This is a genomic window from Plantibacter sp. CFBP 8775 (genome assembly GCF_014839505.1).
Taxonomy (GTDB): Bacteria; Actinomycetota; Actinomycetes; order Actinomycetales; family Microbacteriaceae; genus Plantibacter; species Plantibacter auratus.
This window is the reverse complement of sequence record NZ_JACYNV010000001.1, coordinates 283,016-395,837: the sequence shown is the minus strand read 5'-3', so window position 1 is coordinate 395,837 and position 112,822 is coordinate 283,016. Positions and strand designations below refer to the sequence as shown.

111 protein-coding genes (2 of these 111 cut by a window edge) are annotated in these 112,822 nt (G+C 69.9%); 55 read left to right on the top strand and 56 right to left on the bottom strand.

The window, feature by feature from the left end; translation table 11 throughout:
- On the top strand, positions 1-543 hold the 3' portion of the coding sequence (locus IFR14_RS01870) for a response regulator (RefSeq protein ID WP_191940029.1). Its footprint begins 87 nt before the window's first position; the window shows 543 of its 630 coding nt (coding positions 88-630); its start codon lies off the left edge, out of view; it ends in the stop codon at positions 541-543.
- A 26-nt stretch (positions 544-569) separates the two neighbouring features.
- Here the strand turns inward: IFR14_RS01870 and IFR14_RS01865 are convergent, their stop codons facing one another.
- The 7 genes from IFR14_RS01865 to IFR14_RS01835 form a co-directional block, all read right to left on the bottom strand.
- Complete coding sequence (locus tag IFR14_RS01865) at positions 570-1,874, bottom strand: glycoside hydrolase family 125 protein (protein ID WP_124767950.1); 1,305 nt, start codon at positions 1,872-1,874, stop codon at positions 570-572.
- Positions 1,875-1,975: 101 nt separating this feature from the next.
- Complete coding sequence (locus IFR14_RS01860) at positions 1,976-2,377, bottom strand: YbjQ family protein (RefSeq protein WP_124767949.1); 402 nt, start codon at positions 2,375-2,377, stop codon at positions 1,976-1,978.
- Positions 2,374-3,660, bottom strand: coding sequence for an amidohydrolase (locus IFR14_RS01855; protein WP_079704463.1), 1,287 nt, complete (start codon positions 3,658-3,660; stop codon positions 2,374-2,376). The genes IFR14_RS01860 and IFR14_RS01855 overlap by 4 nt, the downstream gene beginning before the upstream one ends.
- Before the next feature lie 75 nt (positions 3,661-3,735).
- Complete coding sequence (locus IFR14_RS01850; RefSeq protein WP_124767948.1) at positions 3,736-4,065, bottom strand: hypothetical protein; 330 nt, start codon at positions 4,063-4,065, stop codon at positions 3,736-3,738.
- On the bottom strand, positions 4,062-4,601 hold the full coding sequence (locus tag IFR14_RS01845) for a hypothetical protein (protein ID WP_079704461.1): 540 nt from the start codon (positions 4,599-4,601) through the stop codon (positions 4,062-4,064). The genes IFR14_RS01850 and IFR14_RS01845 overlap by 4 nt, the downstream gene beginning before the upstream one ends.
- 197 nt (positions 4,602-4,798) lie before the next feature.
- The gene (locus tag IFR14_RS01840; RefSeq protein WP_191940028.1) at positions 4,799-7,333 is read right to left on the bottom strand and encodes a hypothetical protein; all 2,535 of its coding nucleotides are present in this window, start codon (positions 7,331-7,333) and stop codon (positions 4,799-4,801) included.
- Entirely contained in the window at positions 7,333-8,397 is a 1,065-nt protein-coding gene (locus IFR14_RS01835) for a LacI family DNA-binding transcriptional regulator (RefSeq protein ID WP_342365621.1), read from the bottom strand. The genes IFR14_RS01840 and IFR14_RS01835 overlap by 1 nt, the downstream gene beginning before the upstream one ends.
- Before the next feature lie 125 nt (positions 8,398-8,522).
- Between IFR14_RS01835 and IFR14_RS01830 the strand changes: the two genes are divergently transcribed.
- Together IFR14_RS01830 and nucS are read left to right on the top strand one after the other, a co-directional pair.
- Positions 8,523-9,767 (top strand): MFS transporter, encoded by a 1,245-nt coding sequence (locus tag IFR14_RS01830; protein WP_191940027.1) that lies wholly within the window; start codon positions 8,523-8,525, stop codon positions 9,765-9,767.
- A gap of 95 nt (positions 9,768-9,862) precedes the next feature.
- Positions 9,863-10,558, top strand: a complete 696-nt coding sequence (gene nucS, locus IFR14_RS01825; protein ID WP_064294112.1) for an endonuclease NucS — start codon at positions 9,863-9,865, stop codon at positions 10,556-10,558.
- 109 nt (positions 10,559-10,667) lie between these two features.
- Here the strand turns inward: nucS and IFR14_RS01820 are convergent, their stop codons facing one another.
- From IFR14_RS01820 to IFR14_RS01805, 4 genes are read right to left on the bottom strand one after another with little or no spacing between them, the layout of a single operon-like run.
- The gene (locus IFR14_RS01820; RefSeq protein WP_191940026.1) at positions 10,668-12,137 is read right to left on the bottom strand and encodes a GntP family permease; all 1,470 of its coding nucleotides are present in this window, start codon (positions 12,135-12,137) and stop codon (positions 10,668-10,670) included.
- A gap of 40 nt (positions 12,138-12,177) precedes the next feature.
- On the bottom strand, positions 12,178-13,818 hold the full coding sequence (locus IFR14_RS01815; RefSeq protein ID WP_191940025.1) for an amidohydrolase family protein: 1,641 nt from the start codon (positions 13,816-13,818) through the stop codon (positions 12,178-12,180).
- Positions 13,815-14,474 (bottom strand): bifunctional 4-hydroxy-2-oxoglutarate aldolase/2-dehydro-3-deoxy-phosphogluconate aldolase, encoded by a 660-nt coding sequence (locus IFR14_RS01810; RefSeq protein WP_085511359.1) that lies wholly within the window; start codon positions 14,472-14,474, stop codon positions 13,815-13,817. The genes IFR14_RS01815 and IFR14_RS01810 overlap by 4 nt, the downstream gene beginning before the upstream one ends.
- A 23-nt stretch (positions 14,475-14,497) precedes the next feature.
- Complete coding sequence (locus tag IFR14_RS01805; protein WP_191940024.1) at positions 14,498-15,802, bottom strand: amino acid deaminase; 1,305 nt, start codon at positions 15,800-15,802, stop codon at positions 14,498-14,500.
- A 152-nt stretch (positions 15,803-15,954) separates the two neighbouring features.
- On the opposite strand from IFR14_RS01805, the gene IFR14_RS01800 reads away from it, so the two are divergent.
- The 4 genes from IFR14_RS01800 to IFR14_RS01785 all read left to right on the top strand — a co-directional run bounded on the left by IFR14_RS01800 (position 15,955) and on the right by IFR14_RS01785 (position 19,454).
- Positions 15,955-17,004, top strand: a complete 1,050-nt coding sequence (locus IFR14_RS01800; RefSeq protein ID WP_191940023.1) for a sugar kinase — start codon at positions 15,955-15,957, stop codon at positions 17,002-17,004.
- The gene (locus IFR14_RS01795) at positions 17,001-17,774 is read left to right on the top strand and encodes an IclR family transcriptional regulator (protein ID WP_191940022.1); all 774 of its coding nucleotides are present in this window, start codon (positions 17,001-17,003) and stop codon (positions 17,772-17,774) included. The genes IFR14_RS01800 and IFR14_RS01795 overlap by 4 nt, the downstream gene beginning before the upstream one ends.
- Before the next feature lie 145 nt (positions 17,775-17,919).
- The gene (locus IFR14_RS01790) at positions 17,920-18,324 is read left to right on the top strand and encodes a RidA family protein (protein ID WP_064293914.1); all 405 of its coding nucleotides are present in this window, start codon (positions 17,920-17,922) and stop codon (positions 18,322-18,324) included.
- 239 nt (positions 18,325-18,563) lie between these two features.
- Entirely contained in the window at positions 18,564-19,454 is an 891-nt protein-coding gene (locus IFR14_RS01785) for an EamA family transporter (RefSeq protein WP_191940021.1), read from the top strand.
- Positions 19,455-19,570: 116 nt separating this feature from the next.
- On the opposite strand, the gene manD is transcribed toward IFR14_RS01785, so the two are convergent.
- The 3 genes from manD to uxaC form a co-directional block, all read right to left on the bottom strand.
- Positions 19,571-20,809 carry a D-mannonate dehydratase ManD gene (gene manD / locus IFR14_RS01780; RefSeq protein ID WP_191940020.1) on the bottom strand — a complete coding sequence of 413 codons (1,239 nt, stop codon included), beginning with the start codon at positions 20,807-20,809 and terminating at the stop codon, positions 19,571-19,573.
- A gap of 80 nt (positions 20,810-20,889) precedes the next feature.
- A complete protein-coding gene (locus IFR14_RS01775) occupies positions 20,890-22,350 on the bottom strand; it encodes a mannitol dehydrogenase family protein (protein ID WP_241160983.1) in 1,461 nt (486 codons plus the stop codon).
- Between the two features lie 5 nt (positions 22,351-22,355).
- Entirely contained in the window at positions 22,356-23,774 is a 1,419-nt protein-coding gene (gene uxaC, locus IFR14_RS01770; protein WP_124767936.1) for a glucuronate isomerase, read from the bottom strand.
- 184 nt (positions 23,775-23,958) lie between these two features.
- On the opposite strand from uxaC, the gene IFR14_RS21330 reads away from it, so the two are divergent.
- The 5 genes from IFR14_RS21330 (at position 23,959) to IFR14_RS01745 (ending at position 28,600) form a co-directional block, all read left to right on the top strand.
- Entirely contained in the window at positions 23,959-24,771 is an 813-nt protein-coding gene (locus IFR14_RS21330) for a sugar phosphate isomerase/epimerase family protein (protein WP_124767935.1), read from the top strand.
- A 52-nt stretch (positions 24,772-24,823) separates the two neighbouring features.
- Complete coding sequence (locus IFR14_RS01760; protein ID WP_191940019.1) at positions 24,824-25,921, top strand: Gfo/Idh/MocA family protein; 1,098 nt, start codon at positions 24,824-24,826, stop codon at positions 25,919-25,921.
- A complete protein-coding gene (locus tag IFR14_RS01755; protein WP_191940018.1) occupies positions 25,918-26,802 on the top strand; it encodes a sugar phosphate isomerase/epimerase family protein in 885 nt (294 codons plus the stop codon). The genes IFR14_RS01760 and IFR14_RS01755 overlap by 4 nt, the downstream gene beginning before the upstream one ends.
- Before the next feature lie 86 nt (positions 26,803-26,888).
- The gene (locus IFR14_RS01750; protein WP_249406883.1) at positions 26,889-27,959 is read left to right on the top strand and encodes a LacI family DNA-binding transcriptional regulator; all 1,071 of its coding nucleotides are present in this window, start codon (positions 26,889-26,891) and stop codon (positions 27,957-27,959) included.
- Positions 27,960-28,075: 116 nt separating this feature from the next.
- Positions 28,076-28,600, top strand: coding sequence for a GrpB family protein (locus tag IFR14_RS01745; protein WP_191940017.1), 525 nt, complete (start codon positions 28,076-28,078; stop codon positions 28,598-28,600).
- A 19-nt stretch (positions 28,601-28,619) separates the two neighbouring features.
- Here the strand turns inward: IFR14_RS01745 and IFR14_RS01740 are convergent, their stop codons facing one another.
- The 3 genes from IFR14_RS01740 to IFR14_RS01730 all read right to left on the bottom strand — a co-directional run bounded on the left by IFR14_RS01740 (position 28,620) and on the right by IFR14_RS01730 (position 31,583).
- Entirely contained in the window at positions 28,620-28,997 is a 378-nt protein-coding gene (locus tag IFR14_RS01740) for a RidA family protein (RefSeq protein ID WP_191940016.1), read from the bottom strand.
- 4 nt (positions 28,998-29,001) lie between these two features.
- Positions 29,002-29,982 (bottom strand): helix-turn-helix domain-containing protein, encoded by a 981-nt coding sequence (locus tag IFR14_RS21325; protein WP_191940015.1) that lies wholly within the window; start codon positions 29,980-29,982, stop codon positions 29,002-29,004.
- A gap of 101 nt (positions 29,983-30,083) precedes the next feature.
- The gene (locus IFR14_RS01730; protein WP_191940014.1) at positions 30,084-31,583 is read right to left on the bottom strand and encodes a glycoside hydrolase family 36 protein; all 1,500 of its coding nucleotides are present in this window, start codon (positions 31,581-31,583) and stop codon (positions 30,084-30,086) included.
- Between the two features lie 142 nt (positions 31,584-31,725).
- Between IFR14_RS01730 and IFR14_RS01725 the strand changes: the two genes are divergently transcribed.
- On the top strand, positions 31,726-32,940 hold the full coding sequence (locus IFR14_RS01725) for an ROK family transcriptional regulator (RefSeq protein ID WP_249406882.1): 1,215 nt from the start codon (positions 31,726-31,728) through the stop codon (positions 32,938-32,940).
- 28 nt (positions 32,941-32,968) lie between these two features.
- Here the strand turns inward: IFR14_RS01725 and IFR14_RS01720 are convergent, their stop codons facing one another.
- The gene (locus IFR14_RS01720) at positions 32,969-34,021 is read right to left on the bottom strand and encodes a Gfo/Idh/MocA family protein (RefSeq protein WP_191940013.1); all 1,053 of its coding nucleotides are present in this window, start codon (positions 34,019-34,021) and stop codon (positions 32,969-32,971) included.
- A complete protein-coding gene (locus IFR14_RS01715; RefSeq protein ID WP_191940012.1) occupies positions 34,018-34,899 on the bottom strand; it encodes a sugar phosphate isomerase/epimerase family protein in 882 nt (293 codons plus the stop codon). The genes IFR14_RS01720 and IFR14_RS01715 overlap by 4 nt, the downstream gene beginning before the upstream one ends.
- Positions 34,900-34,999: 100 nt before the next feature.
- Here IFR14_RS01715 and IFR14_RS01710 point away from each other — a divergent pair, with 100 nt between their 5' ends.
- The 9 genes from IFR14_RS01710 (at position 35,000) to IFR14_RS01670 (ending at position 40,165) form a co-directional block, all read left to right on the top strand.
- Complete coding sequence (locus IFR14_RS01710; RefSeq protein WP_194599907.1) at positions 35,000-35,695, top strand: HAD hydrolase-like protein; 696 nt, start codon at positions 35,000-35,002, stop codon at positions 35,693-35,695.
- Between the two features lie 89 nt (positions 35,696-35,784).
- Positions 35,785-36,378 (top strand): sulfite oxidase-like oxidoreductase, encoded by a 594-nt coding sequence (locus IFR14_RS01705; RefSeq protein WP_086472594.1) that lies wholly within the window; start codon positions 35,785-35,787, stop codon positions 36,376-36,378.
- A 38-nt stretch (positions 36,379-36,416) separates the two neighbouring features.
- The gene (locus IFR14_RS01700; protein ID WP_342365619.1) at positions 36,417-37,103 is read left to right on the top strand and encodes a ferredoxin reductase; all 687 of its coding nucleotides are present in this window, start codon (positions 36,417-36,419) and stop codon (positions 37,101-37,103) included.
- Positions 37,103-37,360, top strand: a complete 258-nt coding sequence (locus tag IFR14_RS01695; protein ID WP_191940011.1) for a DUF6510 family protein — start codon at positions 37,103-37,105, stop codon at positions 37,358-37,360. Before IFR14_RS01700 ends, IFR14_RS01695 begins: the two co-directional genes overlap by 1 nt.
- 40 nt (positions 37,361-37,400) lie before the next feature.
- Complete coding sequence (locus IFR14_RS01690) at positions 37,401-37,724, top strand: PadR family transcriptional regulator (protein WP_159876711.1); 324 nt, start codon at positions 37,401-37,403, stop codon at positions 37,722-37,724.
- A 1-nt stretch (position 37,725) separates the two neighbouring features.
- A complete protein-coding gene (locus IFR14_RS20595; protein WP_197977356.1) occupies positions 37,726-38,256 on the top strand; it encodes a PspC domain-containing protein in 531 nt (176 codons plus the stop codon).
- A 66-nt stretch (positions 38,257-38,322) separates the two neighbouring features.
- Entirely contained in the window at positions 38,323-39,159 is an 837-nt protein-coding gene (locus IFR14_RS01680) for an alpha/beta fold hydrolase (protein ID WP_191940010.1), read from the top strand.
- Between the two features lie 22 nt (positions 39,160-39,181).
- Positions 39,182-39,736, top strand: a complete 555-nt coding sequence (locus IFR14_RS21320; RefSeq protein WP_198425021.1) for a TetR/AcrR family transcriptional regulator — start codon at positions 39,182-39,184, stop codon at positions 39,734-39,736.
- A 51-nt stretch (positions 39,737-39,787) separates the two neighbouring features.
- Positions 39,788-40,165 (top strand): VOC family protein, encoded by a 378-nt coding sequence (locus IFR14_RS01670; RefSeq protein WP_071261898.1) that lies wholly within the window; start codon positions 39,788-39,790, stop codon positions 40,163-40,165.
- Between the two features lie 6 nt (positions 40,166-40,171).
- Here IFR14_RS01670 and IFR14_RS01665 read toward each other — a convergent pair whose 3' ends face one another.
- Entirely contained in the window at positions 40,172-40,585 is a 414-nt protein-coding gene (locus tag IFR14_RS01665; protein ID WP_191940008.1) for an ASCH domain-containing protein, read from the bottom strand.
- A 143-nt stretch (positions 40,586-40,728) separates the two neighbouring features.
- Between IFR14_RS01665 and IFR14_RS01660 the strand changes: the two genes are divergently transcribed.
- From IFR14_RS01660 to IFR14_RS01645, 4 genes are read left to right on the top strand one after another with little or no spacing between them, the layout of a single operon-like run.
- Positions 40,729-41,868, top strand: coding sequence for a ThiF family adenylyltransferase (locus IFR14_RS01660; protein WP_191940007.1), 1,140 nt, complete (start codon positions 40,729-40,731; stop codon positions 41,866-41,868).
- Positions 41,869-41,926: 58 nt separating this feature from the next.
- Entirely contained in the window at positions 41,927-43,162 is a 1,236-nt protein-coding gene (locus tag IFR14_RS01655; protein ID WP_191940006.1) for a molybdopterin molybdotransferase MoeA, read from the top strand.
- Positions 43,159-44,142 carry a bifunctional molybdenum cofactor biosynthesis protein MoaC/MoaB gene (moaCB, locus tag IFR14_RS01650; RefSeq protein ID WP_191940005.1) on the top strand — a complete coding sequence of 328 codons (984 nt, stop codon included), beginning with the start codon at positions 43,159-43,161 and terminating at the stop codon, positions 44,140-44,142. The genes IFR14_RS01655 and moaCB overlap by 4 nt, the downstream gene beginning before the upstream one ends.
- Complete coding sequence (locus IFR14_RS01645; RefSeq protein WP_191940004.1) at positions 44,135-44,563, top strand: molybdenum cofactor biosynthesis protein MoaE; 429 nt, start codon at positions 44,135-44,137, stop codon at positions 44,561-44,563. Before moaCB ends, IFR14_RS01645 begins: the two co-directional genes overlap by 8 nt.
- A gap of 73 nt (positions 44,564-44,636) precedes the next feature.
- On the opposite strand, the gene IFR14_RS01640 is transcribed toward IFR14_RS01645, so the two are convergent.
- Together IFR14_RS01640 and IFR14_RS01635 are read right to left on the bottom strand one after the other, a co-directional pair.
- On the bottom strand, positions 44,637-45,197 hold the full coding sequence (locus tag IFR14_RS01640; protein ID WP_191940003.1) for a dihydrofolate reductase family protein: 561 nt from the start codon (positions 45,195-45,197) through the stop codon (positions 44,637-44,639).
- A 59-nt stretch (positions 45,198-45,256) separates the two neighbouring features.
- Complete coding sequence (locus tag IFR14_RS01635; RefSeq protein ID WP_137242842.1) at positions 45,257-45,721, bottom strand: hypothetical protein; 465 nt, start codon at positions 45,719-45,721, stop codon at positions 45,257-45,259.
- 143 nt (positions 45,722-45,864) lie between these two features.
- Between IFR14_RS01635 and IFR14_RS01630 the strand changes: the two genes are divergently transcribed.
- The 3 genes from IFR14_RS01630 to IFR14_RS01620 are packed head-to-tail and all read left to right on the top strand — an operon-like array spanning position 45,865 to position 49,557.
- Positions 45,865-48,474 carry an excinuclease ABC subunit UvrA gene (locus IFR14_RS01630; RefSeq protein WP_191940002.1) on the top strand — a complete coding sequence of 870 codons (2,610 nt, stop codon included), beginning with the start codon at positions 45,865-45,867 and terminating at the stop codon, positions 48,472-48,474.
- Between the two features lie 35 nt (positions 48,475-48,509).
- Complete coding sequence (locus IFR14_RS01625) at positions 48,510-49,052, top strand: hypothetical protein (protein WP_191940001.1); 543 nt, start codon at positions 48,510-48,512, stop codon at positions 49,050-49,052.
- A gap of 37 nt (positions 49,053-49,089) precedes the next feature.
- The gene (locus tag IFR14_RS01620; protein ID WP_191940000.1) at positions 49,090-49,557 is read left to right on the top strand and encodes a BLUF domain-containing protein; all 468 of its coding nucleotides are present in this window, start codon (positions 49,090-49,092) and stop codon (positions 49,555-49,557) included.
- Here IFR14_RS01620 and IFR14_RS01615 read toward each other — a convergent pair.
- Both IFR14_RS01615 and moaA read right to left on the bottom strand, forming a co-directional pair.
- The gene (locus tag IFR14_RS01615; RefSeq protein ID WP_079704425.1) at positions 49,554-49,811 is read right to left on the bottom strand and encodes a MoaD/ThiS family protein; all 258 of its coding nucleotides are present in this window, start codon (positions 49,809-49,811) and stop codon (positions 49,554-49,556) included. The genes IFR14_RS01620 and IFR14_RS01615 overlap by 4 nt on opposite strands.
- Entirely contained in the window at positions 49,804-50,871 is a 1,068-nt protein-coding gene (gene moaA / locus IFR14_RS01610) for a GTP 3',8-cyclase MoaA (protein ID WP_191939999.1), read from the bottom strand. Before moaA ends, IFR14_RS01615 begins: the two co-directional genes overlap by 8 nt.
- Before the next feature lie 90 nt (positions 50,872-50,961).
- Between moaA and IFR14_RS01605 the strand changes: the two genes are divergently transcribed.
- From IFR14_RS01605 to IFR14_RS01595, 3 genes are all read left to right on the top strand, one after another.
- Entirely contained in the window at positions 50,962-52,527 is a 1,566-nt protein-coding gene (locus IFR14_RS01605) for a molybdopterin-dependent oxidoreductase (RefSeq protein ID WP_191939998.1), read from the top strand.
- 194 nt (positions 52,528-52,721) lie between these two features.
- Entirely contained in the window at positions 52,722-54,458 is a 1,737-nt protein-coding gene (locus IFR14_RS01600; protein ID WP_191939997.1) for an ABC transporter transmembrane domain-containing protein, read from the top strand.
- Positions 54,459-54,460: 2 nt separating this feature from the next.
- Complete coding sequence (locus IFR14_RS01595) at positions 54,461-56,545, top strand: ABC transporter ATP-binding protein (protein WP_435892127.1); 2,085 nt, start codon at positions 54,461-54,463, stop codon at positions 56,543-56,545.
- Positions 56,546-56,602: 57 nt separating this feature from the next.
- Here the strand turns inward: IFR14_RS01595 and IFR14_RS21315 are convergent, their stop codons facing one another.
- Entirely contained in the window at positions 56,603-58,366 is a 1,764-nt protein-coding gene (locus IFR14_RS21315; protein ID WP_191939996.1) for a right-handed parallel beta-helix repeat-containing protein, read from the bottom strand.
- A gap of 89 nt (positions 58,367-58,455) precedes the next feature.
- On the opposite strand from IFR14_RS21315, the gene IFR14_RS01585 reads away from it, so the two are divergent.
- A complete protein-coding gene (locus IFR14_RS01585) occupies positions 58,456-59,604 on the top strand; it encodes an acyltransferase family protein (protein ID WP_191939995.1) in 1,149 nt (382 codons plus the stop codon).
- Here the strand turns inward: IFR14_RS01585 and IFR14_RS01580 are convergent.
- Both IFR14_RS01580 and IFR14_RS01575 read right to left on the bottom strand, forming a co-directional pair.
- Positions 59,601-60,701: a hypothetical protein gene (locus IFR14_RS01580; RefSeq protein ID WP_191939994.1), complete on the bottom strand. Its 1,101-nt coding sequence runs from the start codon at positions 60,699-60,701 to the stop codon at positions 59,601-59,603. The two genes, IFR14_RS01585 and IFR14_RS01580, sit on opposite strands and share 4 nt — an antisense overlap.
- Before the next feature lie 10 nt (positions 60,702-60,711).
- Positions 60,712-61,179, bottom strand: a complete 468-nt coding sequence (locus IFR14_RS01575) for an NUDIX domain-containing protein (RefSeq protein ID WP_198425020.1) — start codon at positions 61,177-61,179, stop codon at positions 60,712-60,714.
- A gap of 97 nt (positions 61,180-61,276) precedes the next feature.
- On the opposite strand from IFR14_RS01575, the gene IFR14_RS01570 reads away from it, so the two are divergent.
- Positions 61,277-62,281, top strand: coding sequence for an aldo/keto reductase (locus IFR14_RS01570; RefSeq protein ID WP_191941199.1), 1,005 nt, complete (start codon positions 61,277-61,279; stop codon positions 62,279-62,281).
- A gap of 205 nt (positions 62,282-62,486) precedes the next feature.
- On the opposite strand, the gene IFR14_RS01565 is transcribed toward IFR14_RS01570, so the two are convergent.
- Positions 62,487-65,960 carry a bifunctional proline dehydrogenase/L-glutamate gamma-semialdehyde dehydrogenase gene (locus IFR14_RS01565; protein ID WP_191939993.1) on the bottom strand — a complete coding sequence of 1,158 codons (3,474 nt, stop codon included), beginning with the start codon at positions 65,958-65,960 and terminating at the stop codon, positions 62,487-62,489.
- 89 nt (positions 65,961-66,049) lie between these two features.
- Between IFR14_RS01565 and IFR14_RS01560 the strand changes: the two genes are divergently transcribed.
- Together IFR14_RS01560 and IFR14_RS01555 are read left to right on the top strand one after the other, a co-directional pair.
- Positions 66,050-66,940, top strand: a complete 891-nt coding sequence (locus tag IFR14_RS01560; RefSeq protein ID WP_079003772.1) for a LysR family transcriptional regulator — start codon at positions 66,050-66,052, stop codon at positions 66,938-66,940.
- Positions 66,941-67,114: 174 nt separating this feature from the next.
- Positions 67,115-67,984: an aldo/keto reductase gene (locus IFR14_RS01555; RefSeq protein ID WP_191939992.1), complete on the top strand. Its 870-nt coding sequence runs from the start codon at positions 67,115-67,117 to the stop codon at positions 67,982-67,984.
- A 167-nt stretch (positions 67,985-68,151) separates the two neighbouring features.
- On the opposite strand, the gene IFR14_RS01550 is transcribed toward IFR14_RS01555, so the two are convergent.
- The 3 genes from IFR14_RS01550 to IFR14_RS01540 form a co-directional block, all read right to left on the bottom strand.
- Positions 68,152-68,847 (bottom strand): ABC transporter ATP-binding protein, encoded by a 696-nt coding sequence (locus tag IFR14_RS01550; protein WP_137242852.1) that lies wholly within the window; start codon positions 68,845-68,847, stop codon positions 68,152-68,154.
- 27 nt (positions 68,848-68,874) lie between these two features.
- Complete coding sequence (locus IFR14_RS01545; RefSeq protein ID WP_137242853.1) at positions 68,875-71,064, bottom strand: hypothetical protein; 2,190 nt, start codon at positions 71,062-71,064, stop codon at positions 68,875-68,877.
- A gap of 845 nt (positions 71,065-71,909) precedes the next feature.
- The gene (locus tag IFR14_RS01540; RefSeq protein ID WP_086472571.1) at positions 71,910-72,659 is read right to left on the bottom strand and encodes an IclR family transcriptional regulator; all 750 of its coding nucleotides are present in this window, start codon (positions 72,657-72,659) and stop codon (positions 71,910-71,912) included.
- A gap of 196 nt (positions 72,660-72,855) precedes the next feature.
- Here IFR14_RS01540 and IFR14_RS01535 point away from each other — a divergent pair, with 196 nt between their 5' ends.
- From IFR14_RS01535 to IFR14_RS01525, 3 genes are read left to right on the top strand one after another with little or no spacing between them, the layout of a single operon-like run.
- The gene (locus IFR14_RS01535; RefSeq protein ID WP_137242855.1) at positions 72,856-73,581 is read left to right on the top strand and encodes a CoA transferase subunit A; all 726 of its coding nucleotides are present in this window, start codon (positions 72,856-72,858) and stop codon (positions 73,579-73,581) included.
- A 5-nt stretch (positions 73,582-73,586) separates the two neighbouring features.
- On the top strand, positions 73,587-74,279 hold the full coding sequence (locus IFR14_RS01530; protein ID WP_191939991.1) for a CoA transferase subunit B: 693 nt from the start codon (positions 73,587-73,589) through the stop codon (positions 74,277-74,279).
- Positions 74,276-75,448 carry an acetyl-CoA C-acyltransferase gene (locus tag IFR14_RS01525; RefSeq protein WP_191939990.1) on the top strand — a complete coding sequence of 391 codons (1,173 nt, stop codon included), beginning with the start codon at positions 74,276-74,278 and terminating at the stop codon, positions 75,446-75,448. Before IFR14_RS01530 ends, IFR14_RS01525 begins: the two co-directional genes overlap by 4 nt.
- A 197-nt stretch (positions 75,449-75,645) precedes the next feature.
- Here IFR14_RS01525 and IFR14_RS01520 read toward each other — a convergent pair whose 3' ends face one another.
- Positions 75,646-76,215, bottom strand: a complete 570-nt coding sequence (locus IFR14_RS01520) for a dihydrofolate reductase family protein (RefSeq protein WP_137242858.1) — start codon at positions 76,213-76,215, stop codon at positions 75,646-75,648.
- Between the two features lie 83 nt (positions 76,216-76,298).
- Positions 76,299-77,726 carry a glycoside hydrolase family 30 protein gene (locus tag IFR14_RS01515; RefSeq protein WP_137242859.1) on the bottom strand — a complete coding sequence of 476 codons (1,428 nt, stop codon included), beginning with the start codon at positions 77,724-77,726 and terminating at the stop codon, positions 76,299-76,301.
- A gap of 189 nt (positions 77,727-77,915) precedes the next feature.
- Between IFR14_RS01515 and IFR14_RS01510 the strand changes: the two genes are divergently transcribed.
- Entirely contained in the window at positions 77,916-78,632 is a 717-nt protein-coding gene (locus tag IFR14_RS01510) for an NUDIX domain-containing protein (protein WP_137242860.1), read from the top strand.
- A gap of 250 nt (positions 78,633-78,882) precedes the next feature.
- Here the strand turns inward: IFR14_RS01510 and IFR14_RS01505 are convergent, their stop codons facing one another.
- The 4 genes from IFR14_RS01505 to IFR14_RS01490 all read right to left on the bottom strand — a co-directional run bounded on the left by IFR14_RS01505 (position 78,883) and on the right by IFR14_RS01490 (position 82,631).
- Positions 78,883-80,211, bottom strand: coding sequence for a M20/M25/M40 family metallo-hydrolase (locus IFR14_RS01505; RefSeq protein WP_124767903.1), 1,329 nt, complete (start codon positions 80,209-80,211; stop codon positions 78,883-78,885).
- Positions 80,208-81,008, bottom strand: a complete 801-nt coding sequence (locus IFR14_RS01500) for a carbon-nitrogen hydrolase family protein (RefSeq protein WP_191939989.1) — start codon at positions 81,006-81,008, stop codon at positions 80,208-80,210. The genes IFR14_RS01505 and IFR14_RS01500 overlap by 4 nt, the downstream gene beginning before the upstream one ends.
- Before the next feature lie 58 nt (positions 81,009-81,066).
- Positions 81,067-82,032 carry a DMT family transporter gene (locus IFR14_RS01495; RefSeq protein WP_159876659.1) on the bottom strand — a complete coding sequence of 322 codons (966 nt, stop codon included), beginning with the start codon at positions 82,030-82,032 and terminating at the stop codon, positions 81,067-81,069.
- 140 nt (positions 82,033-82,172) lie between these two features.
- Complete coding sequence (locus tag IFR14_RS01490) at positions 82,173-82,631, bottom strand: MarR family winged helix-turn-helix transcriptional regulator (protein ID WP_137242863.1); 459 nt, start codon at positions 82,629-82,631, stop codon at positions 82,173-82,175.
- A 174-nt stretch (positions 82,632-82,805) separates the two neighbouring features.
- On the opposite strand from IFR14_RS01490, the gene IFR14_RS01485 reads away from it, so the two are divergent.
- The 6 genes from IFR14_RS01485 to IFR14_RS01460 all read left to right on the top strand — a co-directional run bounded on the left by IFR14_RS01485 (position 82,806) and on the right by IFR14_RS01460 (position 88,439).
- A complete protein-coding gene (locus IFR14_RS01485) occupies positions 82,806-84,023 on the top strand; it encodes an MFS transporter (protein ID WP_191939988.1) in 1,218 nt (405 codons plus the stop codon).
- Between the two features lie 226 nt (positions 84,024-84,249).
- Entirely contained in the window at positions 84,250-85,326 is a 1,077-nt protein-coding gene (locus tag IFR14_RS01480; RefSeq protein ID WP_137242865.1) for a phosphotransferase family protein, read from the top strand.
- 419 nt (positions 85,327-85,745) lie between these two features.
- A complete protein-coding gene (locus tag IFR14_RS01475; protein ID WP_137242866.1) occupies positions 85,746-87,434 on the top strand; it encodes an ABC-F family ATP-binding cassette domain-containing protein in 1,689 nt (562 codons plus the stop codon).
- A gap of 39 nt (positions 87,435-87,473) precedes the next feature.
- The gene (locus IFR14_RS01470) at positions 87,474-87,671 is read left to right on the top strand and encodes an antitoxin Phd (RefSeq protein ID WP_137242867.1); all 198 of its coding nucleotides are present in this window, start codon (positions 87,474-87,476) and stop codon (positions 87,669-87,671) included.
- On the top strand, positions 87,668-88,060 hold the full coding sequence (locus IFR14_RS01465; protein WP_137242868.1) for a type II toxin-antitoxin system death-on-curing family toxin: 393 nt from the start codon (positions 87,668-87,670) through the stop codon (positions 88,058-88,060). The genes IFR14_RS01470 and IFR14_RS01465 overlap by 4 nt, the downstream gene beginning before the upstream one ends.
- A gap of 103 nt (positions 88,061-88,163) precedes the next feature.
- On the top strand, positions 88,164-88,439 hold the full coding sequence (locus IFR14_RS01460) for a hypothetical protein (protein ID WP_137242869.1): 276 nt from the start codon (positions 88,164-88,166) through the stop codon (positions 88,437-88,439).
- A gap of 18 nt (positions 88,440-88,457) precedes the next feature.
- Here IFR14_RS01460 and IFR14_RS01455 read toward each other — a convergent pair whose 3' ends face one another.
- The 4 genes from IFR14_RS01455 to IFR14_RS01440 form a co-directional block, all read right to left on the bottom strand.
- Positions 88,458-89,411 carry a helix-turn-helix transcriptional regulator gene (locus tag IFR14_RS01455; protein ID WP_137242870.1) on the bottom strand — a complete coding sequence of 318 codons (954 nt, stop codon included), beginning with the start codon at positions 89,409-89,411 and terminating at the stop codon, positions 88,458-88,460.
- Between the two features lie 77 nt (positions 89,412-89,488).
- On the bottom strand, positions 89,489-89,860 hold the full coding sequence (locus IFR14_RS01450) for a hypothetical protein (protein ID WP_137242871.1): 372 nt from the start codon (positions 89,858-89,860) through the stop codon (positions 89,489-89,491).
- Positions 89,861-89,948: 88 nt separating this feature from the next.
- Positions 89,949-90,281, bottom strand: a complete 333-nt coding sequence (locus IFR14_RS01445; RefSeq protein ID WP_079706140.1) for a DUF7882 family protein — start codon at positions 90,279-90,281, stop codon at positions 89,949-89,951.
- Between the two features lie 142 nt (positions 90,282-90,423).
- Positions 90,424-91,980: a deoxyguanosinetriphosphate triphosphohydrolase family protein gene (locus IFR14_RS01440; RefSeq protein ID WP_137242872.1), complete on the bottom strand. Its 1,557-nt coding sequence runs from the start codon at positions 91,978-91,980 to the stop codon at positions 90,424-90,426.
- A gap of 39 nt (positions 91,981-92,019) precedes the next feature.
- Here IFR14_RS01440 and IFR14_RS01435 point away from each other — a divergent pair, with 39 nt between their 5' ends.
- Positions 92,020-92,601, top strand: coding sequence for a uracil-DNA glycosylase family protein (locus IFR14_RS01435; RefSeq protein ID WP_137242873.1), 582 nt, complete (start codon positions 92,020-92,022; stop codon positions 92,599-92,601).
- Between the two features lie 61 nt (positions 92,602-92,662).
- Positions 92,663-93,145, top strand: a complete 483-nt coding sequence (locus tag IFR14_RS01430; RefSeq protein ID WP_137242874.1) for a hypothetical protein — start codon at positions 92,663-92,665, stop codon at positions 93,143-93,145.
- A 57-nt stretch (positions 93,146-93,202) separates the two neighbouring features.
- Here IFR14_RS01430 and IFR14_RS01425 read toward each other — a convergent pair whose 3' ends face one another.
- Complete coding sequence (locus IFR14_RS01425; protein ID WP_137242875.1) at positions 93,203-93,562, bottom strand: VOC family protein; 360 nt, start codon at positions 93,560-93,562, stop codon at positions 93,203-93,205.
- Positions 93,563-93,706: 144 nt separating this feature from the next.
- Positions 93,707-94,147 (bottom strand): hypothetical protein, encoded by a 441-nt coding sequence (locus tag IFR14_RS01420; RefSeq protein ID WP_137242876.1) that lies wholly within the window; start codon positions 94,145-94,147, stop codon positions 93,707-93,709.
- 285 nt (positions 94,148-94,432) lie between these two features.
- Between IFR14_RS01420 and IFR14_RS01415 the strand changes: the two genes are divergently transcribed.
- On the top strand, positions 94,433-94,885 hold the full coding sequence (locus tag IFR14_RS01415) for an NUDIX hydrolase (protein ID WP_137242877.1): 453 nt from the start codon (positions 94,433-94,435) through the stop codon (positions 94,883-94,885).
- A 118-nt stretch (positions 94,886-95,003) separates the two neighbouring features.
- Positions 95,004-95,561 (top strand): putative immunity protein, encoded by a 558-nt coding sequence (locus IFR14_RS21310; RefSeq protein ID WP_342365618.1) that lies wholly within the window; start codon positions 95,004-95,006, stop codon positions 95,559-95,561.
- A gap of 288 nt (positions 95,562-95,849) precedes the next feature.
- Here the strand turns inward: IFR14_RS21310 and IFR14_RS01405 are convergent, their stop codons facing one another.
- Complete coding sequence (locus tag IFR14_RS01405) at positions 95,850-96,485, bottom strand: TetR/AcrR family transcriptional regulator (protein ID WP_198425019.1); 636 nt, start codon at positions 96,483-96,485, stop codon at positions 95,850-95,852.
- A 63-nt stretch (positions 96,486-96,548) separates the two neighbouring features.
- Between IFR14_RS01405 and IFR14_RS01400 the strand changes: the two genes are divergently transcribed.
- Positions 96,549-97,277: an NAD(P)H-binding protein gene (locus IFR14_RS01400; protein WP_191939986.1), complete on the top strand. Its 729-nt coding sequence runs from the start codon at positions 96,549-96,551 to the stop codon at positions 97,275-97,277.
- On the opposite strand, the gene IFR14_RS01395 is transcribed toward IFR14_RS01400, so the two are convergent.
- Entirely contained in the window at positions 97,265-98,254 is a 990-nt protein-coding gene (locus tag IFR14_RS01395; protein ID WP_124767888.1) for an aldo/keto reductase, read from the bottom strand. The two genes, IFR14_RS01400 and IFR14_RS01395, sit on opposite strands and share 13 nt — an antisense overlap.
- Positions 98,255-98,389: 135 nt before the next feature.
- Here IFR14_RS01395 and IFR14_RS01390 point away from each other — a divergent pair, with 135 nt between their 5' ends.
- On the top strand, positions 98,390-99,052 hold the full coding sequence (locus IFR14_RS01390) for a GNAT family N-acetyltransferase (RefSeq protein WP_079704387.1): 663 nt from the start codon (positions 98,390-98,392) through the stop codon (positions 99,050-99,052).
- 17 nt (positions 99,053-99,069) lie between these two features.
- Here IFR14_RS01390 and IFR14_RS01385 read toward each other — a convergent pair whose 3' ends face one another.
- From IFR14_RS01385 to IFR14_RS01375, 3 genes are all read right to left on the bottom strand, one after another.
- Positions 99,070-100,728: a sensor histidine kinase gene (locus IFR14_RS01385; protein WP_137242881.1), complete on the bottom strand. Its 1,659-nt coding sequence runs from the start codon at positions 100,726-100,728 to the stop codon at positions 99,070-99,072.
- A 178-nt stretch (positions 100,729-100,906) separates the two neighbouring features.
- A complete protein-coding gene (ctlX, locus tag IFR14_RS01380; protein ID WP_137242882.1) occupies positions 100,907-101,884 on the bottom strand; it encodes a citrulline utilization hydrolase CtlX in 978 nt (325 codons plus the stop codon).
- Between the two features lie 7 nt (positions 101,885-101,891).
- The gene (locus IFR14_RS01375; RefSeq protein ID WP_137242883.1) at positions 101,892-102,920 is read right to left on the bottom strand and encodes an ornithine cyclodeaminase; all 1,029 of its coding nucleotides are present in this window, start codon (positions 102,918-102,920) and stop codon (positions 101,892-101,894) included.
- 162 nt (positions 102,921-103,082) lie between these two features.
- On the opposite strand from IFR14_RS01375, the gene IFR14_RS01370 reads away from it, so the two are divergent.
- Positions 103,083-103,514 carry an Lrp/AsnC family transcriptional regulator gene (locus tag IFR14_RS01370; protein ID WP_064293981.1) on the top strand — a complete coding sequence of 144 codons (432 nt, stop codon included), beginning with the start codon at positions 103,083-103,085 and terminating at the stop codon, positions 103,512-103,514.
- A 206-nt stretch (positions 103,515-103,720) separates the two neighbouring features.
- Here the strand turns inward: IFR14_RS01370 and IFR14_RS01365 are convergent, their stop codons facing one another.
- The 3 genes from IFR14_RS01365 to IFR14_RS01355 form a co-directional block, all read right to left on the bottom strand.
- Positions 103,721-106,282 carry a polynucleotide kinase-phosphatase gene (locus tag IFR14_RS01365; protein WP_191939985.1) on the bottom strand — a complete coding sequence of 854 codons (2,562 nt, stop codon included), beginning with the start codon at positions 106,280-106,282 and terminating at the stop codon, positions 103,721-103,723.
- Positions 106,279-107,682 (bottom strand): 3' terminal RNA ribose 2'-O-methyltransferase Hen1, encoded by a 1,404-nt coding sequence (locus IFR14_RS01360; RefSeq protein ID WP_191939984.1) that lies wholly within the window; start codon positions 107,680-107,682, stop codon positions 106,279-106,281. The genes IFR14_RS01365 and IFR14_RS01360 overlap by 4 nt, the downstream gene beginning before the upstream one ends.
- A gap of 131 nt (positions 107,683-107,813) precedes the next feature.
- Positions 107,814-108,293, bottom strand: coding sequence for a hypothetical protein (locus IFR14_RS01355; protein ID WP_137242886.1), 480 nt, complete (start codon positions 108,291-108,293; stop codon positions 107,814-107,816).
- A gap of 77 nt (positions 108,294-108,370) precedes the next feature.
- Between IFR14_RS01355 and IFR14_RS01350 the strand changes: the two genes are divergently transcribed.
- Together IFR14_RS01350 and IFR14_RS01345 are read left to right on the top strand one after the other, a co-directional pair.
- A complete protein-coding gene (locus IFR14_RS01350; RefSeq protein WP_191939983.1) occupies positions 108,371-109,183 on the top strand; it encodes an endonuclease/exonuclease/phosphatase family protein in 813 nt (270 codons plus the stop codon).
- A 103-nt stretch (positions 109,184-109,286) separates the two neighbouring features.
- Positions 109,287-109,688, top strand: coding sequence for a RidA family protein (locus IFR14_RS01345; protein ID WP_137242888.1), 402 nt, complete (start codon positions 109,287-109,289; stop codon positions 109,686-109,688).
- Here the strand turns inward: IFR14_RS01345 and IFR14_RS01340 are convergent.
- The 5 genes from IFR14_RS01340 to IFR14_RS01320 form a co-directional block, all read right to left on the bottom strand.
- Positions 109,685-109,915 (bottom strand): hypothetical protein, encoded by a 231-nt coding sequence (locus tag IFR14_RS01340; protein WP_137242889.1) that lies wholly within the window; start codon positions 109,913-109,915, stop codon positions 109,685-109,687. The two genes, IFR14_RS01345 and IFR14_RS01340, sit on opposite strands and share 4 nt — an antisense overlap.
- A gap of 1 nt (position 109,916) precedes the next feature.
- On the bottom strand, positions 109,917-110,492 hold the full coding sequence (locus tag IFR14_RS01335) for a hypothetical protein (RefSeq protein ID WP_342365692.1): 576 nt from the start codon (positions 110,490-110,492) through the stop codon (positions 109,917-109,919).
- A 381-nt stretch (positions 110,493-110,873) separates the two neighbouring features.
- Positions 110,874-111,602, bottom strand: a complete 729-nt coding sequence (locus IFR14_RS01330; RefSeq protein WP_191939981.1) for a YoaK family protein — start codon at positions 111,600-111,602, stop codon at positions 110,874-110,876.
- A 78-nt stretch (positions 111,603-111,680) separates the two neighbouring features.
- A complete protein-coding gene (locus IFR14_RS01325) occupies positions 111,681-112,649 on the bottom strand; it encodes an alpha/beta fold hydrolase (RefSeq protein ID WP_191939980.1) in 969 nt (322 codons plus the stop codon).
- Between the two features lie 41 nt (positions 112,650-112,690).
- Positions 112,691-112,822, bottom strand: partial view of an IclR family transcriptional regulator domain-containing protein gene (locus tag IFR14_RS01320; protein WP_191939979.1) — the end only. The gene runs 651 nt beyond the window's last position; only the last 132 of its 783 coding nucleotides appear in the window; the start codon falls outside the window, past its right edge; the stop codon is at positions 112,691-112,693.

The window sequence follows — 112,822 nt, the reverse complement described above, 5'->3', positions numbered from 1 at the left end:
GAGGTCGTCGCCGAGGTGGCGGACGGCGCTGCGGCGGTCGCGGCTGCCGAGGAGTACCGGCCGGACCTCGTGCTCATGGACCTGCGCATGCCGGTCCTCGGCGGTGCGGAGGCGACAGCGCGCATCGTGCAGCGCGTGCCAGGCGTCCGGGTGCTCGTGCTGACGACCTACGAGACCGACGACGACATCCTCGGCGCGATCGAGGCCGGAGCCGGCGGCTACCTGTTGAAGGCGGCGCCCGAGCAGGAGATCCTGGCCGGCATCCGTTCAGTGGTCGCCGGTCAGACGGTGCTCGCGCCCACGATCGCGGCGACACTCGTGGGCCGCATGCAGGGCGGGACACCAACCCGCCCCCAGCTCAGCGCTCGCGAGCTCGAGGTCCTCGCGCTCGTCGCCGCCGGCAACAGCAACCGGGCGATCGCGGCGGCACTCTTCATCTCGGAGTCGACGGTGAAGACGCACCTGCTGCACGTCTTCGAGAAGCTCGAGGTGGCCGACCGGACCAGGGCCGTCACCCGTGCACAGGAGCTGCGGCTGCTCTGAGCCGGCGCACGAGGCTGCGGGTCCGTTCAGTCACCTCGGGGCACAGGACGCCGCACGTGCGTGCGCAGACCCACCACGTCGAGGACGAACTCGCAGAACATCGCGTTCGCCCAGGAGAACCAGCGGCGGGTGAAGGTGTCGGGGTCGTCCTTGTGGAACGACTCGTGCATGACCCCGGTGCCTGCGTCGGTCCGCAGCAGCGTGTCGAGCAGGCGGGCGCGATCCTGCTCGTCCTGCGAGGTGAGGCCCTCGATGGACAGGGCGATCGGCCAGATGTGGTCGTCGGGCGTGTGTGGGCTCCCGATCCCACGGGCGGCGGACCCGACGAAGTAGCTCGGGTCGTCCTCGCTGAGCAGGAACCGTCGGGTGGCGAGGTACCGGGCGTCGTCGGGCGCGCACCAGCCGAGGAACGGCAGCGAGAGCAGACTCGGCACGTTTGCGTCGTCGATCAGGAGCGCGTTGCCGAACCCGTCGACCTCGTAGGCGTAGACGTCGCCGCACTGATCGGTCGTCACGACACCGTGGGCGTCGATCGCGGTCTCGAGCTCGCGTCGGAGCGCACCGGCCTCCGCGGCGAGTGCCGCGTCGTCGAGCACATCGACAGCGATCGATTCGACCCCGGCGAGCGTCACCGCAGCGAAGAGGTTGCCCGGAACGTTGTAGCCGTACCGCCCTGCGTCGTCGCTCGGCCGGAACCCCGACCACGAGAGCCCGGTCCACGCCGTCTCCGGCCCGAGTCCGTCGCGGACGAGGGTGTCGGAGAGCGGGGCGTCGAACCGCTGGAACCGGTACGGTGAGCGCTCCTCGTGGTGCTGTTCGACCCGCCAGACCTCCATCGCCGCGACGACGGCGGAGCGGTACCGCGCATCCAGGTGGTCGCGGCGCCCCGTCGCCAGCCAGATGTCGTGTGCGAGCTGGAGCGGGTAGCAGAGCGAGTCGATCTCGTACTTGCGTTCCCACACCCAGGGCGACGCATCGGTGCGGTCGTCGCGGTGGCCGTGCCCGTTCGGCTCGGCGTTGAACGCGTTCGCGTAGGGGTCGAGTGCGATCGCATCCAGCTGCCGGCGGTTGACGGCGACGAGCAGCTCGGCCAGCTCGGGGTGGTCGGCTGCGAAGTGGAGATAGGGAGCGAGTTGGGCGCTCGAGTCGCGCAACCACATCGCGGGGATGTCGCCGGTGAGCATGAACACGGTGCCGTCCGGCATGGGCGTCATCGTGCTGTGCAGGGTGTCGGCGAAGCAGCGCTCGAACATCTCGGCCACCCGTTCGTCACTGCGCTCCCGCACAGCCGTGGTCACCTCGGTGATGAGTTCGTCGATCCAAGCGGTCATGGGTCTCCTCCGTCTGCGTCGGCGCGGTGATCGGGCGGGTCAGGTCGAGTCAGGTCAGCGCAGGTCGGAACGAGGGGCGTGCCCCTCGTTCCGCTCCACCGTCAGACGTCGCCGCGTGGTTTCGGGGCGTCCGGCTGCTTCGCCGCGTAGGCGGACTGGCCGGTCGCTCCAGGCTCGCCTGCGGGGATCGGGACGAGGTACGCCGCGGTGCCGTAGGCGGTCAGCTGCGTCCACGCACCGCCGATGTCGGTGGTCTCGAGACGCATCGCGAGGACCGCGTTCGCGCCGCGCTGTTCCGCGTCGGCCACCAGGCGTCGCATGACCTCCTGGCGGGACTCGAACAGCAGCTGGGTCATCCCCGGGACCTCGCCGCCGCCGAGCGCCGAGAAGCCGATCGACATCGAGGAGCCCCAGTCGCGAGCTCGCACGGTGAGCCCGACGACCTCGCCGAGGACGGCGTCGATGCGGTGTCCGGCGACGGTGTCCGTCGTCACGACGATCATGCGGTGGCCGCCGTTCCGGCCAGACGCGACAGTGCCGCGAGCGAGAGCGCTGCGATGCCGGTGTCGAGGGTGGGGTGGATGAGCGGAGCGAACTTCGAGGAGTGGTTGCCGGGAAGGTCTTGTTCCATGCGCCCCGAGGCGTAGGCCGCCGCGAAGGCCTGTGGGTCGGCACCCCCGAGGATCCAGTAGACGATGGGAGCGTCGGCGGCCGTCGCGAGCATGCCGACGTCCTCACTCCCCGTGACGAGACCGGGGTCGACGACGCGGTTGGCACCGAACGCGTCGGCGAACACCGCCGTCACCGCGCCGGTCGCCGCGGGATCGTTCACGAGCACCGGGAAGGCCTCGGTGTGTTCGATCACCGGTTCCCGCTCGGCGCCCGATGCTGCGGCCTCGGCCCGGATGATGCGCTCCATGGAGCCGACGACGCGGTCGCGCACGTGCGGTTCGTAGCTGCGGATGTTGACGCCGATCTGCGCGGTGTCGGGGATGATGTTGTTCTTGGTGCCGGCGTGCATCGTGCCGACGGTGAGCACCGCGGTGTCGGTTCCGGCGACCTCGCGGGACACGATGCTCTGGAGGCGGACGACCGCCGACGCCGCCATCACGATCGGGTCGATCGTCGACTGCGGGCGGGATCCGTGCCCGCCGCGGCCGTGGAAGGTGACGCGGTAGGCGTCGGTCGCGGCGAACGACGGACCGGCGTGCGTGCCGACGACACCGGCCGGCAGCGGACCGACGTGCTGGCCGAACACGATGTCGGGCTTCGGGACGCGTGCGTAGAGGTCGTCGTCGACCATCGCCTGCGCACCGCCGCCGGCCTCTTCAGCCGGCTGGAACAGGACGACGAGTGTCCCGGACCAGGTGTCGCGCCGTGCGGCGAGCAGTTCGGCGGCTCCCAGCAGACAGGTGACGTGGACGTCGTGGCCGCAGGCGTGCATGACCGGGACGTCGTTGCCCTCCGGATCGACCCCGCGCGCGACGCTCGCGTAGTCGAGGCCTGTCTCCTCCAGGACGGGCAGGCCGTCCATGTCGGCCCGCAGGAGGACCGTCGGTCCTTCGCCGTTCTCCAGGACACCGACGACACCGGTGCCGCCGATCCCCGTCGCGACCCCGTACCCGAGGCCGGTGATGCGATCCGCGACCAGGGCGGCCGTCCGGTGCTCCGCGAAGGAGAGCTCCGGATTGGCGTGCAGATCCTGGTACACCGGTGCGAGCGACACGGCGAGCGACGCCGCCTCCTGCTGGACGAGTGCTGCGGTGGCGATGGGCTGGTCGGTCATGGGTCTCCTTCGAGCGTCTCCTCCACCCTACGGGGCATGCCGTCCGTACCGTCGGCCGGGCGCCGGCTCGGGCGATCAGCCGCGATCGCCGGCGCGTCGCTTCCGGACACCGACGACCGCGAACACGACGGCGACGGCCAGCGCGATCGCGGCGACGCCGAACGGCCCGATCGTGCCGAGCAGCGCACCGAAACCGGCTCGCCGTCCGGTGCTCCGTCCGGCGACCTCGTCCCAGATCGGGGTGAAGCAGAGCACGGCGACGAGCACGCCGATCCCCGCACCGACGAACCACCCGAACGGTGAACTCCCCCACTCCTCGACGGACCATTGCGGTGGGGTCTCCGGTTCGCTCGGCTGAACCGGTTCCTGCTCCGGCTGCTGGCCAGGCTGCTGCCCGCCGCTCATCGCTTCCAGACCGTTCCGCCAGCGCCCATGTCGGAACCGCCGACGGAGACGCCGGTCACCTCGAGGCCATCGGTCGAGGACAGCGGCACACAGACCGTGATCGTCTCGCCGCCGACGAGGTCCTCCGCAGCCGTCGTCGGATCGTCCGGTGTCCCGGTGCACTCCGTGAGACCGATGAACGACGTCTCGAGGAAGCTCCCATCCGACAGCTCGGCGAAGACGTTGTTCCAGGGCAACGCGAGCACCTCGGCGGTGGCGTCCCCCTCGTACGCGAACTCGATGGAGGCGAAGTAGACGTCGTCGTCACCACCCATCTGCGCGGTCACCTCGGCGGGTGCCTTGTCGAGCGAGGCGACCGTGACGGCGAAGTCCTGATCGTCGTTCCCCGCGATCTTGGCGGGCAGGGTCACGGTGGCCGTCTCGCCGACCGAGACGGAACCGCTGGAGCAGCCGGCGAGGGCCGCGGCGAAGACGAGCGCAGCGCCTCCTCCGGCCAGGCGCGGGAGCCGGCTCATCGATCGTGTGCGGTGCGTCATGTGGTTCGTCCTTCTCGTGGCCCGGACCGAGCGACACGCGTCGCCCGGTCCGGTCGTCTGGGGGTGGCGGCATGCTCCACGGCGTGCCCGAACCGATGGTGCCGGAGCGCCGCGGCTCCGAGCCAGCCACCCGAACGAGCCCGAACGACTCGCGCGGGTCGACGAACGGAGGTCACGCACGCCTGGTGGCGGTGGAGTCAGGCCCGGGCGAGGTCCGCGCGCATCGTCTGGACGGCCGTGGCTCGCCAGTGGCCGACTGCGCTGAGGAGGTCGGCGGCGGCGGCGAACGCGGCGTCGGCCGCCGCTCGGTCGCCGCGGATCGCCGCCGCCCTCCCGATCGTCTCGAACGCCCTCGCCTGCTCGACCCGGTCACCGAGCAGTTCGGCGAGCTCAAGCGAGCCTCGCGCCCAGCGTTCGGCGGTCCCGGCGTCGTCGGCGTCGGCGGCGATCTCGCCGAGGGTGCTGCAGGCGTCGGAGCGGAGGAGTGGGTAGCCGACGCGCTCGGCCGAGGCCAGGGCGGTGTCCGCCAGACGCGCAGCCTCGACGAGGTCCCCGCGTCGACGGGCGACCTGGGCGAGCTGGATGGCGATCTCGGCGTCCTCGTCGAACGTCGTCGGACCGCCGCCGTCCGCCCCTGCCGCGAGCAGGGCCTCCTCCGCCTCGGCCACACGGTCGAGATCCAGCAGGATCATGGCGCGTTGGGTGAAGAGGTATCCGCGGTTGACGCCGGGACCGCCGCGCTCGAGTAGGGTCGCGCAGCGCCGGAGCGCCTCGTCGAACCGCCCCTGCGCCTGGAGCAGGAGCACACGGTTCGACTCGACGATCGTCCGATTGACGTCATCCCCGGCTCGAGCGCTCACCGCCTCGGCGAGATCGAACAACCGCTCCGACCGGCGATACCGGCTCGTGATGCGCGCCAGATTGCCGAGGTTGCCGAGCGCGCGCCCCCGCGTGATCGGATTGCCGGCTGCGGCCGCGATCCGAGCGGCGCGGAGATACGACTGCTCGGCCTCCGCCATCCGTCCCAGTTGGCGTTCCACATTGGCGATCACGTTCATCGTGCGACCCGGCTGCTCCTCGGTGAGGAGGCGGCTCGCCCGATGCAGGTGGTCGAGGGCGTCGTCGTACCGACCGAGCTTCTCGAAGGCGCGGGCGAGGAGCTCCGCGGTCGTGCCTCGTCGTTCCCGCGGCACGAACGGCGCGGCGAGTTGGAGGAGTTCGGCCGCATGGCTCCAATAGCCGGCATCACCCACCGGCTCCACCACGTGGAAGACGACCGCGGCGAGCGCGGCACCCGCCCGCTGGTCGACTGCGAGCGCTGCGGCGGCCACCAGCCCGTCGGCGAGCGACGCGTCGAAGCGGACGGAGCCGACCAACTCGCGGAACCGTTCCAACACCCGCTCGGCCAGCACCACGAGGACCGACGGGCGCTCCTGCTCGAGCGCGAGCCGGTGGGCCGCGGTGTGGACGAGCGGGTGCAGTTCGACGGTCCGCTCCGAGACGGTGGCCAGGTGCATGTCCGCCAGGCGACGGAGCAGGCGCACCGAGGTCGGCGCATCCGCACCGGCATCGTCCAGCAGTGTCCCGACGACGTCCAGCCGTACTGGGCCGCGGAGCAGGCCGAGTCGCCGGAACAGGGTCGCGGCGTCCGGTCCGATGGCGGCGACCGAGGGTTCCAGGAGCGGCACCGCGTGGTCGCGCCGCGGGCGGTCGCCGAAGCGCTCGGCCACATCGGCGAGCGACCAGTCCGGGTGGTCTTCGATGAAGCGCAGCACGAGGTCGAGGTCGAGGCGGATCCCGCTGATCGCCTTCGCGAGCCGGCGGACCGCCGCGTCGTCGGCAGAGGAGGACGTCGGACGCCGCGAGGCGGTCGCGGCCGAGAGCAGCCGGACCGTCTCCTCGGTCTCGAGCGGCAGGACGGTCCGACGGTCCACCGCGAGTCCCTCCGCGGCCGCCAGTGCCTCGAGGCCGTCGAGCCGGGCTCGCGAGGTCACGATCAGCTGGAGACCGCACCCGGCGGGACCCCGGGCGTGGTCGGCGATCAGGAGTGGAGCGAGTTGCGCTGCGGAGAACGCGTCCTCGAGCAGGACGACGATCCGGCGGTCGCGCGCCGCTGTTCGGAGCGTCTCGCGCAGCGCTGCGGCGTCGAGGCGACGATCGGACCGACCTCCGACGGCGCGCACCAGTTCGCGCAGGACCTCGTCCGCTTCCGCCGGACGCTGCCCGTCTTCGAATCCGTGCAACCGGACGAGGAGCACCACCGCACCGGGGGTACGGCGGCGTTCGACCTCGGCGAGCCGCCTCGCGACCTCGGCCTTGCCGACCCCGGGGAGCCCGGTGAGGACGACGACGGGTGCGGCAGCGGGCTCCACACCGGTGGACGTCGATCCCTCGGCTGCCGGCAGGACGGAGGCGGACACCGGGCCCCCGAGCGTCGCACCGTTCAGGCGCGCAGCAGTGGTGCGCCACTCGGCGGCCGCTGACGCTGAGGCTCCGAGGGCGAGGACGAGGTCGTGGATGAGCTCGGCGTCGACCCGATGCCGGTCGGTGCGGAAGCAGTCGTAGACCGTCACCTTGCCGGGGGCGTCGCGGGAACCTCGTCTGAGCCGGAGGGCACCGACCCGCCGGGCCAGCTCGGCGAACGACGGCGCACCGGCCGCCGCGCGCAACCCCGTGAGCGCCTCGGCCAGCTCCCCCAGGTCGGCGATGGACGAGAGGGTGGTCGGTCGCATCACCGGGCCCGGCGCGCCGGTGCCGTGGTCGCGCCAGGGTGGAACCGGACCGCGAACTGCTCGCACTCCGGATCGCGGCCGTCGAGCATGGCGACGATCGCCCGGCCGGCGGCCGACCCCTTCTCCCGGGAGGGCTGCCAGACCGTCGTGAGGTCGTAGTCGAGCCCTTCGACGCGGATGCCATCGAACCCGACGACGCTGAGCTCCGCGGGAACGGAGATGCCGAGCTCCTCGGCTGCGCGGATGACGCCGGCGGCCAGGAGGTCGCTCTGTGCGGCGATCGCCGTCGGGCGCTCACCCGCCGGAACGTCGAGGATGGCGTGTCCGGCGACCCGCCCCTCCTCGAGCGATGACCCCGTGGTGACGAACCCCTGCGCGTCGGGGAAGACGTCGCGGAGGCCCTGCAAGCGTTCGATCGCCGGGACCGTCGTGGCGGATCGCTCCCACTCGGGCGTGAGCGGGCCGCGGCGTTCGGTCGAGTCGAGGTTGAGGGTGACGACGGCGACCCGCTCGTGGCCGCGGTCGGCGAGGTGTCGCGCCTCCTCACGCACGCCACCGCGGTTGTCGACGGCGATGTCGGGGACGCCGAGGGCTGCGAGTCCTTCGATCGACACGATCGGCATCCCCCGTCGGCTGAGGATCGCGACCGAGCTGTCGAGGTTCGGGCTGCAGCCGATGAGGACGACGCCGTCCATCGGTGCGTTGCTCAACTGCAGCGTGCCCTCCTGCGCATCGTTCAGGAGCAGCAGTCCCGCGCCGACCGCGCCGAGTTCGTCGGCGAGTCCGTCGAGGGTCTGGACCATCACCGGGTCGCGGAAGGAGTGCCCTATGCGGCCGGCGACGACGGCTCCGACGATGCCACTGCGTCCCTGGCGGAGGGAGCGGGCCCGCGGGTCGGGGCCGGCGTAGTCGAGGTCGGCCGCAGCCTGCAGCACCCGCTGCTTGGTCGCTTCGGACACGGGTCCGGCGCCGCTGAACGCCAGCGAGGCGGTCGACGGCGACACACCCGCACGCTCGGCGACATCGGCGAGCGTCGGTCGCGAGGGGCGTGATTCCTGGTCCACGATCTGCTAGCTTAGTCGACGGAATCGAATCGATTCGATTTCCGCCAGATCCACCGAGACGCACGGGCCTCACCACCCCGCTCCACCGAGCGCCCAGGCGCACCAGCACCGATCCCGAGGACCCTGTGTCAGAGCCGACCAACCCGCAGACCGCACCCGTCGCACTACGCCCACGCCGCGAACTCCTCGCCTGGCGCAACGCGATCTTCGTGATCTTCGCCCTGAGCGGCCTCAGCATCGCGACGTGGGTGGCGCGCATCCCCGCCATCCGCGACAACCTCGAGCTGACCACCGGCGCCGTCGGGCTGCTCATCCTCGGCATGTCGATCGGATCGATCCTCGGCCTCGTCGCCTCCCAGCACCTCCTCGCGCGTCTCGGCCCGCGACACGGCATGCAGCTCACGCTCGGGCTCGTCGCGACCGGCTTGCTCCTCATCGGGGTCGGCGCGAGCCTCGTGCCACTCGAGGGCATCGTCCTCGTCGGGCTCATCATCTTCGGCTTCGGGAACGGCGCGCTCGACGTCATGATGAACGTCGAGGGCGCCGCGGCCGAGCAGGAGCTCGGCAAGACGGTGATGCCGCTGATGCACGCGTGCTTCAGCTTCGGCACGGTCGCCGGAGCAGGGCTCGGCGCACTCGCGTCCGCAGCCGGCCTCGAGGTCTTCTGGCACGCGCTCGTCATGGCGGTCGTCATCGCGATCGTCGCCGTCGTCGCCGTGCGCTTCGTCCCCGCCGAGCAGGTCGTCGCCGACGAACTCGACGACGCACCGAAGGCGCCGTGGCAGGACCGTCTCCGCGAGAGCCTCTCGGTCTGGGCGGACGGCCGCCTCATCCTCATCGGCGTCATCATGCTCGGCATGGCGTTCGCCGAGGGCAGCGCCAACGACTGGCTCGCACTCGCCGTGGTCGACGGCCATGAGCAGAGCAACACGACCGGCGCGCTCGTCTACGGCGTGTTCGTCACCGCGATGACCGTCGGTCGCATCGTCGGCGGGCCGCTCATCGACCGCTTCGGCCGGGTGCCGGTGCTGCAGGTGTCGGCCGCCGCGGCGATCGCCGGACTCGTCCTGTTCATCCTCACGCCGGTCACCGGCCTCATGGTCCTCGGAACCGTGCTGTGGGGACTCGGCGCCTCGCTCGGGTTCCCGGTGGGCATGTCCGCCGCGGCCGACGACTCCAAGCGCGCTGCGGCACGGGTGAGCGCCGTCGCGATGATCGGCTACTGCGCGTTCCTCGTCGGTCCGCCGCTCATCGGCATCCTCGGCGACGCCATCGGCCTGCTGAACGCCCTGTTCGTCGTGCTCGTACTCATCGTGTTCGCCGGCCTCGCGTCGCCGGCCGCCCGCGAGAGCAGCCGCCGCAAGCGCTGAGCCCTTTTCGTCCGCCCATGTTCGGGCGATTCACGGTTCCGTCGCCCGAACATGGGCGAATGGACGCGCTGCGGTGTCGCGGTAGGCTCGTCGTCGTGCGTTTGGTGATTGCGGAGTGCTCGGTCGACTATGCCGGACGGTTGTCGGCTCACTTGCCGCTCGCCAAGCGGCTGCTCATGGTGAAGAACGACGGCAGCCTGCTCGTCCACTCCGACGGCGGCTCCTACAAGCCGCTCAACTGGATGAGCCCGCCCTGCGTGCTCACGACGGTCGAGCCCGACGAGACGCAGGCCGCGGCCGGGATCACCGAGCTGTGGAAGGTCACGCACAAGAAGACCGGCGACGCCCTCATCGTGTCGATCCACGAGGTCCACCACGACAGCGCGCACGAACTCGGCGTCGACCCGGGCCTCCAGAAGGACGGCGTCGAGGCGCACCTGCAGAAGCTCCTCGCCGAGCAGATCGAACTCCTCGGCGACGGCTACCGACTCATCCGCCGCGAGTACATGACCGCGATCGGCCCGGTCGACATCCTCGCCACCGACGCGACCGGGGCGTCCGTCGCGGTCGAGCTGAAGCGCCGCGGCGACATCGACGGCGTCGAGCAGCTCACCCGCTACCTCGAACTCATGAACCGCGACCCGCTCCTCGCTCCCGTGCAGGGCGTGTTCGCCGCCCAGGAGATCAAGCCGCAGGCGCGCACCCTCGCCCAGGACCGCGGGATCCGCTGCGTCGTCCTCGACTACGACGCGATGCGCGGCCTTGACGACAGCGACTCCCGCCTCTTCTGACGTCGACCGAGTCCCTTTCTCAGGAGTCCTCCGGCGCGCCGACTTCACCAGGCACCGACACGCCCGGAAACTCCTGAGAAAGGCACTGGTCCGACGGTCATGACTCGGGCTAGACGAACAGCCAGATGAGGGCGACCATCCCGAAGCCGACGACCGAGAGGATCGTCTCGAGCACGGTCCAGGTCGCGAGCGTCTGCTTCACCGACATGTTGAAGTACTTCGCGATGATCCAGAACCCACCGTCGTTGACGTGCGAGAGCGTGATCGAACCCGCCGCGATCGCGATGCCGATGAGCGCCAGCTGCGGCTGCGAGTAGTCGCCCGCGAGCACGACCGGCTGCAGGATCCCGGCCGTGATGACGATGGCCGCTGTCGCCGAGCCCTGCGCGATGCGGAGGCCGGAGCTGATGAGGTACGCGGACACGATGATCGGCAGGCCGAGCGAACCGAGCACCTCGGCCAGTGCCGCGCCAACACCCGTCGCTGAGATGACCGCGCCGAAGAACGCACCCGCACCGACGACGAGCAGGATCATGCCGATCGGCCGGAGCGACTGACCGGAGAGCTCGCCCAGCTCGGCGAGCGTCATGCCGCGCCGCACCCCCAGCACGTAGTACGCGAGGCAGACGGCGATCGTGAGCGCGACCGCCGGGTTGCCGATGAGCGTCAGCGCTTCGAGGACCGGGCCGTTCGGCAGGGCGAGGGCCCCGAAGGTGGCGGCGAGGATGAGCAGGATCGGCGTGATGATGATGAGACCGACGCTCCAGAGCGAGACGTCCTTGCGCTCGGGGGCGTCGTCCTCGGGCTCCAGCACGTACTCCTCGGGAACCGAGACCATGACACGCTTCCCGATCCAGAGCGGCCAGGCGATGCCCGACGCGATGAAGGCGGGGATACCGCAGAGGAAGCCCATGAGGATGAGCCAGCCGAGCCCGACCTCGAACGTGCCGGCGAGCGCCGTCGGTCCCGGGTGCGGCGGCAGGAACGCGTGCGTCATCGAGAGGCCGGCGAGCATCGGGAGCGCGTAGAGCACGAGCGACTTCCCGCCGCGACGCGCGGTGATGTAGACGAGGGGTGCGAGGACGAAGATGCCGACGTCGAAGAACACGGGGATGCCGAAGATGAGACCGGTGAGCCCCATCGCGATCGGAGCGCCGCGCTCCCCGAAGCGACCGAGGAGCTTCCGGATGAGGACGTCGGCACCGCCGGAGCGCTCGAGGATCGCGCCGAGCACGGTGCCGAGACCGATGATGATCGTGATGTGCCCGAGGATGCCGCCGAAGCCGGTCTCGAGGAGGGACGCCCCCGGCTTGATCTGCTCGTCGTCGAAGGGGTCCGGCACGGCCACGCCGACGATCTGGTAGATGCTCGTCCCGGTCGCGAGCGCCAGACCGATGCCGACGATGAAGAGCGAGATGAACGGTTCGAGCTTCACCCGGATGATGAGGAACAGCAGCACCGCGATGGCGACCGCGCACAGGATGAGCAGGCCGGGGGTGGTCTGCTGCAGCCACCCGATGGGATCGCTCGGGGCTGGTGCGGCGGCGGCGACGCTGCGCGCGAGGGCGGTGATGGACATGGGAGGACCTTCTGTGTCGGCGGTGAGGAAGGGGAAGCGGTCAGGCCGGGCGGCGGCGGAGCGAACGACCGGGGACGGCGTCGGTGCGTCGACCGTCGGCGATGACGGCGGCACCGTTCACGAAGACCCACGGGATGCCCGCGGCCTGCTGCCGGGGCTCGGCGAAGGTCGCGCGGTCGGCGATGGTCGCGGGGTCGAAGAGGACGAGGTCGGCGACGGCTCCGACGCGGAGCACGCCGCGGTCGCTGAGTCCGAGTCGCGCGGCCGGTCGCGAGGTGAGGTGCGCGACGGCGTCTTCGAGCCCGAGCACCCCCTCTTCGCGAACGTAGTGGCCGAGGTAGCGCGGGAAGGTGCCCCAGGCGCGCGGGTGCGGCTTCGCGCCGATGAGGATCCCGTCGCTGCCGCCCGCGTGGGCCGGGTGCACCATCATCGTGCGCACGTTGGCCTCGTCGCCGACGTGCTGGAGGATGCCGGTCGCGAGCCGGTCGGCTTCGAGCAGCGCGAAGAACAGGGCCGTCGGGTCGCCCGACCACGCGTGTCCCGCATCCTCCGCGGCGATGTCGGCGACGGTCCGGCCGACGAACCCGGCGAGCTCGGGGTTCGCGACGCCGGAGATCTCGATCGTGGCCCAGTCGGTGACGACACCGTGACAGCCGTCCGTGCCGAGCACCTCGAGCTCGTATCGGATCCGCGCACGGACGTCGTCGTCGCCCAGACGCTCGATCGTCGCGTCCGGCCCGCCGACCGCCGCCCAGCTCGGCAGCAATGCCGACAGGGTCGTCGAACCGGGGAGGTAGGGATAGGTGTCGAGCGTGATGTCGACGCCGTCGGCGATGGCGGCGTCGATGAGCGCCACGAGTTCGGCGGCCCGGCCGGCGTTGACGCCGAAGTTCATCGTCGCGTGCGTGAGGTGCAGCGCGCACCCGGACCGGCGGCTGACGTCGATCATCTCCGCGTACGCCTCGAGTGCGCCCTTGCCGTACGAGCGCTGGTGGGGTGCGTAGAAGCCGCCGTACTCCGCGACGGTGCGGCACAGCGCGACGAGCTCCTCGGTGTCGGCGAACATGCCGGGCACGTAGGTGAGCCCGGAGGACATGCCGACGGCCCCCTCCCGCAGACCGGCCGCGACGAGCCCCTGCATGCGAGCGATCTCGTCAGCGGTCGCAGCCCGGTTCTCGGTGCCGACCACGAGCATCCGGACGGAGCCCTGCGGCACGAGGTAGGCGACGTTCAGCGCGGCCCCGCGGTCGACCCGGTCGAGGTACTCGCCGACGGTCCGCCACGAGAAGTCGACGTCGTCTGGTTGCCCGTTCCAGCCGGCGATCTGCTGCCGGACGATCGCCATGGTGCGGTCGTCCGTCGGGGCGTAGGAGAGCCCGTCCTGCCCGAGGACCTCCGTGGTGACGCCCTGCGAGACCTTGGCGAGGTGCTCGTGGTCGCGGAGGACGGCGAGGTCGGAGTGGGCGTGCATGTCGATGAAGCCGGGCGACGCGACGAACCCGTTGGCGTCGATGATCAGGGCGTCAGCGGGTGCGTCGGCCTCGGCGGACGCCCCGATCGCGATGATGCGGCCCCGGTCGATGAGCAGCGACCCGTGCACGCTCGGTCCGCCGGTGCCGTCGACGATGCGAGCGCCGCGGATGATCACCGCGCGCGCATCGTCCGTCGGTCGCGACGTCACGGCAGGAGGGCCGCCGTGGTGAAGGCGGTCGCGCGCTCGGTGACCCCGGCCCAGTCGGCGGCGGCGACGTCGGCCGCACCGACCACACTCGACCCTGCGGTGACGGCGGCTGCGCCGGCCTGGATGTACTCGCGGGCGTTGCCGGCGTGCAGTCCACCCGACGGCACGAGCCGGAGACCCGGGAACGGACCCTTGAGGTCCTTGAGGAAGCCGGACCCCATGGCGGCGGCCGGGAAGATCTTCACCGCGTGGGAACCGAGCGACGCCGCGCGCATGACCTCGCTCGGCGTCATCGCCCCGAGCAGGAACGGGATGCCGGCGGCGGTGGCGACCTCGGCGACCTCCTCGCTCAGACCGGGCGTGACCAGGAACTGCGCACCGCTGTCGACGGCGCGCTGCGCGGTGTCGCGGTCCACGACCGTCCCCGCGCCGATCACGGCCCCGTGGTCGCCGATCGCGTCGGCCGCGGCGCGGATGAGCGCTTCGACGCCCGGCGTGGTGAAGGTGAACTCCACACTGCGGATCCCGCCCGCGGCGAGCGCCCTGCAGAGTTCGACCGGGTCGGGGATGACGGGCACGCGGACGACGGCGATGGCGCGGTCGGCGTACAGGGCGTCGAGGGCGTGCGGCGTGGTGGGAGGGGTCTCGAGCGTCATGCGGGGCTCCTGTTCGGGTCGGCTCAGCCGAAGGTGGTGGTGACGGCGTCGACGGCGCTCGGTTCGGCGAGACGGACGTCGTCGATGACGACGAGGGCACGCCACTTGTCGAAGGTGGTGCACGGGTGGGAGAGGCCCAGGCGGATGACGTCGCCGACCTCGGCGTCGCTGCCGGGCGGCAGGGAGACGAAAGTGTGCTGGTCGTTCATGGCCGTGGTCGTCGCGCCCGGGAGCGGCTCGACGGTGGCGGAACCGGCGCGGCGGACGCCCTGCACCTCGGGGAGTCCCTCGTCGAACGGGAAGTCGCGCTTCCCGCCGTCGATGAGCGCGAGACCGGGCTCGGGGCGGGAGACGATCGTCGCCCAGCCGTGGATCGCGGAGCGGAAGTCGCCGGTGCCCTCGTGGCGGCCGAGCGGCGTGATCCCGCGGTAGAAGCCGTCGTCGTGGGTGACGTATGCGCCGGAGCGCAGCAGCACGTCGACGGCGCGTCCGTGAGCACCGTCGAGGTCGCGCAGTCCGGCGAGGACCTCGGCGACCACGTCGAAGTAGGCGCTGCCCCCGGCGGTCACGATGAGCGTCCGGACACGTTCGTCGTACCGGCCGCCTGCGAGGAGGGCGTCGTGGAGCGCGGCGAGCGACTCCAGGTAGTCGCGGACGATCTGCAGCGAGCCGTCATCGCCGTGGTGTGCGAGGGCCCCCTCGTAGCCGCTGACGCCGGCGAGCGCGAGCTCGGGAGAGGCGACGACGGCCTCGGCGATCTCGAGCGCGGTGGCGTGGTCCCGGGCTCCGGTGCGGCCGCCCGGCGCACCGAGTTCCACGAGCACGTGGAGGGGGCGACGGGGTGGCTGCTCGGCGAGCACGCGCGACATGATCTGCACGGCTCGGACGGAATCGGCCCACACGACGATCTCGGCGTCGCCGCTGTCGAGGGACCGCGCGACGGCGCGCAGGTGTTCGGGCTGCACGAGGGCGTTGGCGAGCATCACGCGGGGGATCGACCAGTCCAGCGCGATGGAGAGCTGCCACGGGGTCGCGACGGTGATGCCCCAGGCACCCGCGTCGAGCTGACGCTGCCACAGGGCCCGGTTCATCGTCGTCTTGCCGTGCGGCGCGAGGCCCACCCCTGCGCGGTCGCACCACTGCCGCATGGTCTCGACGTTGTCGGCGACCGCCGAGCGGTCGAGCGTGACGAGCGGCGTGGTGAAGTCGGCGAGCGCCGGTCGACCGGCGAGGAACGCGGCGGCGTCGGTTCCGACGGACGCCGGCGGGAAGCCCTTGAGGCTGCCGTCGAGCACGCCCAGCGCGCCGGCATCGAAGTCGTCCGTCATCGTCTCCTCGTTTCACGATCGAGCGCTGCCGACGTCGCGAGCGTCAAGCGTTGCGCATCTTGCAACCGACATTGCATCCGGCGCTACGTCTGTTCTAGCATTGCGTCCACAGGCCGTCAACCGGACCCGGCCGAGACGCGAGGGGAACCGTGATGACGACGTCACCGTCCACCGTGAGCACGATCGGCGAAGCGATGGTCGTCCTCCTGCCCGAGAACCAGCTCCCGGTCGCCGAGGCCCGCGAATACCGGACGGGCGTCGGCGGTGCCGAGTTCAACGTCGCCTCCAGCCTCGCGCGCATGGGCGTCCCCACCCACTGGATCTCGCGCCTCGGCGACGACGGGTTCGGCGACTACATCCTCGAGACGGCCCGGCACGACGGCGTCCTCACCGACGCCGTCGAACGCGACGACCACCGGCCCACCGGCCTCTACGTCAAGGAGACGGTCGTGAGCGCCGACGGCGACCGTCGGCCGCGGATGCACTACTACCGCAGCGAGTCCGCCGCGTCGCAGCTCGGCGCCGACACCCTGCGACACGAGGCGACCCGGGCGGCCATCACCGCCTCCGCCATCGTGCACACCTCCGGCATCACCCCGGCCCTCTCCGACTCGACCGCGCTGCTCGTGGGCGAGCTGGGCGGCGCACTGCCCCGAGACACCGTCCTGAGCGTCGACCTCAACTTCCGCCCGCGACTCTGGGAGCGTCGCTCGACCGCCCCGCTGCACCGTCTCCTCGACCAGGCGTCCGTCCTGTTCCTCGGCGTCGACGAAGCGGAGCTGTTCTTCGGCCACACGGACGCCGCCCGCCTCTTCGCCGAGCTGCCGACCCTGCAGCGCATCGTGCTCAAGGACGAGGAGAACGCAGCGACCACCCTCCACCGCGGCTCCGAGGCGGGCATCGAGGTGCGGTCGTTGTCGGTCGACGTCGTCGAGACCGTCGGCGCGGGCGACGCGTTCGCCGCCGGCTACCTCGCCGGGCTGGCCTCGGGTCGCTCCGACACCGCCTGCACGCGGCTCGGCCACGCGGTCGCGGCGTCGACGCTCATCTGCCACGGCGACCGCCCCGAGCTCGTGCCCGACGCGCAGGGTGTCAGGACCATCGTCGAGGCGACCGATGAGGAGTGGGCGTCGTGGCGCATCACCGCCGACCACCCGCTGCCATGGACGACGGTGGGCTCGAACGAGATGGTCGACGCATGAGCCAGTCCCTGTCCCGCGCCCTCGACCTCCTCCGCGAGATCGTCTCGGGCACCAACTCCCTCGACGCGCTCGCGGCGACGGCCGGCGTGCACAAGACCACGGTGCTGCGCCTGCTCAACACCCTCGAGGAGCACGGCTTCGTCACGCGCGACGCGTCGTTCCGGTACCACCTCGGGCGGGCGATGTTCGAGCTGACCCAGACCGCGCTCGACGAGCAGGACGTCCGCGGCGTCGCCGCGCCGCACATCCGGGCGCTCGGGGCGGCCACGGGCCAGACGGTGCACCTCGCCGCCTACGAGGGCGGCTCCGTCTTCTACATCGACAAGGTCGAGTCCCGTCAGCCCCTCCGCATGTACTCGCGTGTCGGCCTGCCCGCCTCCCTGTACGCGACCGGGGTCGCGAAGGTCCTCCTCGGTGGACTCGACGAGGCGGAGCGTCGACGCGTCGTCACGGGCATCGTGTTCGAGCGGTACACCGACAAGACCATCACCGACGCCGACGCCCTGCTCGCCGAGATCGAGCGTTCGACCGAACGCGGATGGGCCGAGGACCACGAGGAGCACGAGAGCTTCATGAACTGCGTGGCCGCGCCGGTCTTCGGGCCCGACGGCCGGGTCACCGCGGCGGTGTCGATCTCGGTCCCGACGATGGTCCTCCCACACAGCGGCGTCCGCGCACTCCTGCCGCAGCTCCTCGCCACCACGTCCGCGATCTCCACAGAACTCGGCTACGCACCGCCGGCGCCCACTGCGGCCCCCGCCACCGCCTGACCTCCCGCCCGTCCCGTCCCTGAGCCCCCACCAACCCCGGTCCCTGACCACCCATCCGGCCCCTGAGCCCCACCATCCGGTCCCTGAGCCCCACCATCCGGTCCCTGAGCTTGTCGAAGGGCCACCAACCGAAGGACACACCCCCATGACCGAACGCACCGCCATCTCCACCACCGACGCCCCGGCTCCGGCGCACACCTTCTCCCAGGGGGTCCGCAAGGGCAACTTCGTCCAGGTCTCCGGCCAGGGCCCCGTCGACCCCGCGACGAACGAGTACCTGTTCCCGGGCGACGTCGCCGCGCAGACCACCCGCACGCTGCAGAACGTCGAGGCGATCCTCGCGGCCGGCGGCGCGACCTTCGACGACGTCATGATGCTGCGCGTCTACCTCACCAAGCGCGAGGACTTCGCGATCATGAACGACGCCTACGGCGAATTCGTCGGCTCGCGTGTGAAGGGTGGCGTCCTGCCCTCGCGCACCACGGTCTTCACGGGCCTCCCGCGCGAGGAGATGCTCGTCGAGATCGACGCCATCGCGATCGTCGACTGACGCACGTCCATTCGCCCAAGTTCGGGCGACCGAGCGTTCGTTCGCCCAGAACTGGGCGAACGAACACGCCTCGCCGGAGGCTGGTAGCGTGGTGCGCGATAGCGCCTAGGGTTCCGGAGCGACAGCTCGACTGGTCCGAGCGGCGCCACGGTCGGCAGCCAGCCAACGACCGTCATCTGACAGGACAAAAGCCCGGAGGACCCTGATCGTCGCGTCCGCGAGGATCGGAAGGGTCTCACGTGTCTCTGCTCGCCGTCACCATCGTCCTCGCCGCCGCAGTCTGCCATGCGGCGTGGAACATCATCGCCCACGGCGTCAGCCGGATCGGCATGCCCTTCCTCTGGTGGGGCGCCGTGGCGAGCACCGTCCTGTGGGCGATCGTCGTCCCCTTCACCGGCGGTCTCGGTACGGACGACCTCGCCGGCTTCGCCATCGGCGTCGTCGTCTCCGCCGTGCTGCACTACGTCTACATGCTCGTGCTGCAACGCGGCTACGCCAGCGGACGCCTCTCCACCGTCTACGCCACGGCGCGCGGCACCGGCCCGACGATCAGCGTGATCATCGCGGTCCTCGTCCTCGGCGAGCGCCCGTCGCTGCTCGCGCTCCTCGGCGTCGCGGCGATCGTCGTCGGCGTCGTCGCGATCGGGTTCGTCGATCGCGGCAGCGACCCGTCACCGGTCGCCGTCGAGGTGCGTGCAACGCGACGACGCCTCGACCCTGCAGTCGCCTTCGGGCTCCTCACCGGGGTCGCGATCGCGGCCTACACGATCTGGGACGCGCACGCCGTCCGCACGTGGGGCGCCTCGCCCGTCGCGTACATGGTCGGCTGCACCGCGGTCGAGGTCGTCCTGTTCTCCGGATCGCTCGGGCGCCGGGCACGCGAACTGCCGGCGGTCCTGCGCGCCCACTGGCCGCGCATCCTCGCCTTCGGAGTGCTCTCGCCGATGTCGTACATCCTCGTGCTCGTCGCCATCACCATGGCGCCGGTCGCGCTCGTCGCACCGATGCGCGAGGTGAGCGTCATCCTCGTCAGCCTGTTCGGCGCACTCGTGCTCCGCGAGGGCCGACCCGTACGCCGGATCGCCGCGGCGACCGTCGTCGTGATCGGCGTCGCCCTCCTCGCGGGCTGACCCTGCTACGAGGCATTCGTGAGCGCGCCCCCTGTGACGTGAGCGCGGGCCTCCGGAGGGGCGCACTCACGCCACAGGGGCGCGGTCGGGTCAGCGCACCGCGCTGGCCGCAAGGATCACCAGTCGTGGACGGTGCCGTCGGCGAGACGGTTGTAGGGCAGGTAGGCGCGCTGGTACGGGTACATGCCCGCCTCGTCGACGTCCAAGTCGACACCGAGGCCGGGCGCATCCCCGGGGTGGAGCATGCCGTTCTCCCAGGTGTAGGACTGCTGGAACACCGCGTCGGTCTTGGCGCCGTGCTTCATGTACTCCTGGATGCCGAAGTTGTGGATCGACAAGCCGAGGTGCATCGCGGCGGCCATCCCCACCGGCGAGATGTCCGTCGGCCCGTGCATGCCCGACTTGATCTGATACTGCGAGGCGTAGTCGAGCACCTTCTTCAGATGCGTGATCCCGCCAGTGTGCGTGACCGCGCTGCGGACGTAGTCGATGAGCTGCTCGCGGATGATCTGCTGGTAGTCCCACACCGTGTTGAAGATCTCCCCGATCGCCAGCGGCGTCGTCGTGTGCTGCCGCACGAGACGCAACGCCTCCGGGTTCTCCGCCGGCGTGCAATCCTCCAACCAGAACAGGTCGTAGGGTTCGAGGCTCTTGCCGAGCTTCGCGGCCTGGATCGGCGTCATCCGGTGGTGCCCGTCGTGCAGCAACGGCAGTTCCGGCCCGAACTCGTTCCGCACCGCCTCGAACACCGTCGGCAGGTGACGCAGGTACGACCGGGTGTCCCAGTCCTCCTCGTTCGGCAGGCCACCGCGCTGCGCCGGCTCGTGGTCGTACCGGACACCGGTGTTGCCCTCGAACGTGGCGTTGGAGGCGATCCCGTAGATCGACTTCAGCCCCGGCACCGCCGTCTGGATCCGGATGGCCTTGTAGCCCTGCGCCTGGTGCTCGCGCACGCTGTCGAACAGCTCCTCGTTCGTCTTGCCCGACGCGTGCCCGTAGGCGAGCAGCCCCGTCCGGGACGCCCCGCCCAGCAGCTGGTACACCGGCATGCCCGCAGCCTTGCCCTTGATGTCCCACAGCGCCATGTCGACCGCCGCGATCGCCGCCATCGTCACCGGACCACGCCGCCAGTACGCCGAGCGGTAGAGGAACTGCCAGGTGTCCTCGATCCGCGACGCATCGCGCCCGAGCAGCAGCGGCACCACGTGCTCGGTCAGATACGCCACCACCGCGAGCTCGCGCCCGTTCAGCGTCGCGTCCCCGAGGCCGGTCAGGCCGTCGTCGGTCGTGAGCTTCAACGTCACGAAGTTCCGGTCGGGACTCGTGACGATGACCTCGGCCTTGTCGATGTTCATGGGTACTACTCCTTCGTGCATTGCGGCCGATGTGGCCGGGGTGGTTCCGACGGACTGCGGGTCGGCTGCAGCGGGGGGTGTCAGGGGTTCCGTGGGCGTCCGGTCAGCTCGTCGACCAGGTGCTCCAGCTCGGTGACGAGCGTGGAACCGTCATCCGGCTCCGAGTCGAGGAGGCGGGGATCGATCAGGCGTACGAGCGCCGCGGTCCGCTCCCGGCCGTGGAACCGGAGTGCCTCGGCGACCGCGGCACCGCTCGCATCGCCCGGGCGGTCGTCGCTCTGTACAGCCGCCACCCACGCGGCGATCACGCGCAGGGACCCGGTTCCCGGCCGACCGGCGGCGCGTTCCGCGAGGAGGGTCGACACGATCCGCACCCGCAGCTTGGTGACGCCCTCGAGGGCGATCTGCTGCAACCGATGCTCGATGCGCGCGTTGTCGAAGCGCTCCAGGAGTGCGGTGCGATACACCGTCAGCCCGAGGTCGTCCGGCAGGTGACGCTCCGTCTCGTCCCAGTACTCCTCGACCCAGGCCCGGCACTGCTCGTCACCGACCGCCTCGGCGACCGTCGCATGATCGCGCAGCGGGCCCGCATAGGCGAGGAGGCAGTGGGCGCCGTTCAGCAGCCGCAGTTTGCGTTGCTCGTAGGGCTCGAGGTCGTCGACGAACCGGGCACCCGCGGACTCCCACGCCGGCCGCCCGGCGGGGAAGTCGCCGCTCAGCACCCAGTCGGTGAAGGGCTCGGTGACGACGGGAGCGGCATCGGCGAATCCGGTGAGGGTCGCGGCCGCCGCTTCGTCGGCAGGCGTGGGACGCGGCGTGATGCGGTCGACCGAGGACGAGACGAACGAGACCTCGTCGGCGATCCACCGAGCGGTCTCCGGGCGGACCCGGTCGGCAAGGGCGAGCATCGCGCGACGGACGAGCGCACCGCCGTCGGCGATGTTGTCGCACGGCACGATCGCGATCGGACCGGCCCCGGCGCGACGACGGGCTTCGAGGCCGAGGAGCAGTCTGCCGAGCGTCGTCGTCGGTCGGGCATCGCGGAGTTCCGCCCCGCCGTCCAAGGCGTCCGACAGCAGCGTGACGTCCCGCTCGACCGCCGGATCCGACGCGTCCGGCTTGCCCTCGGCATCGAGCCGGTACCCGGACTCGGTGACGGTGAGGGTGACGATGGCGGTGGTCTCAGCGGCGAGGAGGTCATGGAGCCGTGCGACGTCGGCGCCGTCCCGCGCCTCGACGATCGAACCGACGATCGTGGCCGAGTCGCCGTCCGCCGAGCGCTCGACGACCGTGTAGAGGCAGTCCTGGGCGTCCAGGTCGACTGCGGCCTGCGGGCTCCGGCCGGTGAAGGCGGCGATGCCCCACTCGTGATCGGGGTCGACGAGCTGGGTGTACCAGGCCTGGTGGGCACGGTGGAAGGCGCCGAGTCCGAGGTGGACGATCCGGACCGGTGCCGATGGGAACTCGGGCAGCCGCGCGCGGGACAGACGCGGGACCGCCTGCTCCCGCGGCGCTCCGGCAGCGCTGTCCACGTTCGTCACGGTGCTCACAGCTTGAACACCCGTCGCGGCTGCTCGACGACGAGGTCGAGGATGATGCGTTCGGCCGTCGCCTCGTCGATGCGCCCCTCCCGCACGAGTCGCGCGAGGAAGGACGCGTCGAGGCGCCGGGACATGTCGTGTCGGGCGGGGATCGAGAGGAACGCCCGCGTGTCGTCGATGAACCCCGATCCGCGTGAGAATCCTGCCGTCTCCGTCACGGCGGACCGGAAGCGCAGGACGGCGTCGGGCGCGTCGAGGAACCACCACGGCGCGCCGATGAAGACGCTCGGGTAGAACCCGGCGAGCGGTGCGATCTCCCGCGAGTAGCTCGTCTCGTCGACGCTGAAGAGGACGAGGTGGAACCCCGGAGCCGTGCCGAACCGCTCCAGCAACGGGCGCAGGGGGCGGACGTAGTCGGTGCGGACCGGGAGGTCGTGCCCGGTGTCCGGTCCGAAGCGGGCGAGCGTCGGCGCGTGGTGGTTGCGGTGGACACCGGGGTGCACGGTCATGACGAGGCCGTCCTCGACGCTCATCCGGGCGCTCTCGAACAGCATGTGCGCGGCGAACCGCTCGAGGTCGGCGGCGTCGGCGGTCCCCGACAGCGCGCGGTCGAACAGCGCTGCGGCGTCCGCCTCCTCGAGTTCGAGCGTGAGTGGCTGCGGGACACCGTGGTCGGCCGACACCGCCCCATGTTCGATGAAGTGGCGACGGCGCCCGGCGAGCGCTTCGAGATAGCCGCGGTAGCTGCCCTCCGGGGTGCCGTTCCAGGCAGCGAGCGCCGCGACCCGCTCCGCCCACCCGGCCTTCGACGGATCGAGGTACGCGTCGGGCCGGAAGGTCGGCAGGACGCGCCCGCTGAAGGTGGGGTCCGCTGCGAGGGCGGCATGCGCGGCGAGGTCGTCCATCGGGTCGTCGGTGGTCGCGAGCACCTCGATGCGGAAGCGGTCGAACAGCGCACGCGGACGGAACGCCGGCGCTTGGAGCGCCTCGTGGATCGTGTCGAAGAGCCGGTCGGCGTTCGCGCCGTCCGGCTGCTCCGTGACGCCGAACTGCTCACCGAGGATCGAGCTCAGCCAGTACCCGGAGGCGGTGCCGGCGTACAGGTGCCAGTGCTCGCAGAACCGTCGCCAGGCGTCCCGCGGCGCGGCGACGGCACCACCCTCCGCGAGGTCGGGCACGCCGACGTCCGCGAGGGAGAACCCGGCGGCGTGCAGCAGGCGGGTGACGTAGTGGTCGTGCCGGAGGAACAGCTCGGTGGCGTTCGCGAACGGGGTGTCCTCGACGAGGATCGCCGGATCCACGTGCCCGTGCGGCGAGATGATCGGCAGGGCCTCGACCGAGCGGTAGAGCGCCCTGGCGACGTCGCGCGTCCCGGGGTCGGCGGGGAGGAGGCGGTCTGGATCGTTCTGCAGCGTCGTCGGCACGCCTCCATTGAAACGGTGAGGCCTCCGTCTGTCAACCGATTGCCACACCCTGCTGGCAATCGCTTGCCGGAACGCCGACCGTCTGCGAGACTGATCCCGCTTCCGACCGGAACCGTCGTGGTCCAGGACCACTGGAACGCGTCAGCGACGCGAGGAGCAGACCCGGCTATCACAGGAGATTGCAGTGGCAAGCAGCGTTCGTATCGACATCGCGACCGCCCAGCGGCACCCGCTCACGGGGTACGGCGTGATCGTCCCCTCCGAACGCATCCCCGGTGCGTTCGCGTCCGGAGCCGACTACGCGGAACCGACCATCGTCGGCAACCTCGTCGTCGCCGACGGAGCCGGGTGGACGCGCCACCCCGACTACGACGTGAGCGTCCGACGCGGCTCGTTCGCGATCCTGTTCCCCGGCGACCTGTCGCTCGCCGACCCCGGCTTCCCGACGGAACGCGTCACCGCGTACCTCGACGCCGTCATGCCGATCATCGGTTCGGTCTCGGAGCCCGGCGCGAAGATCGTGTTCGGGAGCGGTACGGCGCGCACCATCCCCACCGGGGTGGACGTCGCGGCCGCCCGCGCGAGGTTCGCAGAGGTCGTCGTCGAGACGCGCGACGCGGCGGAGCGGAACGGACTGCAGATCGTCCTCGAGCCGCTGAACCGTGACGAGACGAACCTGCTCAACTCGCTCGAGGAGACGGTCGCCTTCCTCGACGAGTTCGGGATCGACCGTGTGCCCGTCGTCGCCGACCTCTTCCACATCATGCTGGAGGAGGAGCCGTTCGCCGTCGTCCAGGCCCTCGGCGCCCGCATCGGACACGCCCACATCGCCGATGCCGGACGACGGCCGCCCGGCCAGGGCGACTGGCCACTCACCGAATTCATCACGGCCCTCCGAGACGGCGGCTACGACGGCCCCATCACCGTCGAGTGCCTCTTCGAGGACTTCGAACCGGAGCTCGAGGCCGCCCTCGCACACCTCCGCCAGCTCGCCTGAGCCGGCACGGACACCGACCCATCCCACGCACAGAACTGGAGCGAACCCCCGCATGTCCCGACCGCACCGCATCGCCATCGCCGGCGCCGGCATCATCTCGAAGCAGCACGGCATCGTCATCGACCAGCTGCGCGACGAGTTGGAACTCGTCGCCGTCGCCGACCCGGAGCTCGCGAAGGCGGAGGCCCTCGTCGCCGAGCGCGGCGGACGGGCGTTCACGACCCTCACGGAGGCGCTGGCGCAGACCGACCCCGACATCGTCGTCGTCTGCACGCCCACCGGCCTGCACGCCGACCTCGCCATCGAAGCGCTCGAGGCCGGCAAGCACGTCATCATCGAGAAGCCGGCCGACGTCACCGTCTCGCGGACGGACGACATCATCGCCGCCCAGGAGCGGGCCGGCACCGTCGTGACCGTCATCTCCCAGCACCGCTTCGACCCCTCGACGGAGATCGTCCTCGCCGCCGCCGAACGCGGAGACCTCGGGCGCATCACCTCGGGCATCGCATCGGTCGACTGGTGGCGCGGGCAGAGCTACTACGACTCCGGCGACTGGCGCGGTACCTGGGCGCTCGACGGCGGCGGCGCGCTCATGAACCAGGGCGTGCACACGGTCGACCTGCTGGTCGCCCTCCTCGGACGCCCCGTCGAGGTCTTCGGATACACCGCGCTCCTCGCCCACAAGCGCATCGAGACCGAGGACGTCGCGGTCGGTGTCGTCCGCTTCGCATCCGGCGCGCTCGGCGTCATCCACGGCTCGACGGCCGTCTACCCGGGCCTCGTCGCGCGGCTGCAGGTCCACGGTGACCGCGGCTCCGCGGTCATCGAGAACGACCAGCTGACGTATTTCCACTCCACCCCCGCAGGAATGGAGCGCGCCGAGGCCTTCTTCGGCTCGCAGGGGAAGGACACGAACCAGGCGGCGCAGTTCGCCGACGAGACGCAGGCGGGCTCGAGCGTCGCCGGACAGATGTCGGACGCGCACCTGCACCAGTACCGGAACGTGCTCGCCGCGATCCGCGGGGAGGAGCCGCTCCGCGTGACGCTGGCCGAGAACCGCCAGGCGATCTCGATCATCACCGGTCTCTACGAATCCGCACGCACGGGCCAACCGGTCCGCCTCGACGCCGTTGCGGCGGTGGCCCGATGAGCGCGCAGCGCACGAACCGGGTGGCGGCGAACCCCATCCCGTACTGGAGTGCGCGCGGCAAGACCCGCGAGGTGTTCGAGGAGGCCTTCGCCGACTTCCAGCGCATCGGGTTCACCGCGGTGAAGGCCGACATCCCCGAGGGCATGACCGCGGAGGAGTACCGCACGTGGATCGGCGGCTACGGCCTCGCCCCGTCGCTCAGCCTGTTCAGCAGCGCGTTCGACGAGACGGTCGTCCTGACCGAGGTCCTCGAGGCGGCGAAGGCGTTCGGGGCGGCGCAGGCCTCCCTCGGACTCGACCGCACGATGATCTCCTCGATGGCGATCCCGGCGCGCATGGCGACGCCGGCGATCGGCGCCGACTTCTCCCAGGAGCGTCTCGACCTGGCCATCGAGAACGCCGGCCGGACCTGCGAGGTCCTGCTCGCCGAGGGGATCCGCCCCCTGCACCACTCGCACGTCGGTGGTGTCTTCGAGACCGAGCACGAGATCCGCAGTCTGCTCGACACCCTCGGACCGGACCTCATCGGGTTCGGGCCCGACACCGGACACCTCCGCTGGGCGGGAGCGGACCCGGTCGCGATGATCACCGACTACCGCGACCGCGTCGGCGGCATCCACATCAAGGACGTCTACGCCGATCACCTCGACGGCGCAGCCGATGGCGCGCTGAGCTACCACGAGACGTCGCAGACCAAGCGGCTGTGGGCGGAACCCGGGCTCGGCGTGCTCGACTTCGACGCGATCGTCGCGGCGATGCCCGCGGACTACGACGGCGACTACATGATCGAGGTCGACTTCCCGAGCGTCGAGAGCGTCTACGAGTCGCACCGCCTGTCGTACGAGTGGGCCAACCACGCGCTCGATGTCGCGACCCGCTGACCCGGCCGGCCTGAGCCCTCCCGCGGAGGCCGCGGCAGTACGATGGCTCAGGTCGCCGAGGGCGGCGATCGAGAGGAGCGAGCCCCATGAGCACCTCTGACGCATCCGCCGAGATGGTCGCTCCCGAGCCCGGGACGCCCGAACCCACGGCCGGGGTCGTGAAGACGAAACGCGCCGCGACGATCTACGACATCGCGCAGCTCGCCGGCGTCAACCCGTCGACCGTGTCGCGGGCGCTGAGCCGCCCCGGCCGCATCAACGAGAAGACGGCGCAGAAGATCCACGACGCCGCCAAGCAGCTCAACTACGTGGCGAACCCCGCCGCCCGCGCGCTCCCCACCGGGCGCACCGGCACGCTCGGCCTCATCGTCGCCGACATCACGAACCCGATGTTCTTCGATGTCGTCCGCGGTGCGGAGCGCGAGGCCGCCGAGCGCAACTACACGCTCGTGCTCGCGGAGTTCAAGGAGTCGGCGGAGATGGAGCTGCTGACCGCCAGGCGGCTCATGCCGTCGGTCGACGGTCTCATCCTCGCGACCTCGAGGCTCCTGCCCGACGACGTGCGCGCGCTGGGCCAGGAGAAGCCCGTCGTCGTGATCAACCGTCAGGTCGACGACGTCGACAGCATCGTCGCCGACGTCGACCCGGGCCTCACCGAGGCGATCGACCACCTCGCGGAGCTCGGTCACCGGAGGCTCGCGTTCGTCTCCGGGCCGTCGCGCTCGTGGATGTCGCGTCATCGCTGGGACCGCACGCGCGCGTTGTGCGCGGAACGCGGCATCGAGACGGTGCGGGTGCCGTCGACGCAGCCCGACATGGCCGCGGGCAGGGCGGCGGCCACGGCCGTGCTCGATACGGGTGCCACCGCGGTCCTCGCGTACAACGACCTCCTGGCCATCGGCATCATGCTGGAGCTGCGCTCACGTGGTGTCGAGATGCCCACCCGGCTGAGCCTCATCGGCTTCGACGACATCTTCGGTTCGGACTTCACGACACCGGCACTCACGTCGATCCGCAGCCCGCACATCGCCTCCGGTTCCTACGCCGTGCAGACCCTCTTCGCGCACCTCGGGGGCACCGAGGTCCCGACCATCACCGACCTCGCGACCACGCTCATCATGCGCGAGTCGACCGCCCCGCCGCCGGCCACGGACTGAGGCGGGGCGTCACCCAGCCCTTCGACAGGCTCAGGGACCGGGGTGGGCTCAGGGACCCGGGATGGGCTCGGGAGCGGCCCTCGCCCAGGGACGGACCGCGGGGTACGCTCGATCCGATGATCGAGCTGAGCCCGCACCGGACGGAGTGGGCGACGGCGTTCCGACACGAGGCGGCGCGGCTCTCGGACGTCCTCCACGAACGCGTCGACGCGATCGAGCACATCGGGAGCACCGCCGTCCCCGGTCTCGTCGCCAAGCCGATCATCGACCTCGCCGCGAGAGCGACGGCAACCGTCGACCCGTTCGCCCTCGGACCACTCCTGGCCGGGCTCGGGTACGAGCCGAACGCCGCCGGACCGAAGACGCATGCCGTGTACGTCCGCTCGGACGGAGTCCGTCGCACGCACATCCTCCACGTGTTCGGCTCAGACGTGTGGGAGCACTGCAACCAGCGGCTGTTCCGGGACAAGCTGCTGCACGACGCATCCGCTCGGCGCCGCTACCAGGAGCTCAAGCTGGAGCTCGCCAGGACCGACGACGGCCGCGCCTACACGGCGGCGAAGTCCCCGCTCATCGAGGAGCTGCTGAACGAGGAGCGCACAGCGCGCTGCCTGCCGCCGACCGCGGCCTGGGACAAGTAGGGCCGCCCCTCGCGTGGTCTCAGGCGACCAGTTCGATCTCGACGCGCGCGCCGAGCGGCAGCCCGACGACCGCGACCGTGGTGCGCGCAGGGTAGGGTGCCGAGAAGACCGTCTCGTAGACGCTGTTCATCGACGCGAAGTCGGCCATGTCGACGAGGTAGACGTTCACCTTGACCACGTCGGCGAACCCACGACCGGCCGCCGTCAGCACCGACTCGAGGTTGGCGAACACCCGGCGGGTCTGCTCAGCGACATCACCGTTGACGAGGGCTCCGGTCACCGGATCGATGGGCGTCTGCCCGGACAGGTACAGCGCTCCGGTCGGGGCGACCGCGGCATGCGAATACGGCCCGACGGGCTTCGGAGCGTGCGGGTCGTTCACCGTGGATCGCGTCATGGCCTCAGCCTAGGGAACGCGGGTGGGTTGCGCCGCGGCTCGACGCGAGGGTCACACTCGGATACTCGCCGAAGCGGGTCGTGTACGACGCGGCGAACCGCCCGAGGTGGGTGAACCCCCACCGCCTGGCGACCGCGGCGACCGTCGCGAGGCCCGGTTCCGCATCCCGCAACTCCTGTCGGACACGATCGAGGCGGATCGACCGCAGGTAGTCGGTGGCGGTGACCTCGTACTCGCGGCGGAACGCCGCCTGCAGACTGCGCAGGCTGATCCCCGCGGCAGCGGCGACCTCGTCGGTACCCAAAGGTCGGTGGGCGTTCGCGACCATGAACTCGACGGCGGCGCGGGCCTTGCTGCTCGGAGGAACCGCCAGATCGGTCCGTGGCTGCAGAGCGAGATGCGGGAAGACCTCGAGCAACGTGACGGCGGCCGCTCGGTTCGCCTCGGCGCGCAGCACCGCGGAACTCCCGTCGTCGTAGATCACGCGCGCGACGGTCGCCACCGTCTCGGTCCAACGCCGCAGGGCGTCGCCCGACGGGCGGAACGTCGTGTCGAACCGGATCGGACCCACCGACCCCTCGGTGTCCGCCGCGACGCCTTCCAAGTACGCACCGCCGAAGTGCATCATGTTGAGCCGATAGTCGATGAGATCGAACTGCGCGGGCCGGTCATTCGCGAACATCGAGGGCACGCCAGGGTGGAGCTTCATCGGCGAGCCGAGCAGGTCCATCACGCCCTCGCCACGCGTGAGCCAGGTCACCACGTACTCGTCCTGGGTGAAGGAAGCGCCCGTGATCCGGCCCTCGACCTGCGATGCGCGCAGCGCGAGGTCGGCGTCGCCGATGGACGTGAAGCGGTATCCGAAGTCGGTGGCCGTCGGCTCGACGGTGATCCCGCCGATCTGGTACGCCTCGCGGTAGAGCTCGCGCGCGTCGTCGACGTCGCCCCCCGCGGCCTCGAACCGCTCCGCGGGCCCAGCATTCACGCTCATCCTGCTCAGAATCCCACGACTGTGCCAAAGCTCCACTTCCGGGCGGTCGGCGTTCGTTTATCGGATAACGCCGGTTCGCCGCCGAGCGCCAGGCGTCACCCGATGTACGAGGTGTCGGAGCGGGCCTCTCCCGCCACGACGGCCGTCAGGTCGACCTCCCGGCCGTCGAGCCGGAAGGTGAACCGCCCCGTCTGCTCGACCGTCGGCGTCTCCGTGAGGTACTGGCGGAGTTCGGCGCGTTCGCTCTCGTGCAGCCAGACCACCGGGTCGGAGGTCGACTTGAACTCGAGGATGGCGGCGACGTCCTGGAGCATGCGACGTTCGACGGGGTCGAGGAGGTTCCGGGCGCTGCGGAAGTAGACGGCGTCGGGGTCGACCTCGTAGACGTCCTTGAGCCAGACGCGGTTGACGGAGTCGACGATGGAGTTCCACGCCCCGACGCCCGACGGGTCGCCGACCCGTTCGGCGTTGTCCCAGAACGGACCGACATCCGGCCCCACGCGCGCGCCGTCGAACACCCCGATGGACGGGATCATCGGGACGCCGCAGCCGAGCAGGTACACGTCGTCGCCGACCGTCTCCCTGATGAACGAGATCGCATCCCGGTAGGCGGTCTCGCGGTGGACGTCCTGGTGCCGCCGACCGGTGACGGCCCCCGCGTACATGAAGTCGAGCTTGATGTAGCTGAAGCCCCACCCGGTGACGCGCTCGAAGACCTCGCGGAGGTGGTCCTGCACCTCCCGCTGCGTGGTGTCGAGCGAGTAGTAGTGGGAGTTCCAGTTGTAGCCGGTCGCCAGCGGGCGCCCGGCGTCGTCCTGCACGAGGAGGTCGGGGCGCTCCCGCGCGATCGTGGACTCGGGAAGCGCGATCATGGGGGCGAGCCAGAGCCCCGGGCGGAACCCGGCTTCGGCGATGCGACCGGCGGTCGCCTGCATGCCGGACGGGAAGTCCGGACCGGCCGTCCAGTCGCCCACGATCGGCTCCCAGCCGTCGTCGAGCTGGAACACGTCGAAGGGGTACCCGGTGAGGTCGGCGACGGTGCGGGTGACCAGCTCCTCGTCGATGCCCTCGTAGTAGGAGTACCAACTGCTCCAGACGCGACCGGCGCGCTGTGAGCGCCGCCCGAGCCGTTCGGACAGGATGGCAGCGTAATCGGCGAAAGCCTGCTGCTCCGGTCCGAACGTGACGAACCACTCGGCTTCGTCGGTCTCGCTCCGCGCCCACATCGTGTTGCGGTCGGCACCGACCCGGGGGTTGCCGAGCCCGAGGGTCCCGATGAGCAGCACGGTGCCGTCCGGTCCCGTGATGGCCCCGACGCCACTGCCGGAGTGGAGGTGCGGGGTCTCGTTGACCGCGTCGTCGGCGGTGAGCAGCCGGTCGGGGCTGTCCTTGATGCCGATGGTCTCGCCGTCGGTGGTGGTCCACCCGCTCGGGCTCCACGAGTTCCAGCCGTGCCGGTAGAAGCCGGTGTCGCCGAAGGGGTGGAGGAGCGCGACCGGACCGGCGGGCACGACGAACCCCGTGCTCGTGGCCGTCGGTTCGCCGGCGAGGTTCGCGGGGATGCGGAGGTCACCGAAGGTGAAGGTGTGCAGCATGGCCGGCTTTCTCTCTGGGTGGGTGCGCGCTCGGAATCGACGCGGGTTTCCCGACTGCCACCACGGGGCTGCCGCGGGTAGAGTCGAGGAGGCGGAGTTAATACTGCAACGTGCCGTGAAAAGTCGCAAGAGGGGAATGGGAATGCCTCGAGAGGCGATGGTGGAGCCGTCCGGCGGATCGATGGGCAGTCGTTCGTTGCTCCGGAGGATGAACTCGCTCGGTGTGCTGCGCGCCCTGCTCCCGCAGCCGCTCACCCTGCGGGAGCTGGCGAACGCGTCCGGGCTGTCTCGGACGGCCATCGACGCGATCGTCACGGACCTCGTCGCGATGGGCTGGCTCGAATCAGCCGAACGCGCCTCGGCGTCCCGGATCGGCAGACCCGCCACCGCCTTCAGCGTGCGGGCCGGACTCGGCCATCTCCTGTCGCTCGACATCGGCGCGAACCACATCCATGCCGTCGTGACCGACCTCGCCGGTGCCGTCCTGGGCCAGCGCACGGCTCGCCTGCCCGAGGACACGGGCGCGACCGAGCGCATCACCCTGGCGCTGGCGACCGGCGATGCGGCGCTCAGCACCCTCGACCTCACCCGCGGGTCGGTGTGGATCGTCGCCGTGGGATCCCCGGGCGCGATCGGCCGGGACGGCGAGGTGCTGCACTTCGGCGGGACGGGGCTGCCGGACTGGGTCGGGCTGAACCTGCGCGAGCGGTTCGAGCGGGAGTTCGACGGAGCCGTCCTGGTGGAGGGCGACGTCGCGCTCGGCGCCCGCGCGGAACTGACCGTCGGCGCGGCACAGGGCCACCGCGACGTCGTCTACCTCCTCTGCGGCGTGCGCACCAGCGCGGCCTCCATCGTCGACGGGAAGGTGCATCGCGGCGTACACGGTGCGGCAGGGATCGTCGGCGAGATGCCCGAACTCCGGTGGTCACGTCTGAACGAGCGGTACGGCGAGTCGGTCCTCGGCTCACCACGGCCGTCCCGCGAGGAGATCTTCGATGCGGCTCGCGCCGGTGATCGGATCGCCCTGGCGGTGATGGACGAGTTCGCGGACGACCTGGCCACCGGCGCGGCGGCCATGGTCCTCGCACTCGATCCGGAACTCCTCGTGGTCGGCGGCGGAAGCGCTCCGGGCGCGGACGTCTTCCTACCGCGGTTCATCAGCACCCTCGGCGAGATCTGCCCGCTGCCACCGGACGTGGTCGTCTCCTCGCTCGGTTCCGAGGCGGTGGCGATGGGTGGCGTCAGCCTCGCGTCCCAGCACCTCGACACCGTCCTGGAGGCGGCGGTCCGCGACCTGGAGCGGTTCCCCGACCCGGACGGAGCGCTGCGGCTCGTCAGGCGGACCGCAGCGTCCTGAGGCGTCGCCGCCTGCAACGGGTGGTGGCTCAGCGAGCGCCGAGCTGCGCGGCGAGGATCGACGACCGTCGCTCGGGGATCGCCGCGTCGTAGACGTCCTGGATCACGTCGAACGCCTTGCGTGCTTCGGCGGGGTGGAGCCAGAAGGCGCCCGGCTCGTCGAGCCCCGCGTAGAAGTCCTGGATCAGCCGTTCATGGGAGACGCCCCAGTAGGCACGCGCTCCGCTGGCCGTCACGCGCTCGACGGTGGTCTCGACGCGCCCGTCGGCGAAGCGGGCGGTGAGTTCGGCGCCGAGGCTCAGCGTGCCCCGCTCGCAGACGACGTCGATCGTCACGGGCAGGTTCGCGACCCCGGCGACCGTCGCGTAGACCGTGCTCGTCGCGCCACCCGCGTGCACGATGCGCAGCTCGGCTGTGTCCTCGACCTCGATCACCTCGGCGAGCGCGCGAGTGGCGATCGACCCCGTCGCCTCGATCGGGTCGCCGACCAACCACTGCACGAGGTCGATCGTGTGGATCGCCTGGTTCATGAGGAGTCCGCCGCCGCCGGTCTCCCAGCGACCGCGCCACGGGCGATCCTCGTAGTAGGCCGCCGTCCGATGCCACGGCACGACCGCCGAGGCGCCGAGCACGGCGCCGAGCTCACCCGAGTCGAGGAGTTCCTTCGCGCGCTCCGCAGGCTGGTTGTAGCGGTTCTGGAAACACACCGCGATCTTCGCTCGGCTGTGCTCCGCCGCGGCCAGGAGCCGTCCGGCCTCCTCGCGCGTGTGGGCGAGTGGTTTCTCGAGGATGACGTCGATCCCGCGCTCGAGCGCCCGGATCGCCTGGTCGGCGTGCAGGTGGTGCGGGGTGCAGATGTGGACGACGTCGGGTCGCGCCTCGTCGAACAGTCGATCGAGGTCGGTGAAGCCCGGGACACCCGTCGCAGCCCTCGCCGCATCGAGCCGGCCGGCGTCGACGTCGCACACCGCCACGAGCTGCGCACCGGGGACCGTCCCGATCGCGGCGAGATGGAGTGCGGAGATGTCGCCGCACCCGATCACGGCGACGCGGCGGAGGACGGGTGCGGGCACGCGGCTCATCGCAGCTCGATCCCCAGCTCGTCGGTGAGCCTCCGGAAGGCCCGGGCGGCCACGCCGAACGAGGCGGGACCCGAGAAGCCACCGAGCGCGTGGGTGTCGGCGAGGTGCGGCTCGAGCGAGGCGAACCCGGCGTAGCCGTCGTCGCGCAATGCCATGAGCGTTTCACGCAGTTGCCCGTCGCCCTCGCCGGACGGCACGACCTGGCCGCTCTCGGCGACCGCGTCCTTGACCTGCAGGTAGTCGACGTACGGACGCAGCATCGCGTAGCCGTCGTCGAACGGCGCGACGCCCACCTGGACGAAGTTCGCGTTGTCCCAGGCGAGCCGCAGCGCGGGTGATCCGACGGACTCGACGAGGTCGAGGATGCGCTCCGGGACGTCGCCGTAGATGTCCTTCTCGTTCTCGTGCAGGAGCACGACCCCCTCACGCTCGGCCAGATCGGCGAGCAGGCGCATGCGGACCAGGACGTCGTCGCGGGTGGCCTCCACCGGCACGCCCGCGCCCCGGAAGAAGGAGAAGATGCGGATGTTCGGGGTCCCGAGGGCGTGTGCAGCGGCGATCGCGCGCGCGAGTCGGGCGACCTCCAGCTCGGCGTCGAGGGCCACGTCGACCTTGCCGATCGGCGATCCGATGGCGGACACACCCATGCCCGACCGCTGCAGCTGCGCACCGAGTCGGGCGAGCTGGTCGGCGTCGAGGTCGATGATGTTGACGCCCCACGCGCTCCGGACCTCGATGTGCGATGCACCGAGCGCCTCCAGCACGGCGATCTGCGTCGTCGGGTCGGCGTCGATCTCGTCGCCGAAGCCCGACAGGGTCCAGCTCACCGGGTGTTGTGCATTCACGTGCGCTTCCGCCTTCGCGTTCGTTCTCGTCATCGGGAACCAGACAGTCGGGCTGCCGGCCCTGTCAGCCTACGGCTCTGGCAACCGGTTGACAACCCTTCCCCACGGGAGGGGTCGCCCTAGGATGGAGCGTGTGACCGATCTCTACCTCGCGAGTACGACCGTGTCCTTCCACCGCAGCTGGTCCTGCGTGCTGTTCGACCTCGACGGCACGATCGTGGACTCGGCGCCCGGCATCATCTCGCGCATGAAGACGACCCTGGCGAACGTCGGTGCCGTCGTCCCGTCCGACGAATCGCTGCTGCGTTGGGTCGGGCCGCCGCTACTCGACTCCTTCCGCGACTTCGCGGACATGGACCCCCTGCAGTCGCAGCTCGCCCTCACCGAGTACCGTCGCCAGGTCGCCATCGAGGGCGCCGAGGTCGGCACAGCGGTGTTCCCAGGCGTCGCCGGGCTGCTCGCGCGCATCTCCGAGGCCGGGATCCCGATCGGGCTCGCGACCTCGAAGCCCGAGTCGCAGGCGAACACGATCCTCGACCACTTCGGCCTGAGCCAGTACTTCACCGTCGTCACGGGCGCCTCCGAGGACGAGGTCCGCAGCAGCAAGGCCGACGTCGTCGGCGAGGCCCTCCGGCGTCTCACGGCCGCCGGCGTCGACACGTCCCGCACCGTACTGGTCGGCGACCGCCTCCACGACATCGAGGGCGCAGCGGCGCACGGGATCCCGACGATCCTCGTCGAGTGGGGCTACGGCTCGCCGGCGGAGGCCACCGGCGCCCTCGCCGTCGTCCACTCGATCGACGCGCTGTCGAACCTCATCACCGGCTGAGCGAGGCCGGAACCACTTGGTGACCCCAGGAGGGCCTGGCTTCACCGACACCTGCTCACTAGGGTGATGACCATCCTGAGGAGGTCGACATGGCGGTGTTCACACGCGGTTTCGGAGGACGGGCACGGGAGCAGGACGACCGACTCCCGCCCGGCCAGTTCCTCACCGAGGACTTCCCCGTCCTGTCCGCCGGACCCACGCCGCGGATCGACACCGATGAGTGGGAGTTCCAGATCCGCACGGAGACGGGGGAGACCCACCGCTGGGACTGGGCGGCCATGCAGGCCCTCCAGCAGGACGACATCACCCGCGACATCCACTGCGTGACCCGCTGGACGAAGCTCGGCACGAGCTGGCAGGGCGTCTCCCTCGACACGCTCTTCGCCGAGGTCGAGAGCGGCTACGACTTCGTGATGGCCCACTCCTACGGCGGTTACACGACCAACGTCCCACTCGACGACCTCCTGGACGGCAAGGCCTGGATCGCCACCGGCTTCGACGGCGAGCCGCTCGCCGCGGAGCACGGCGGCCCGGCACGACTCCTCATCCCGCACCTCTACTTCTGGAAGAGCGCGAAGTGGATCCGCGGCCTCGTCATGCAGCAGGACGACGAACCGGGGTTCTGGGAGCAGAACGGCTATCACGCCTACGGTGACCCCTGGCTCGAACAGCGGTACTCGTGAGGCGCACGGGCCATGTCGACGTCTGGAAGGCGGCAACCGTGGTCACGGCGACGCAGCTGACCCCATCGGGGCGGAGCCTCATCCTGGACGCCCCCGGCTGGGGCGGGAACCTGGCCGGGCAGCACGCCGACGTCCGCCTCACGGCGCCCGACGGCTACCAGGCGGTCCGCTCCTACTCGATCGCCTCGGCGGACGCCGGTGACCGCATCGAGATCGCCGTCGACCGGGTCCCCGACGGCGAGGTCTCCCCGTTCCTCGTCGACGCGATCGAGGTCGGCGACCAGGTCGAGGTGCGTGGACCACTGGGCGGCTGGTTCGTCTGGCGCCCCGAGGACACGGAGCCGGTCCTCCTGATCGGCGGCGGTTCGGGCATCGTGCCGCTCATGGCGATGGTGCGAGCGCACGAGGCGGCCGGGAGCACGACGCCGTTCCGACTCGTGTACTCGGTCCGCTCACCGCAGGACGCCTTCTTCGCCGACGAGCTCGCTGCGGCGACCGGGGTCGAGGTCACCTGGATCTACACCCGGCGAGCGCCCGACGGCTGGCCTCGTCCCGCCGGCCGCCTGGTGGCGGCCGACCTGCAGGCGCTCGAGGTCACCGGCGGCGAGGCCCCGTCGGTGTTCGTCTGCGGACCGACCGGCTTCGTCGAGGCGGTCGCCGACACCCTGGTCGCAATCGGCCATGATCCCGCCCGCATCAAGACCGAGCGGTTCGGAGGCGCGTGATGACCTCGCATCTGGACGGGAACGTCCTCGCCGGAACCATGTCGGAACTGACCGGCACCGACCCGAGCGGGACGATGTCGCAGTGCCTCGGGTGCCGCGACGTCTCGCCCCTCGCCGCGGAGCTGGTGTTCGGCACACCGGATGCTTGGGTGGTGCGCTGTCGGCTCTGCGACGACGTCCTGCTCGTCGTCCTCCATCACGAGGAGATCACGCGCGTCACCCTCGACGGCGTCCGCTGGTGGACGGACCTCGGCTGATCGAATCTCGCACGGTACCGAGTCGTGTTACAGTACCGGCATGGAACCAGATAGCAAGCTCGCGGCACTCCGCCGAGGCATGCTCGAACCGCTCGTGCTCGCTTCGGTCGAGCATCAGCGACGCTACGCGGGCGAGATCGCGACGGCGCTTCGCGAAGCCGGCTTCCCCGTCCAGGAAGCCACGCTCTATCCCCTCCTGAACAAGCTCCGACGCGAAGACCTCCTGGCACACGACTGGCAGGAGTCCACGTCCGGTCCACCTCGCAAGTACCTCTCCCTGACCGAGGCCGGACGAGTGCAGCTCCTGGACTTCCGCACCTATTGGTCCTCCCTCACCGACATGATCACGACGATCGGACACTGACATGGAACAGATCCACCACATGAGCCTGAGTGGGCATGCGGAGACGATCCCGCTGACGGCCGCCGCCCACGCCCACCTGCTCCGCTACCTGTCGAACACCCGCGCCGCACTCGGCACCGACCCCGATGCGGACGAGACCGTACGCGACCTCGAGACGACACTCGGAGACCGCCTGCGATCGATGCCGGCAACCCCTGGCGCCGCGATCGACGACGAGCAGCTCGCGATGATCCTCGCGGAGACGGGCTCCGTCGAGCAGGAAGCACCGCCGATCCGGATCCTCGCCTATCCCGCTCGCGGTCGATTCTTCTGTCGCATCGGGGAGGGGAGCTGGTTCGGCGGCCTGTGCGCCGGCATCGCCGCGTACGGCGACTTCCGCGTGGACTGGGTCCGCACCGTCGCCCTCTTCCTCCTCCTCTTCACGGGCGGGACCGCCGGCCTCGTCTACCTGGCTCTGCTCCTCATCCTGCCGAAGGTCGACACGGTCGCCGAGTATCGGCGCCAGTGCGCGGCACCAGCGCCGAGTCGATGAGATTGCTTCGACAGCCGATCCATCAAAGCTATTGACATTAGCCAAACGGCGATGCAGACTAGCTTCATGAACACGAACCCGGCATCGACAGGGCCTGCCACCCGCTACCTCGACCGTCCCGAGGGCAAGATCGCCTACGAGATCCAGGGCGACGGCCCGCTCGTCGTCCTCGTCCCGGGAATGGGCGAGCTCCGCTCCTCCTACCGCTTCCTCGCTCCCGCACTCGTCCAGGCCGGGTACCGCGTCGCCTCCACCGACCTCCGTGGTCACGGCGACAGCGACACGACGTTCTCCTCGTACGGCGACGTCGCGACCGCCTCGGACGTCCACGCCCTCATCCGCGACCTCGGCGCCCCAGCCGTCGTCATCGGGAACTCCCTCGCTGCCGGCGCGGGCGTGATCGTCGCCGCCGAGCACCCGGAGGACGTGTCCGGTCTCGTCCTCGTCGGGCCCTTCGTCCGCAACCCGAAGGCGGGCGCCGTCATGCAGGCGGTCTTCCGCGCCATGATGGCTCCGCTGTGGATCGCACGGGTCTGGAAGGCCTACCTCCCCACGCTGAACGCGGGCCGGAAGCCGGTCGACTTCGACGACTACCTCGCCGACGTCTTCGCGAGCCTGCGTCGCCCCGCCTACGGCAAGGCCTTCTCGCAGACGACCAGACAGACCGACCATGCCCCGGCCGAGGCTGCGCTCCCCGGCGTGAGCGCTCCGACGCTCGTGATCATGGGCACCAAGGACCCCGACTTCCCCGACCCCGCAGGAGAGGCCCGCTGGATCGGCGACACCCTGCAGGCGGAGGTCGTCCTCGTCGAGGACGCCGGCCACTACCCGCAGGCCCAGCAGCACGAGGTCACCTCGCAGGCCGTCCTCGGCTTCCTCCAGTCGGCGCTGCACCGTGCCTAGGGCGGGACTCAGCCGCGCGCGCGTGGTGGACGAAGCGGCTGAACTCGCCGACGAGGTCGGGCTCGAGGGGCTGACCCTCGCCGCCCTCGCCGAACGGCTCGGCGTCCGGCAGCCCTCGCTCTACAAGCACCTCGACTCGCTCGCCGGACTCCGCCGGAGCATCTCCCTCCAAGCGAAGGGCGAGCTCGGCGACGTCCTGCTGCGCGCCGCCGTCGGCCGTTCGGGCGCGGATGCGATCACGGTGATGGCCGGCGCATACCGGGAGTGGGCCCTGGAGCACCCGGCACGCTATACGGCCGCGCAGTGGATCGCCGGGCCGGAGGATGAGGAGGACGCGGCGGCATCGCTCGGCGCCATCCAGGTCATCAGCGACGTCCTCGCGGCCTACGAGCTCCGCGGCGACGACGCCATCGACGCGATCCGCGTGTTCCGCTCCACCCTGCACGGCTTCGTCTCGCTCGAGGCGGCAGGCTCCTTCGGCCTCGACCGCGACCTCGACCGGAGCTTCGACCGCCTCGTCCGTGGCTTCGTGATCGCGCTGACCCGTTGGGCCGAGACCGCTGGGGACGAGTCCTAGCCGATCCGCAACGGGTTCCGCTGCACGACGCGTGCGGGGTAGCGTGCCGTCATGTCATGCCGCATCAGTGAACTCGTCCTGGACTGCCGCGATCCGGAAGCGCTCGCCCGCTTCTGGTGCGAGGTCCTCGACTTCGTCGTGCTCGACCGAGACGAGGACGGGGTGGAGATCGGAGCGCGGGACGGCTTCGGTGGGTCGCAACCGACCATCATCCTCAGCCGCAGCGACGACCCGCCGCAGCCGAAGTCGAAGCTCCACATCGACGTCAGCCCGACCGACGGCGACCAGGACGCCGAACTCGAGCGCCTGTTGGCTCTCGGAGCGCGCCCGACGGACATCGGGCAGACGGGCGATGAGTCGTGGCACGTCCTCGCCGATCCCGAGGGCAACGCCTTCTGCCTCCTGCGCACGCCCGTCAAGCCGGTCTGATCGGCCTCAGTCCCGGGCGATGAGGGCGAACCGTTCGAGGACGACGAGCGTCGTGTCGTCGAGGTGGAAGTCGGCGCCGAGTTCGGCCTGCATCTCCGGTGAGGTCCAGAACCGCTCGTGACCGGCACGCCAGTCGGCGACCGACGCGTAGCCTTCGCCCTCTGCCAGAGCGTGAGCCAGCGGCACCTCGCCCAGCGGTACCACCTCGACACCCACCGTCTCGATGACGAAGCGGTGAACGCCATCGGAATCGACGACGATTCCGCGCTGCCCGACCGCCGGCAACTCCTCGCCTGCCACCTCGTACTCGTGCGCCAGGGAACTCGTCGCGACCTTCTCGCCGGACTCGATCGCCGCCACCAGCCTGTCCCGCAGCGGGCCGGGGAACGCGAACTCGACGATGGGGAGGTGGTCATCCATGCGTCCATCCCAGCATCGATCGACGCGTCGTGCCACTGCACCACTCCTGTCGGCTTCTCGCCGCGGCGCCTGCTGCCTCCTGCGGACGCGAGCGGATGCGGCCTGAGGGCCGGCGGGCATGGTGCCGGTGGGATAATCGGCGCATGTCCTCGACCGCGCGGTACGCCAGGCAGCTCGCCCTCCCCGGGTTCGGACCAACGGCGCAGCAGCGTCTCGCCGATGCGCGGGTGCTGATCGTCGGCGCCGGCGGCCTGGGCAGCATCGTCATCCCGGCGCTTGCCGCTGCCGGTGTCGGTTCCGGTGACGGCGCGATCCACCTGGTGGACGACGACACGGTCGAGCTCAGCAACCTGCATCGGCAGACCGTCCACAGCACCGCGGACGTCGGCCGGTCGAAGGTCGACTCCGCCGCCGATCGCGCCCTCGCCGTCAACACCGATGCGACGATCCTCAGGCACCGCCTCCGCCTCGGACCCGGCGAGATCATGGGCCTCCTGGCCGACGCGGAGATCGACCTCGTCATTGACGGCAGCGACAACTTCGAGACCCGTTACCTGGTCGACGACGCCGCGACGCTCGCCGACGTCCCACTCGTCTGGGGTGCGGTCTCGCAGTACGGCGGGCAGGCTGGACTCAGCTGGTCGTCTCGCGGCCCGCGCTACCGCGACCTCTTCCCCCACCCGCCGACGGACGGTTCGGTGCTCTCCTGCGAGGCCGGCGGCGTCCTGCCCACCACGGTCGGGGTCATCGGGTCCATCATGGCCACCGAGGCGATCAAGGTGCTCACCGGGGTCGGGACCCTCTCGCTCGGCCGGGTGACGATGTTCGACGGGCTGAGCGGCGGGTTCCGCGAACTCCGGTACGAGCGCGACCCCGCGGGCGCCCGGCAGGTGTCGCTCGATGAGCATCTGCATCGGACGCCAGGCGGGGACGCGGCGAGCGCCGCAGCGGCAGCCCCGCACGAGCCGCGACACGGCGGCCGCACGATCACCGCACCGCAGCTCGCGGCGAGCGACGATGAGGCCGTCCTGCTCGACGTCCGGGAGCCGTGGGAGGCGGAGATCGCCCGGTTGCCCGGTTCGACGCTGATGCCGCTCGGCTCGCTCCCCGAGACGCTCCACGGGCTCGACCCCGAGACGCCCGTGGTCGTCTACTGCCACCACGGCATCCGATCCGAGTCCGCGCTTCGCCTGCTCCTCGAGCGCGGCTACTCGGCCGTCCATCTCGAGGGCGGCATCGACGCGTGGTCGCGGCTCGTGGATCCGACCGTCCCCCGCTACTGACCGCGGCTCCGAATACCCCGTGCAGCCCCACCGACCGACCTCGACGACGGGAACCACCATGACGACGCCAGCGCCCACGAGTCGGAAGACCGTCGAGCAACACGCCTCCGACGTCGCAGCCCTCCTCCACGACGTGACCGACACCGGCGCCGAGCACGTGCCGATCGACGAGGCCGCAGCTCGGGTGACGGCGGTGGCGGTGCCGTCACCGGTCGACCTGCCGCTGTTCCGCAACTCGCAGATGGACGGCTTCGCGGTTCGGGCGGCAGACCTCACGGGCGATGAGACGCGACTGCGGGTGGTGGGCGAGATCGCCGCGCGCCCGATCAACCCCGCGCCGCTCGAGGCGGGGACCTCGGTGCGCATCATGACGGGCGCGGTCGTTCCGCCGGGTGCGGACGTCGTCGTGCCGGTCGAGGAGAGCGAGGTCGAGACGGATCCGGACGGTGTCGAGACCGTTCTCCTCGGTCCTGCGCGCGGCGGTGGCGAGCGCCCGGTGGGGCTGTTCGTCCGGGAACGCGGGAGCGACGTCCGCGCCGGCGAGGAGCTGCTGCCGGCCGGCGTGCGCCTCGCTTCACGACACCTCGCCGTGTTGGCTGCGGCCGGGATCACGACCGTCGAGGTGCGTCGGCGGGTGCGGGTCGCGATCGTTACGACCGGTGCCGAACTCGTCGAACCCGGCGAGACGCCGACGCTCGGCCAGACCTTCGACTCCAACGGGACCGCGCTGGCGGCCGCCGTCCTCGCAGCCGGGGCCGAGGTCGCCGCCCGTGCGCGCGTCGTCGACGATGCCGACGTCCTGCTCGCCCTGCTCGACGACCTCCACAGCGAGGTCGATCTCATCCTCACCTCCGGCGGTATCTCCATGGGTGAGCACGAGGTCGTCCGTGACGTCCTCGGTCCGCTGGGTGGCTGGATCGGTTCGGTCGCGATGCAGCCCGGCGGACCACAGGCGCTCGGTGCCCACCGGGGCGTCCCGATCATCGCGTTCCCCGGCAACCCGGTGAGCACCCAGCTCTCGTTCGAGGTCTTCGTCGCTCCGGTCCTCCGCCGGGTCGCAGGGCTGCCGCAGGCGACACGCGCACCGGCCGAACTCGCGGTCGCCGTGCGTTCGGTGCCCGGCAAGCGCCAGTTCCTCCGCGGACGCCGACGAGACGACGGCCGGGTCGAACCAGTTGCAGGCCCCGGCTCGCACCTCGTCGCCGGGCTCGCGGCCTCCGACGTGCTAATCGTGATCCCGGAGGACACACTCGAGCTCGACGCCGGTGACGCTGTGGAAGCATGGGCACTATGACCGGGCTCACACACCTCGACGACGACGGCCGCGCACGCATGGTCGATGTCGGCGACAAGGCCACGACGAAGCGGGTCGCGACGGCGACGGCGACCTTCACCACCCGACCAGACGTGATCGCGCTCGTTCAAGCGGACGGCCTGCCGAAGGCGGACGTCATCGCTACCGCTCGCATCGCGGGGATCGCGGGAGCCAAGCGGACGAGCGAGCTCATCCCGCTGTGTCACCAGCTCGCGCTGTCGTCCGTGAGCCTCGACTTCGCGTTCACCGAGGACTCCATCGTCATCACCGCGACGGCGAAGACCACCGGCCAGACCGGGGTCGAGATGGAGGCCCTGACGGCCGCGTCGATCGCCGGCCTGACCCTGCACGACATGGTCAAGGCCGTCGACCCGGCCTCGGTCCTCGGCGACATCCGGCTGCTGGAGAAGTCCGGCGGCAAGCGCGGGAACTGGACGCCGGAAGCGTCGGAGCCGATCGAAGCACCTGTGGCGCGAACGGTCCGTCCGCGAACCGCGGCCGTCATCGTCGCGTCGACCGCCGGTGCGGCGGGCACGCGCGAAGACCTCACGGGGCCGCGCATCTCCACCTGGTTGTCCGAGCACGACTACGCGGTGGATGCGGTGACGGTCGTGTCCGACGCGGACGTGCACCTCGCGATCACGGCAGCCTTGGACGCCACGCCCGCGGTGCTCATCACGACGGGCGGCACCGGCCTCTCGCCGAGCGACCGCACCCCGGAGGCGACGCAGTCCCACCTCGACCGCGAACTGCCCGGCATCGCCGAGGCGATCCGCGCCCTCGGGTCGACCAAGACCCCGACCGCGGCGCTCAGTCGCGGGCTCGCAGGGGTCTCCGGCGGCACCGTCGTGGTGAACCTGCCCGGGTCGACCGGCGGCGTGAAGGACGGACTCGCGGTCCTCGACGGCCTGCTCGACCACCTCGTCGCCCAGATCGCCGGAGGTGGCGCGCATGAGTGAGTCGACGGTTCCCGAGGTCCTCGCCCTCATCTCGGAGTCGCCCCTCGACGCGCACGCGATCGAGGACTTCGTCGCGGCACCCGCCAACGGCGCACTCGTCGCCTTCCGGGGGATCGTGCGCGACCATGACCACGGCGAGGCGGTCGACGCCCTCGACTACCGGGCCCATCCCGATGCCCAGCGGTTCCTGGAGGACTGCTGCCGGACGGTCGCCTCGGAGACCGGTCTTCGAGTGGCAGCAGCGCACCGCGTCGGGTCGCTCGTCGTCGGCGACCTCGCGCTCGTCGCCGCCGTCGCCGCTGCGCACCGGGCCGAGGCGTTCGCCGCGTGCGAGCGGCTGGTCGAGGAGATCAAGCGCACCGTCCCCATCTGGAAACGCCAGCACCTGGCCGACGGCGATACGGAGTGGGTCGGCCTGTAGCGGCCCGCCCTCGATTCGCCCCGAGTGGTCGCACGCACGAAGCGTGGGCGACCACTCGGGGCGAATCGAGCTGTCAGCGCGCCAGCACGTCGTAGGTGATGCGCACAAGGCCGTCCTCGGGCGTCGCGTGGGTGCCTCGGAGCCGCAGGAGGACGTCGGCGTCGAGGTCGCCGAAGAGGCGTGCGCCGGAACCGATGAGGACCGGGGCGACCGACACCGTCAGCTCGTCGACGAGGCCGGCGCCCAGGAACGCCTGGATCGTCCTACCTCCGTCGATGTAGACGCGGCCGGCCTCGTCGAGCAGGGCGGCCGCCTCGTCGACCGACCCGGCGACCGTGATGCGGTCGTCCCCGGCCTCGAGCGTGGTGCTCAGCACGACGACCCGCTTGCCTTCGAACGGCCACTCACCGAAGCCGAGGACGGTGTCGTAGGTGGTGCGTCCCATCACGAGGGTGTCGATCGTCGGGAAGAACGAGTCCCAGTCGAGCGCCGGGTGCTGCCCTGGCGCATCCGCGGCATGCTCCCGCGGCTCGAGCTCCGTGAGCCAGCCGAGGTCGCCGTCGGGCTTGGCGATGTAACCGTCGAGGCTCACGCCGATGAAGACACAGCCGTGCCAGGAACGTTCACGAGTCATGAGGACGATCCTGCCGTCCACCCCCGACATCGTTCACGACCGGTTCTCGCCAGACATCCTCACTCCACGTCGTACGGCTCGAAGCGCGTCCAAGGCTCGCGGCGCATCCAGCGCCGTGTCGGGGCCAGGAAGCCGTCGAGTCGGACGTTCTCCTCGACGGTGCCGTCCCGGAAGGTGACCCGCACGGCGAACCGGATCGTTCCGACGAGCTCCTCTGCGCGTCCGGCGATCGCGGCGTCGATCACCCGTTCGGCGAACGCGGTGTCGAGCGCTCCGTCGTCGAGTTCCCACCGGCAACCGTGTCGGCCGAGGTGCAGGATCATCTCGTGCGGGGTCAGGAGCAGGTCGATCGAGGCCGCTCTCGGGTTCACGGGCTCGACGCTCAGGTTGGTCCACGGCAAAGCCGTGTCGACCTCCTCGACCGAAGTGACGGCCGATGCACCTGCCAGGCGCTGCACGAGCGAACGCCAGTACTCGACGCTCGCCGCCACGATGGTTCGCGGGTCATCGGCTTCATGAGACACGGTGGACTCCAACTCTGCGCCCGCTTCGGGCAACCGACGATCGTCTCAGCTCGGCGATCCTCCTGGCAAGAGCCTCGCCCGCACACCTGCAGGGGCGCGTCAACCACTCCGCATCGCGGTAGCGAGCGACGTAGGGTGATCTGATGCCCGAACACGCCCCCGAAGCATCCGACCCGTTCGTCCGCGTCCGGGGAGCCAACGAGAACAACCTCCGCAACGTTGACGTCGACGTGCCGCGCGATGCGATCGTCGCCTTCACCGGGGTCTCCGGCTCGGGCAAGTCGTCGCTCGCGTTCGGCACCATCTTCACCGAGGCGCAGCGACGGTACCTCGAGTCCGTCGCCCCGTACGCCAGGCGGCTGATCCAGCAGGGTCACGACCCGCACGTCGACTCGATCTCCGGCCTGCCACCGGCGGTCGCCCTGCAGCAGCGACGCGGCGCTCCCAGCTCGCGCTCCAGCGTCGGCACGGTGACCACCCTCTCGAACTCACTCCGCATGCTCTTCTCGCGCGCCGGCACCTTCCCCGAGGGGTTCACGACCCGCCTCGACTCAGACGCCTTCTCCCCCAACACAGCCGTCGGCGCCTGCCCGGAGTGCCACGGCATCGGCGTCGCGCACACCGTCACCGAGGACTCCCTCGTGCCCGACCCGTCGCTGAGCATCCGCGAGGGCGCGATCGCCGCGTGGCCGGGCGCCTGGCAGGCGAAGAATCTCCGCGACATCACCATCGCCCTCGGATACGACGTCGACCGCCCCTGGCGGGAACTCGACCAGGAGGACCGCGACTGGATCCTCTTCACCGAGGAGCAACCGGTCGTGCAGATCACGCCGCAACGAGACCGCGTCGCGAAGCCGTACAACGGGATGTTCTGGAGCGCCAAGCAGTACGTCTTCCACACCCTCTCCGACTCCAAGAGCCAGATGATGCGGAACAAGGTGCTGCAGTTCGTGCGCTCGGGTCCGTGCCCGCTCTGCCACGGCACGGGACTCCGCCGCGAGGCGCTCGCGGTCACCTTCGCCGGCCGCACGATCGCCGAACTCAACGCCCTGCCGATGACGGAGCTCGCCGAGGTCATCCGGCCCACCACGGAGCTGACCGACGCGGCGCCCGCGCTCCCGACCACGCTCTCCGGCGAGCGCACCGACGTCGCCGTCGCCATCACGACCGACCTCCTCGCGCGTATCCGCGTGCTCACCGATCTCGGACTCGGCTACCTCGGGCTCGGGCGCGTGACGACGACGCTCTCCCCCGGCGAGATGCAACGGCTCCGGCTCGCGACCCAGCTGCGCTCCGGGCTCTTCGGCGTGGTCTATGTCCTCGACGAACCGTCAGCGGGTCTGCACCCGGCCGATGCGGAGCCCCTCCTCGAGGTGCTGGAGCAGCTGAAGCGCTCGGGCAACTCGGTCTACGTCGTCGAGCACAACATGGACGTCGTCCGGAACGCGGACTGGATCGTCGACGTCGGCCCCGGTGCAGGCGAGGGTGGCGGCGACGTGCTCTACAGCGGGGCCGTCGAGGGTCTCGCCGAGGTCGAGGCCTCGGCGACCCGCCCGTTCCTCTTCCCCGAACAGCACGGTCCGGCTCCCGAGCGACGAGCACTCCGTGAGGCGCGCGACTGGCTCGAGGTGGAGGGCATCACGCTCCACAACCTCGTCGGCGTCGACGCCTCGATCCCCCTCGGGACCTTCGTCGCCGTCACCGGTGTCTCCGGTTCCGGCAAATCGACCCTCGTGAGCCGGGTCCTCCGCGACGTCGTGCGCGACCACCTGCGGGCAGCCGGCCGGACGACGGACGACGTCGCAGACGATGACGACGAGGTGCCCGCCGATCCGGATGCGGCCGAGGGTTCCGGCCTGGCGGAGGCGACGGTGCCGGACGGACACGCCGACACGCTCACCGTCCGTCGGGTGCGAGGGCTCGAGCACGTCGACCGCATGGTCCGGGTCGACCAGAAGCCCATCGGTCGAACGCCGCGGTCGAACCTCGCGACCTACACCGGACTGTTCGACGCCGTCCGCGCGGCCTTCGCCGCCACGGACCTCGCCCGCGAACGCGGCTACACGGCCGGCCGGTTCTCGTTCAACGTCGCGGGAGGTCGCTGCGAGACCTGCCTCGGTGAGGGCTTCGTGTCGGTCGAACTGCTGTTCCTCCCCGGCAGCTACGGGAAGTGCCCGACCTGTAACGGCGCTCGGTACAACGCCGAGACCCTCGAGGTCACCTACGACGGGAAGTCGATCGCAGACGTCCTCGCACTCACCGTCGAGCAGGCGGCCGAGTTCCTCGCGGCCGTCCCGGCGGCGGCGCGCAGCCTCCGCACCCTGCTCGAGGTCGGCCTGGGGTACCTGCGGCTCGGACAGCCGGCCACGGAGCTGTCGGGCGGAGAGGCGCAGCGCATCAAACTCGCGACGGAACTCCAGCGGGTGCGACGCGGTCACACCCTCTACCTCCTCGACGAGCCGACGACCGGCCTCCACCCGGCCGACGTCCGTCGTCTGCTGGCGCAGCTGAACGCACTCGTCGACTCCGGCGACACCGTCGTCGTGGTCGAGCACGAGATGGACGTCGTCGCGGCGGCCGACTGGGTGATCGACCTCGGACCGTCCGGCGGCGACGCGGGTGGGCGCATCGTGGCCGCAGGCACCCCGGACGCCGTCGCCGCAGACCCCGACAGCCGCACCGCGCCCTACCTGGCGAAGCGACTGGCGTTGCTCGGTGCTGCACCGTCACCGGAGGACGCGTCGGCGGGATGACGTCCCACCGACCCCGAGCGCTGAGCGTGGAGTCCATGCAGACGACCGATGCACACCGTGACCTCCGCGCCCAGCGCATCGCCGTCGTCGTCTGGGCGATCGCCGCGACGGTGATGCTGGTGCTCGCTCCCATCGAGGAACTCATCTGGGCGCCGCTCGCGATGACGGACGACTCCTACGGCATCGAGGCGATCTACGGGGTGTTCACGTCCACCACCCTGGCCGTCGGCCTCGTCGGAGTCGCGATTGCGTTCCTGCTCGGTCTCACGGCGATCCTGGTGTTCACCTCCTTCGGATGGCGCGGGCGGCTCGGCACGCACTGGGTCCACGTCGCGACCCTCGGATCCATGCTCGTCTGGCTCGGTCTCCTCGCCATGTTCATCGCCGGTTTCGGCGTCGGGAACACCGTGTCCGACGAGATCCCGCCGTACGTCGGCCGGTCGTCGCCGGTCGGCGAACTGCTCCAGATGCTCGCACTCGTGGCGTTCCTGGCGACCGTCGTCGGTGCGATCTCCTCGCTGATGCTGATGTTCCGGTCGGCCGGGGTGGCCCGTCGCGCTTGGCAGGCCTCGCGATGAGCACCTATCCGACACCTGACGTGTAAGGTCACGGAGTATGACGCAGCCCGAATCCGCGTTCCTCTCCGTGACCTACGTGAGCACGTCCGCTGAACCGCTGACCCAGACCGCACTCGAAGCGATCCTCCGGCAGTCCCGCGACAACAACGGACGCTCGGGCCTCACCGGCATGCTCGCCGTGCGAGGCGACGACTTCTTCCAGGTGATCGAAGGGCCCCCTGCGGTCGTTCGCCACGTGCTGCAGCGGTTGCACGAGGACACCCGACACAGCGAGCTGCGGGTCCTGGTCGAAGAGGAGATCGACTACCGGCGGTTCCCGGACTGGACCATGCGCTGCGAGAACCTCGACGACTACCCGGTCGATTCGATCCCCGGCTACCGCGCGTCGCACGAGGACGAATCGGATGCACGGCGCCATCGCATCCTGGACCTCCTGCGATGGTTCCAACACCGCGCGACCCGCGCCCTCGCCGAGCGTCGTCGCTCAGCGACGTCCCCGTCCTAGCCGCCGGCGAAGGGCGGGAGGACGTCGACCCGGGCGCCGAGCGGACGGGTGTCGTCGCGACTGACGACGCCGTCGACGAGGAAGGAACCGGACGCGAGGACCTTCGCCATCGCGTCGCCGTAGCGCTCGAGCAGCACCGACTTCAGCTCGCCGACCGTCGCGACCGCCGGCAAGGACTCCTCGGGGACGCCGGCGGCCTCCTCGGCAGCGGCGAAGTAGCGCACGAGCACCTGCAGGGTCGTCGTCTCAGCCACCGATCGCTCCCATGCTCCGCTCCGGACGGACGAAGTCGGGTGACGCGATGCGGTGCCCGGCCTGCTTGTGCCACATCGCCGCGCGCCAGCGATCCGCGATCTCGACGTCCTCGACGCCCGAACGCAACATGCCCCGAAGGTCGGTCTCGTCGTCGCCGAAGAGGCAGGAGCGGATCGTCCCCTCGGCGGTGAGCCGCGTGCGGTCGCAGTCGCCGCAGAACGAGCGCGTGACCGAGGCGATGATGCCGACCGTGGCCGGGCCGCCGTCGACGAGCCACTCCTCTGCGGGAGCGGAGGGGTCCTCGCGATGCGGGGCAGTGAGCGTGAAGCTGGAGCCGAGGACGTCGAGCAACTCGGCCGCGTCGACCATGTTCTCCCGCACCCACGCCTCGTCGGCGTCGAGCGGCATCTGCTCGATGAAACGAAGACGGCAACCGTTCTCGATCGCCCAGGAGAGGAGGGCGACCGCGCCGTCGAGCGTGTCGCGCATGAGGACGGCGTTGATCTTGAGCGGCGTCAGCCCGGCGCGCTTGGCGGCCTCGATGCCGGCCAGGACGGCGGGGAGTCGGTCGCGACGCGTGAGTCGCGCGAAGTGGTCGCGGTCGACGGTGTCGAGGGAGATGTTCACGCGGGTGAGCCCGGCGGCCACGAGCTCGTCGACGCGCTTGTCGAGTCCGATACCGTTCGTCGTCATGGAGATCGAGGCGTCGCCGGCGACCGCGGAGCTGCGGGCGATGATCTCCGCGAGGTCGGGGCGCATGAGCGGCTCGCCACCCGTGAAGCGGATGTCGTGCACCCCGAGGTCGCGGACGGCGATCTCGACGAGGCGACCGATCTCGGTGGGCGTCAGCAGGTCGTCGCGGGCGATCGCGGGGAGACCCTGCTCGGGCATGCAGTACGTGCAGCGCAGCGAGCACTTCTCCGTGATCGACACCCGGAGGTCGCGGGCGACCCTGCCGAAGCGGTCGATGAGGCCGTCGACGTCGGGGCGCCCGGCAGCGTCCGGGATGTGCCTGAGCGGCGACCCGATGCGTGGGATTCCTAGCCCGACTGTGGTCATCCCCCCAGGGTACGGGGATGGACGGCCGACTTGCCCCTCTAGAGCCGCTTCGGGGAGGAACGCCCAGCGGGCGCGCGTAGCATGACGGACATGGAGCCCCGCCGCCGCACCCTGCTCGCCGGCGCGTCCGGCGTCGTCGCAGCCGTCGCCACCCTCGGGTCGGCCGAGGCCGTCGCAGCCTTCGTCGCCCCCGCGAGCTCGCCGCTGCTCGCCGTGGGTTCCCTCGTGATCGACCTCGTGCCCGGTTGGGTGAAGGACCTCGTCATCGCCCTGTTCGGCACCAACGACAAGCTCGTGCTGCTCATCGTGCTCGGCGTCCTGGTCGCGGCCCTCGCCGTCGGGATCGGGATCCTCGAGGAGCGTCGACCGGTGGTCGGCAGCATCGCGCTCGCGCTCGTCGGTGTCGTCGCGGTCGTCGCAGCGATCACCCGCGCGGACGCGGGCCTCGACTGGGCGTTCCCGAGCGTCGTCGGTACCGCGGTCGGCATCCTCGTCCTGCGACTGCTCGTGACCCGGCTCCGCACCTGGGACGACGCGACGGTCGCGGATGAAGCCCGGCCGGTCGTCGGCGCCTCGCGGGCCGAACTCCCCCGGCGCTCCTTCATCGTCCTGCTCGGCGGTACCGCGGTCGGCGCCCTCGTCGTCGGCGTCGGCGCACGCGTCGCCTCGGCCGGAGCGGTCGCCGTGGAGACCATCCGGAAGGCGCTCAAGCTCCCGACGGCCGCCGTCGCCGCACCGCCGGTCCCGGCCGGAGCCGAACTCGGTATCGACGGACTCACCCCGGTCGTGTCGGCGAACGACTCCTTCTACCGGATCGACACCGCCCTCCAGGTGCCGAACATCGACCCCTCGACCTGGAGCCTCAAGATCACCGGCATGGTCGAGCAGGAGGTCGAGATCGGGTTCGAGGAACTCCTCGCCCTCCCACTCCAGGAGTCGATCATCACGCTGACCTGCGTCTCGAACCCCGTCGGCGGCGACCTCATCGGCAACGCGCTCTGGCTCGGGTATCCGATCCGCGAGTTGCTCGCCCGCGCGAAGCCCAAGGCCGGAGCCGACATGGTCCTGTCGCGGAGCATCGACGGGTTCACCGCCGGCACTCCGCTCGAGGTCCTGCAGGACGAGGATCGCGACAGCCTCCTCGCCGTCGGGATGAACGGACAACCGCTCCCCCTGCAGCACGGCTTCCCGGTGCGCATGGTCGTGCCGGGGCTCTACGGCTACGTCTCCGCCACGAAGTGGGTCGTCGAGCTGGAAGTGACCCGCTATGCGAACGCCCGGGCCTACTGGACCGACCGCGGCTGGTCCGAGCGCGGGCCCATCAAGACGGAGTCGCGCATCGACGTGCCACGCAACGGTGGACGTGTCGCGGCGGGGAACGTCGCGATCGCCGGCGTCGCCTGGGCGCAGCACACGGGCGTGAACCGGGTCCAGGTTCGGATCGACGACGGCGACTGGCTCGACACGACGCTCGCGACCGCCATCTCCGACGACACCTGGGTGCAGTGGGTCCTCCAGTGGGACGCCCCGGCCGGCGACCACACCATCGCCGTCCGCGCGACCGACGCAGCCGGGAAGACGCAGAGCGAGACCCCTGTTGACGTCGTCCCCGACGGTGCGGAGGGCTGGCACACCATCTCCGTCGGCGTCGACTGACCCGAGATCATCACGATTCCGAACCGGGACACCACCGTGTCACCGGCGCGGAGTATCGTCACTCGGGCACGCCCCTCACGCTCCCGTCCGGCTGCGCCGCCGACCGGAGCACTGGTCTCGCGCCAGGCCCGCTCCACCTCGTCACCCGTCCGCGCGATGCCCCGCGCCGGACACGAACCGTCTAAGGACCTCACGTGGCCCTCCTCGCCCTCGCCCTCCGACACGCCAAGCCGTACGCGGCCTGGGTGGTCGCGGTGTTCGTGCTGCAGCTCGTCTCGACGATCGCGGCCCTCTACCTCCCCAGCCTGAACGCCCAGATCATCGACCAGGGCGTCTCCCGCGGCGACACCGACTTCATCTGGTCCACCGGCATGACCATGCTGCTCGTCTGCCTCGTCCAGGTGGCCGCAGCCATCGGCGGGGTCTACTTCGGCGCCCGCACCGCCATGGCCATCGGCCGCGACCTGCGCCGGGAGTTCTACCGGAAGGTCGACTCGCTCGGCGCCCTCGAGATCGGCGGCTTCGGCAGCGCGACGCTCATCACGCGCGGCACGAACGACGTCCAGCAGGTCCAGATGCTCGTCCTCATGACCCTCAACTTCATGGTGTCCGCGCCCATCATGTGCGTCGGCGGCATCATCATGGCGCTCCGCGAGGACGCGGGGCTGTCGTGGCTCGTGTGGGTCTCCGTGCCGGTGCTGTTCATCATCGTCGGGTTCCTCGTCTACCTCCTCATGCCGCTGTTCCGCCAGATGCAGGACCGCATCGACGGCATCAACAGCGTGCTGCGCGAGCAGATCATCGGCATCCGTGTCGTCCGGGCGTTCGTCCGCGAGCCGTTCGAGTCGGAGCGGTACGACCGCGCGAACGAGGCGCTCACCCGCGTGTCCATCAAGGTCGGCAACATCTTCGTCCTCATGTTCCCGGTCATCATGATGGTCCTCCACCTGGCGACGGCTGCCGTGCTCTGGTTCGGTGGCCAGCGGGTGGACGCCGGACAGATGCAGGTCGGTTCCCTCACCGCGTTCCTCCAGTACCTGCTCCAGATCCTCACCTCGGTGATGATGGGCGTCTTCATGGTCATGATGATCCCTCGCGCGGTCGTGTGCGCCGAGCGCATCCAGAGCGTCCTCGACACCGAGCCGAGCCTCACGGTGCCGACGAGCACCGACATCCGCGTGCCGTCGGTCGGACGGGTCGAGTTCACCGGCGTCACCTTCGGCTACCCCGGTGCGGAGCGACCGGTCCTGTCGGACGTCACGTTCACGGCGGAGCCCGGCAAGACCACCGCGATCGTCGGCTCGACCGGCTCCGGCAAGACGACGCTCCTCTCGCTCATCCCGCGCCTCTACGACCCGCAGCAGGGCCACGTCACCATCGACGGCGTCCCCGTCTCGCAGCTCACCCGGCAGCAGATCGCCGGGGTCGTCGGGATCGTGCCGCAGAAGCCGTACCTGTTCTCGGGCACGATCGCCTCGAACCTCCGGTTCGGACGCCCCGACGCCACCGACGACGAGCTGTGGAGCGCCCTCGACGTCGCGCAGGCGGAGGACTTCGTCCGTGCGAAGCCGAAGATGCTGAACGACGGCGTGGCCCAGGGCGGCACGAACGTCTCCGGCGGCCAGCGTCAGCGCCTCTGCATCGCCAGGGCCCTCGTCGCGAAGCCCAGGGTCTACCTCTTCGACGACTCGTTCTCGGCCCTCGACGTCGCCACCGACGCCCGACTCCGGGCAGCCCTCGGCGACAGCACCGCCGACGCGACCGTCATCATCGTCGCGCAACGCATCGCGACGATCCGCGAGGCCGACCACATCATCGTCATGAACGACGGCGGCATCGTCGGCCGCGGGACCCACGACGAACTCCTCGAATCCAACGAGACGTATCGCGAGATCGTCCAATCGCAGCTCGCTGTGGAAGGGGTGGCGTGACCATGGCCCGTTCACCACGTGACAAGCGCTCCTCCGGCGCCTCGAAGGACACGGCTCAGGCTCCCGAGCTGAACGCGGTCGAGGAGGAGGCACTCGCACCGGAGTTCACCCCGGGTGAGTCCGACGGCGACATGTTCGGCGGCACCCCGTCGAAGAAGGCCGAGCAGTTCTGGCCCTCCGCGAAGCGACTCGTCGGTCTCCTCGCCCCCGAGAAGGTCAAGATGAGCATCGTCGTCGGGCTCGTCGTGCTCTCGGTCGTGCTCACGGTCATCGCCCCGAAGATCCTCGGGCTCGCGATGGACGCGATCTTCAACGGCGTGATGGGCTCGCAGCTCCCGGCCGGCGCGACGCTCGACCAAGTCGTCGACCAGGCACGCGCATCCGGCAACGACCAGTACGCCGACATGCTCGAGAAGTCGGACATCACCCCGGGTCAGGGCATCGACTTCACCCTGCTGGGCCGCCTGATCATCATCGTGCTCGGCATGTACATCGTCGCGTCGATCCTCAACTGGGCGCAGGGGTACATCCTCAACGGGCTCGTCATGCGCGTGGTCTACACGCTCCGCCGCGACATCGAGCGCAAGCTCAACCGCCTTCCCCTGAGCTACTTCGACACCCGTCAGCGCGGCGACCTCATGTCGCGCGTCACGAACGACGTCGACAACATCCAGACCGCCCTCCAACAGGCGTTCTCGCAACTCGTGCAGTCTGCGCTCACGGTGCTCGGCATCACGGCGATGATGTTCATCGTGTCGTGGCAGCTCGCACTCATCGCGCTGATCGCGCTGCCGTTGTCCGCGCTGATCGCCGGGGTCATCGGCTCCCGCTCGCAGAAGCTCTTCACCGCGCAGTGGAAGAACACCGGCTCGCTCAACGGGCACATCGAGGAGTCGTTCTCGGGCCTCGAGCTCGTGCGGGTCTTCGGCCGCGACAAGGAGATGCTCGCCGAGTTCGACGACCGCAACGAGAAGCTCTACCAGGCGGCGTTCGGCGCGCAGTTCGTGTCCGGCATGATCATGCCGGCGATGACCTTCGTGTCGTACCTGTCCTATGTGCTCATCGCCGTCGTGGGCGGCCTCCGGGTCGCCTCCGGCCAGATGACCCTCGGCGACGCGACCGCGTTCATCCAGTACTCGCGTGAGTTCTCGCAGCCGCTCAGCCAGATCGCCGGCATGGCGAACCAGCTGCAGTCGGGCGTCGCGTCCGCCGAGCGCACCTTCGAGCTGCTCGACGCCGAGGAACAGGACGCGGAGACCGCGGACGCACACTTGCCCGAGCACACCGACGGCCACGTCGAGTTCGACGGCGTCTCCTTCAGCTACGACCCCGAGAAGCCGCTCATCGAGGACCTCTCCTTCTCCGCGCAGCCGGGTCAGACCGTCGCGATCGTCGGCCCGACCGGGGCCGGGAAGACGACCCTCGTGAACCTCGTCATGCGGTTCTACGAGCTCACCGGAGGTCGCATCCTGCTCGACGGCGTCGACATCACCGCCCTGACCCGCGCCGAGCTGCGGTCGCAGGTCGGGATGGTGCTGCAGGACGCCTGGCTGTTCGAGGGGACGATCCGCGAGAACATCCGGTACGGCCGACTCGGCGCGAGCGACGCGGAGGTCGTCGAGGCCGCCGAGGCGACGATGGTCGACCGCTTCGTGCGGCAGCTGCCCGACGGGTACGACACCGTCCTCGACGCGGACGGCGGCAGTGTCTCGGCCGGCGAACGCCAGCTCATCACGATCGCCCGTGCGTTCATCGCGAAGCCGAAGCTGCTCATCCTCGACGAGGCGACGTCCTCCGTCGACACGCGGACCGAGCTGCTGGTGCAGCACGCGATGGCGGCGCTGCGGTCCGACCGCACCTCGTTCGTCATCGCCCACCGCTTGTCGACCATCCGCGATGCGGACACGATCCTCGTGATGGAGAACGGACGGATCGTCGAACAGGGCTCGCACGCGCAGCTCCTCGAGGTCGACGGCGCGTACGCCGAGCTCTACCGCACGCAGTTCCGCGGCGGCGAGGAGCAGTCGGCGATCGACGAGGCAGCCGTCGCCAGTGGGTCCGACACAGCCCACGCACCGCGCAGCTGATCCGACGCCGACGCCACGAGGGGCGCGCGCTCGATTCCCGAGCGCCCGCCCCTCGGTTCAGCTGAGGGTCGTCGACCGCCAGGTGCCCTGATCGTTCACCCACAGTCGTCCGTTCCCCACGAGGATGTCGCCGGAGCGACCGCCGTACGGACGCGCGAGCCCCATGTGCCGCGTGGAGAGGTAGCTCGTGTTCGGCTGCGCGTTCGCGTGCGCCGTGTTGTTCGACTCCCAACGGTTGCCCTGCACCACCGAATGCCCGGTCGTGCCGAAGGTGTCGAGGCCGTACTCGCACTCGCGCGCGGTGTTGCCGATGATCGTCGCGCCACCGGTGCAGTTGCTCACGGCGACCGCGACGCGGATGCGGTCGATGCGGTTCCCCATGACCACGATCGAGCCGGCACCCTGGTGGAGCACCCCGAACCCGTTGGAGGTCGCCGCCCCGGTGATGGAGTTGTCGGAGACCACCGCATCCTCGGCGAGGTACGACACGACACCGCCCACCGAGCCGGATGCGAGCGTGACGGCGACGCGGTTGCCCGAGACGACGGGTTGTCTCGTCCGATCGAGCGCGATCCCGATCGGGCAGGTACCGCCGGCGATGCGGACCACGTTGTCGGTGATGAGCGCGTCGACGGCGCCGATGACGGTGGGCGAACCGCGGGGCGGTGTCGCCGCCTGGGCCATGATGCCCGCGGCCGCGACGCCGCGGATCTCGATGACGTTCCCGGAGACCACGGTTCCCTGCGCGTCGCGGTAGATCATGACCGGGCAGCGCTTCGGCCCCCAGGCCGACCCCTGGTCGTCGTCGGTCGTGCGTGTCCAGCGCACCGTGTTCGCGACCAGGGCGACGGATCGGGTGTCGATGACGGCGAGTCCCCACCAGGTCGCGTCGGACACGGTGTTGCCGGTCACGACGGTGTGGGCCATGCCCTCGACGGCGATGGACCGGCGGAACGGCCCGGTGACGACATTGCCCTCGATCGTGACCATCGAGTCGGCCCAGGACCCGGGGTCGACCGCGTAGTCGGGCAGGTTCTCGGCATGGATGCCGACCCGTGCGTCGGTGCCGGGGGCGGCCGAGACGATGTTGCCCACGATCGCCGATCGCGCACCCCAGACGGTGATGCCGTCGCCGCGATCCTCGCCCGCAGACGAGGCGGATCCCCGCCCTCCGCCCGAGCCGACGATGTTCAGGACATGGCACGCGGAGATGACGACGCCCTCGAACTCGCCCGCCGGTTGCACGGCGATGCCGTTCTGGAACCCGTCGACGGTGACGCCGTCGATCAGGACGTCGCTCGCCCAGATGCTGATCCCGGTGTTGCGCTCACCCGTGCTCGACGCCGGCGGGCCCGCGTAGCTGACCCGGACACCGGTCACCGAGCTGCCCGACACGATGAGCTTCAGCGCCGGGGCCGCCTCGACACCTCCGACGAACCGCAGCTCGCCGCGCCCGCGGAGATGGACGCGACGGTCGATCCGGATCGTCGCGTCCACGGCGATGACGTCGCCGCCGCGGACGATCACGGTGCTGCCGGCCGGGACAGCCGCGAACCAGGCGAGGACCGCGGTGGTGCTGACGGAGGCGCCGGTCGGGTCGATCCCGGGACCTTCGAGCACGAGTTCGACGGGCGGGGCGGCCTGGGCGTCCGCACTCCCGGTCGGCGCCGACGGCGCGGGGTCGGGGTCGGGTGGTGACGACGGGACTTCGGGGTCGGGATCGGGCTCGACGGCCGTCGGTTCGGGATCCGGGGTGGGGTCGGCTCCCGCTCCGGTCCTCCGCCACCGAGCCGTTCCGTCGCGTCGTGATGTCTTGTCCACAATCCATACAGTACAGAAGCATGAGGTACAAAAGCATCTTAGGATGAGAGTCCGGGGCGTTCACCGCCGCCCGACCACTCAGGAGCACCATGCCGTCACCCGCGAAACGCGCGACCGGACCGGGCCGCCGACCGGCACCTCGCGTCGACCACACCGCCTTCGCCGGCGCCCGCGCCATCGCCGCCTGGTGGGTGGTGTGCTCGCACTCCGCGGACTGGCTGTTCTCCGTGCTGCCCGAGCTCTCGTGGCTCGCGCCGATGGCCCACACCGGACTCGCCGTGGACGTCTTCTTCGTCCTGAGCGGGTACACGATCGCCCGGGCCTACCTGGATCGGCGCTGGACCTGGCCCGCCTACGGTCGCTACCTCCGGAACCGCGTGGCGCGCCTCTACCCGGCTCACGTGGCCGTACTCCTCGCCTTCGTGCTGCTCTGTGTCGGTGGGGCGATGGTCGGTGTCCCAACGGACGACGGGGCGTTCCCGCCCATCGGCCTCCTCGCCGAATTCACCCTCACCCGCGCGTGGTTCGGCGACGCACTGTGGTGGAACCCGCCCGCATGGTCACTGTCGGCCCAGTTCCTCGCGTTCATCCTGTTCCCGGTGTTCGCCCTCGCCTTCCGCGGCCGGATGCGCGGCCCGGCCCCGGTGGCCGCCCTCGCGGTCGGTCTCGTCTGCGCGACGACGATCGCCGCCGCTGTCGCCCCGTCGGCCATGAACGGCATGGCGCCGCCGACGCTCCGGGTGCTGTGCTGTTTCGTGCTCGGCGTCTGCGTGGCGGAGTGGACGGCGGCCCTCCCGGTCACCCGACGAGCGGCGTGGGTCGCTGCGGGAGGTGCCGCCGGCCTGGTGGTGGCGGCGATCGCACTCGAACCCGGAGCACCACGAGCCTGGGCCGCGATCACCTTCGCGGCGATCATCGTCGGAGGCCTGGCGGTCGCGAGCCCGCGCTCCACCGCGGTGCTGCGCAGTCGCCCCGCGCGCATCCTGGGGCAGCTCTCGTTCTCCACGTACCTCGTTCACGTCTTCGTGCTCATCCTGCTGGCGAAGGCGATCACGCCGAGCGCCGTCGACGGCGTGCCGCTCCTCCTCCGCGCCCCGATCATCCTGGCCTGGTTCGGCTCGATCCTCGCCGCGTCCTGGCTGCTCCACGCGCTCGTGGAAGTGCCGTGGCATCGGAGACTCGCAGCACCGCGGACGAGCCGGGCCGTCCCTGCCGACGGATCGGCCACCGGCGCTTAGGCGTTCGTGCCCGCCAGCGGACGCCGCGCCGCCCGGACGTCCTGCGCGATGCGCTCGGGGAGCCGCAACGCAGCGCTGACGAAGGCGAGCACAGCCACGGCGAGCGACACCCAGAGCACGGACCAGGCGGCATCGGTGGGCGGGCCCAGCAGCAGCGACGCCGCCGCGTCCCCCACGCCGCCGGGGATCGCGACCGACACCGCGAACACGAGGGCGAGCCGAGCAGCACCGAGCAGGATGAGTGTCAGACCCGCCGCGAGCAGGACGCCGATCGCGGCTCCGGCCACGGTCCGGCTCGGGTTGCGGCGCCCTAGCCAGAGCAGGATCACCCCGAGTGCGAGGAGCCCGATCGCGAGCCAGGGCGACCAACCCGCCGCCGTCTCGATCACCTGGATCCCACTGAGTACCGGCGCGACCTGCGATGCCGGGACGACGTCGACCACGCGGTCGACGTCCGGGATGACGGCCGCGAAGCCGAACCCCGCGTCGACCAGCCACGTGCGGGTCGCGGAGACGATCGGTCCCAACTGCACGCCCAGGCCCTGCTCGGCCGAGACGTCGATGACCGCTCCCTGGGAACCGGAGACGCCCGCGACGAGCTGCTCATGCGTGACGCGGAGGGCTTCGGTCCAGGCGGTCGCGAAGGCGGGCGAGGCCGCGAACTCGGCGACGTTCCGGCGCAGGACCTCGCGCAGCGCATCCGCGGTGTCGCCACCGATCGCGCCGAGCACCTCCGAGATCGCCGGCGGGAGCGAGAGGGTCGCCGCGAGGTCGGCCGGTGCCGCAGCCGCTGCCTCGAGGTCGACCTGACTCTCCAGCGCGGCGAGCGCCTGGTCCCCCACGAAGGCCTGGACGGCGGGGTCCTTGGCCAGCGGGGCGAGGGTGTCGACGAACGCGTCGGTGTCGCGGAGCATCGTGTCCGCCCAGGTGCTGACGAGCGCGACCGGGATCAACAGGGCGCCGATCACGATCGCCACCGTGCCGAAGAAGCCCCATGCGCCCGCTCCACGTCGGACCGGCTGCTCGACGGCCTCCGCCCGGAGCGCGTCGAAGGTGACGAAGTCGTTGCGGGCGTCGGACGACGGGTGATCGGTCACGCGCCCGAGTCTACGAGTCGGCGCCGTCCGGGCGTCTGGATCCGCGAGACCGCGCGATCGCTTCGACCGCCGCCACCGTGGACACGGTCACCCGTTCCGGCAACGCGTCGAGCGGGAACCACCGGAGACCGCCGTGCTTCTCCGGCTCTCGGAGTTCTGGCTCGCCGACGGTGTCCTCCGCGAGGTACACCGGCGAGATCCAGTGCTGATGCAGTGCCTCCTCGAAATGGTCGACGACGCACAGCAGCTCGATCGAGCCGAGCTCGATCCCGGTCTCCTCCAGGGCCTCCCTGCGGACGGCGTCCTCGAGGCGTTCCATCCAGTCGACCTTCCCGCCGGGGATGCCCCAGGAACCGGCCTCGGGCTCGCGGAGGCGCTCGAGCAGGAGGATCCGACCATCGCGGATGATCGCGACGCCGCATCCGGAGCGCGGGTGCGGCATGGGCGCTCCAGCGGGTGAATGCGTGGTGGACGACACGTGCTCACGCTACTCGACGCTGCACCGGCTCGGCCGTGAACGATCACGGTACGCTTGCTCCCGGCACCACGACGATTCGATGATGAAAGCGCAGACCATGCCCTACGAAGCAGCCGAAACCCGTTACGACGACATGACCTACCGCCGCGTGGGCCGCAGCGGACTGCGCCTCCCCGCGCTGTCCCTCGGTCTCTGGCACAACTTCGGCGAAGGCCGCAGCATCGAGGTCCAGCGGGCCATCGTGCGCCGCGCCTTCGACCTCGGGATCACCCACTTCGACCTCGCCAACAACTACGGCCCGCCCGCGGGTTCCGCCGAGACCGCCTTCGGCCGCATCTTCGCGGAGGACCTCGCGGCCCACCGTGACGAGATCATCATCACCTCGAAGGCCGGCTACTACATGTGGCAGGGGCCATACGGCGAGTGGGGCTCGCGCAAGACCATGCTGTCCTCGCTCGACCAGAGCCTCGGCCGTATCGGCGTCGAGTACGTCGACGTCTTCTACTCGCACCGCCCCGACCCGGAGACCCCGATCGAGGAGACGATGGGTGCGCTCGCGACGGCGGTCAAGCAGGGCAAGGCGCTGTACGCCGGCATCTCGAACTACTCCCCCGAGCAGACCATCGCCGCGGCGGCCGCGCTTCGTGAGCACGGTGTCCCGCTGCTCGTGCACCAGCCGCGCTACTCGATGTTCTCCCGCGAGGTCGAGGACGGCCTGCTCGACACCCTCGACGAACTCGGTCTCGGTGCCGTCGTCTTCAGCCCCCTCGCGCAGGGCATGCTGACCGACCGCTACCTCGGTGGGACGGTTCCGTCGGACTCGCGTGCGGCGACGAGCCACTTCCTCAACGAGGAATCGATCACGGACACCTATCTCCAGCGCGCCCGCGGTCTGCAGACGATCGCCGAGGAACGCGGCCAGACGCTCGCGCAGCTGGCGCTCTCGTGGGTGCTGCGTCGCGAAACGGTCACGTCGGCGATCATCGGTGCCAGCTCGGTCGAGCAGCTCGAGGGCAACTACGCGGCGATCCACCGCCTGGACTTCGACGACGCCGAACTCACGCGCATCGACGAGTTCGCCGCCCACGGCACCCTCCGCTGACGCCACATCCCCTCCCCTGACCCCTTCACTTCGTCCCTCACTCAGGACAACTCCGGCGCGTCGCCCCCGCACCCACCCGACCCGCCGGAGTTCTCCTGAGACAGGTTCACAACTCAGGAGGATGTCGGCGCGGCATGCAGAACGCCCCGGCGTGTCGGGATGACACGCCGGGGCGTTCCTGAGTTGCGAACCGAGCGGGCTCGGGTCAGATGAGGTCGTCCGAGAGGTGGTTCGGCGTGCCGAAGCGGTGCGCCGTGATCGAGACCGCCTGCTCCTGGAGGAACGGCAGCAGCTCGATGCGACCGGCCTCGGTGACGTCGCCAGCGTAGATCGCGACGTCGGGGCTGCCGGAGGTCGCGTGCGCGACACCCTCGGTCGTCCCACCGATGATCCGGACGCGTGCGCCGGTCTTCGTCCCGACGAGCGAGGCGGCGGTCACGTACCAGCGGTCCTCGCTCTCGACGGTGATCCCACCGGCGATGGCCTCGACGGCCGGGACGAGCTTCGGCGGCAACGCGACGGCGGACGACACGTGCACGGTCGCGCCTGCGGTCGCACCGGCGGCGACGACACGGAGGAGTTCCGCGACCGAACCGCCGTCCACGAGACGCACGTGGACCTCACGCGGCACGTACCGGAACACGTTGCGCTCGGCGGTCAGCTTCGAGACGTCCTTCGCGACCCCGAACTCGTCCGCCCACGCAGCTGCGTCGCTCGCGACCGACCGGCGCAGGAACGCGAACTCGTCGGCGCTGAGCACCGCGTCAGCGGCTCGCAGCAACGAGGCGACAGCGGGCTTCGGGCCACGGCGCTCCGCCGACCGACCGACGGTGCGCTCAGCCGTGCTCTCGGCGCTGGTCCACGAGCCGAGGCCGATGAGGTAGTTCGGGCCGCCGGCCTTCGTCCCCGCGCCGACCGCGGACTTCTTCCAACCGCCGAACGGCTGACGCTGCACGATCGCGCCGGTGATACCGCGGTTCACGTACAGGTTGCCGGCCTGGATGCCGTCCAGCCAGAGGCGCAGCTCGGCCGGGTTCAGGGAGTGCAGCCCGGCGGTGAGACCGTAGTCGATCTCGTTCTGGATGGCGATGGCCTCCTCGAGGGTCTCGGCCGTCATGATCCCGAGGATCGGGCCGAAGTACTCGGTGAGGTGGTACTCGGAGCCGCGGGCGACGCCGGCACGCACGCCGGGGCTCCACAGCTTGCCGCTGTCGTCGAGCTGCTTCGGCTCGACGAGCCACGACTCACCGGAGCCGAGCGTCGTCAGGCCGCCGAGCAGCTTGCCCTTCGCCGGCTCGATGATCGGCCCCATCTGCGTGGTCGGGTCGACCGGGTAGCCGACCTTGAGCGACGTGACGGCGTCGACGAGCTGGTGACGGAAGCGGCGCGAGGAGGCGACCGACCCGACGAGGATCACGAGCGACGCGGCCGAGCACTTCTGGCCGGCGTGACCGAAGGCCGACGCGACGACGTCCTTCACCGCGAGGTCGAGGTCGGCGCTCGGGGTGACGATGATCGCGTTCTTGCCGGACGTCTCGGCGAGGAGCGGCAGCTCGGGGCGGAAGGAGCGGAACAGCTCCGCGGTCTCGTAGCCACCGGTGAGGATGACGCGCTCCACCGCCGGGTGGGCGATCAGGCGCTCACCGAGCGAGTTGTCGGCCAGCTGCGCGAAGCGGAGCACCTCGCGCGGCACACCGGCCTCCCACAGCGCCTCGATCATGACGGCACCGCTTCGGCGAGCCTGACGGGCGGGCTTGATGATGACGGGCGAACCGGCGGCGAGCGCCGCGAGGGTCGAGCCGGCGGGGATGGCGACGGGGAAGTTCCACGGCGGGGTGACGACGGTGAGCTTCGCGGGGGTGAAGGTCGCGCCGTCCACGTGGTCGAGCTCGCGGGCGCGCTCGGCGTAGTAGTGGGCGAAGTCGATCGCCTCGGACACCTCGGGGTCGGACTGGTCGAGGGTCTTGCCGGTCTCCGACGCCATGACCTCCATGAGGTCGGCACGACGCTGCTCGAGGACGTCGCCGGCGCGGTGCAGGATGACCGCGCGCTCGGCGCCGGAGAGCGAGCCCCATGAGGCGCCCGCTGCGGTCGCTCCGTCGATGACGGCGTCGAGCGCCTCCGTGCTGTCGAGGATGGACGCGGCGACGGTGTCGTCCCCGAGCCGCGACTCGGTGACACGAGTGAGGATGTCGCGTCCCCAGACCCGGTTCGCGGGGAGCGAGGGGTCGGTGTCGGGGGTGTTCTCGAACGCGTCGACCGGCGAGGCCTCGGCGGGCTTCGTGCGGTCCTGCTGCCGGTTCGGCGCAGGGACGGTGGTGTCCAGCTCCGCGAGCGACGCGAGGAACCGCTGCTCCTCACGGGCGAAGAGGGTCTCGTTCTCACTCAGCTCGAACACGGCGGACATGAAGTTGTCCTGGCTCGCGCCCTCCTCCAGGCGGCGGATGAGATACGCGATGGCGACGTCGAACTCCTGCGGGTGCACGACCGGCGTGTAGAGCAGGAGCTCGCCGACGTCGCGCTTCACAGCCTCGGCCTGGCCCTGCGCCATGCCGAGCAGCATCTCGAACTCGACGCCGCGTTCGACGCCCCGCTGCTTGGCGAGCAGCCAGGCGAAGGCGATGTCGAAGAGGTTGTGGCCGGCGACGCCGATGCGCACGTTGTCGATGCGGTCGGGGTGCAGGGCGTACTCGACGACGCGCTTGTAGTTGGTGTCGGAGTCCTGCTTGGTGGACCAGGTGGCGAGCGGCCAGTCGTGGAGGGACGACTCGACCTGCTCCATGGGGAGGTTGGCGCCCTTGACGATGCGCACCTTGATGCCGGCACCGCCCGCGGCACGGCGACCGGCCGACCACTCCTGGAGACGGATCATCGCGGAGAGGGCGTCGGGCAGGTAGGCCTGCAGGACGATGCCGGCCTCGAGGTCGTGGAACTGCGGGAGGTCGAGGAGCTTGGTGAAGACCGCGATGGTGAGGTCGAGGTCCTTGTACTCCTCCATGTCGAGGTTGATGAACTTCGCAGGCGTGGCTTTGGCGGCACGCTCGAACAGCGGGGTGAGGCTCGTGACGACGTGCTCGACGGCTTCGTCGAACGCCCAGACCGAGTGGGGGCTGACGGTCGACGACACCTTGATCGACACGTAGTCGACGTCGGGGCGCGCGAGCAGCTTGTGGGTGCCCTCGAGACGACGTGCCGCCTCACCTGTACCGAGGACGGCCTCGCCGAGCAGGTTGACGTTGAGCCGGGTGCCGGGCGTCTTGATCTTCGCGATCGCGGGGCCGAGCTTCTTGTCGGTGGCGTCGACGACGAGGTGGCCGACCATGTTGCGGAGCACCTTGCGGGAGATCGGGATGACGACGCCGGGCAGGATCGGGGCGAACGCACCGCCGCAGCGGACGGCGGCCTTCAGGTACCAGGGGAGGAACGCGGGCACCTTCGGAGCGATCGTCTGCAGGGTGCGGGCCGCGACGCGGAGGTCCTCCGGACGCACGACGCCGTCGACGAAGCCGACCGTGAACTCGAGGCCGGTCGGGTCCTTCAACACACCGGCGAGCTGCTGCGCGGAGGCGTCGGCGGGGATCGTCGAGGCCGTCTGGAGCCAGCGGCGGACGAGGGCGATGGCCTCGGTGGCGAGGGCGTCGCGGTCGAGCTGCTGCGTCGATGCAAGAGTGTCGGTCATGGTGCCAGTATCGGCGTCGGGACCAATAAGATACAGCGAAGGTTTTCGAACGATATCCATCGGTTGAGCCGATGGTTTTGGAGGGCACCGTGCTGGACGTCCGACGGCTCCGCCTGCTGCGCGAACTCAAGATCCGCGGGACGATCGCCGAGGTCGCCGCAGCCCTCAACTTCAGCCCCTCCTCCGTGTCGCAGCAGCTCTCAGTCCTCGAGCAGGAGACCGGCGTCGAGCTCCTGCGGAAGGTCGGTCGACGGGTGCAGCTCACCCCGCAGGCCGAGATCCTCGTGGGGCACACGGACGCCCTCCTCGACACGCTCGAGCGCGCCGAGGCCGACCTCGGGGCCTCCCTCACGACCGTGTCGGGCACCATCCGCGTCGCGGTCTTCCAGTCGGCGGCGCTCGCGCTCATGCCGGCGGCCCTCAGCGCCATGCGCCGCGACCACCCGGACGTCCGCGTCGAGATGGTGCAGCACGAACCGGAGACGGCGCTGGCCGAGACCTGGGCGCGCGACTTCGACGTCGTCGTCGCGGAGCAGTACCCCGCCCACGCCGCCCCGAGGCACCCCGGACTCGACCGCCGTCAGCTCGCCACCGACCCGATCCGACTCGCGTGCCCGCCGGTCGCGAACGAGATCCACCCGGTCCTGCGCATCGAGGACGCGGCCGACCTCCCCTGGGTGATGGAGCCGCACGGAGCGGCGTCGCGACACTTCGCCGAGCAGTTGTGCCGCCGTGCGGGGTTCGAGCCCGACGTCCGCTACCAGACCGCCGACCTCCAGGCGCAGATCCGGTTGATCGAGTCCGGCAACGCGGTCGCCCTCATCCCCGACCTCCAGTGGGCGGGCGAGCCGGCCAGCTGTCGCCTCGTCGACCTGCCCGACCTCCCGCGACGCACCATCTTCACCTCCGCGCGCGAGGCCGGCGTCACCCGCCCGGCGATCGTCGCCTTCCGTGCCGCCCTCGAGGACGCTGCAGCCTGACCCATCCCCGGTCCCTGAGCTTGTCGAAGGGCGGTCCCTGAGTAACACCCGCCGGTCCCTGAGTAACACCGGCCGGTCCCTTCGACAGGCTCAGGGACCGAATGCAAGGGGGGTGCGCCTCCCAGCCGCCGGTGCTTGGCTGGAATTTCCGCATTCCTTCGAAGGAGCACCCGCATGACCGACACCACCACCCGTCCAGCCGCCGCCGCCGGCACCTTCGCCCTCGGCGGCGACCTCACCGTCAACCGACTCGGTTACGGCACGATGCAGCTGACCGGCGAGGGCGTCTGGGGCGAGCCCGACGACCGCGACGGCGCCATCCGCCTGATCAAGCGCGCCGCCGAGCTCGGCGTGAACTTCTTCGACAGCGCCGACGCCTACGGCCCCGATGTCACCGACACCCTCCTCCGCGAAGCGCTGCACCCCTACGACGACATCGTTATCGCGACGAAGGTCGGCCAGACGCGACAGGGTCCCGGCGAGTGGACGCCCACCGGCGTGCCCGCCTACCTCCGCCAGCAGGTCGAGCTCGGTCTCCGCCGTCTCGCCGTCGAGCGCATCGACCTCCTGCAGTTGCACCGGATCGACCCGACCGTGGCGTTCGAGGACCAGATCGGCGAACTGCGCAAGCTGCAGGACGAGGGCAAGATCCGGCACATCGGCCTCAGCCAGGTCAGCGTCGCCGAGGTCGAGGCGGCCCAGAAGATCGCTCCGATCGCGTCGGTGCAGAACCTCTACAACCTCACCGACCGCTCCTCGGAGGACCTCCTCGACTGGTCGACCGAGCACGGCGTCGCCTTCATCCCGTGGTTCCCGCTGGCGACCGGCGCCCTCAGCAAGGAGGACGGCCCACTCACGCAGCTCGCCGAGCGACACGACGCGACCCCGTCGCAGCTCGCGCTGGCCTGGCTGCTCAAGCGCTCGCCCGTCATGCTCCCGATCCCGGGGACGTCGAGCATCGAGCACCTCGAGGACAACCTGCAGGGTGCGACGATCGAGCTCACCGACGACGAGTTCGAGGAGCTGTCCGCCGTCTCGGAGTAACGCTCCCACCGCCCTTCGACAGGCTCAGGGACCGGACCGCCGGTCACTGAGCGGCCACCCGGTCACTGAGCTTGTCGAAGTGCAGCGCAGCTCACGGACCGGACCACAGCTGCCCGGACGCCGAGTGGCCCCACCCGGTCACTGAGCTTGTCGAAGTGCAGCGCAGCTCAGGACCTGGTCACCGGGTCGGCCGACGAGGCCGAGAGCGATGGGGCTCCATCGCGTTCTGCAGACAGGCCGAGGTCGAAGACCCGGTCGCATCGGTCGGCGACCCGCCGATCGTGAGTGACCACCAGCAGTGTCTTGCCGTAGTCCTGCTGTAGCGACAGCATTTCAGCGACTGCGACATCCGCCAGGGCGTCATCGAGGGCTCCCGTCGGTTCGTCCGCGAGGATGAGCTCTCCCGGCTTCACGAGGCAACGAGCGAGCGCGACGCGCTGACGCTCTCCCCCGGACAGCGTCATGACCCGGTCGTGCGCGACCTGCCGAAGACCGAGTCGGTTGAGTATTTCCATGATCTGCTGCTCCTTCGCTCGTCGGCCGAGTCTTACAGCATGAAGACCGATCAGGACGTTCTCGAAGGCCGTCGAAGCACCGATCAGCGCGAACGACTGGAAGAGGTAGTTGATGTGGTCGCGGCGCAGATGCGACGCCGCCCGGCTGTTGATCCGTGGAAGCGGTGCGCCGCGGAACCGCACTTCGCCGCCGCTGCACTCGTCGAGGAGCCCTGCGATGTTCAACAACGTCGACTTGCCGGAACCTGACGGCCCCACGATGGCGACCGATTCGCCACGGTGGACCTCCAAGTCCACGCCGTCGAGGACGCGGCGTGAACCGTACTGCTTGGTCAGCTGGTCGATCATGAGCAGTGGTGTCACTGTGGGTCCGTCCTAGTCCTTGAGCATGATGGTCAGTTGCAGCCGCGAGAGGGTTCGCGCAAGGAACACGAACAGGATGAGTTGTGCCGCGGACATGACGGCGATCCCCAGGATCGCGCTCCGCGAAGAGGACAGCGCCGCGGCTGTCACTGCCGAGGCACAGACCACGCCGACGAGGACGAAGGCGGGCGCGAAGATGCTGCTGGATGAATACCCGAGCATCCTCTTGACGGCCATCGATTCCCGATACGTGGTCGAATACAGCCTCATCAGCGCAGTGAGCAGCAACAAGCAGAACAGGCCAAGGAAGAGAATCATCACGCCGAAGAGTTGCACCACCGACTGGATGGACTTCGTGAGGCCCGCGACGAAATCGCCGACCGGGAGGTATTCGACCCCGTTGTCGTCCAGGTCGAATCTCGAGAGGTATGACTGATTCGCATAGCTCTTCGATGCGCCCCGGCTGAGCTTGACGTAACTGTTGTCCAACCCGACCGCGGCGAGGCTTTCGCTTTCGAACGGGATCATGTTCTCCGGGGTCGTCACGAGGATGACCGCGTCGGTGACCCCATTCCACCCAGCCGGATTCGTGCTCCACGGGAACAGCGCTTCGGCGGGGTGGTAGTTCTGGAAGGTGACGATCCGGTCGTCGAAGAAGGCCGTGCGGATCGCCGGTTCGTAGGCGACGTCACTGTGCTCACCGAGCCACCCGCGGACTGCGGCTTGCGCCGATCCCGTCCAGGAATCCGGAATCAGGAAGACACGTTCGCCGGCCTCGGCACGCTCGACGAGACCGGCGTCCACCGCGAAGCCCTGTGACGCGAGGGCGTTCGGCGAGGCCACCACATACCAGAACGGCCGCTCTGGAACGGATTGGTACACTCCCGACCACACGTCCAGCACACTCCGGTCGACATACTGGCTGTTGACGAGGCCCACGCCGCGCGCGTCGGCGATCGAGGTGTACCAGTCGTAGAAGTCGCGCTGATACTGGCCTGACTGTCCGGCGAAACTCGCCTCATCCTCACCCGCCTTCGTCTGGTACAGGATTTCCTGATCGGCCACCGCCGCCCATGATTCGCTGACCCCTGCGAGCGTTCCGGCTTCCTTCATCGGACCGTCGAGAAAGATGAACGTCGTGGTGAATCCGGCCATCGCCATCGCGTGAATACCGGCGAGCACGCCGAGCAGAATTCGCCGCGAGAAGCGTCCGGCGATCGCGTCGACCGGTTTGACCGCGACGAGCGCGAGGGCCGCGATCGCCACACACCCGACTGGTAGGAGCACTCCGGCCACTGCGGCACTCCATGCAGCGGCGAGCATCGTCGGGTTCACGCTGTATCCCGGCGCCATCAGTGGTACGGCGATCATCGACAGCGCGATGGTCGCAACGATCGCGACGACGACGGGCCTCAACAGCACGACGGCGAAACCCAAGCGCGATCTTCCCAGGAGGAGATGCACGCCGAGCACGCGGAACGCACGCACTGCCTCGAAGAGGAGAACGAGCAACAGCAGGAGAGCCGTGGCTATCACGAATCCTTGAAGCAGGCGGGCGCTCATCCCGCTGTCCGTCACATGACCGCGGAGCGGTGCGAGCATCCGGTCCGACGAGAGCCCCGTCGCCGATTCGAGCGAACTGAGCAACTCTGCCAACTGCTCCTCGTCGGCCCCCGAAACCCGGTAAGCACCGTTGACCGTACCCGACGTTTCCACGAGCCGCGCGAGTTGCACCACGGAGAACCGCGGCGCGAACAACAACTCCGGAACAGGGTGGATGACATCTGCCGCATTGGCGTCGAGGCCGATCGATGCAGCGGGATCGGCCCTGGCGAGATCGGCGATCTGGTCGATGTCGACCAGCGTCGTCCCGAGGAAATCCAACGTGAGCGATGCGGGAGCATTGTCTCCGGTCATGACCCCGACGCGCATCCCGGTCAATGAGCCGTCAGCATCGGACAACTCTTGATCCACTCTCACGATGGCTGCCTCGTCGGCGGTAGCGAACTCACCGAGAATGTCCAGTACGCGAGTCGTCTGCGCCTCGGAAACGTCATAGAGGGAGATCTCTGTGGAACCGCGAGGATACTCATCGATCTCTCGACGAAGCAGGCTCCCTTGACCGATCACGTAGAGCACACTCATCATTGCTCCGATGACGATCACGAGCACGACGCTCGTCACTTTCGACCAGAGGGCCATGTGTGTTGCCGTCTCTCTTTCGCCGACCGGCGGTTCTCCGGACACTCTCGTGAGGTCGCCCCAGACGACGGAGACCTCACGAGAGGCCGAATATGTGAACGAAGAACCTATCCTCGGGCGTTCCAGTAGGCCGTCGCCGAGCCCGTCCCGACCCACTGTTCAGCGCTCGCAAGCACTCCCGGGGCTTTCCAACCTGAGAAGGTCGTATTTGCGGTGGCGCTGTGCTCGTATGCGCCCGACTGCACACTCGAGTAACTCGTTACCCCCCAAGAGCGACCGTGATCCCAGCTGATCGCAGACCCTTTGTAATACACGGTTTCCGCGTGCGCGACACCTGCGCCTCCGGCCAACAGTGCCGCAGACAGTAGCGTGACGGTGAGTGCCTTTTTGATCCTCATTATGTGTTTCCCCTCTAACCCTTTGAGTCGAGCGCCACCGACGGTAACGCCCCGCGATCTTGTCCGCAGCCGATCCGACTGTCGACACCTGAATGGCTTCTACTGGTCGATTCGGCTTGAGGAGTTGAGCGTAGGTCGACCCTAGCGAACAGATATTTTGCATGTCTAGTTAATATTTCAGGCTTTCCGGGTTCGCAGATATGACTGACTCACCGCCATAGCGCGAGACCCAGCGCGTGGGTCGAAAGACGGTCGAGAGTCCCTCCACGCCTCATCGCGCCACCTTGGGAGGTCAGCGATACCGCTGGAGCAGCGTCGGGTTACGGCTCGCCGGCGGCGTGCCGCCGCCCTTCGACAGGCTCAGGGACCGCACCGTCGGTCACTGAGCGGCCACCCGGTCACTGAGCTTGTCGAAGTGCAGCGCAGCTCAGGAACCGACCGCCCGGCTCAGCGGAGTCGCTTCGACAGCTCGTGCGCCTGCTCCAGCAGCAGGCCACCGAGGAACGCCTGGCGCTCAGGCCGGAACCGGGATTCGATCCCGGTGAGACTGAGCGCCCAGGCGGGCTTCCCCGCCGCATCGAAGACCGCTGCACCCATCCCCCAGCTGCCCTCGAGGATGAGCGCCGGGTTCACCGCGTACCCGCGCTCGCGCGTCTCGCGGATCCGCTCGCGCACACGGTCGGCGGCGTGGGCCTCGCCCCACCGCTCGGCGAGGTCGGCGCGGCCCAGGTAGTCGTCGATCTCCTCGTCGCTCGAGAACGCGAGGATCGCCAGCCCCGCCGACGCGACCCCCAGCGGGAAGCGGACACCCTCGGTCAGGACGAACGACCGCACCGGAAAACTCCCCTCCTCACGCAGGAGACAGACGGTCTCGAAGCCACGGCGCACCGACAGGAACGCGCTCTCGCCGCTCTCGTGCGCGAGGATCCGCACGCTCTCCTGCGCGAGCTCGGCGACGTCGTACCGCTCCGCCGCGAGCGATCCGAGGAGGAACAACTCTGGACCGAGGTGCCATCGGGCCGCCCGGGTGTCGTGGTCGAGGAAGCCCTCGGCGGCGAGCGAGGCGAGCAGGCGGTGCGCCGTCGGCCGGGTGAGCCCGGCGGCCGCAGCAACCGCCGAAGACGACGCGCCACCGGGATGCTCCGACACGATCTTGAGGATCCGGCTCACGCGCGAGACGACCTGGGCGCCGCGCATCCCCTCAGCCACATCTCACCATCAGCTTGTCCACATGGTGAGCCTACGCCGTGGCCGGGACCACGTCATGAGTGAATCCGGGCTCGGGCCCGATGCCACCTTTGACACCGCAGGACCGCTGTGACTGACTACTGGAGAGACGAACGGCCGGAACCACCATGTGGGCAGGCCGGTCCGCCATCCACAAGGGAGTGACATGACGAAACACTGGTCGAGCGCCGCCGAGGCGTTGCACGAGGTCGTCCGGGACGGAGCGACCATCGCGGTCGGCGGATTCGGCCTGAGCGGCAACCCGACCGACCTCATCGAGGCCCTGCGGGACACGGGTGCCACCGACCTCACGATCGTCTCCAACAACATGGGCGTCGACGGCAAGGGCCTCGGCATCCTCCTCGAGAACCGACAGGTGCGGAAGGTCGTCGCGTCGTACGTGGGCGAGAACAAGCTCTTCGCCAAGCAGTTCCTCGACGGCGAGCTCGAGGTCGAGTTCACGCCGCAGGGCACGCTCGCCGAGCGGCTTCGCGCGGGCGGTGCCGGGATCGCCGGGTTCTACACGAAAACCGGTGTCGGCACCCCGGTCGCGGAGGGCAAGCCGACGGAGGTGTTCGACGGGGAGACCTACGTCCTTGAGCGCGGCATCGTCGCGGACGTGGCCCTCGTGCACGCGTTCCGCGCCGACCGCGAGGGCAACCTCGTCTTCCGGCACACCGCCCGGAACTTCAACCCGATCGTCGCGACCGCCGGCCGGCTGACGATCGCCGAGGCCGAGGAGGTCGTCGAGGACGGCTACCTCGATCCGAACACCGTCGTCACCCCCGGCATCTTCGTCCAGCGCCTCGTCACGGCGACGCCGCGGGTGAAGGACATCGAACAGCGCACCGTCCGCCCGGCGGCCGCCTCCACGACACCGGCAGGAGCCTGATCATCATGTGGACGAGAGACGACATGGCCGCGATCGCGGCGACCGAACTCCGCGACGGCGAGTACGTGAACCTCGGCATCGGCATCCCCACGCTCGTCGCGAACCACGTCCCGCCGGGGGTCCACGTCACGCTGCAGAGCGAGAACGGCCTGCTCGGCATGGGTCCGTTCCCGATCGAGGGCGAGGAGGACGCCGACCTCATCAACGCCGGGAAGCAGACGGTCACGCTCCTCGAGGGCGGGAGCTACTTCGACTCCGCGATGTCGTTCGGCATGATCCGCGGCGGTCACGTGCAGCTGGCCATCCTCGGCGCGCTGCAGGTGTCGGGTGCGGGCGACCTCGCGAACTGGACGATCCCGGGCAAGCTCGTCAAGGGGATGGGCGGTGCGATGGACCTCGTCGCCGGGACCCCGCGGGTGGTGGTCGTCACCGAGCACGTCGCGAAGGACGGCAGCCCGAAGATCGTCGAGCAGTGCGATCTCCCACTCACCGGCGTCGGTGTCGTCGACCGCATCGTCAGCGACCGCGCCGTCTTCGATATCGTCGAGGGGGCGCTCGTCCTGCGGGCCTTCGCGCCCGACACGAGCGTCGCCGAACTGCGCACCCTGACGGGCGCGGAGTTCTCCGTCGAACTCGACCCCACCACCACCGGCGAGGTGCCGACCGCACCCGCCACGCCTCAGGAGGCACACGCATGAGCACCGTCATCGTCGGGTACGCCCGCACCCCGTTCGTGAAGTTCAACGGGGCGTTCGCGTCCGTGCCGGCCACCGAGCTCGGCGCCCACGCCATCCGCGCGGCCCTGTCCCGGGCAGGAGTCGACGCCGCCGACGTGCAGCAGGTCATCGCCGGCCAGGTACTGCAGGGCGCTGCCGGCCAGAACCCCGCCCGGCAGTCCGCCGTCGGGGCCGACATCCCCTTCACCGTCCCCGCCATCACCGTCAACGCCGTGTGCCTCTCTGGCATGGAGGCGATCGTCACCGGCACGCGTCTCATCGACGCCGGCGAGGTCGACGTCGTCGTCGCGCTCGGCCAGGAGTCGATGAGCCTCGCCCCGCACGCCTGGTCGGGCTCGCGCGCCGGCAAGCGCTACGGCGCCATCGAGCTCGTTGACACCCTCGATCACGACGGCCTGACCGATGCATTCGAGCACCGGTCGATGGGTTCGTCCACCGAAGAGCGCAACGGCTCACTCGGCATCGCGCGCCCGGAACAGGACGCCTGGGCGGCCGGCTCGCACCAGCGGCTCGCAGCAGCTGCGGACGTCCAGGCCGAGGAGATCGAACCCTTCTCCGTGCCGGGGCGCAAGGGTCCGACGGTCGTGAGCGCCGACGACGGACTCCGCGCCGACACCACCGCCGACTCGCTGGCCGGGCTGCGTCCCGCGTTCGGCGGCGAGGGCACGATCACCGCGGGCAACTCCTCCCAGATCACCGACGGGGCGGCCGCGGTCGTGCTGATGAGCGAGGAAGTCGCTGCAGCCCGGGGACTCACCCCGATCGCCCGCGTCGTCGCGCATGCGCTCGTCGCCGGACCCGACGTCAGCCTGCACGCCCAGCCCTCCAATGCGATCGTCGCCGCCCTCGCCAAGACCTCCCACACGACGGGTGACCTCGCGGCGGTCGAGATCAACGAGGCGTTCGCCGCCGTGTCGGTCCACTCGACCAATGAGCTCGGTGTGGATCCCGTGATCGTGAACGCGAACGGCGGCGCGATCGCCCTCGGTCACCCGATCGGCGCCTCCGGCACCCGGATCGTCGGGCACCTCGCCCGGCGCCTCGCCGCCGCCGGCTCGGGTTCGATCGGTGCCGCCGGCATCTGCGGCGGTGGCGGCCAGGGCTCAGCGATCATCCTCGAGGCCGTCTGATCCGTCCGTAACTCCTGCTGGACGCTCGGCGCCGATCCCCGCCCGTGCGCAACTCCTGCTGATCGCGCCGCGTCGCCGCACGCCCCGGCGTGTCGAGTGAGCCGCGCGACTCCAAGCAGGAGTTGTGCGCATGAGCGGGGATCACCGCATCGGAGAAGCAGGAGTTGTGCGCGGGGCGAGCTGGCCGCGCTGCCGACTCAGACGGGCTCGCCGGTGACGGTGTAGCGGAGGTGGACGACGCCGGCCTCGAAGCGACGCTCGTCGACGAGTTCCAGACGTCGCCGGAGGTTGGCCGGCAGCGCACGCAAGCCGCCACCGACGATCACCGGTGAGACGAACAACTGCACCTCGTCGACGAGGCCAGCGGCCATCGCCTCGGCTGCGAGGTGCGGGCCGCCGACGCTGAGGTCGCGGTCCGATTCCGCCTTCCACCGGCGCACGGCCTCCGGGTCGAACGATCGCTCGAGCGTCGTCCGGGCCGTCGAGACCGCATCGAGCGACGTCGAGTACACGACCTTGTCGGCCGCGAGCCACAGAGCCGCGAAGTCGGCGATCTCGCGAGGCTCGTCCGGCAGCTCGTCCGCCGTCTCCCAGAACGTCATGATCTCGTACATGCGTCGGCCGAACAGGTAGGTGCCGATCGGGCGGGAGAGCTCGTTCACGAACGCGTGCACCTCGGCGTCCGGCGCACTCCAGTCGAAGCGGCCCTCCTCATCGGCGAGGTAGCCGTCGAGCGAGCTGATCGCCGAGTAGATGAGCCTGCCCATGTGTCCTCCGTCGCCAGTGCCGGTACGCGAGAGGCTAGGCCGCAGAGGCAGCCGCCCACAAGGGGTCGCTCCGGCACCGATGGTCAGGCGGGCGGGACGACGAGCGTCGCGAAGGAGTCGGCCGGCAGGGTCGGGGTGATGACGTCGTCGCCCACCACGATCTGCACGGGGAGCGGTTGGCCGAGGTCGTTCTGCATCACGAGCACGACGCCGCCGTCCGGGTTGCGGAAGGCCAGCAGGTTCTCGTGCCCGGTCCAGCTCATCGTCGCGAGTCGCTGCGCCCCCGGCTGCAGGAAGTGCCCGAGGTGCCGCATGAGGAAGTACTCATGGGTGTAGCGGAAGGTCCGGTTCTCGGGGTCCACGACGACGAGCGAGTTCTGCGCCCAGCCCCAGCGGCTGACCCCGCCCTCCGTGAGCGCGAGGTTCCAGTACGTGTAGGCCTGCGCACCGTGTGTGAAGAAGTGGCGCATGAGTCCCCAGGTGTGCCGCACGAAGCGCCAGTCGTTCCGGCCGTCGCCGCACTCCTGCTCGGTCTGGTAGAGCGCGAGGTCCGGGTGGGCGTGATGCACGGCAGCGATCGCGCCCTTGCCGGCCCACTGGAATCCGACTCCGGCGACCCAGGGACCGGCCGCCGGATCTCGGAGTACGGTCTCGATCTGCGCGTCGTGCGGCCGCTCCTGCGTGCCGAGGAAGACCCGCACTCCGAGACGGTCCATCTCCGGCCCGAGGACCGCGATGAACCGCGCGAGCCCCTCGGCCGTCCACACGCAGCTCGGGAACACCTGCGCCGAGTTGAACTCGTTCTGCGGCATGACCATTTCGACGCGGATGCCCTCCTCGCCGTAGGCCTCGACGAAGCGGGCGAAGTACCGGGCGTAGGTCTCGAGGTAGCGGTCTTCGAGGATGAAGAGATCGGTCCCCTCGGAGCCCAGCTGGTCGTCGCGGATGCCGTTGTCGACGCCGGAACCCGGCCATGGGCGTGCGGCCGCGTAGTGCCCGTTCGTCTTCATCCAGGTGGGCGGGCTCCACGGCGACGCCCAGAGGCGCAGGTCGCCCCGGTACCGCTGCGCCGCCTGGATGAAGGGGACGAGCGTCGCGCGGTCGTGGTCGATGCTGAAGTGCTCGAGGTCGAAGTCGCCGTCGACCTCGTCGTAGGAGTACCAGTCGGTGGAGAAGTCGTTGGCACCGACGGGCATGCGGCAGAGCGAGAGGTTGAGCCCGGCACCCGGCGTGAAGAGGTCGGACAGGATGCCCTCGCGATCCGCTTCGGGCAGAAGGCCCAGCGCCGTCCAGCCGAGTTCGTTGAAGCATCCGCCGATGCCGTCGACGGTCTGCTGCGGGTTCGTCACGTCGACCACGACGTTCGGCATCCCCGCCATCCGCCCGAACCCGAGGGGCTCCTGCTCCTGCCAGGGTGCGTCCTGGGTGGTCACGACCCAGGCGACCGACCGCTCCGATGCCGTGGTGCCTCCGCTGGCGACGGGGCTGCTGGCGGGATTGCTGCTCGTCATCGAGTGCCTTTCGACGGGGGTCCTCCGTGGACCGCGACCGGTGCTCCCACCAGTATGTTGCAGAACCCGCGAAAACCGAAGAGCAGTCGCCATTCGCGATCGGGCGCGGCGCACAGCAGGGCTCACCCGAGCGGCGCACCCGGGACACCCCGCTGGCATGCCGTTCGCAGGCGGTCGTACACTCGATGGATGGCCGATTCCACGACGGTCCGGGAGCCGCAACCCGGAGCAGACCTCCCCGACGCCCGCGGGCGCACCGGCCTGCACCAGACGGGCCTCGACCTCACCGGCAATCCGCGCGTCCAGGTGACCGACGTGGAACTGGTCGCCGCCGCCTGGCACGTCCTCCGCCGGACGACCCTGCGGGTCCAGGACCGCTCAGGCGCGTGGTCGACGCAGCAGCGCGAGACCTACGACCGCGGCAACGGCGCGACCATCCTGCTCTACCACGGTGACTCCCGGAAGGTCCTGCTCACCAGGCAGTTCCGCTACCCGGCCTACGTCAACGGACACCCGACCGGCGAGCTCATCGAGACCGCCGCCGGCTTGCTCGACGACGACGATCCCGAGACGGCGGTCGCCCGTGAGGCCCGCGAGGAGACGGGGTTCGCGGTCGAGGCCGTCCAGCATGTGTTCGACGCCTTCATGAGCCCCGGGTCCGTGACCGAGCGCCTGCACTTCTACGCGGCCGAGTACGACCCCGCTGCGCGTCGCGGCGACTGGGGCGGGCTCGCCGAGGAGGGCGAGGAGATCGAACTCCTCGAACTCGACATCGACGACGCGATCGCGCGCATCGGCGACGACATCATCGACGCGAAGACCATCATGCTGCTGCAGTGGGCGAGGCTCTCCGGCCCGTTCGCGACGGCACCGACGCCTGTTCCGCCTGCACCACCCGCACGCTAGTACCGCCGAGACTCCCGGACCCCGAGCTCGCCAGAACACCGTGCCACCCGTCTCCGGGTGGCCGATCGGCGAACCCGAACACCGGTCGGCCCCCGGTCCCTGAGCGAAGCGCCGGTCCCTGAGCGAAGCGCCGGTCCCTGAGCGAAGCGCCGGTCCCTGAGCGAAGCGCCGGTCCCTGAGCTTGTCGAAGGGTGCCCCGACCGAGCCCGCCACCGCCCTTCGACAGGCTCAGGGACCGGCATGCGTCAGCTCAGACCGAGCGGATGATGTCCGTGAGCACGGCGCAGCCGAAGTCGAGCGCGTCGAGCGGCACACGTTCGTCGACACCGTGGAACATCCCGGGGAAGTCGAAGTCCGCCGGCAGCCGGAGCGGGATGAACCCGTACCCCGTGATGCCGAGTCGGCTGAGCGCCTTCGCGTCGGTGCCGCCGGGGATGAGGTGCGGGAGCACGGTCGCACCGGGATCGTGCCGCTCGATGACCGCTTCGATCACCGAGACGAGCTCACCGTCGTTCGGCGATTCCATCGCGATGAGCTCCAGCTGGACCTCGACGTCGACCCCCTCACCCGCCGCCTCGCGGATGCGCGCGATGACCTCGTCCCGCTGGCCGGGCAGGAACCGGGCGTCGACCGTCGCGGTCGCGGACTCGGGGATCACGTTCTCCTTGTACCCGCCGGAGATCATGGTGACGTTCGCCACGTTCTGCAGGCCGGCGCGCAGCCGCGACGCGCTGGGGCCGACGAGCGCGGCAAGTTCGAACGGCGACAGCTCGGAGGAGGCTCCGGTCAGTTCACGCAGTCGCTGGAACAGGTGCGTCGTGGTCTCGGTGAACGACACCGGCCAGTCGAGCGCGCCGATCCGGCCGACCGCGGCGGCGAGCTTGACGATCGCCGAATCCTGGCTCGCGAGCGAGGCGTGACCGGCGGCACCGTGGGCGGTCAGCCGCAACCAGAGCACGCCTTTCTCGCCGGTGTTGAGCAGGTACGCGCGGGTGTCGGCTCGTTCACCGAGGGTGACGCTGTACCCGCCGCCCTCGCTGATCGCATCGCGGACGCCGGCGAACTGCTCCGGGTGGTGCTCCACCATCCACTGCGAGCCGAGGACGCACCCGGCCTCCTCGTCGGCGAAGAACGCCAGGACGACGTCGCGCTCGGGCTGCTCCCCCGCCGTCACCATGCGCCGGACCGACGCGACGATCATCGCCACCATGTTCTTCATGTCGACGGCGCCGCGGCCCCACAGCATGCCGTCGGCGATCTCGCCGCCGAACGGATCGACCGTCCATGCGGCCGCGTCGACCGGGACGACGTCGAGGTGCCCGTGCAGCAGGAGGCCGGGCAAGGTGCGGTCGCGACCTGGCCACCGCGCGACGAGGTTCGTCCTGCCGGGCTCGGCCTCGAAGCGCTCGCACACGATCCCGACCTCACCGAGCAGGCGTTCGACGAGGTCGGCCGCGCGGGACTCGCCGACGGCACGCCCACCGCCGTAGTTCGAGGTGTCGATCCGGATGAGGTCGCGCGTGATGGAGACGACCTCCGAGAGACCGACCGGGTCGCTCACGCGTTCGCCCACGCTCATTCGGCGGTCCGCGGGATCACGGTGAACCGGCGGTTGGCGAGCGAGGGAACCCGCGCCCGCACGGCGTCGAGTCGGGCCGGATCGAGCTCGGCGAACACCACGCCCGGTGCCTCGCCGGCGGCCGCGATGACGACGCCGGCAGGGTCGACGATGATCGAGTTGCCGGTGGCGAGCGGGCCGGTCTGGTTGGCGCTCACGACGTAGGCGGTGTTCTCGATGGCCCGGGCGCGCACGAGGGTGGTCCAGGCGTCCTCCTTGCCGGGGCCGACGATCCACATCGCGGGCAGCAGGATGACGTTGGCGCCGGCGTCGATGAGACGCCTCGCGCTCTCCGGGAAGCGGAGGTCGTAACAGGTGAAGGCACCGATGCGGAGGTCGCCGAACTCGAGGACGAACGGTTCGGTGAGCTCGCCGGCCGAGATGCCGTCGCTCTCCGCGTACCCGAAGGCGTCGTAGAGGTGCACCTTCCGGTACGTCGCGGTGATGTTCCCCTCCGCGTCGATCGCCACGAGCGTGTTGTAGGGCAACCCGCCGGGGTTCTCCTCGATGGTGCCGACGACCGTCGGGAGGGAGCGCGCGGCAGCTGCGGCGGCGACGCCCGTGATGAAGGGGCCGTCGAGTGGCTGGGCGATCGCGGCGAGCGCACTCGGCGGCTCCGAGGTGGCGTAGCTGCTCATCTCCGGCAGCACGAGCAGTTCGGCGCCGCCCGCCGCGGCCTCACCGAGCAGGGCGACCACACTGGCGAGGTTCTCGTCGATGTCCGTTCCGGCGGAGAACTGCCCGGATGCGATGCGCATGTGAAACCTCGTTCCGTGGGAAGGGCCGCGACCGTCGGCGCGCGGCCGTCCAGCCACCCTATGCCGAGAGTGGGGGCGTGCGCCGCCGGAGCCTGAGCCGGCCCTGGCTCACGAGGATGCCGAGCACGACGATCACGCCGCCCACCGGCTCGTTCCAGTGCAGGATCTCACCGAGCACGAGGATGCCGAGGACGACACCGACCAGGGGCGTGAGGTACGTGACGGTGGACGCCGCCGTCGGGCCCCAGGAGTCGACGATCGTCGTCATCCAGATGTAGGCGACGCCGGTACCGAGCGCTCCCAGCGCGAGCATGCTGAGGACGACCGGGGCGTCGAGCGACACCGGCTGCATCGCGATGAACGGCGAGAGCACGAGCATGATGACGGCGGCGAGCGAGATCTCCACGGCGGAGATGACGACCGCGTCGTAGCTGTGAGTGCCGAGGACGAACTTCCGGAGGTAGACGAAGGCGATGCCGTAGCAGAGGGTCGCGCCGAGGCAGGCGAGCTGCGCCGGGATGGACTCGAGGATCGCCGGGTCGGCCAGGACGCGCCAGGGGCCGACGACGATCGCGACGCCGAGGGCGCCGACGAAGATGCCGAACACCTGGAGGCCGTTCAATCGTTCCTTCGGGAGGAACACCGCGCCGACGGCGAGCGTCATGATCGGCGTGGTCGCGTTGAGGATGCTCGACAGGCCGGACGGCAGGAACTGTCCCGCCCAGGAGAAGAGGAGGAACGGGGCGACGCAGAGGAAGACGGAGACGACGGCGAGGTGCGCCCAGAGTCGGCGCTCCCGCGGCCAGCGGCGTCGGGTGACGAGCATGATGATGCAGAGCGTCAGGGCGCCGAGCACCACGCGGGACAGCGCGACCTGCGCCGGAGCGAGGCCGGTGAGGCCGGTCTTCATGAAGAGGAAGCTGGCACCCCAGATGAGCGCGGCGCCGAGATAGGCGCCCAGCACCCTGCGGGACCCTGGTGCGACGAGCGCGGTGACACGGGTGTTCGGTGCTGCGGTGCTCATCGTGCTCCCTCGAGTCGGACGACTCAGCTTGGCATCACCCACCGACGCCGTGTTCGCAATTCAGGACGCCCCCGCGTGTCTCGCCGGCTCCGCCGCGCCGCAGCACGGACACGCCGGAGGCTTCCTGAATTGCGAACGGGTCAGACGGTGGTGGCGACGGGCTCCAGCCGGTGGATCGCCTCCACGAGCGGTGCGAGTTCCGGGAGCGACTCCGCGGTGGTGAGCGACTCTTCGAGGGCGCGGTCGTGCACCGGCCGGGCCTCCTCGAGCAGCGCCTTCCCGGCCGCAGTGAGCTCGGTGTAGACCCCTCGGCGGTCGTCGGCGCACAGCACGCGGGTGAGGAGCGCGCGGTCCTCGAGGCGGTTGACGAGCCGAGTGGTGGCGCTCGGCGACAGGGCCGTCGCGCGGGCGAGCTGCTGCATGCGCATGTGCCAGCCGTCCTGGCGTCCCAGGGCGTCGAGCACGGTGTACTCGACCACCGAGAGCCGGGCCTCCGCCTGCAGCGCACGTTCCAGATCGGACTCGATCGATCCGTACAGAGCGGCGAGCGTCCGCCACCCCTGCGCGCGGATCTCAACAGCGTCGTCGGCGATGCCCATCGGGACTCCTCGGTTCGAACATCGAATGATTGATTGCAGACGCACATAGTTGCTTGCGCTATTACCTAGCGCGTGCAACGATATCTATCGCGCGTCTGCAACTATCAGCGTACGCGTCCCGCCTACCGGCCACCAGCACTCTCCCCACGACCCCCAGGAATCGCAGGAATCGTCATGCCACTCGGCCTCATCGCCCTCGCCCTCGGCGGCTTCGGCATCGGCCTCACGGAGTTCGTCATCATGGGGCTGCTGCCCGAGGTGGCGGCCGACTTCGGCGTCTCGGAGGCCGCAGCCGGCTGGCTCATCTCCGGCTACGCCCTGGCCGTCGTCGTCGGGGCGCTCGCCCTCACCGCGGCGGTCACCCGACTGCCGAAGAAGCCCGTCCTGCTGGCCCTGATGGTGCTCTTCATCGCCGGAAACCTCGACTCCGCACTCGCCGGTGACTACCAGGTCATGCTCGCCGGCCGCATCCTCGCCGCCCTCAGCCACGGAGCGTTCTTCGGCATCGGCTCGGTCCTGGCGGCGGCGATGGTCCCCGCCCACAAGCAGGCCGGCGCGATCGCGATCATGTTCACCGGCCTCACCGCGGCGAACGTGCTCGGCGTCCCCTTCGGCACGCTGCTCGGCCAGCACTTCGGCTGGCGCTCGACCTTCTGGGCCATCACGGTGATCGGGGTCATCGCCTTCATCGGCATCCTGGCACTCGTGCCGAAGCCGAAGCGTGACGAAGCCCCGGCGTCGCTCCTCGCCGAGCTGCGCGCGTTCCGCTCAGGCCAGGTCTGGCTCTCGATCGCTGTCACGGTCCTCGGCTACGGCGGCATGTTCGGCGCGTTCACCTACATCGCGTACACACTCACGGAGGTCAGCGGCTTCGCCTCGACCACGGTGCCGTGGCTGCTCATCCTCTTCGGCGTCGGACTCCTGGTCGGCAACATCGTGGGCGGCAAGGCGGCCGACCGGAACATCGACCGGACGCTCATCGTCGTGATCGCGGTGCTGACCGTGATCCTGGTCGCCTTCGCCGCGACCGCACAGTCGCCCGTCGCCACCGTGATCGCCCTCGTCCTCATGGGCGGCTTCGGGTTCGCGACCGTCCCCGCGCTGCAGATGCGGGTCATGCGGTACGCGTCGGCCGCTCCCACGCTCGCCTCGGGAGCGAACATCGCCGCGTTCAACCTCGGCAACGCGCTCGGCGCCTGGCTCGGCGGCGTCACGATCACCGCCGGCCTCGGCTACACCTCGCCGATCTGGGCCGGTGCGGCCATCACCCTGCTCGGCCTGATCGTCATCATCGGTGCGGCCACCGCCGCGAAGCGCTCCCGTCGTCGTCCACAACTCCTGCAGGATGAGCCCGTCGACGCCGCCCGCCAGGAGATCCCGCACCCCGTGTGAGCCGCGCGCGATTCCAGCAGGAGTTGTGGACACTCTGGGCTGCGCACCTCGACAAGCTCGGTGACCGGATGGGGCGCTCGGTGACCGGATGGGGCGCTCGGTGACCGGATGGGGGGCTCGGCAACGGGGCCGGGTGCTCGGAGACCGGGGTGGGGTGCTCGGTGACCGGGGAACGGGTGCGCAGCGAGCGGAGGGCGAAGGGCGAAGGGCGCGCTACCGTGGGCGGATGAGCCGAACCCCTCGCCCCAGTGACACCATGATCGCGGTCGCCGAGCACTGGGCGGCCGAGCGACCGGCGATGCAGCCCGGCAGCCCGACCATCACGATGCTCGGAGCTGGCACGGCGAACGAGGTCGCAGCGGTCGAACTCGACGGCGGCGAGCGCGTCATCGTGAAGCTCTCACCCGCGGACGCGGCCGGCCTCACCTACGAGCGGTCCCTCATGGCGACCGAGGCGCTCGCCCTCCGCATCCTCGGCCGTGCGGAGGTGCCGCAGCCGGAGATCGTCTTCGAGGCGACGCTCGACGGACGCGACGCCCTCGTGATGACCGAGCTCACCGGCCGGCCGGCGAACAGCACCGAGACCGTCCCCCTCGCCCGCGACGTCCTCGGCCGCACGCTGGCCCGCCTGCACGAGGCGGGACGCACGCCGTTCCACGTGGAACCAGACGACGTCGACATCCCGGCGGAGGCCGCGTCCACCGATCCATCGACCGGCCTCGCCGAGGGGAACCGATTCGGCTACCCCTTCCGCCCGGAGCTCCAGGCGGCGAGCGCCGCCGACGCCTACCGACTCGTCGTGGAGGCCGTCCTCGCCGACGCCCTGCGGTTCGAGGTCGACCTCCCGGTCGCGGCTGACGAGATCCGACACCTGATCGACAATGCGCTGCCGGCCTTCGACAGCGTGACGGAGCCGACACTCGTCCACTTCGACCTCTGGGAGGGCAACCTCCTCGTCATGCCCGAGCACGGGGCGGAGGCCGCCCAACTGACCGGCGTCATCGACCATGAGCGCGCGCACTGGGCCGACGCGACCGCCGACCTCGTCTCCCTGGCGCTCTTCACCGACGTGCCGGAGACGGTCGCCGCCGACTCGGAACTCCTCCGCGCCTACCGCGAGACCTCCGGCCGCGAGCTCCTCCCCGACGAGGACGCCCGGACCCGCGCGCGGCTGTGGTCGCTGTACCTCGCGCTCGTCATGGTGGTCGAAGGCGTCCCGCGTGGCTACGAGGGCGACTGGTTCGACGAGCACGACGCGTCGGTGCGCACGTGGATCGGTGACATCGCGGCCTCGCTCGCCTGACCCGCGCAACTCCCCCGGTCCCTGAGCCGACCTTCTCCGGTCCCTGAGCCGGCCTCCTCCGGTCCCTGAGCTTGTCGAAGGGCGGTCGTGGCACTTCGACAAGCTCAGTGGCCGGGGTGGGGCTCAGTGACCGGGGTGGGGCTCAGTGACCGGGGTGGGGCTCAGTGACCGGGGTGGGGGCTCAGTGACCGGGTGGGGGCTCAGCGACCGGGTGGGGCTCAGCGACCGGGTGGGGGCTCAGTGACCGGAGTCGGGCTCAGTGAAAGGGCAAGCTCAGTGACCGGGAGTTGTGCGCAGCGGCGGTTGCGCGCGGCCGTACCGGCGCGGCTAGACTGGTCGGCTCGCCAGGCGGTGGGCGGCCCGGCGCGAACCTGCGCGGGCCCGTTCGGGAGCGATCGGCTCCCTGGGGAGTGCGCACCATGGGCTACATCGACGTCAGCGACCTCAGCTACACGCTGAGCGACGGACGGACCCTGCTGGACGAGGTCTCGTTCCGCGTCGGCGAGGGGGCGATCGCCGCGCTCATCGGAGCGAACGGCGCCGGCAAGACGACGCTCCTGCGGATCATCCGCGGCGAACTCCAGCCCGACTCCGGGGTCGTCTCCATCGACGGCGGTCTCGGCGTGATGGACCAGTTCGTCGGTCGCGGCGACGACGACCGGACGGTCCGTGACCTCCTCGTCCAAGTCGCGCCTCCGCGGGTCCGTGCGGCGGCCGAGGCGGTCGACCGCGCCGAGCTGGCCCTCATGGAGGACGACGTCGAGGCGACGCAGATGGCCTACGCGACGACACTCGCCGAGTACGCCGACGCCGGCGGGTACGACCAGGAGGTGCTCTGGGACAGCTGCTGCGAGGCGGCACTCGGGGTGCCTTATGACCGCGCGCAGTGGCGGACGCTCGGAACGCTGTCCGGCGGCGAGCAGAAGCGGCTCGTCCTGGAAGCCCTGTTCCGCGGCCCCGAGCAGGTCCTCCTCCTCGACGAGCCCGACAACTCCCTCGACGTCCCGACGAAGCGCTGGCTCGAGGGCATGCTCGCCGAGACCCGCAAGACCGTCCTCCTCGTCTCGCACGACCGCGAGCTCCTGGCACAAGCGGCGACCCGCATCATCACCCTCGAGGTCGGCGCGGCCGGCAGCACGACGTGGACCCATGGCGCGAGCTTCCGCAGCTACCACGAGGCCCGCGACGCCCGCCTCGACCGACTCGACGAACTCCGCCGGCGCTGGGACGAGGACCGCGTGAAGCTCCGTGCACTCGTCCTGCGTCTGCGCGAGCAGGCCAAGTTCAACGACTCCATGGCCTCCCGCTACCGCGCCGCGCAGACCCGACTCGCCAAGTTCGAGGAGGCCGGTCCGCCTGAGGAGCGGCCGAAGGACCAGCAGGTCACGATGCGCCTCCGCGGCGCACGCACGGGCCGACGCGCGATCGTCTGCACCGGGCTGGAAATGACCGGCCTCATGCAGCCGTTCGACGCGGAGATCTGGTTCGGCGAGCGCATCGGCGTCCTCGGTTCGAACGGTTCGGGCAAGTCGCACTTCCTCCGGCTGCTCGCCGGCGGTGGGACGGATCCCGATCCTGGCGCGGGGCACCTCGCCGCAGCGGGCGACGCGCTCGTCCCCGTCGAGCACGACGGCCATGCCAAGCTCGGCGCGCGCGTGCAGCCGGGGTGGTTCGCGCAGTCGCACCGGCACCCCGAACTCGTCGGCCGGACCCTGCTCGACATCCTGCACCGCGGGGACGAGCACCGGTCGGGTCTCCCCCGCGAGGCCGCCAGCCGCGTGCTGGACCGCTACGGGCTGGCGAGTGCGGCCGAGCAGTCGTTCGCATCCCTCTCGGGCGGACAGCAGGCGCGCCTGCAGATCCTCCTGCTCGAACTCTCCGGTGCCACACTGCTGCTGCTCGATGAGCCGACCGACAACCTCGACCTCGTCTCGGCGGAGGCGCTCGAGCAGGGCCTGGCGGGTTTCGAGGGCACCGTGATCGCGGTCACCCACGACCGCTGGTTCGCGCGCGGCTTCGACCGCTTCCTCGTCTTCGGCTCCGACGGCCGGGTGCAGGCCTCCGACGAGCCCGTCTGGGAGGAGACCCGCGTCGACCGCGCGCGATAGCGGGTACCAGTTCAGGTACCAACGAGCTATCATCGATCCATGCCGGCACTCAACGTGACCTTCACCGACGCGGAACTCGAGCAGCTCCGCGCATCCGCCTCAAGTACGGAGACCTCCCTGAAGGTGTTCGTGCACGATGCTGCATTGGCTGCGGCGAACGACCGGAAGCGGATGATCGCCCAGCTCGCGCAGGAGGTCGCGGCGACCTCGGCCGAGCTCAACGCGCGCCTCGCGTGACCGCGTACTTCCTCGACCGCGAGGATGTCCTCACGGCCAGCGCCGCCGCGCTCGGCCACCAGCCTGCCGTCCGGGATTTCGGACTTCTCGACGCTGCAGTCGCCCGGCCACAGAGCACTGTTTTCGGACTCGACGCCTACCCGGACAACTTCCTCAAAGCGGCAGCCCTACTGCACTCCATAGCTCGCAATCATGCTTTCGTCGACGGAAACAAGCGCACTGCTTGGGCGTCTGCGTGGGTGTTCCTCGGCGTAAACGGCATCCGGCTCAGCCACGGTTTCGACGTGGATGCAGCGGAGGCGTTCATGAACAGCGTCGCCACAGGTGACGGGGAGCTCGCATTCGTCGCATCCGTGCTGCGCAGTTTCGCCGCCCAGGAGGAAGACTGAGGCGACACCCCCCTGCATGAGTCGCCGCCTTGGTCAACCCACCGCCATCCTCAGGACCGTTCCCTACGCTGGCATCAACAACCCGAGCTCGGAGGTGATGGTCATGCAGTACAGCATCGCCATCGGCCGTGCCACCTACGACATCGAACCGGGTGTCGATCTGCCTGCGCTCATGTCCGAGATCGAATCCGCCGTCCAAGCCGGTGGCCGATTCGTCCGGGTGCCGCTCTCCTCCGACCGGACCATCGACGTGCTCGCCAGCCCTGGCCTGCACATCACGGTGGAGTCGTTCGCGAACCGTGCGCTGGAGATCGTCCCCACGATCGAGACGGGAAACCTGTCCGGTCTCGACGAATACGACGAGTTCGGCGAGTTCTGACCCGACCGTCCTCGACGGCTACGAACCGAGCGTCGTGCTCGGATACTCGCCGAAGCGGTTGGTGTACGAGGCGGAGAAGCGTCCGAGGTGGGCGAACCCCCATCGGTTGGCGATCTCGGCGACCGTGGCACGCCCTGGGTCGGCTTTGCGAAGCTCCTCCTGCACCCGGTCGAGTCGGACGCGCCTGAGGTAGTCGATCGCCGTGATGTCGTGCTCCTTGCGGAAGGCACTCTGCAGACTGCGCTGACTCATGCCGGTCGCCTCCGCCACGTCCTCGGTGCGGATGGGGAGGTGCGCGTTGGCGATCATGAACTCGACGGCGGCGCGGGTCTTCCCGCCGTTCGGTACCCCGATCTCGACCGGTGCGTGGAGCGCGGTGTGCGGGAAGGTCTCCAGGAGCGCGACCGCCGCCGCACGGTTCGCCTCGGCCCGCAGGAGCGCTGGACTCGTGTCGTCATAGATGACCCGGGCGACGGACGTCACCGAAGCGGCCCACCGGCGGAGCTGCTCACCGGTCGGTCGGGCTGTCGTGTCGAAGAGGATCGGGCCGCTCGTACCCTCCACCTCGCCGGCCACCCGCTCGAGGAAGCTCCCGTCGAAGTGCATGAGGTTCTGCCGGTAGTCCGTGAAGTCGAATTCGGCGAGCCGGTTGTTCGCGAACATGGCCGGCTGCCCGTGCACGAGCCGCACCGGATCACCGGCGAGGTCGGTGGCGCCGCTGCCTCCGGTCAACCAGGAGACGATGTACTCGCCCTGCGTCAGGACCGTGCCCGTGACATGGCCGTCGAACTGGGTGCCGCGCAGGGTCAGCTCGTCGTCGCCGATGGCGGTGTACCGGAAGGTGAACTCCGACTCGGTGGGTTCGATGACCATCTCGCCGGCGTTGTAGGCGCCGGTGAACAGGTCGCGGGCCTCATCGACGTCGCGACCTGCGACCTCGGACCGCTCGGCGGGTCCCGTGTGTTCGCTCATCGCTCATAGAATCTCACGACGGTGCCGAACTGTCACCCTCGACGGGGGCGTCCGGACGTGGAGCAGTCCACTCGATGTCAGGCGGTCCCTTGCAGGAAGCCGTGCTCCGCGCCCAGGACGTCGGTCATCGCGGACGACGTGATGCTGGCGAAGCGCGGCAGGATCGTCGTCTCGTGGACGGCGGTCGGCCGCTCGGACCAGACGGTCACGACGATCAGTCCACCCTCGGCGCGGAGCGACCACGCGACGATGTGCCGGGTGAGGACGCGGACGGTGTCGCCGTCGACGTCCAGCGCGATGGCTACACGGCTGAGTGACAGGCCGCCACCCGACTCGGCGCTGACGTGCGAGGTCTCGAAGACGATGTCGGTGCGGTCGAGCAGTCGGCCCGTCGTGCGCGCATCATCCAGGTCGAGGAAGTCGGGCGCGCTCGGAGACCAGGTCGTCACGGTCCCACCCCCAACTGGTGTTTCACAGATGCCCGACGGCCGGAGCTCGTCGTTGCGTTGATCGATCCGCCGAAGCGGACGCTCGGACCTAGGCCGCGGACTCGACGCGTTTTGCGGCGCCGGCTGCCGGCTCAGGGACGACACGCATGCCCTTGGCGCTGTTGGCCTGCTCGAGGAGCGCGGCCAACCACTCACGGTTGAGCTCAGGGGCGCGGCTGCCGTAGAAGGAGAACTGGAGGGGGATCATCGGGTTCAGCCAGAGCGACTGACGTCCGGTCCCACGGCCGGGGACGGCTTCGAGGTGGAACGCGAAGCTCTCGTTGCGTCGGAACTTGGTGAAGATGACCGTCTGCAGGTGAGCGAGCAGTCGGTCTTCGATCTCGTGCGGGGTCGGAGGGGTTCCGTAGAGGAGGTTTCCCATGAGGCGCGCCATCCGTTCTGTTTCGGTTCCGGGCTGGTTCCCGGCGCCGTTGATAACGCTAGATGTTCTAGCGATCCCCCGCTCTGACCTATCCGAAATGCGTCGGGTATCGCCCAGAACCGGGTCGGCGTTCAGGCTGCGCTCAGCTGCCGAAGGCCCAGGCCTCGCGGTCCCCGCGCAGTCTGGCGGCGAGCGCCGTCGCCTGTTCGTCGGTCAGCGACGCGACGTAGTCGAGGATGCCGCGCGCCCGACCGAGGCGGCCCAGGGCGCGAGGGTCGCTCTGCGGGCGGCCGCTGTCGGACTCGGGGTCGGCCGGAAGCCAGTCGGGGTTGTCCGCCCGCAGGCGGAAGTAGCCGTCGGTGGCGAGTTCGACGAAGTCGAGCAGCTTCTGCGGCGCGCGCGGGCCGTCGCGCGGGTCGTCGAGCCAGCTGTCCAGTTCGGTGACGAGCACGTCGAGCACCCGCGACTGGCCGCGCTGGTAGGTGGCGAAGTCCGGCCGGTCGATCACGAACCGGGTGTGGACGAACTTCAGCACGGTGACGTCGTGCCACGCCTCGGGTAGGAGCGACACGTGGCCGGAGCGCACGTTCGGCTCCTCGACGACGAGGACGGAGCGCTGGAGGCGACCGATCCAGGACGACACGAACGACTCGATGGCGCGTTCGGTGCGGCTGGAACCGTCGAAGGGGACGGCGAGGAGTCCTTCGACGAGCTCGGTCGCGACCCGCTGGACCGAGGCCCGAAAGTGCTCGTCGCTGGCGATCCACGGGTCGCGTGAGACGATCCGCCGGCGCAACAGTTCGAGCGAGTGGCCGGGTGCGCGGCTCCAGAGTTCGTCGGCGTCGAGCGCGGCGAGGGTGTGCTGATCGCGGAGGAAGGTGCGGAACTCGACCGCCACCGCCGCCTGCTGCAGGACGCCGGCCCGGTAGAAGTCGTCGAGGTCGTGCAGGGAGTAGGCGATGTCGTCGGCGACGTCCATCACGGAGCACTCGACGGTCTGCTGCCAGGGCGCGATCGCGGTGAATGCGCTGCGGGCGTCGAGCATGTCGTCGAGGTCGAGCGTGTAGGCGGAAAATTTCGGCGGTGCGGTCTCCCAGCGGCTGGCGGTGGACCCGCGCGGCATGCGGGTGGGGTCTGCCGGGTCGAGGTCGGGGCGGTGGATGGTGCGACCCCAGGGGTACTTGAGCACCGCGGCGCGGGAGGCTGCCGTGAGGTTGAGGCCCTCCTTCACCGTCTCGCACACGTCGAGCGCGGAGAGGATGCGGAACGACTGCGCGTTGCCCTCGAAGCCTTCCGCGAGACCGAGTCGCTCGCGGGCCAGGCGGTCGAGGACCTGCTCGCCGAGGTGGCCGAACGGCGGGTGGCCGAGGTCGTGGGCGGAGGCGGCGGCCTGCACCACGACCGGGTCGCAACCGCCGAGACGCTCGACGATGGCGTTCTGCTCGGGATCCGTCGTGGTGAGTTGCATCGCGATGGCACGGGCGACCGCGGTCACCTTGATGGAGTGCGTGAGCCGGTTGTGGACGACCTGGCCGACGCCGGAGGGCGAGACGACCTGCGTCACCGCGGACAACCGCGCGAAGTACGGGGAGAACCGGATGCGCTCGAGGTCGACCCGGTACTCGGGGTACTCCTCGCCGGTCGCGAACCGGTCCACCGGCTCGGGGATGAGTCGCCGTCGCCGCTGGTCGTCGTCCATCCCCTCACTGTATTGCGCGGCGGGTGGGAGACTGTAGGGATGCATCCGATCGATCGACTCCGAGCCGAGGTCGCCGCGCACGAGTCGAACGCCTGGGCCACCGAGCTCGGGTGGGAACCGCTCTTCGTCGCCTCCCCGGAGGCGCGGGTCCTCATCATCAGTCAGGCGCCTGGTCGCCTGGCGCAGGAGTCGGGCATCCCGTGGAACGACCCGAGCGGCGTCCTCCTCCGCTCCTGGATGGGCGTGACGCCCGAAGAGTTCTACGACCCGGCGAACGTCGCGATCGTCCCGATGGACTTCTACTTCCCGGGCAAGGGGACGAGCGGCGACCTGCCGCCGCGCCGGGACTTCGCGCCGCGCTGGCATCCGCGCCTGCTCGAGCAGCTGACCGAGGTGCGCTTGACGATCCTCATCGGCGCCTACGCCCAGCGCGCCTACCTCGGACCGCGGGCCGGTCGCACCCTGACGGAGAACGTCCGGTCCGCGGAGACCCACCTCCCGCTCTTCCCGATCGTGCACCCGTCACCGCTCGCACGCGGCTGGCGCAGCAAGAACCCCTGGTTCCAGGAGGAGACGGTCCCGCTCCTGGCCGCGCAGGTGCGGTCGGCGCTCACGGCGTGACGAATAGGCTGATGAAGATGCCGGGACATCGGCGTCTGATCGAACGAACGAGGGGCACGTCGTGAGCGACGAACCGAACACCGGCGACGGAATGGGGCTGCCGGTCGAACCGCCATCGGCGCAGAGCTCAGCCACAGTGCCCGCCGTGTCGGACCCCGGATCCGTGTCAGCCGCCGAAACCGGAGCAGCCGACCAGGACGGACCGGTCACCGGACGAGCGTCCGGCGTCGGCATCACGCTGCTCCTGTTCGGGCTGCTGGTCGCGAGCTGGCTCGTCCAACTCTCGTTCGCGCTGCAGGGCGAGTTCGGTCCGTCCGAGGACCGGCTCAGCGGCGGCGGAATGCTCGTCGGGTTCGTGCTCGGCGCCGCGATCGCGATCGGTTCGCCCATCGTCGTGCTCATCCTGCAGGCGCGGGTCCACAAGCGGACACCTCGGCACTCGATCGTCGCCGCCGTCGGGGCGATCGTGGTCCTCGTCATCGCTGTGCCGATCAACGCCGTGGTGGTGGGCCTCCAGGCCGTTAGCGTCATCAGCGGAGGCTAGGACCACGTCGCCAAGGATGCGAGCGCGCGTTCGCGGCCGATGAGGTGGACGAGGCAGCTATTCGAGGACTTCCCAGAGTTCGATCGGGAGGCCCTCGGGGTCGTGAATGCGGACAAATCGGCCGTATTCCGTCTCCCACTCGGTTCGACGCTCGACGGCGATCCCGGCTCCCTCAAGATGCTCCGTCAGGGCGTCCAAGTCGCTCACGCGAAGGTTGAGCATGAACGGCTGGTCGTGCGCGAACGACTCGCTCGTCCCCGCAACCGGCGCGAAGACGGTCATGCCGGCCTCCTGCATCCAGACGGCGTCTTCGCCCTCTGCGCCGGCTTCAAGGCTGAGATGCTCGCGGTACCAGGCCGCACGCGCCGACGGGTCATGACTGCGGAAGAACAACCCGCCGATGCCGAGAACGCCCATGGGGTGAGCTTATCGACGCGAGGAACTCCGCGACCCCGACGCAGGCTCGAGATCGGTGCTGCGGGACATCAGGACATACGGTGCACGTCCGCTGTGGTCCGTGATGGTCGATTGCGGCTCGAACGCTTTCGGCCTCATCTCGCTTCAGCAGGGAATGCCCGCGCGTTCACAATCGGCCCACTGCTCCGGCCGGCGCTGCTTGAGCCATGCGATGAGCTCACCGTAGCCGCGGTAGCCGGTGAACACGACGAACTGTTTCTTGCGGCGTTCATCCCACGCGGTGAGGCTGATGAAGGTCGGCCCGCCTCCCTGCGACTGTGACCCGAAACGCAGGGTGTGGATGTCGCCGACCTGCCGCTGGCGGTACCGGCCGAAGCCCGACTTCACGTCGAGATGCCGGTCGTACGCCTTGATGCGGCCGGCGCTGAGCAAGAGGCCGAACACGAAGACCAGTCCGCCGCCGCCCACGAAGAAGAGCAGGAAGAACCCGAAGCTGGATACGCCGTCCTCCGCGTCGGACAGCAGCTCGCCGAGCCCGCCGAATAGCCCGATCGCGGCGACGAGCCCGCCGAGGATCTCGAACATCAGCGACTGGTACCGAGGCCGCCGGACCACGAACAACGGCTTGGCGCCCTCGCGCGTCGCCGTGCCACCCCAGGTGTTGATGCTGTCGCTCATCGTTACCCCCGCAGCCCCGCGGCCCACGGTACCGGACTGCGAGAGGAATCGTCACTCCGAACGACCCCTTTGACCGCCGCTCCGAGGTCCCCGCGCTCACGGTGACCAGCGAGACGAACGAGCACGGAATGGGAAACCGTCGTTGACGGCGGGTGTGTTGGTCTCCGGTCAGCGGCATAGGGTTTGACTCCTATGAGCCACTTCTCCGTTGTTCCCGCGTCGTATGTCTTCCTGTGCCGCGATCAAACCGTCCTGCTGCAGCGGCGGCAGAACACCGGCTACATGGACGATTGCTGGTCAGCGGGTGCCGCCGGTCATGTGGAGCTTGGTGAAACTGCGGCGTCTGCCGCAATCCGCGAGGCGAGGGAAGAACTCGGCGTCCAGGTGGTACCCGAGGCGCTATCGGCCGTGGCTGTCATGCAGCGCACCGATGGCACAGCGAACTCGCTGGAACAGCGCGTCGACTGGTTCTTCGTCTGCGACGTCTGGGGTGGCGAACCACTGATCCGAGAACCAACCAAGTGCGCAGAACTGTCGTGGTTTCACCTCGACGATCTGCCGGTCAACCTGCCCCCTCACGAGCGACTTGCAATGGACGCCCTGCGCGAGGGGCGCAGATCAGCGGTCCTCACGTTCGGGTTCTGACCACCCGCAGCGAGACTGTCCGGCCTTCCACCTGTTGCATCACATGTTGACCTGATCCTTCGTGAACACACCAACCCCCAGATCGATTCTGGGTGGCGCGCGACCAGTTGAGACCACCATGATTTCCGGGCCACTTCCAATACGTACGCGCGCACTCTCGGGACACAACCTGTGTCGGGCTGATCGTTCTCCGTCTGATCCCTGCGACGATCGAGGAGTGAGCGAAGAGCCGAAACCGAAGTGGGCAAACCCTGAGCCGGCAATCCATCACGCGATCGCGCTGTGGGCGGCGAACTGCGCGGAGCGAGCTCTACCGATCTTCGAACAACAGCGCCCCGGTGACGATCGACCACGCGCAGCGATCGCGGCACTCCGAGCTTGGGAACGCGGTGAACTTCCGATGACGGCGTGCCGCACCGCTGCGTTCGCAGCACATGCGGCCGCACGCGACGCGACCGAAACAGGAGCATTCGCCGCCGTCGCCGCTGCTCGTGCAGCCGGTCAGGCATGCGCGGTAGCCCACATGTTCGACCACGCTCCGCACGCTGCGACCTACGCCGCGAAAGCCGTGGGCCTCAACGGGGACGATCAGGCCGCTCAGGAAGCTGAGCGTGCCTGGCAGTGGGAGAACCTGGCACCCGAGCTGCGCCCGATCGGCTTCCCCAAGGGTCGGTGACCGACCCCGTCGCCGGGAAGGCATCCGAAGGTCGCGACAGCGAAGAGTCCGTTGTCGCATCGAGCCCGAGCGGCTCGTCGCGAGCCGCTCTTACAGACCGGCGATTTCAGCCGATCGCACGACGAAGTACACGAGGATGGCGACGAATGCCACGACGAGGACGGCGGCGGTCCAGAACATCACGATGCGAAGCCGTCGTATCTGTGGAGATTCGCCGGGTCGATTCCAGGGTGCGCGAGCCATGGAGCAACCATAGCGGGGGGCGGCCCACGCTGAGCAAGCCGCCGCTCAGGTGCCGAGCTCTCGAGTCGCATCGGGAACGGCCGAGGCGGACGCGACGGCCCGAACCACCGCTGCGAGGGTCGCGCAGGCCTGAGCTGTTGAGAGCGACCCGGACATGACACTTCGGGCGAGGGCGTCCCCGGCGCCGGGGATGGCACTCAACGGCGCCGGGTCGAATGCGCCTGTCCAGGGTTCCAGCGCCTCGCGACAGATCTCGAGATACGCCAGCTCCGCCTCGGATCGGAGGGCATTCAACGTCGTCGATCCGCGAAGTGCGGACACGACGGCTGCAAGCTCCATCCCTTCCGCGATGCAGCAGCCGATGTAGGCCTCGGCGACCAAGTCCGCGACGGCGGTGAGATCCAGCGGTGCACCCGCGAGCACCGCGACCAGGGCGTCTCGCTGATGGGATTCGAAGGCCCGGTAGGCCTCGGACAGCAAGCCCGACAGATCGCCGAAATGGTCGTACGCCACGGGCTTCGTCACACCGGCGTGCGCAGCCACCCGCGCCAGCGTGACATCCGACAGGTCATGCGTGCGGAGGAGGTCGCGGAACGCATCAAGCAACTGCGCGTGGCGCGCGTCCCACGAGAGGCGACGTCTCGGCCCAGAGCTGAAGCTGTCGTCCGCGGCGGTGTCCATTCCTCGATCCTATCTACTTTTAGTAAGTTACTATTGGTAAGTAATGGATCGAGAGGATCACCCATGACGTCACGAGACGCCACCGCCGCGACCGAGAACGCATCCCACGACGATTCAGCCGCACCCACCACGCGCGTGTTCATCTTCGGGATCACGGGCAGAGTCGGTCGCCTCCTGGCGACCCGGCTCCGCGCCAGAGGTGTCGTCGTCTCAGGCCTCACGAGGTCGCCGTTGCCGGCTCCCGCCCTCGAGGCCAATGGAGTGACGACCGTCACCGGCGAGCTCGGGGTCGCCACCACGGAGGAGATCACGGCGATGATCTCGGACTGGGACGTCATCGTCTTCGCGGCAGGGTCGAACGCCGGACCCCAGAGCGTGACGGACGACATCGACGACGCGGCGCTCCAGCGCGTGTCGGAAGCGGTCACTGCGTCACCGGGGAAGCGCCTCATACTGCTGTCCGTCCTGCCGGAGGCCTGGCGCGAACGGCAGCTGAGCGACGACGAAGAGCACTACTTCGCCGTCAAGAAGCGGGCGGAGGTCGCGCTCACCCGCGAGCCGATCGACTGGGTCATCCTCCGCCCGTCACTGCTGACCGATGACCCGGCCCGGGGAACGGTCGCCCTGGGGCCCGCCGAGCTCCACGACGAGATCACGCGCGAAGACGTGGCTGCGGTCCTCGAGGCACTCATCCTCGAGCCGAACATCAGCCGACGGATCCTCGAACTGAACGCCGGGCCGACCGCCATCACCGAGGCGGTCGGCCGCATCGCACGCGCCTACCAGGCGTAGGCCTCCGGGGCCTGGCCACCGGGGCCGGGGAAGAGCTCGTCGAGGGCGGTGAGGTCGTCGGCGCTCAGTTCGATGTCGACTGCTGCGACGGCGGACTCCAGCTGCTCGATCGTGCGCGGTCCGATGATCGGGCCGGTGACGCCGGGCTGGTGCAGGAGCCACGCGAGACCGAGGGACGCCGAGGTCCAGCCACGCTCGGCCGCGAAACGGTCGTAGGCGTCGAGCTGGTCCTGCTGCTTGGCTCGGGCCTCGGTGATGCGGGACTCGCCCGATCGAGCGCGCTTGTCGGAGGAGCCGCCGCTCAGCAGCCCGCCCGACAACGGCGACCAGGGCAGGATGCCGAGCCCGTAGTGCTGCGCGGCGGGGATGACCTCGAGTTCTATCGAGCGCTGCGCGAGGTTGTAGAGCGACTGCTCGCTGACGAGGCCGAGGAAGTGCCGCTGTGATGCGACCTCGTTCGCCTGCGCGATGTTCCACGCCGCGAAGTTCGAGCTACCGGTGTAGACGACCTCGCCGCGCGCGACGAGCACCTCCATCGCCTGCCACAGCTCCTGCCAGGAGATGTGCCGGTCGATGTGGTGGAACTGGTACAGGTCGATCCGGTCCGTCTGCAGTCGTTCCAGGGAGGCGATCGCCTCACGACGGACCTGCCAGGCCGACGCGCCACGGGCGTTCACGACGTCCGAGCCATCGTCGTTCGGGGCGACCATGGGCGAGTGGACCTTCGTCGCCAGGACGATGTCGTCACGGACGCCGGGACGGGCTGCGAACCACCGGCCGATGATCTCCTCCGTCGCCCCACGACCGGCGCTGCCGCCGTAGGCGTTGGCGGTGTCGAAGAAGTTGACGCCGAGGTCGAACGCCCGGTCCATGATCGCGAACGAGTCCTCCTCGCTGGTCCGGTCGCCGAAGTTCATCGTGCCGAGCACGATCCGGGAGACCGCCGTCCCCGTGCGGCCGAGGTGCGTGTACTTCATCGTTGAGCCCTTCTCATCGTCGAACCGGGCCGCGATCCCGCGGCGCGTCGAGTGTGTCACGGAAGCCGTCCCCGGCACCCCCGGCTCGACAGGGCGGCCTCGACCGGCTACAGCCCGAGGCGATACCGTGGCCTGATGCTCAGCCTCACCGACGTCTGGCCGCTCTTCGGCCTGGAGATCCGCACGCCGAGACTCGTCCTGCGCCTCGTACGCGACGAGGACCTCCCCGGATTGATCGAAGCCGCCCTCGCCGGCATCCACGATCCCGCCGTCATGCCGTTCTCCACGCCGTGGACCGACCAGCCGCGCGAACAACTCATCCGCGAGACCGCGCGGCACCTCTGGACCCAGCGTGCAGGCGCGACGCCGTCGTCCTGGACGCTCAACCTCGCGATCCTCCTGGACGGGACGCCGATCGGTCTGCAGGACATCGGCGCCCGCGACTTCGCCGTCACCCGGACGGTCGGGAGCGGTTCATGGTTGACGCAGGCACAGCAGGGCAAGGGGCTCGGCATCGAGATGCGGGCGGGCATGCTGCAGTTCGCGTTCGACCACCTCGACGCGCAGGTCGCGGTGTCGGACGCGGCCGTCTGGAACGGCGCATCGCTGGGCGTCTCGCGACGACTCGGCTATCGGGACAACGGCCTCCAACGCTTCATCGGCCGTCCGGGCGAACTTGTCGAGTCGCAGGGCCTCCGACTGCACCGCGACGAGTTCGTGCGACCCGACTGGACCGCCGAGGTCACCGGACTCGATGCGGCACGGTCGGCGCTCCTCGGCGAGCCGTCAGCAGACTGAGGGCGCCAGTGTCCGCGTCATCGTAACGGGATGACCGACGGCTCCAGCGGCAGGACGAGGGTCGCAACGGTCGCACCGGGGGCGCTGGCCGTAGCGGGACAACTCCGCAGGGTCACGGAACCGCCGTGCGCGTCAGCGATCGCCCGCGCCGCCGGCAGGCCGAGGCCTACGCCCTGCACCGCCTGGTCCCGGGCGTAGTCGGCCCGGTAGAACTTGTCGAAGGCCTGACGGAGTTCGTCGGCGCTCATCCCGACGCCCGTGTCGCTGACGGTCACCTCGACGTGCCCGGCACCCGGCTCGACGACCACGTCGACCGTCCCATCGCCCGGCGTGAACTTCACGGCGTTGGCGACGAGCTCGGTGACCGCGCGGTGGACCTGCTCGGGGTCCGCAGAGACGACCGCCGCCGCATCGGCGTGCAGTCGGACGACCGGACCGGAGACTCCCGCGGTCGCCGTCTCGATCGCACGCGCGGCGACGTCAGTGAGGTCGATACGGCTCGGCTCGATCTGGACCGTGGAGTCCGACGCGGCCAGCAGCTCCTGCACGCGCTGCTCGAGCGCGACCGCGTTGCGCTGGACCACCCGCAGGGCCGGAAGGAGTCCGGGGGCGTCGGCCTCGGCGTCGTCCATGATCAGTTCGAGGTAACCGTGGATGGAGGTGAGCGGTGTCCGCAGCTCGTGCGACACCGTCGTGAGGAACGCCTCACGGACGTTGATCGCGTTCGCGAGTTCGGTGACGTCGTGCGCGACGATGACCGTCCCCAGGTGCGTGTCGCCGTTCCGGACCACCCGGGTGGAACTCGCCAGGATCGCCCGCTGGCGGCCGGCCTCCCCCACCCATTCGAGGTGGTTCGACAGCAGCTCGCCGCGGAGCGCTCTCGGGATGATCTGCTCGTCGAACGGGATGGGCGTCCGACGGTCGGCCTGGAGGACGTGCGGACCGGCGTAGGGCGGGGTGTCGAGTCGGAACCCGACGGCGCTGACCATGTCGACGGCGTGCGCGTTGGCCAGACGCAGGGTGCCGTCGGCGGTGTAGAAGGCGACGCCGGCGTCGACCGTCTCGAGGATCGACTCGGCGAGCGCCTCAGCATCGAGGGCCCTCGCGAGCGAGACTTCGAGCTCCGCCGCCTGCTCCCGGATCGCCCGCTGGCCCCGTCGCAGTTGGCGGGCGCCGATGTTGACCGCAACGGCGATGCCGATCGTGAGCAACGGCAGCAGGGCCACGTTCAGCCAGTCCACGGCGCTGGTCGGCGTGCGCGCACGGAGCAGGTAGGGGGCACTGCTGATGAACAGGGTCCCCACGACAGCCAGGATGATCATCCGCGGGGTGAACCCGAACGCCAGCCAGAGCACGGGGAAGATGCAGAGGAGGCTCGCGCCCGGAGTCACGCTGATGAGCTCGAGCCGGATGCTCGCGACGGCCAGGAGGTCGAGGACGGCGATGACGGCCATCGCGTGCGTCGGCCAGCGTTCCCAGGGCAGGAAGCCCGCCAGGAGGGTGCTGACCGCCGCGAGCGCGGTACCCGCTAGTACTGGGACCGTGAAGAATCGCTCAGGCAACACGACCGCGACCAGCACGGCGACGATGCCGAAGGCGATCGCGAACGGGAGCTGTGCGCGGGCGAACACCCGGAGTCGGCCGCGTCGAGAGGCTTCATGTTCCAACAGCGGCATGATCGCCCACTCTCTGCAGCTCGGTCAGAGAGGACGTCGGCCGGATTCCACGTCGATCAGCTGATCGATCGTCAATCTAGCCCATGCGCACGCGATCAGCCATCGGCGGAGGCCTGGAGCGCCGAGGCACCGCGTCCCGCGGACAGATTTGCGTTAATCGGATCACCGATCAGTGGAATCAGGAGCGGGCGAGCTGAGGGGTCGGTGCCAGGTCGGAAGCCGTCACCGCAGGCCGACGGTCCAGGTGGATCCCGGCGATCATGCAGCGGACGGAACCTCCGGCGAGCTCGATGGTCGGCACGTCCAGTGGCAGGATCCGGCAGCTGCGCTCGATGACCGCCAACTGATCCGCCCGCAGGCTCTGCACGGCCCGGCTCGAGATCGCGAGGAGACGCTCCCCCGTCGCCGACCGCAGCTCGATCGCGTTGCCGGCGAAGTCGCAGACCTGCCCGTAGTCGAGATCGACGATCGTCCGTCCGTGAGCCGTGAGCCGCTCGACCACCTGATCGCGTCGCGCCGGCGAGGCGATCAGGTCGAGACCGACGAGCGCGAACTCGGTCGCCACGCCCATCATGACGTTGGTGTGGTAGATCGGGACCCCGTGCGGGTCGACCGCGTCGAAGACGAGCGGCTCGTAGCCGAAGTTGGTGCAGAACCGTTCGAGGGCGATCGGGTCGGCCCGGTGGGATCGCGCGACGAACGCCACCCGGGCCGCGTGGTCGAGCACCATCGCACCGGTGCCCTCGAGGAACACGTCGTCGAGCTCCAGCCCCGAGTAGTCGATGACGTCCTGCACGCGGTACTCGCGCTTCAACATCTCGACGATGTCCCAGCGACGCTCCCGTCGGCGGTTCACCGCGTACATCGGATAGACCGCCAGGTGCCCGCCCGCATGAGTGGACAGCCAGTTGTTGGGGAAGACGCTGTCGGGGCGGTCCGGGTCCTCGTCGTCGAACAGGTGGACGCGGACGCCCGCCGCATCGAGCGCCTGCGCCACGGCGGTGACCTCGTCGAACGCCGCGTGAGCAACCCCGGCCACGGACGCCGACGGGACGCCGTCCGCCACCTGGAAGACGTTGTCGGCCGCGGTCAGCGGGTTCGGCGTGAACCGGTGCGGCCGGATGAGCACCACGGCCGACGGCGCCTGCACGGACATGTCGGACTCAGCCGACGGGAGAGAGCGCGCCGACGAGTCCGAAGAGGTCCTTCGGGTCGTCAGGGGCGGCGACGAGGTCGATCTCCTCGAAGTACTCGCTGCCGTCGACGGAGTCGCGGAGGAAGCGCAGCGCGGTGAAGTCCTCGATCGCGAAACCGACGGAGTCGAAGAGCGTGATCTGCTCCCGCGAGCTGCGGCCGGGGACGGCGCCCGTGAGGACCTGCCAGAACTCGATCACCGGGAAGTCGGGAGCCATCTGCTGGATCTCGCCCTCGATGCGGGTCTGCGGCGGGAACTCGACGAAGACGTCGGCGCGATCGAGGATCGACGCCTCGAGCTCCGTCTTGCCGGGGCAGTCGCCACCGATGGCGTTCAGGTGCATGCCGGGCTCGACCAGGTCGTTCGTGAGCACGGTCGCGAGCGCCTTGTCGGCCGTGCAGGTTGTGACGACGTCTGCGCCCGTCACGGCGTCGGCGGCACTCGTCCCGATGACGACCTCGAATCCGAGCGGCTCCAGGTTGCGCGCGAACTTGTCCATCGCGAGCGGGTCGACGTCCCAGATCCGGACGGTGTTGATCCCGAGGGCGGCCCGCATGCCGAGGGCCTGGAACTCGGCCTGGCTGCCGGCACCGATAAGGGCATGGATGCTCGAGTCGGGACGGGCGAGGTGCTTCGCGACCATGCCCGACGTCGCGGCGGTCCGGAGCGCCGTGAGGAGCGTCATCTCGGCGAGGAAGGTGGGATAGCCGTTGTGCACGTCGGCGAGGACGCCGAAGGCCGTGACCGTCTGGTAGCCCCGGGCCGGATTGGAGGGGTGGCCGTTCACGTACTTGAAGGCGTACGTCTCGTGGTCGCTCGTCGGCATGAGCTCGATGACGCCGAACGGCGTGTGACTCGCGACGCGCGGGCTCTTGTCGAACGACGGCCAGCGGCGGAAGTCGGCCTCGAGGTAGCCGATCATGCCGGCGATGATGCGCTCAGGACCTCGGTCGGCCGTCCAGCGGACCATGTTGCGGACATCGACGAAACGCGTCATGACGTTCCCTTCCAGACGAGTTCGGGCTCGGAGCCGACCGGAGCAGACCACTCGCGGTTGCTTCGAGCCTAGGTTTCGACGATCTGCACTTTCTATTCCAGAGATGTGCGATTTGTGCACAGGTTATGCACAATGTGAGTAAGTCGGTTGTACATTGTGTGCATGGCTGCGCTGGACGATCTGGACCGGAGGCTGTTGGCTGCGCTCCGAGCCGACGGCCGTGCGTCGGTCGCGAGCCTGGCCCGGTCGCTCGACGTCGCCCGGGCGACGGTGAACAGTCGCCTGGAGCGACTCATCTCCTCCGGCACGGTGGTCGGGTTCTCCGTCCGGGTGCGCGACGAACTCGACCCCGGCACCATCCGCGCGATCGCGTTCATCGAGGTCGAGGGTCGCACCACCGACCACGTCATCCGCCAGCTCCGCGGCTTCCCGGAGATCAGCGCGCTCCACACCACGAACGGCGGTTGGGACCTCGTCGCGGAACTCCGCACCGAGACACTGACCGACTTCGACCGCGTGCTCGGCGGGATCCGACGCATCGAGGGCGTCGTCAACAGCGAGACGAGCCTCCTGCTGAGTTCCGTCCTGCGCTGACGTCCCGGTCGCGGCGCTTCAGCCCCGGCCCCTGAGCTGAAACCCGGTCCCTGAGCTGAAACCCGGTCCCTAAGCTGAAACCCGGTCCCTGAGCTTGTCGAAGGGCACACGGCCTGGTCCCGCCCTTCGACAGGCTCAGGGACCGGACGGGGAGCGCAGGGACCGGACGGGGAGCGCAGGGAACGAACGGGTGCGACGAGCCGACGCTAGAGGCGCGGGTCGATCGGCTCGGACTCCATGGCGAGCACGCCGAAGACGGCCTGGTGCACCCGCCAGGTCGGTTCACCGGCGACGAACCGTTCGACCGCCTCGACGCCGAGCGCGTACTCACGCAGCGCCATCGACCGCTTGTGGCCGATGGCCCGATCGCGCAGGCGCTCGAGGTTGTGCGGCTCCGTGTAGTCGGGACCGTAGATGATGCGCAGGTACTCACGGCCCCGCACCTTGATGCCGGGCTGCGCGAGCGACTTCTCACCGCGGACGAGGCCGGCCACAGGCTTCACCACCATGCCCTCTCCACCCGCATCGGTCAGTTCCTCCCACCACGTGGACGCGGCGTCCTCGGTGGCCGGCGAGGTGAGATCGACCTCGATCGAGCGAGTCCGACGGATGAGCTCCGGGTCGGCGTCCGCGAGGCGGTCCGCGACCGAGAGGTGCCAGGCGTGGTCGCGGCCCAGGTGGCTCGTGCCGGTCGAGGCGAGGAGCTGGAACGGAGCGATCTGCACGCCCTCCAGACCGTTCGAGGGCGCGGTGTACGGGCGGTAGGCCGCAACGTAGGCGTCGGCGGCCTCGGCCCGTCGACGCGTCCGCTCGAGCAGGTCCGAGACGTCGACACCCGTCGCCGTCGCCTGCTCCAGCACGTGCACGGCCGCCGGGAGTGCGGCAGTCGCCGCAGCTCCGACCGAGGCGTACTGGTCGCGGATCAAGCTCTCCGCCTTCACCGACCACGGCAGCAGCTCGCTGTCGACGAGCAGCCAGGAGGCGTCGAGTTCCTCCCAGAGACCGGCTCGCTCCGCGGCGGCGTCGAGCCGGGTCAGGAGCGTCTGCGTCGTCTCCTCGTCGAAGAACGGCCGACCGGTTCGGGTGTGGACGGTGCCGCGCCACCCGGCAGGCGCACCGAAGGGTGCCGGATCCCGCGTGAGCAGGACGACGGCACGCGAGCCCATGTGCTTCTCCTCGCAGACCACCCGGTCGAGCCCATCCCGGCGATACGCCTCGAACGCCTCAGCGGGGTGCTCCAGGAGGTCCTTCCGCTGCGAGGTGCTCGGCGGACTCATCGTCGGCGGCAGGTAGACCAGGCGCCGCGGGTCGATCGCGAACCGGCTCATGACCTCGAGTGCGCCGGCCGCCGCATCTTCGCGGATGCCGACCCGGCCCGAGACACGGGTCTCGACGACCTGCTTGCCGAGGACGTCCTCGATGCGCAGCAGCCCGGGATCCCGCTGCTCGCCCGCGGGACCGGTCGGGCGGCCGAGCGGCACGACGGGTTCATACCAGACCTGCTCGGCCGGCACGTCGACGACCTCGCGCTCCGGCCACCGCAGGGCACTCAGCTTGCCGCCGAAGACGCAGCCGGTGTCGAGACACATCGTGTTGTTGACCCACTCGGCGTCGAGGGTCGGCACGTGGCCGTAGAGGACGGTCGCCTTGCCGCGGTAGTCCTCCGCCCACGGCAGCCGCACGGGCAGGCCGTACTCGTCGGTCTCCCCCGTGGTGTCGCCATAGAGCGCGAACGACCGCACCCGCCCGGAGGCGCGTCCGTGATACTGCTCGATCAGCCCGGCGTGCGCGACGACGAGCTTCCCGTCGTCGAGGACGAGGTGCGCGACGAGCTCGCGACAGAACCGCTCGACCTCGGCTCGGAACTCCTCCGGCTCCTCGGCCAGTTGGGCGAGCGACTCGGCGAGCCCATGGCTGGTCTGCACCCGCTTGCCCTGCAGCGCGCGGACGAGCTTCGACTCGTGGTTGCCGGGCACGGCCAACGCATGTCCCGCGCCCACCATCCCCATCGCCAGTCGCAGCACGCCAGGGGTGTCCGGCCCGCGGTCGACGAGGTCGCCGAGGAAGATCGCGCGGCGTCCCTCGGGGTGCGCGGCGTCGATCGGTCGACCCTCGACATCGCACTCGATCACGTACCCGAGCTTCGTGAGCAGCGTCTCGAGCTCGCTCCGGCACCCGTGCACGTCGCCGATCGCGTCGAAGGGACCGCGCTCCTCCCGGCGGTCGTTGAGCAGCGGCTCGCGCACGAACGACGCCTGCGCGATCGCCTCCACCCCGGAGAGGACGTGGACCTTCCGGAAGCCCTCCTTGCTGAGGTGCCGCATCGACCGGCGCAGTTGGTCCTGCTGCCGGGTGATGACGGCCGCGCCGAACGAACGGTCCTCGCGAGCCTCGTTGCGCTCGATGCAGACGCGCTCCGGGACGTCGAGCACCACGGCGACAGGGAGGACGTCGTGGTTGCGTGCCAGGTCGATCAGCGACTTGCGCGAGGCCGGTTGGACGTTGGTCGCGTCGATGACCGTGAGGAGCCCGGCGTCCAGGCGGCGAGCAGCCACATCGCGGAGCGCGGCGAAGGCCTCGGCGCTGGCGGCCTGGTTGTTCTCGTCGTTGGAGACGAGCCCGCGGAAGAAGTCGCTCGACAGGGTCTCGAACCGGCCGAAGTGCGTGGCGGCGAAGGTCGACTTGCCGGACCCGCTCACCCCGATGAGGACCACGAGCGACAGTTCGGGGATCGGCAGTGCGGCGGGGGTCTGCTCGAGGTCGCTCATGAGATGGCCTTCCGGAAGATGGCGAGCTGCGTCGGCGAGCCGAGCTGCGGGTCGACATCGCCGACCGTGCGGTGCTCGACGCCGTAGCCGTACCGCTCGGCCGCGGTGGTGCACCAGGTCGCGAACTCTTGACGGTCCCACTCGAACCGGTGGTCGGGGTGTCTGAACCCGCCCGCCGGCAGCGAGGGGTACAACGCGTTGTACTCGCGGTTCGGCGTCGTGACGATCACGGCCTCGGGAGCCGCAGCACCGAAGATCGAAGCCTCGAGTGCATCGAGGCGCTCGGCGTCGATGTGCTCGACGACCTCCATGAGCACGATCGCATCGAGTCCGCGCAGCCGGGTGTCCGCGTAGGTCGCCGAGGACTGCAGCAGCTGGACACGCTCTCGGACGCGATCGCTCGCGTCGCGGAGCCCGAGCCGCTGCGACGCGGATGCGAGCGCGCGTGCGGAGACGTCGGTACCGATCACCGTGGTGACGACGGGATCCGCCAGCAATCGCGTGAGGAGGGCGCCCTCGCCGCACCCGACGTCGGCGACCGACCGTGCCCGCACGTCGGCGAGCGCCTGCAGGACCGCCTCGGCGCGCAGGCCGGCGAGTGCCGGGGCACGCTTCGTCTGTGACGCGGTGGCCGCGTCGTCCCCGTCGGCACCGTCGGTCCGCGCCTCCGGGTCCAGCTGCGACTGCGCATCGGTGACCATCCGCGACTGGTGCGCGAGATACCGCTTGGCGATCAGGTCCCGGTCGGGGTGATCGGCCAGCCACCCCTCGCCGGCGCGGAGGAGCTTGCCGACCTCGTCGTCGGAGACCCAGTAGTGCTTGGCGTCGTCGAGGACGGGCAGCAGCACGTAGAGCTGGCGGAGGGCGTCCGCGAGGCGGAGGTGCCCGGTCAGCTCGAGGTCGACGTATCGCGAGTCGCCCCACGCGGGGACCGTCGGGTCGAGCGGGATCGCCCGTTCGACGACGGTCCAGCCGAGCGGGCTGAAGAGTCGGGTCGCCAGCTGCTCCAGGCCTCGCGACGGAACCGCCGCGACGGTGATCGTCAGCGGGAGCGCTGCCGCGGCGAGCTCCGGGTGGGAGTCGCTGCGGCCGGTCATGGCGCTGCGGAACACCTGCCCGATCGCGACGGCGACCATCGATGATGACGCGTACGGTCGGTCGTTCACGTACTGCGAGAGCGACGCGCTGTCACCGCCACCGAAGCGCTTCTGACGGACGAGCGCGATCGCGTCGACCTCGAGCAGCAGGGCGATGGTGCACCGCTCGTCGGTCGCCTCCGGGTAGAACACGTGCGCGCGCCCGACGCTGAGGTCGAAGCTCTGCGCCCGCGCGGGATGCTTGCGGACGAGGTGCCCCAGGTCGGCGGCCGACGGCGCGGTCGAGGTGATGGTGACGAGCACAGGTCCATCCGTCCGGTCAGCGGCGAGGTTCCTGAAAGCCTAGCGGCGGTCGTGGTGCGTGCGTGAGTCGCCCGAATCTGCACGGAATTCGTTCCGTTTCATGCAGATCCAGGCGACTCAGGGCCGGCTGATCAGCCTCCGAACAGCTTGCCGAAGAACCCCTTGCGCGGCGTCCAGCCGGCGGCGGTCAGGGCGTCGATCACGGGCTGCTTGACCTCGTCGGTCGTGAACTCGTAGCCCATGAACTGTCCGGTCGTCGTGCCATCGCGGTCGGTGGACTGCGAGATGGGCGCGACGCTCCGCCCGAAGGAGAAGGACTTCTGCGGGCCGGACTGCCAGGTGCGCTTCGTCGACAGACCGCCGAGACCGACGGTCGTCTTCGAGGAGGACGACTGCTCGTGGAACTCCCACTCCCCCTCCTCGGGGTGCAGCTCGACCCGCAGCTCGTACTCGGCACTGAACATCCCGGCGCCGATGAAGCCGAGCCAGCGCTGGTCGGCGTACCGCCAGTGCGCGACGATGCCGTCGGGTGTCGGGTCGTAGATAAAGGGGAGTTCTTCGCTGTTGAGCGCGAGGATCCGGGCCTGGGCGTCGCGGAGGTCGAAGGTCATGGGGCGAGTCTAGGCAGACGGACCGCCCGGCGACATGGGGACAGCTCCCCGTCACCCGGCTCCCCTACGCTGGCCGGGTGAGCGAATCCATCCTGACCCAGAACGTCCTGACCGTCATGAGCTACAACATCCGCACCGCCGTCGCCCAGCCCGGTCACGAGTGGGTGGACCGTGCACCGCTGGTCTCACAGGTCATCGCCCGCAACGCACCCGACCTCCTCGGGCTGCAGGAGGTCCGCGAACACCAGCTGCACGACCTGCGCCCGGGTCTCGCCGAGTACGACTGGTTCGGGCAGGGTCGCGACGGCGGTTCGGCCGGCGAGTACGGGCCGGTGTGCTTCCGCCGCTCGCGGTTCGAACAGCTCGACGCCGGCGAGTTCTGGCTGTCGGACACCCCCGACGAGCCGGGCTCGAACACCTGGCCGTCGCTGCACGCGCGGTTCGTCACCTGGGTCCGACTCCGCGAGCGACGCACCGGCGACGAGCTCGTCTTCGCCAACACCCACCTCGACCACGAGAGCTCACCGCACGGCGACGACGTCCGCACGCGCAGCGCGAAGCTGATCGCCGACCGATTCTCCGGCGTCGACGTCCCCGTCCTCCTCACCGGCGACTTCAACACCGAACGCGGATCGGCGGCGCACGACGCCCTGGCGGACGCCGGGTTCGTCGACCTCTCGCCGGTCGAGAGCGACGGCATCGGCACGTTCCACGGCTACGGACCGCAGCGTCCCGGGAACGCGCGTATCGACTGGGTGCTCGGCCGCTCAGGCAGCGTCGCCCCGCATACCCGACTGGAACCGATCGAAGCCCTCGTCGACGAGCAGGAACCCACGTCGGAGGCGAGCGACCACTTCCCCATCCTCATCCGGGCGCAGCTCACCCACTGACGGCGATCCGACGCCGGGGGTCCCCGCGGACGCCGTCCGACGATGTCAGGCACGATGGATTGAGAGCGGTCGCCCGATCGCACCCGCACCACGAGGAGGAACCATGTCCGTCGTCACGCTGATCCGATCCGACGAGCTCTCCGACGCCGCGGAGTACGCCTACGCGTCGTCCGTTCCGGCGAGCGCCAGGCTGCTGTTCCTGGCCGGATCCTGCCCGCTCAACGTCGACGGCTCGACCGCTGCCGTCGGGGACGTCGCCGGCCAGGCGGAGAAGTGCGTCGAGAACCTCGTCATCGCCCTCGAGGCCGCCGGTGCGACGCTCGCCGATGTGGCGAGTACCCGGGTGCTCGTCGCGTCGACGAAGCAGTCCGACCTCGTCACCGCGTGGGAGGTCGTGCGCGCCGCCTTCGGCGATCACGACGTGCCGTCAACGCTCCTCGGGGTCACCGTGCTCGGCTACGACGACCAGCTCGTCGAGATCGAGGCGACCGCCGCCGTCGCTTAGGCGGAAGCTAGGTCGAGTTCGCGTCCCTCGAAATACCGGGCATGGGTCTTCTTGACCGTGTCCAGAGAATCGCTGTTGAGTGACACAATCTCCCAATCCTCGCTCGACCTCGTCTGCTCGACCTCCAGACGTCGCACCAGTGCCTCGCGGTGGCCGTCGGGGCCGGTGAAGGAGGTCACCCGCCAGTCGCGAGAAACCCGGTTGTACTCGATCAGGTAACCAGGCATGTCACGCTCCTCGTTTGGCCTTTTGCAATGAGATTCGAGCGTCGGACGACAGGCTACGCATGGCGGTACCGCGCTCGGATTGTTCGACGTGAAGTTCTTCGATTGTACGCTTCTGCTCCTGATAGTCCTCGATGAGCTTCCGTTCTCGACGTGATCTCGGGACCAGCCGCTCGATGTGGCCCGCCGCTTCGGCAAGCGCGAGTTCGCTCTTCTGTAGGAGGTCATACGACTCCTCGAAGCGCGCGATCGTCGACGACGAGTATTCACGGAGCGCCTCCACAAGGCGGGCTGCCGCGGGTGTCGTCGGCAGCCCGTCGTAACGGATGTCGCGTCCCCAGAGATCCCCTGCGGCTTCGTACAGGTTGGCCCACTCTCCCTGAAGGTGCGTCCGCACCTGCACTTCCACGTATCGCTGCAATTTGAGGCGCAGGTGGACGGCACGATAACCACTGTGCGGATCCGCTCGCAGATCGCGGACAGCGTCCTCAGGGCGATGATCGAACGCGCCGGCGATGGCTACCGCGACCGCATCCTGCTCGGAGAGCGTCATCTCCGCTTCGAATCGCACGCCCGCGATGTCTCCGATGCGACCCAGCGGCGTCTTGCCCTACCTGATGAGCTTGTCTCGCAGCGTATCGATCGTCTTGGGACGGGAAGTGATTTCGGGTACTCGGTCGCCAAGTAGGGGCGACCAGTCGATTCGTTCGATGCGCTTCTGCACGAGCGTCGCAAGGTCGTTGTACCAGAGCATCACCTCCGAGTAGCTCGGTAGAGATGGGTCTGGTTCAGAGCGGTCGCGGATCTGAGTGCCCAGCCGCTCGAGCTGCCTGTTCGACCATGGGCACTGTTCCATGGCCAGGATCGTATCCGTCGGGCGTGCTCTCTGCAGCCAGATGAGCCGTGTACACATCAATCCATCTACCGAGCACCTTTGTGGAGGACTCGTCGTTGAAGAAGCTCAGCCGGAGGCCGTCGGCGCGAGCCGGAGGAGGACCAGCCCGACGATCGACGGGACGAGAGGCAGCGCGGCACCGAACACCGGGTCCACGCCGGTGAGGAGCGAGCCGCAGAGGGCCCCCGCCACGAGCAGCACGATCGCCCCGATGCGGATGAGGTGGTGGTCGTGGACGCCGTCGGCGAGGCTCTGCATGAGACTCGTGAGGGTGCCGGTCACGAAGGTGGTCGTCACGCCTGAGCGTTCGATGCGACGGGCGACGGCCGTCTGCCCCGCCATCGCGAGCGTGGAGAGCGCGATGAGGACGCAGATCACGGGCGTCGTGCGCAGGTCGGAGGACACGATCCATCCGATGAGGACGCACGCTTGCGCGATCACCGCACCGCCGAGCACGAGGACGAGCCGGTGCTGCGGTGCCTCCGGGGTCGGTCGGTCGGCGGTGGCGACGAGCCTCGTGAATCGGAAGGCCAGGAAGGTCCCGACGGAGAACAGCAGCACGGCGACCGTCGCCCCGAGCAGGACGTCCGCGAAGTCCGGTCGGCTCGTGAGTCCGGCCAGCACGAAGTTGCCGGTCATGTTCGCGGTGAAGACACCGCCGAGCTGCAGGAACGCGAAGGCGTCGGTCGCTCCGGCCGCGAAGGAGAGCACGAGCGCCATCGCCGCGATCATGCCGGCACGCGTCCGACGCCGGGTGGTCGTCAGGGTCGGGTCGGTGTCGCGGGTCTCAGTCACGTGCACATCGTCCCACGCCCGTTCGCCCATCTTCGGGCGAACGGGAGCCCGTTCGCCCATCTTCGGGCGAATGAAGCGTCAGGCGAGGAGGTCCGCGAGGAAGGTCAGTTGCGCCTGCTGCTGCACCGGCCCGCCGCCCTCGTGCCCGTTGTACGGGTAGACGGCGATGTCCTTGTGCGTGCCCGCGTAGTGGTTGAACGCCGCGTACACCGTCGAGGGCGGACACACCGCGTCGCAGAGCGCGACGGAGAACAATGCGGGGGCGGTCGCGCGGGCGGCGAAGTTCGTCGCGTCGAAGTACGAGAGCGTCCGGAACACCTCCGCCTCGTGACCACGTCGGCTGATGAGGTACGTCTTCAGCTCGGCGAAGGGGCTCGCGTCGGTGATCTGCAGGGCACGACGGAAGTGCGACAGGAACGGGACGTCGACGAGCGCCGCCGCGAGTCCCTCGCAGAGCCCAGCCGCGGCGAGGGCGATGCCGCCGCCCTGGCTGCCACCGGCGACGACGACCCGGGCGGGGTCGACCTCGGGGAAGCTTCGCACCACGTCGACGGCGAGCGCCGCGTCCGTGAAGACCCGACGGTAGTAGTAGGTCTCGGGGCTGCCGAGCCCGGCGCTCATCTTGCCGGCGACCTGCGGACCGCTCCCGAACGGGTCGGCGGTCGCGCCAGGCAGGTTCGCGCTCCCCTGACCGCGGGTGTCCATGACGAACACCGCGTAGCCCGCGGACGGGTGCATCGTCCACTGGTGGGCGAGCCCACGACCGCCGCTGTACCCGATGTAGTGCACGATGCACGGGAGCGGCTCGGTCACGCCGGCCGGTCGGATGAACCAACCCTTGATCGGGTCGCCGCCGAACCCGGAGAACGTGACGTCTTCGACGACGAGACCCGTCAGCTCAGGATTGGATCGTTCACGCACCGTCGGCTGGGCGAGGGCGTGGGCTTCGGCGAGGGTGTCCGTCCAGAACGCGTCGAAGTCCGGCGCCTCCTCGCGGTCGGGCAGGTACTGCTGGAGCTGGGCGAGGGGGAGGTCGAATTGCGCCACTGGTCACCTTCGGTTCGTGAGGTCGGTTTGCCGAGTACTGGTCAGGAGGAGGGGATCGCGGAGATGAGGCCGAGACCGACGCTGATCCGGTCCGCCACTTCGATGAGGTCCTCGGTGAGGACGTCGAGGTCGCGCTCGCGCATCAGGCTCAGTCGGCCCGAGATGGAGATCGC

Bases quoted from the DNA above. Each gene is read 5' to 3' on its own strand.
- IFR14_RS01865 (WP_124767950.1), bottom strand. From the start codon at position 1,874: ATGACCGCTTGGATCGACGAACTCATCACCGAGGTGACCACGGCTGTG.
- IFR14_RS01860 (WP_124767949.1), bottom strand. From the start codon at position 2,377: ATGATCGTCGTGACGACGGACACCGTCGCCGGACACCGCATCGACGCC.
- IFR14_RS01855 (WP_079704463.1), bottom strand. From the start codon at position 3,660: ATGACCGACCAGCCCATCGCCACCGCAGCACTCGTCCAGCAGGAGGCG.
- IFR14_RS01850 (WP_124767948.1), bottom strand. From the start codon at position 4,065: ATGAGCGGCGGGCAGCAGCCTGGCCAGCAGCCGGAGCAGGAACCGGTT.
- IFR14_RS01845 (WP_079704461.1), bottom strand. From the start codon at position 4,601: ATGACGCACCGCACACGATCGATGAGCCGGCTCCCGCGCCTGGCCGGA.
- IFR14_RS01840 (WP_191940028.1), bottom strand. From the start codon at position 7,333: ATGCGACCGACCACCCTCTCGTCCATCGCCGACCTGGGGGAGCTGGCC.
- IFR14_RS01820 (WP_191940026.1), bottom strand. From the start codon at position 12,137: ATGTCCATCACCGCCCTCGCGCGCAGCGTCGCCGCCGCCGCACCAGCC.
- IFR14_RS01810 (WP_085511359.1), bottom strand. From the start codon at position 14,474: ATGACGCTCGAGACCCCTCCCACCACGCCGCACGCCCTCGACGCCCTG.
- IFR14_RS01805 (WP_191940024.1), bottom strand. From the start codon at position 15,802: ATGACGGACGACTTCGATGCCGGCGCGCTGGGCGTGCTCGACGGCAGC.
- IFR14_RS01800 (WP_191940023.1), top strand. From the start codon at position 15,955: ATGACGACGTCACCGTCCACCGTGAGCACGATCGGCGAAGCGATGGTC.
- IFR14_RS01795 (WP_191940022.1), top strand. From the start codon at position 17,001: ATGAGCCAGTCCCTGTCCCGCGCCCTCGACCTCCTCCGCGAGATCGTC.
- IFR14_RS01790 (WP_064293914.1), top strand. From the start codon at position 17,920: ATGACCGAACGCACCGCCATCTCCACCACCGACGCCCCGGCTCCGGCG.
- manD (WP_191940020.1), bottom strand. From the start codon at position 20,809: ATGAACATCGACAAGGCCGAGGTCATCGTCACGAGTCCCGACCGGAAC.
- IFR14_RS01760 (WP_191940019.1), top strand. From the start codon at position 24,824: ATGTCCCGACCGCACCGCATCGCCATCGCCGGCGCCGGCATCATCTCG.
- IFR14_RS01755 (WP_191940018.1), top strand. From the start codon at position 25,918: ATGAGCGCGCAGCGCACGAACCGGGTGGCGGCGAACCCCATCCCGTAC.
- IFR14_RS01750 (WP_249406883.1), top strand. From the start codon at position 26,889: ATGAGCACCTCTGACGCATCCGCCGAGATGGTCGCTCCCGAGCCCGGG.
- IFR14_RS01745 (WP_191940017.1), top strand. From the start codon at position 28,076: ATGATCGAGCTGAGCCCGCACCGGACGGAGTGGGCGACGGCGTTCCGA.
- IFR14_RS01740 (WP_191940016.1), bottom strand. From the start codon at position 28,997: ATGACGCGATCCACGGTGAACGACCCGCACGCTCCGAAGCCCGTCGGG.
- IFR14_RS01730 (WP_191940014.1), bottom strand. From the start codon at position 31,583: ATGCTGCACACCTTCACCTTCGGTGACCTCCGCATCCCCGCGAACCTC.
- IFR14_RS01725 (WP_249406882.1), top strand. From the start codon at position 31,726: ATGCCTCGAGAGGCGATGGTGGAGCCGTCCGGCGGATCGATGGGCAGT.
- IFR14_RS01720 (WP_191940013.1), bottom strand. From the start codon at position 34,021: ATGAGCCGCGTGCCCGCACCCGTCCTCCGCCGCGTCGCCGTGATCGGG.
- IFR14_RS01715 (WP_191940012.1), bottom strand. From the start codon at position 34,899: ATGACGAGAACGAACGCGAAGGCGGAAGCGCACGTGAATGCACAACAC.
- IFR14_RS01705 (WP_086472594.1), top strand. From the start codon at position 35,785: ATGGCGGTGTTCACACGCGGTTTCGGAGGACGGGCACGGGAGCAGGAC.
- IFR14_RS01695 (WP_191940011.1), top strand. From the start codon at position 37,103: ATGACCTCGCATCTGGACGGGAACGTCCTCGCCGGAACCATGTCGGAA.
- IFR14_RS01690 (WP_159876711.1), top strand. From the start codon at position 37,401: ATGGAACCAGATAGCAAGCTCGCGGCACTCCGCCGAGGCATGCTCGAA.
- IFR14_RS20595 (WP_197977356.1), top strand. From the start codon at position 37,726: ATGGAACAGATCCACCACATGAGCCTGAGTGGGCATGCGGAGACGATC.
- IFR14_RS01680 (WP_191940010.1), top strand. From the start codon at position 38,323: ATGAACACGAACCCGGCATCGACAGGGCCTGCCACCCGCTACCTCGAC.
- IFR14_RS01670 (WP_071261898.1), top strand. From the start codon at position 39,788: ATGTCATGCCGCATCAGTGAACTCGTCCTGGACTGCCGCGATCCGGAA.
- IFR14_RS01665 (WP_191940008.1), bottom strand. From the start codon at position 40,585: ATGGATGACCACCTCCCCATCGTCGAGTTCGCGTTCCCCGGCCCGCTG.
- IFR14_RS01660 (WP_191940007.1), top strand. From the start codon at position 40,729: ATGTCCTCGACCGCGCGGTACGCCAGGCAGCTCGCCCTCCCCGGGTTC.
- IFR14_RS01655 (WP_191940006.1), top strand. From the start codon at position 41,927: ATGACGACGCCAGCGCCCACGAGTCGGAAGACCGTCGAGCAACACGCC.
- moaCB (WP_191940005.1), top strand. From the start codon at position 43,159: ATGACCGGGCTCACACACCTCGACGACGACGGCCGCGCACGCATGGTC.
- IFR14_RS01645 (WP_191940004.1), top strand. From the start codon at position 44,135: ATGAGTGAGTCGACGGTTCCCGAGGTCCTCGCCCTCATCTCGGAGTCG.
- IFR14_RS01640 (WP_191940003.1), bottom strand. From the start codon at position 45,197: ATGACTCGTGAACGTTCCTGGCACGGCTGTGTCTTCATCGGCGTGAGC.
- IFR14_RS01630 (WP_191940002.1), top strand. From the start codon at position 45,865: ATGCCCGAACACGCCCCCGAAGCATCCGACCCGTTCGTCCGCGTCCGG.
- IFR14_RS01625 (WP_191940001.1), top strand. From the start codon at position 48,510: ATGCAGACGACCGATGCACACCGTGACCTCCGCGCCCAGCGCATCGCC.
- IFR14_RS01620 (WP_191940000.1), top strand. From the start codon at position 49,090: ATGACGCAGCCCGAATCCGCGTTCCTCTCCGTGACCTACGTGAGCACG.
- moaA (WP_191939999.1), bottom strand. From the start codon at position 50,871: ATGACCACAGTCGGGCTAGGAATCCCACGCATCGGGTCGCCGCTCAGG.
- IFR14_RS01605 (WP_191939998.1), top strand. From the start codon at position 50,962: ATGGAGCCCCGCCGCCGCACCCTGCTCGCCGGCGCGTCCGGCGTCGTC.
- IFR14_RS01595 (WP_435892127.1), top strand. From the start codon at position 54,461: ATGGCCCGTTCACCACGTGACAAGCGCTCCTCCGGCGCCTCGAAGGAC.
- IFR14_RS01585 (WP_191939995.1), top strand. From the start codon at position 58,456: ATGCCGTCACCCGCGAAACGCGCGACCGGACCGGGCCGCCGACCGGCA.
- IFR14_RS01570 (WP_191941199.1), top strand. From the start codon at position 61,277: ATGCCCTACGAAGCAGCCGAAACCCGTTACGACGACATGACCTACCGC.
- IFR14_RS01565 (WP_191939993.1), bottom strand. From the start codon at position 65,960: ATGACCGACACTCTTGCATCGACGCAGCAGCTCGACCGCGACGCCCTC.
- IFR14_RS01555 (WP_191939992.1), top strand. From the start codon at position 67,115: ATGACCGACACCACCACCCGTCCAGCCGCCGCCGCCGGCACCTTCGCC.
- IFR14_RS01550 (WP_137242852.1), bottom strand. From the start codon at position 68,847: ATGATCGACCAGCTGACCAAGCAGTACGGTTCACGCCGCGTCCTCGAC.
- IFR14_RS01545 (WP_137242853.1), bottom strand. From the start codon at position 71,064: ATGGCCCTCTGGTCGAAAGTGACGAGCGTCGTGCTCGTGATCGTCATC.
- IFR14_RS01540 (WP_086472571.1), bottom strand. From the start codon at position 72,659: ATGCGCGGCGCCCAGGTCGTCTCGCGCGTGAGCCGGATCCTCAAGATC.
- IFR14_RS01535 (WP_137242855.1), top strand. From the start codon at position 72,856: ATGACGAAACACTGGTCGAGCGCCGCCGAGGCGTTGCACGAGGTCGTC.
- IFR14_RS01530 (WP_191939991.1), top strand. From the start codon at position 73,587: ATGTGGACGAGAGACGACATGGCCGCGATCGCGGCGACCGAACTCCGC.
- IFR14_RS01525 (WP_191939990.1), top strand. From the start codon at position 74,276: ATGAGCACCGTCATCGTCGGGTACGCCCGCACCCCGTTCGTGAAGTTC.
- IFR14_RS01520 (WP_137242858.1), bottom strand. From the start codon at position 76,215: ATGGGCAGGCTCATCTACTCGGCGATCAGCTCGCTCGACGGCTACCTC.
- IFR14_RS01515 (WP_137242859.1), bottom strand. From the start codon at position 77,726: ATGACGAGCAGCAATCCCGCCAGCAGCCCCGTCGCCAGCGGAGGCACC.
- IFR14_RS01510 (WP_137242860.1), top strand. From the start codon at position 77,916: ATGGCCGATTCCACGACGGTCCGGGAGCCGCAACCCGGAGCAGACCTC.
- IFR14_RS01505 (WP_124767903.1), bottom strand. From the start codon at position 80,211: ATGAGCGTGGGCGAACGCGTGAGCGACCCGGTCGGTCTCTCGGAGGTC.
- IFR14_RS01500 (WP_191939989.1), bottom strand. From the start codon at position 81,008: ATGCGCATCGCATCCGGGCAGTTCTCCGCCGGAACGGACATCGACGAG.
- IFR14_RS01495 (WP_159876659.1), bottom strand. From the start codon at position 82,032: ATGAGCACCGCAGCACCGAACACCCGTGTCACCGCGCTCGTCGCACCA.
- IFR14_RS01490 (WP_137242863.1), bottom strand. From the start codon at position 82,631: ATGGGCATCGCCGACGACGCTGTTGAGATCCGCGCGCAGGGGTGGCGG.
- IFR14_RS01485 (WP_191939988.1), top strand. From the start codon at position 82,806: ATGCCACTCGGCCTCATCGCCCTCGCCCTCGGCGGCTTCGGCATCGGC.
- IFR14_RS01480 (WP_137242865.1), top strand. From the start codon at position 84,250: ATGAGCCGAACCCCTCGCCCCAGTGACACCATGATCGCGGTCGCCGAG.
- IFR14_RS01475 (WP_137242866.1), top strand. From the start codon at position 85,746: ATGGGCTACATCGACGTCAGCGACCTCAGCTACACGCTGAGCGACGGA.
- IFR14_RS01470 (WP_137242867.1), top strand. From the start codon at position 87,474: ATGCCGGCACTCAACGTGACCTTCACCGACGCGGAACTCGAGCAGCTC.
- IFR14_RS01460 (WP_137242869.1), top strand. From the start codon at position 88,164: ATGCAGTACAGCATCGCCATCGGCCGTGCCACCTACGACATCGAACCG.
- IFR14_RS01455 (WP_137242870.1), bottom strand. From the start codon at position 89,411: ATGAGCGAACACACGGGACCCGCCGAGCGGTCCGAGGTCGCAGGTCGC.
- IFR14_RS01445 (WP_079706140.1), bottom strand. From the start codon at position 90,281: ATGGGAAACCTCCTCTACGGAACCCCTCCGACCCCGCACGAGATCGAA.
- IFR14_RS01440 (WP_137242872.1), bottom strand. From the start codon at position 91,980: ATGGACGACGACCAGCGGCGACGGCGACTCATCCCCGAGCCGGTGGAC.
- IFR14_RS01435 (WP_137242873.1), top strand. From the start codon at position 92,020: ATGCATCCGATCGATCGACTCCGAGCCGAGGTCGCCGCGCACGAGTCG.
- IFR14_RS01425 (WP_137242875.1), bottom strand. From the start codon at position 93,562: ATGGGCGTTCTCGGCATCGGCGGGTTGTTCTTCCGCAGTCATGACCCG.
- IFR14_RS01420 (WP_137242876.1), bottom strand. From the start codon at position 94,147: ATGTTCGAGATCCTCGGCGGGCTCGTCGCCGCGATCGGGCTATTCGGC.
- IFR14_RS01415 (WP_137242877.1), top strand. From the start codon at position 94,433: ATGAGCCACTTCTCCGTTGTTCCCGCGTCGTATGTCTTCCTGTGCCGC.
- IFR14_RS21310 (WP_342365618.1), top strand. From the start codon at position 95,004: ATGATTTCCGGGCCACTTCCAATACGTACGCGCGCACTCTCGGGACAC.
- IFR14_RS01405 (WP_198425019.1), bottom strand. From the start codon at position 96,485: ATGGACACCGCCGCGGACGACAGCTTCAGCTCTGGGCCGAGACGTCGC.
- IFR14_RS01400 (WP_191939986.1), top strand. From the start codon at position 96,549: ATGACGTCACGAGACGCCACCGCCGCGACCGAGAACGCATCCCACGAC.
- IFR14_RS01395 (WP_124767888.1), bottom strand. From the start codon at position 98,254: ATGAAGTACACGCACCTCGGCCGCACGGGGACGGCGGTCTCCCGGATC.
- IFR14_RS01390 (WP_079704387.1), top strand. From the start codon at position 98,390: ATGCTCAGCCTCACCGACGTCTGGCCGCTCTTCGGCCTGGAGATCCGC.
- IFR14_RS01385 (WP_137242881.1), bottom strand. From the start codon at position 100,728: ATGCCGCTGTTGGAACATGAAGCCTCTCGACGCGGCCGACTCCGGGTG.
- ctlX (WP_137242882.1), bottom strand. From the start codon at position 101,884: ATGTCCGTGCAGGCGCCGTCGGCCGTGGTGCTCATCCGGCCGCACCGG.
- IFR14_RS01375 (WP_137242883.1), bottom strand. From the start codon at position 102,920: ATGACGCGTTTCGTCGATGTCCGCAACATGGTCCGCTGGACGGCCGAC.
- IFR14_RS01370 (WP_064293981.1), top strand. From the start codon at position 103,083: ATGGCTGCGCTGGACGATCTGGACCGGAGGCTGTTGGCTGCGCTCCGA.
- IFR14_RS01365 (WP_191939985.1), bottom strand. From the start codon at position 106,282: ATGAGCGACCTCGAGCAGACCCCCGCCGCACTGCCGATCCCCGAACTG.
- IFR14_RS01355 (WP_137242886.1), bottom strand. From the start codon at position 108,293: ATGACCTTCGACCTCCGCGACGCCCAGGCCCGGATCCTCGCGCTCAAC.
- IFR14_RS01345 (WP_137242888.1), top strand. From the start codon at position 109,287: ATGTCCGTCGTCACGCTGATCCGATCCGACGAGCTCTCCGACGCCGCG.
- IFR14_RS01340 (WP_137242889.1), bottom strand. From the start codon at position 109,915: ATGCCTGGTTACCTGATCGAGTACAACCGGGTTTCTCGCGACTGGCGG.